94 protein-coding genes and 1 tRNA gene (1 of these 95 only partly in view) are annotated in these 97,502 nt (G+C 53.2%); 58 read left to right on the top strand and 37 right to left on the bottom strand.

The genetic code is table 11. The features are described from left to right. From KP814_RS15440 to KP814_RS32815, 11 genes are all read left to right on the top strand, one after another. Nucleotides 1-308 (top strand): hypothetical protein (locus KP814_RS15440; RefSeq protein WP_216737599.1); only part of this gene is annotated, 308 nt, incomplete at its 5' end. Then, entirely contained in the window at nt 308-1,240 is a 933-nt protein-coding gene (locus tag KP814_RS15435; protein ID WP_216737598.1) for a hypothetical protein, read from the top strand. The genes KP814_RS15440 and KP814_RS15435, both read left to right, overlap by 1 nt. A gap of 2 nt (nt 1,241-1,242) precedes the next feature. Beyond that, nucleotides 1,243-2,934 (top strand): hypothetical protein, encoded by a 1,692-nt coding sequence (locus KP814_RS15430; protein WP_216737597.1) that lies wholly within the window; start codon nt 1,243-1,245, stop codon nt 2,932-2,934. Further along, the gene (locus KP814_RS15425) at nt 2,931-3,740 is read left to right on the top strand and encodes a phage BR0599 family protein (protein WP_216737596.1); all 810 of its coding nucleotides are present in this window, start codon (nt 2,931-2,933) and stop codon (nt 3,738-3,740) included. The genes KP814_RS15430 and KP814_RS15425 overlap by 4 nt, the downstream gene beginning before the upstream one ends. Nucleotides 3,741-3,749: 9 nt before the next feature. Further along, a complete protein-coding gene (locus KP814_RS15420) occupies nt 3,750-3,983 on the top strand; it encodes a hypothetical protein (RefSeq protein WP_011399368.1) in 234 nt (77 codons plus the stop codon). Further along, nucleotides 3,980-4,195 (top strand): hypothetical protein, encoded by a 216-nt coding sequence (locus KP814_RS15415; protein ID WP_216737595.1) that lies wholly within the window; start codon nt 3,980-3,982, stop codon nt 4,193-4,195. Before KP814_RS15420 ends, KP814_RS15415 begins: the two co-directional genes overlap by 4 nt. Beyond that, nucleotides 4,185-6,371 carry a phage tail protein gene (locus tag KP814_RS15410; RefSeq protein WP_216737594.1) on the top strand — a complete coding sequence of 729 codons (2,187 nt, stop codon included), beginning with the start codon at nt 4,185-4,187 and terminating at the stop codon, nt 6,369-6,371. The genes KP814_RS15415 and KP814_RS15410 overlap by 11 nt, the downstream gene beginning before the upstream one ends. Next, the gene (locus KP814_RS15405) at nt 6,371-6,724 is read left to right on the top strand and encodes a DUF2793 domain-containing protein (protein WP_216737593.1); all 354 of its coding nucleotides are present in this window, start codon (nt 6,371-6,373) and stop codon (nt 6,722-6,724) included. The genes KP814_RS15410 and KP814_RS15405 overlap by 1 nt, the downstream gene beginning before the upstream one ends. A gap of 59 nt (nt 6,725-6,783) precedes the next feature. Next, on the top strand, nt 6,784-7,074 hold the full coding sequence (locus KP814_RS15400) for a DUF6127 family protein (RefSeq protein ID WP_011399364.1): 291 nt from the start codon (nt 6,784-6,786) through the stop codon (nt 7,072-7,074). 18 nt (nt 7,075-7,092) lie between these two features. After that, nucleotides 7,093-7,497 (top strand): DUF5675 family protein, encoded by a 405-nt coding sequence (locus tag KP814_RS15395; protein WP_216737592.1) that lies wholly within the window; start codon nt 7,093-7,095, stop codon nt 7,495-7,497. Then, nucleotides 7,497-8,024, top strand: coding sequence for a hypothetical protein (locus KP814_RS32815; protein ID WP_253938401.1), 528 nt, complete (start codon nt 7,497-7,499; stop codon nt 8,022-8,024). Before KP814_RS15395 ends, KP814_RS32815 begins: the two co-directional genes overlap by 1 nt. 236 nt (nt 8,025-8,260) lie before the next feature. Here the strand turns inward: KP814_RS32815 and KP814_RS15385 are convergent, their stop codons facing one another. Beyond that, nucleotides 8,261-8,593, bottom strand: coding sequence for a hypothetical protein (locus KP814_RS15385; protein ID WP_216737591.1), 333 nt, complete (start codon nt 8,591-8,593; stop codon nt 8,261-8,263). Nucleotides 8,594-8,682: 89 nt separating this feature from the next. Here KP814_RS15385 and KP814_RS15380 point away from each other — a divergent pair, with 89 nt between their 5' ends. After that, nucleotides 8,683-9,012, top strand: coding sequence for a hypothetical protein (locus KP814_RS15380; RefSeq protein WP_216737590.1), 330 nt, complete (start codon nt 8,683-8,685; stop codon nt 9,010-9,012). A 164-nt stretch (nt 9,013-9,176) separates the two neighbouring features. Here KP814_RS15380 and KP814_RS15375 read toward each other — a convergent pair whose 3' ends face one another. The 7 genes from KP814_RS15375 to dcm are packed head-to-tail and all read right to left on the bottom strand — an operon-like array spanning nt 9,177 to nt 16,954. Beyond that, nucleotides 9,177-10,070, bottom strand: a complete 894-nt coding sequence (locus KP814_RS15375) for an HNH endonuclease (RefSeq protein ID WP_216737589.1) — start codon at nt 10,068-10,070, stop codon at nt 9,177-9,179. Continuing rightward, a complete protein-coding gene (locus tag KP814_RS15370; RefSeq protein ID WP_216737588.1) occupies nt 10,067-11,674 on the bottom strand; it encodes an ATP-binding protein in 1,608 nt (535 codons plus the stop codon). The genes KP814_RS15375 and KP814_RS15370 overlap by 4 nt, the downstream gene beginning before the upstream one ends. Nucleotides 11,675-11,692: 18 nt before the next feature. Beyond that, nucleotides 11,693-12,103 carry an EcoRII N-terminal effector-binding domain-containing protein gene (locus KP814_RS15365; RefSeq protein ID WP_216737587.1) on the bottom strand — a complete coding sequence of 137 codons (411 nt, stop codon included), beginning with the start codon at nt 12,101-12,103 and terminating at the stop codon, nt 11,693-11,695. Nucleotides 12,104-12,106: 3 nt separating this feature from the next. Continuing rightward, entirely contained in the window at nt 12,107-14,011 is a 1,905-nt protein-coding gene (locus KP814_RS15360; RefSeq protein WP_216737586.1) for a DEAD/DEAH box helicase, read from the bottom strand. Then, nucleotides 14,011-15,246 carry a type II restriction endonuclease gene (locus KP814_RS15355; RefSeq protein ID WP_216737585.1) on the bottom strand — a complete coding sequence of 412 codons (1,236 nt, stop codon included), beginning with the start codon at nt 15,244-15,246 and terminating at the stop codon, nt 14,011-14,013. The genes KP814_RS15360 and KP814_RS15355 overlap by 1 nt, the downstream gene beginning before the upstream one ends. Further along, entirely contained in the window at nt 15,243-15,653 is a 411-nt protein-coding gene (locus tag KP814_RS15350) for a DNA mismatch endonuclease Vsr (protein ID WP_253938400.1), read from the bottom strand. Before KP814_RS15350 ends, KP814_RS15355 begins: the two co-directional genes overlap by 4 nt. A 35-nt stretch (nt 15,654-15,688) precedes the next feature. After that, a complete protein-coding gene (gene dcm, locus KP814_RS15345; RefSeq protein WP_216737583.1) occupies nt 15,689-16,954 on the bottom strand; it encodes a DNA (cytosine-5-)-methyltransferase in 1,266 nt (421 codons plus the stop codon). Between the two features lie 747 nt (nt 16,955-17,701). On the opposite strand from dcm, the gene KP814_RS15340 reads away from it, so the two are divergent. The 9 genes from KP814_RS15340 to KP814_RS15300 all read left to right on the top strand — a co-directional run bounded on the left by KP814_RS15340 (nt 17,702) and on the right by KP814_RS15300 (nt 30,194). After that, nucleotides 17,702-18,772 (top strand): hypothetical protein, encoded by a 1,071-nt coding sequence (locus tag KP814_RS15340; RefSeq protein WP_216737582.1) that lies wholly within the window; start codon nt 17,702-17,704, stop codon nt 18,770-18,772. 76 nt (nt 18,773-18,848) lie between these two features. Further along, entirely contained in the window at nt 18,849-19,382 is a 534-nt protein-coding gene (locus KP814_RS15335) for a hypothetical protein (RefSeq protein WP_216737581.1), read from the top strand. Nucleotides 19,383-20,202: 820 nt separating this feature from the next. Next, a complete protein-coding gene (locus tag KP814_RS15330; RefSeq protein WP_216737580.1) occupies nt 20,203-24,243 on the top strand; it encodes an RHS repeat domain-containing protein in 4,041 nt (1,346 codons plus the stop codon). Nucleotides 24,244-24,268: 25 nt separating this feature from the next. Further along, on the top strand, nt 24,269-25,234 hold the full coding sequence (locus KP814_RS15325) for an RHS repeat-associated core domain-containing protein (protein WP_216737579.1): 966 nt from the start codon (nt 24,269-24,271) through the stop codon (nt 25,232-25,234). A 16-nt stretch (nt 25,235-25,250) separates the two neighbouring features. Next, nucleotides 25,251-25,973, top strand: coding sequence for an SMI1/KNR4 family protein (locus KP814_RS15320; protein WP_216737578.1), 723 nt, complete (start codon nt 25,251-25,253; stop codon nt 25,971-25,973). A gap of 225 nt (nt 25,974-26,198) precedes the next feature. Beyond that, complete coding sequence (locus KP814_RS15315) at nt 26,199-26,693, top strand: hypothetical protein (RefSeq protein WP_216737577.1); 495 nt, start codon at nt 26,199-26,201, stop codon at nt 26,691-26,693. Nucleotides 26,694-27,175: 482 nt separating this feature from the next. Continuing rightward, entirely contained in the window at nt 27,176-27,796 is a 621-nt protein-coding gene (locus KP814_RS15310; protein ID WP_216737576.1) for a response regulator transcription factor, read from the top strand. Beyond that, a complete protein-coding gene (locus KP814_RS15305) occupies nt 27,771-29,573 on the top strand; it encodes a hybrid sensor histidine kinase/response regulator (protein ID WP_216737575.1) in 1,803 nt (600 codons plus the stop codon). Before KP814_RS15310 ends, KP814_RS15305 begins: the two co-directional genes overlap by 26 nt. Nucleotides 29,574-29,576: 3 nt before the next feature. After that, nucleotides 29,577-30,194, top strand: a complete 618-nt coding sequence (locus tag KP814_RS15300) for a GNAT family N-acetyltransferase (protein ID WP_216737574.1) — start codon at nt 29,577-29,579, stop codon at nt 30,192-30,194. A 58-nt stretch (nt 30,195-30,252) separates the two neighbouring features. Here KP814_RS15300 and KP814_RS15295 read toward each other — a convergent pair. After that, nucleotides 30,253-30,329: transfer RNA gene (locus tag KP814_RS15295), tRNA-Arg, on the bottom strand. A 453-nt stretch (nt 30,330-30,782) separates the two neighbouring features. Here KP814_RS15295 and KP814_RS15290 point away from each other — a divergent pair. From KP814_RS15290 to KP814_RS15280, 3 genes are all read left to right on the top strand, one after another. Then, complete coding sequence (locus tag KP814_RS15290) at nt 30,783-30,962, top strand: hypothetical protein (protein WP_216737573.1); 180 nt, start codon at nt 30,783-30,785, stop codon at nt 30,960-30,962. 98 nt (nt 30,963-31,060) lie between these two features. Continuing rightward, nucleotides 31,061-31,744, top strand: a complete 684-nt coding sequence (locus tag KP814_RS15285) for a B3/4 domain-containing protein (protein WP_216737572.1) — start codon at nt 31,061-31,063, stop codon at nt 31,742-31,744. A gap of 130 nt (nt 31,745-31,874) precedes the next feature. Next, complete coding sequence (locus KP814_RS15280) at nt 31,875-33,221, top strand: phosphomannomutase (protein WP_216737571.1); 1,347 nt, start codon at nt 31,875-31,877, stop codon at nt 33,219-33,221. An 87-nt stretch (nt 33,222-33,308) separates the two neighbouring features. Here KP814_RS15280 and KP814_RS15275 read toward each other — a convergent pair whose 3' ends face one another. Together KP814_RS15275 and KP814_RS15270 are read right to left on the bottom strand one after the other, a co-directional pair. Further along, complete coding sequence (locus KP814_RS15275; RefSeq protein WP_279501494.1) at nt 33,309-33,557, bottom strand: DUF2845 domain-containing protein; 249 nt, start codon at nt 33,555-33,557, stop codon at nt 33,309-33,311. A gap of 17 nt (nt 33,558-33,574) precedes the next feature. Further along, nucleotides 33,575-33,937, bottom strand: a complete 363-nt coding sequence (locus KP814_RS15270) for a hypothetical protein (RefSeq protein ID WP_216737569.1) — start codon at nt 33,935-33,937, stop codon at nt 33,575-33,577. 352 nt (nt 33,938-34,289) lie between these two features. Here KP814_RS15270 and KP814_RS15265 point away from each other — a divergent pair, with 352 nt between their 5' ends. The 7 genes from KP814_RS15265 to KP814_RS15235 all read left to right on the top strand — a co-directional run bounded on the left by KP814_RS15265 (nt 34,290) and on the right by KP814_RS15235 (nt 42,893). Then, on the top strand, nt 34,290-34,715 hold the full coding sequence (locus KP814_RS15265) for a cytochrome c5 family protein (RefSeq protein WP_216737568.1): 426 nt from the start codon (nt 34,290-34,292) through the stop codon (nt 34,713-34,715). A gap of 267 nt (nt 34,716-34,982) precedes the next feature. Next, nucleotides 34,983-35,954 (top strand): TRAP transporter substrate-binding protein, encoded by a 972-nt coding sequence (locus tag KP814_RS15260; protein ID WP_216737567.1) that lies wholly within the window; start codon nt 34,983-34,985, stop codon nt 35,952-35,954. A gap of 89 nt (nt 35,955-36,043) precedes the next feature. After that, nucleotides 36,044-36,565 carry a TRAP transporter small permease gene (locus KP814_RS15255; RefSeq protein WP_241566903.1) on the top strand — a complete coding sequence of 174 codons (522 nt, stop codon included), beginning with the start codon at nt 36,044-36,046 and terminating at the stop codon, nt 36,563-36,565. Between the two features lie 6 nt (nt 36,566-36,571). Next, entirely contained in the window at nt 36,572-37,879 is a 1,308-nt protein-coding gene (locus KP814_RS15250; protein ID WP_216737566.1) for a TRAP transporter large permease, read from the top strand. 34 nt (nt 37,880-37,913) lie between these two features. Beyond that, nucleotides 37,914-41,558, top strand: a complete 3,645-nt coding sequence (locus KP814_RS15245; protein WP_216737565.1) for a hydantoinase B/oxoprolinase family protein — start codon at nt 37,914-37,916, stop codon at nt 41,556-41,558. Between the two features lie 105 nt (nt 41,559-41,663). After that, on the top strand, nt 41,664-42,170 hold the full coding sequence (locus tag KP814_RS15240; protein ID WP_011400127.1) for a winged helix DNA-binding protein: 507 nt from the start codon (nt 41,664-41,666) through the stop codon (nt 42,168-42,170). Nucleotides 42,171-42,263: 93 nt separating this feature from the next. Beyond that, nucleotides 42,264-42,893, top strand: a complete 630-nt coding sequence (locus tag KP814_RS15235; protein WP_253938399.1) for a metallophosphatase domain-containing protein — start codon at nt 42,264-42,266, stop codon at nt 42,891-42,893. On the opposite strand, the gene rep is transcribed toward KP814_RS15235, so the two are convergent. Further along, nucleotides 42,890-44,908 (bottom strand): DNA helicase Rep, encoded by a 2,019-nt coding sequence (gene rep, locus KP814_RS15230; protein ID WP_216737564.1) that lies wholly within the window; start codon nt 44,906-44,908, stop codon nt 42,890-42,892. The two genes, KP814_RS15235 and rep, sit on opposite strands and share 4 nt — an antisense overlap. 302 nt (nt 44,909-45,210) lie before the next feature. Between rep and KP814_RS15225 the strand changes: the two genes are divergently transcribed. The 4 genes from KP814_RS15225 to rmf all read left to right on the top strand — a co-directional run bounded on the left by KP814_RS15225 (nt 45,211) and on the right by rmf (nt 51,959). Then, nucleotides 45,211-46,983, top strand: a complete 1,773-nt coding sequence (locus KP814_RS15225) for a bifunctional diguanylate cyclase/phosphodiesterase (protein ID WP_216737563.1) — start codon at nt 45,211-45,213, stop codon at nt 46,981-46,983. A 290-nt stretch (nt 46,984-47,273) separates the two neighbouring features. Beyond that, entirely contained in the window at nt 47,274-49,601 is a 2,328-nt protein-coding gene (locus KP814_RS15220; protein ID WP_216737562.1) for a Tex family protein, read from the top strand. Nucleotides 49,602-49,752: 151 nt separating this feature from the next. Further along, nucleotides 49,753-51,330, top strand: coding sequence for a glutamate--cysteine ligase (gene gshA / locus KP814_RS15215; protein WP_216737561.1), 1,578 nt, complete (start codon nt 49,753-49,755; stop codon nt 51,328-51,330). A 431-nt stretch (nt 51,331-51,761) separates the two neighbouring features. Next, a complete protein-coding gene (rmf, locus tag KP814_RS15210) occupies nt 51,762-51,959 on the top strand; it encodes a ribosome modulation factor (protein WP_011400118.1) in 198 nt (65 codons plus the stop codon). 69 nt (nt 51,960-52,028) lie between these two features. Here rmf and KP814_RS15205 read toward each other — a convergent pair whose 3' ends face one another. Continuing rightward, nucleotides 52,029-52,457, bottom strand: coding sequence for a flagellar basal body-associated FliL family protein (locus tag KP814_RS15205; protein ID WP_216737560.1), 429 nt, complete (start codon nt 52,455-52,457; stop codon nt 52,029-52,031). Between the two features lie 155 nt (nt 52,458-52,612). Here KP814_RS15205 and KP814_RS15200 point away from each other — a divergent pair, with 155 nt between their 5' ends. The 3 genes from KP814_RS15200 to KP814_RS15190 all read left to right on the top strand — a co-directional run bounded on the left by KP814_RS15200 (nt 52,613) and on the right by KP814_RS15190 (nt 54,851). After that, nucleotides 52,613-53,110: a disulfide bond formation protein B gene (locus tag KP814_RS15200; RefSeq protein WP_216737559.1), complete on the top strand. Its 498-nt coding sequence runs from the start codon at nt 52,613-52,615 to the stop codon at nt 53,108-53,110. A gap of 140 nt (nt 53,111-53,250) precedes the next feature. Further along, on the top strand, nt 53,251-53,724 hold the full coding sequence (gene rsd, locus KP814_RS15195; protein ID WP_127973859.1) for a sigma D regulator: 474 nt from the start codon (nt 53,251-53,253) through the stop codon (nt 53,722-53,724). 146 nt (nt 53,725-53,870) lie between these two features. Next, nucleotides 53,871-54,851: a WD40 repeat domain-containing protein gene (locus tag KP814_RS15190; protein WP_216737558.1), complete on the top strand. Its 981-nt coding sequence runs from the start codon at nt 53,871-53,873 to the stop codon at nt 54,849-54,851. A 5-nt stretch (nt 54,852-54,856) separates the two neighbouring features. Here KP814_RS15190 and KP814_RS15185 read toward each other — a convergent pair whose 3' ends face one another. Together KP814_RS15185 and KP814_RS15180 are read right to left on the bottom strand one after the other, a co-directional pair. Then, nucleotides 54,857-55,516: a glutathione S-transferase family protein gene (locus KP814_RS15185; protein WP_216737557.1), complete on the bottom strand. Its 660-nt coding sequence runs from the start codon at nt 55,514-55,516 to the stop codon at nt 54,857-54,859. Nucleotides 55,517-55,559: 43 nt separating this feature from the next. Next, nucleotides 55,560-56,168: a glutathione S-transferase family protein gene (locus KP814_RS15180; RefSeq protein ID WP_216737556.1), complete on the bottom strand. Its 609-nt coding sequence runs from the start codon at nt 56,166-56,168 to the stop codon at nt 55,560-55,562. Between the two features lie 134 nt (nt 56,169-56,302). Here KP814_RS15180 and KP814_RS15175 point away from each other — a divergent pair, with 134 nt between their 5' ends. The 7 genes from KP814_RS15175 (at nt 56,303) to KP814_RS15145 (ending at nt 62,509) form a co-directional block, all read left to right on the top strand. Then, entirely contained in the window at nt 56,303-56,896 is a 594-nt protein-coding gene (locus KP814_RS15175) for a TetR/AcrR family transcriptional regulator (RefSeq protein WP_216737555.1), read from the top strand. A 138-nt stretch (nt 56,897-57,034) separates the two neighbouring features. After that, nucleotides 57,035-57,580 carry a glycine zipper 2TM domain-containing protein gene (locus tag KP814_RS15170; protein ID WP_216737554.1) on the top strand — a complete coding sequence of 182 codons (546 nt, stop codon included), beginning with the start codon at nt 57,035-57,037 and terminating at the stop codon, nt 57,578-57,580. A gap of 36 nt (nt 57,581-57,616) precedes the next feature. After that, nucleotides 57,617-57,898, top strand: a complete 282-nt coding sequence (locus tag KP814_RS15165) for a PepSY domain-containing protein (protein ID WP_011400108.1) — start codon at nt 57,617-57,619, stop codon at nt 57,896-57,898. 55 nt (nt 57,899-57,953) lie between these two features. Then, nucleotides 57,954-58,640: a response regulator transcription factor gene (locus KP814_RS15160; protein ID WP_011400107.1), complete on the top strand. Its 687-nt coding sequence runs from the start codon at nt 57,954-57,956 to the stop codon at nt 58,638-58,640. Between the two features lie 5 nt (nt 58,641-58,645). Continuing rightward, nucleotides 58,646-60,010 carry an ATP-binding protein gene (locus tag KP814_RS15155; protein ID WP_216737553.1) on the top strand — a complete coding sequence of 455 codons (1,365 nt, stop codon included), beginning with the start codon at nt 58,646-58,648 and terminating at the stop codon, nt 60,008-60,010. A 156-nt stretch (nt 60,011-60,166) separates the two neighbouring features. Beyond that, nucleotides 60,167-60,634, top strand: coding sequence for a Dps family protein (locus tag KP814_RS15150; RefSeq protein ID WP_216737552.1), 468 nt, complete (start codon nt 60,167-60,169; stop codon nt 60,632-60,634). Between the two features lie 204 nt (nt 60,635-60,838). Beyond that, nucleotides 60,839-62,509, top strand: a complete 1,671-nt coding sequence (locus KP814_RS15145; RefSeq protein WP_216737551.1) for an alpha-amylase family protein — start codon at nt 60,839-60,841, stop codon at nt 62,507-62,509. 77 nt (nt 62,510-62,586) lie between these two features. Here the strand turns inward: KP814_RS15145 and speA are convergent, their stop codons facing one another. After that, a complete protein-coding gene (gene speA, locus KP814_RS15140) occupies nt 62,587-64,497 on the bottom strand; it encodes a biosynthetic arginine decarboxylase (RefSeq protein ID WP_216737550.1) in 1,911 nt (636 codons plus the stop codon). Between the two features lie 255 nt (nt 64,498-64,752). On the opposite strand from speA, the gene speE reads away from it, so the two are divergent. From speE to KP814_RS15120, 4 genes are all read left to right on the top strand, one after another. Further along, a complete protein-coding gene (gene speE, locus KP814_RS15135) occupies nt 64,753-65,616 on the top strand; it encodes a polyamine aminopropyltransferase (protein WP_216737549.1) in 864 nt (287 codons plus the stop codon). Nucleotides 65,617-65,837: 221 nt separating this feature from the next. Next, the gene (gene fabA, locus KP814_RS15130; protein ID WP_011400101.1) at nt 65,838-66,389 is read left to right on the top strand and encodes a bifunctional 3-hydroxydecanoyl-ACP dehydratase/trans-2-decenoyl-ACP isomerase; all 552 of its coding nucleotides are present in this window, start codon (nt 65,838-65,840) and stop codon (nt 66,387-66,389) included. A gap of 31 nt (nt 66,390-66,420) precedes the next feature. Further along, nucleotides 66,421-67,635, top strand: a complete 1,215-nt coding sequence (fabB, locus tag KP814_RS15125; protein ID WP_127973846.1) for a beta-ketoacyl-ACP synthase I — start codon at nt 66,421-66,423, stop codon at nt 67,633-67,635. A gap of 279 nt (nt 67,636-67,914) precedes the next feature. Then, a complete protein-coding gene (locus KP814_RS15120; protein WP_127973845.1) occupies nt 67,915-68,451 on the top strand; it encodes a murein L,D-transpeptidase family protein in 537 nt (178 codons plus the stop codon). 15 nt (nt 68,452-68,466) lie between these two features. On the opposite strand, the gene KP814_RS15115 is transcribed toward KP814_RS15120, so the two are convergent. The 3 genes from KP814_RS15115 to glnK all read right to left on the bottom strand — a co-directional run bounded on the left by KP814_RS15115 (nt 68,467) and on the right by glnK (nt 70,557). Next, nucleotides 68,467-68,718 (bottom strand): SemiSWEET transporter, encoded by a 252-nt coding sequence (locus KP814_RS15115; protein WP_127973844.1) that lies wholly within the window; start codon nt 68,716-68,718, stop codon nt 68,467-68,469. A gap of 177 nt (nt 68,719-68,895) precedes the next feature. Continuing rightward, entirely contained in the window at nt 68,896-70,167 is a 1,272-nt protein-coding gene (locus KP814_RS15110; RefSeq protein WP_216737548.1) for an ammonium transporter, read from the bottom strand. 51 nt (nt 70,168-70,218) lie between these two features. Continuing rightward, a complete protein-coding gene (gene glnK / locus KP814_RS15105) occupies nt 70,219-70,557 on the bottom strand; it encodes a P-II family nitrogen regulator (RefSeq protein ID WP_011400096.1) in 339 nt (112 codons plus the stop codon). A gap of 411 nt (nt 70,558-70,968) precedes the next feature. Between glnK and KP814_RS15100 the strand changes: the two genes are divergently transcribed. Both KP814_RS15100 and KP814_RS15095 read left to right on the top strand, forming a co-directional pair. Then, nucleotides 70,969-71,247 (top strand): accessory factor UbiK family protein, encoded by a 279-nt coding sequence (locus KP814_RS15100; RefSeq protein WP_216737547.1) that lies wholly within the window; start codon nt 70,969-70,971, stop codon nt 71,245-71,247. A gap of 107 nt (nt 71,248-71,354) precedes the next feature. Further along, nucleotides 71,355-72,887 carry a YifB family Mg chelatase-like AAA ATPase gene (locus KP814_RS15095; RefSeq protein WP_216737546.1) on the top strand — a complete coding sequence of 511 codons (1,533 nt, stop codon included), beginning with the start codon at nt 71,355-71,357 and terminating at the stop codon, nt 72,885-72,887. Between the two features lie 309 nt (nt 72,888-73,196). Here KP814_RS15095 and KP814_RS15090 read toward each other — a convergent pair whose 3' ends face one another. Beyond that, entirely contained in the window at nt 73,197-74,048 is an 852-nt protein-coding gene (locus tag KP814_RS15090) for a hypothetical protein (RefSeq protein ID WP_216737545.1), read from the bottom strand. A 532-nt stretch (nt 74,049-74,580) separates the two neighbouring features. On the opposite strand from KP814_RS15090, the gene trmB reads away from it, so the two are divergent. After that, a complete protein-coding gene (trmB, locus tag KP814_RS15085; protein ID WP_216737544.1) occupies nt 74,581-75,267 on the top strand; it encodes a tRNA (guanosine(46)-N7)-methyltransferase TrmB in 687 nt (228 codons plus the stop codon). 35 nt (nt 75,268-75,302) lie between these two features. Here the strand turns inward: trmB and KP814_RS15080 are convergent, their stop codons facing one another. The 11 genes from KP814_RS15080 to KP814_RS15030 all read right to left on the bottom strand — a co-directional run bounded on the left by KP814_RS15080 (nt 75,303) and on the right by KP814_RS15030 (nt 84,759). Continuing rightward, nucleotides 75,303-75,830: a hypothetical protein gene (locus tag KP814_RS15080; protein WP_216737543.1), complete on the bottom strand. Its 528-nt coding sequence runs from the start codon at nt 75,828-75,830 to the stop codon at nt 75,303-75,305. 59 nt (nt 75,831-75,889) lie between these two features. Then, on the bottom strand, nt 75,890-77,056 hold the full coding sequence (gene hemW, locus KP814_RS15075; protein WP_216737542.1) for a radical SAM family heme chaperone HemW: 1,167 nt from the start codon (nt 77,054-77,056) through the stop codon (nt 75,890-75,892). After that, nucleotides 77,049-77,648, bottom strand: coding sequence for an XTP/dITP diphosphatase (locus tag KP814_RS15070; protein ID WP_216737541.1), 600 nt, complete (start codon nt 77,646-77,648; stop codon nt 77,049-77,051). Before KP814_RS15070 ends, hemW begins: the two co-directional genes overlap by 8 nt. Before the next feature lie 44 nt (nt 77,649-77,692). Further along, nucleotides 77,693-78,160: a DUF4426 domain-containing protein gene (locus KP814_RS15065; RefSeq protein WP_216737540.1), complete on the bottom strand. Its 468-nt coding sequence runs from the start codon at nt 78,158-78,160 to the stop codon at nt 77,693-77,695. A 7-nt stretch (nt 78,161-78,167) separates the two neighbouring features. After that, nucleotides 78,168-78,761 carry a methionine biosynthesis protein MetW gene (gene metW / locus KP814_RS15060; RefSeq protein ID WP_216737539.1) on the bottom strand — a complete coding sequence of 198 codons (594 nt, stop codon included), beginning with the start codon at nt 78,759-78,761 and terminating at the stop codon, nt 78,168-78,170. Further along, nucleotides 78,751-79,908: a homoserine O-acetyltransferase gene (locus KP814_RS15055; RefSeq protein ID WP_216737538.1), complete on the bottom strand. Its 1,158-nt coding sequence runs from the start codon at nt 79,906-79,908 to the stop codon at nt 78,751-78,753. The genes metW and KP814_RS15055 overlap by 11 nt, the downstream gene beginning before the upstream one ends. Before the next feature lie 172 nt (nt 79,909-80,080). After that, nucleotides 80,081-82,039 carry a dynamin family protein gene (locus KP814_RS15050; protein WP_216737537.1) on the bottom strand — a complete coding sequence of 653 codons (1,959 nt, stop codon included), beginning with the start codon at nt 82,037-82,039 and terminating at the stop codon, nt 80,081-80,083. A 185-nt stretch (nt 82,040-82,224) separates the two neighbouring features. Continuing rightward, nucleotides 82,225-82,533 (bottom strand): DUF167 family protein, encoded by a 309-nt coding sequence (locus KP814_RS15045; RefSeq protein ID WP_216737536.1) that lies wholly within the window; start codon nt 82,531-82,533, stop codon nt 82,225-82,227. Next, on the bottom strand, nt 82,526-83,065 hold the full coding sequence (locus KP814_RS15040) for a YggT family protein (RefSeq protein ID WP_216737535.1): 540 nt from the start codon (nt 83,063-83,065) through the stop codon (nt 82,526-82,528). The genes KP814_RS15045 and KP814_RS15040 overlap by 8 nt, the downstream gene beginning before the upstream one ends. Before the next feature lie 74 nt (nt 83,066-83,139). After that, complete coding sequence (gene proC, locus KP814_RS15035; protein WP_216737534.1) at nt 83,140-83,970, bottom strand: pyrroline-5-carboxylate reductase; 831 nt, start codon at nt 83,968-83,970, stop codon at nt 83,140-83,142. Nucleotides 83,971-84,072: 102 nt separating this feature from the next. Next, nucleotides 84,073-84,759 (bottom strand): YggS family pyridoxal phosphate-dependent enzyme, encoded by a 687-nt coding sequence (locus KP814_RS15030; RefSeq protein ID WP_216737533.1) that lies wholly within the window; start codon nt 84,757-84,759, stop codon nt 84,073-84,075. 157 nt (nt 84,760-84,916) lie between these two features. Between KP814_RS15030 and KP814_RS15025 the strand changes: the two genes are divergently transcribed. Both KP814_RS15025 and KP814_RS15020 read left to right on the top strand, forming a co-directional pair. After that, nucleotides 84,917-85,951, top strand: coding sequence for a type IV pilus twitching motility protein PilT (locus KP814_RS15025; RefSeq protein WP_011400052.1), 1,035 nt, complete (start codon nt 84,917-84,919; stop codon nt 85,949-85,951). A 62-nt stretch (nt 85,952-86,013) separates the two neighbouring features. Further along, a complete protein-coding gene (locus KP814_RS15020) occupies nt 86,014-87,141 on the top strand; it encodes a PilT/PilU family type 4a pilus ATPase (protein ID WP_216737532.1) in 1,128 nt (375 codons plus the stop codon). Nucleotides 87,142-87,221: 80 nt separating this feature from the next. On the opposite strand, the gene polA is transcribed toward KP814_RS15020, so the two are convergent. Further along, a complete protein-coding gene (gene polA / locus KP814_RS15015; RefSeq protein ID WP_216737531.1) occupies nt 87,222-89,957 on the bottom strand; it encodes a DNA polymerase I in 2,736 nt (911 codons plus the stop codon). Nucleotides 89,958-90,143: 186 nt separating this feature from the next. Here polA and KP814_RS15010 point away from each other — a divergent pair, with 186 nt between their 5' ends. Further along, a complete protein-coding gene (locus KP814_RS15010; protein WP_216737530.1) occupies nt 90,144-90,422 on the top strand; it encodes a DUF2782 domain-containing protein in 279 nt (92 codons plus the stop codon). 84 nt (nt 90,423-90,506) lie between these two features. Then, a complete protein-coding gene (locus KP814_RS15005; protein ID WP_216737529.1) occupies nt 90,507-91,472 on the top strand; it encodes a homoserine kinase in 966 nt (321 codons plus the stop codon). 42 nt (nt 91,473-91,514) lie between these two features. Here KP814_RS15005 and KP814_RS15000 read toward each other — a convergent pair whose 3' ends face one another. The 3 genes from KP814_RS15000 to KP814_RS14990 form a co-directional block, all read right to left on the bottom strand. After that, nucleotides 91,515-92,000, bottom strand: a complete 486-nt coding sequence (locus KP814_RS15000; protein WP_216737528.1) for a fibronectin type III domain-containing protein — start codon at nt 91,998-92,000, stop codon at nt 91,515-91,517. A 231-nt stretch (nt 92,001-92,231) separates the two neighbouring features. Further along, entirely contained in the window at nt 92,232-93,572 is a 1,341-nt protein-coding gene (yegQ, locus tag KP814_RS14995; protein ID WP_216737527.1) for a tRNA 5-hydroxyuridine modification protein YegQ, read from the bottom strand. 31 nt (nt 93,573-93,603) lie between these two features. Further along, a complete protein-coding gene (locus KP814_RS14990) occupies nt 93,604-94,890 on the bottom strand; it encodes an MgtC/SapB family protein (RefSeq protein WP_216737526.1) in 1,287 nt (428 codons plus the stop codon). A gap of 366 nt (nt 94,891-95,256) precedes the next feature. Here KP814_RS14990 and KP814_RS14985 point away from each other — a divergent pair, with 366 nt between their 5' ends. After that, a complete protein-coding gene (locus KP814_RS14985) occupies nt 95,257-95,631 on the top strand; it encodes a hypothetical protein (RefSeq protein WP_216737525.1) in 375 nt (124 codons plus the stop codon). Nucleotides 95,632-95,698: 67 nt separating this feature from the next. On the opposite strand, the gene KP814_RS14980 is transcribed toward KP814_RS14985, so the two are convergent. Then, nucleotides 95,699-96,283, bottom strand: coding sequence for an ABC transporter ATPase (locus KP814_RS14980; RefSeq protein ID WP_253938398.1), 585 nt, complete (start codon nt 96,281-96,283; stop codon nt 95,699-95,701). A gap of 143 nt (nt 96,284-96,426) precedes the next feature. On the opposite strand from KP814_RS14980, the gene KP814_RS14975 reads away from it, so the two are divergent. Beyond that, nucleotides 96,427-97,206 carry a sulfite exporter TauE/SafE family protein gene (locus KP814_RS14975; protein ID WP_253938397.1) on the top strand — a complete coding sequence of 260 codons (780 nt, stop codon included), beginning with the start codon at nt 96,427-96,429 and terminating at the stop codon, nt 97,204-97,206. On the opposite strand, the gene pyrE is transcribed toward KP814_RS14975, so the two are convergent. Then, nucleotides 97,203-97,502, bottom strand: the end of a protein-coding gene (pyrE, locus tag KP814_RS14970; RefSeq protein WP_011400040.1) for an orotate phosphoribosyltransferase. Its footprint extends 348 nt past the window's final position; the window shows 300 of its 648 coding nt (coding positions 349-648); its start codon lies off the right edge, out of view — the gene reads right to left on this strand; it ends in the stop codon at nt 97,203-97,205. The genes KP814_RS14975 and pyrE overlap by 4 nt on opposite strands.

Raw genomic sequence — 97,502 nt, 5'->3', positions numbered from 1 at the left:
TTTTACCCTACAAAGGCAATCGCGCGAACTTCAAATTCCGCTTCATCGACGGCGAATGGCGTCAGCCAGAAAGCTGGCCCTGGAATAACAGCGTGATCACCCGCGACACGGAAGGCCATTATCCGCTCATGCCGATTGTGCTCAATGATTCCGCCAATACCTACGGCGAACTGGACGGCGTGTATTTTGTGCCGGGGTTCGCCAACGCGGTGGAAAGCACTGTCGTTGCCGACGGCGTCGAGCATCTGGTGGTCCAGGATGTGTTTCGCACGGGCGTACGCGACTATTTTGCGCTGAGGCTGGCGTAATGGCGTATGAAACCGGTCAGGTCGGTTCTAACTCCGCGCTGAGGGACGCCATGATGCTGTTTGCCGAAGCCAATGGCTGGCGCATTCAGGGGGATTCGCTCAGTAAAGGCGTCAATCATGTGAGTCTGACATTGGCTGATCCCGACCAAGTGGTTATCGCCGGCGCCAACAGCGCGGATTTCAGCGTCGATCCTTGTCCGCAAAAGGCGCGTATCTGGCTTCCCAGCTCCGCGTGGCCAGCCACTTATCATTTGTTCGCCCATGATTCGCCCGACCTGCTGCTTTGTGTTGTTAATTACACCGTGTCCCGGCATCAGTGGATAGCTTTTGGCGACATTCAGAAGTATGGCGCCTGGGAGGGCGGCAATTGGTTTGCGGCGTCCCACTGCATGGCCGCCAAATCGACGAACGGGTTCTATTTCACGCCAACGCAGGCGGGTGAAGGCCAATACCGGGCGGGCTATTGGCGATCTCCTGCTGCGCCGTTTTGGAACACCCGCAATACAGATTCTTATTCCAACGGCTTTCAACACTATCGGGCGAGTTTCCTGCACTGTCGGGTGGACGGGAATATCTGGCCCGGCGCGAACGCCAACAATACGATCTGGCCGTCTTTTCCCCAATACGCGCATCCCATTCAGATGCGGCAACCCAACAGTTGGAGCCAGCAATCGGTGATGACGCCGATGTGGTTATGGTTGCCGCGCTCAGATGGCTACATTTCACTGTTAGGGCATTTGGAGCACTGGCGCAGCCTGCGTCTCAATTACTACAACGCCGGGGATATTCTCACGTTAGGGGGCGAGCGCTGGAAAGTGTTCCCCTGGTGGGAAAAAGACATTCAGAGTCCTAATGGCTCCTATGGCAGTTCTGCGGGATCGCGGCTCTCGACGGGCACGTTTGGTTTCGCCGTACGCTATGACGGTCCCTGACCATGACCGCTGTAGAAGGCTTTATCCCCGCGTCCTGTCACGGGGTATGGAACAACCCACGCTTGGCGCAGGCCATGGAGCATCTCGCGCTGCCTGCCTGGCCGCCCGACGTGAGCGCCATTGCCAGCCCTGCGTCGACACGCTCACAACGCAAAGCCGCCACGTTTACGCCGCGAATCCCCCTAAAAGGGGCGATCGCCGGAAGCTTTGGCGTGGACTGGTATCACCGGGTGCATGTTCTGCCTGAGCGCATTGACCTGGGCAGCGTGGCCTCGGTGCAGATGCGTGAGATAGAAGTCTGGAATGCGCACATGCAGCCCCAGACGCTCGACTCCGTGGCGCGCGAAGCCGCCGAAGGCATGACGCTGACCGGGCCGGCTTCGCCACCGACGCAGTTTGGCGCCTTGGAGTCGCGCCGCTATTCGCTGTCAGTGGCGCCCAATGGGCCGCCGCAGGTGGAGGCGCGATTTCGGTTTTTATTTAGCTCGGATACGCCCACGTTAGAGGTGACAGGACGACGCATTGTCGGCTGGACGCTCTCGCCGGACTGGTCTGAGCCGGTGATTGAACGCCTGGAGTGGCTCACTGATGTGATGCGCTCCCACTCTGGCGTGGAACAGCGAGTCAGAGTGCGGGCGCATCCCCGACGCATGCTGGAATACCGAGTGTTGGCAGGTGTGGACCGCCCCCGTGTGATGATGGAGAACCTGCTTATCTCTTGGCAAGCGCGCGTGTATGGACTGCCATGGTGGATAGACGCCGCCGTTTCCGCAACCCCCATCGCCGCCGGCGTCCAGACGCTTTCCATCGATACGTTGCACCGTGATTATGCGGTCGGCGGCTTGCTGACGCTCGTACACGATTTGCGTGCGGAGTTTGCGGAGATCGCCGTGGTCGAGCCAAACCAATTGCACCTTAAACGGCCCCTGGAGCAAAGCTGGCCCGCTGGAACCCGAATAGCGCCGGTACACTCCGCTCGCGTGGGGAGTAGCCAGAATCTGTCCTACGTGACCGACGCCATTGTCGCCGCCAAAACTCAGTTTCGGTTGGAGGAAGAATGCGCGCTGATTGCAATGACGGAAGAGCCTGACTACCTGGGTTATCCCGTGCTTAGTGTCCCKCCAAATTGGCGTGATGATTTGGACGCCTCGATAATGCGAGACCTTCGGGAGTTGGATTATCTGACCGGACGCCGAGTGGTGGACGACCTGACCGGGGTCGATCGACGTCGGCGCGTCCATCGYTGGCTGTTGGCGGGACGTCCCGCCATTGCGGAKTTCAGGCGCTGGCTGGCGGCCCGGGCAGGACGGTTGAAGCCYTTCTGGCTTCCCAGTTTTCAATCRGACATCGCCGTCGTCGCGCCATTTGGAGCGCAGGATGCGGCCTGGACCATCGATAACAGAGGTTACGCCGCAGGCCCCGCCGCCTGGGCGGGACGACGTGATYTGCTTATTCAGACRGTTTCTGGAGAACGCTTCTATCGTCGTATTACCGGCGCCTCTGAGGTGGACGCGCAGCGTGAGCTGATTGCAYTGGAYCAACCGCTTGGCGTTTCTCTTTCCCCCGCGGATATCGCTCGCATTTCTTTTATGACGCTCATGCGCCTGGATGCTGACGCCGTCGAAATWTCCCACCACACCGATGCGCTGGCGGAAGTCAGTTTGCCCTTAATGAGTTTACGGGACGATCTATGAGTTACGCAGACCGAGAGACATCGACGGACGAAGCCTGTCCGGTCGAGCTCTATGAGTTTCGCCGGGGCACGCGCGTCTGGCGTTATACCAGCGCCGCCAGGGATGAACGCTTTAACGCGTTTGTCTATTCCGCCATTGCACTCAAGCGCGGCGTGATAGAGCGCAGCGCGCAAAGCGGACGCGCAGGTTTTCGCGTCACCTTGCCCCGGGATGTGGCGGTGGCTCAAGCGTTTATTTCCACGCCGCCTTCTGAAGTGACGTTGTTGACCGTATACCGACGGCATAGAGATGACTCGGAGACGGTTCCCGTGTGGATGGGACGGGTGCTGAATGCGGAATGGCGCGGCTCTGAAGTGGAGTTCAATTGCGAACCTGTCTATACCAGTTTGCAACGAACGGGCTTGCGTCGTCTGTATCAACGCAACTGTCCCCATGCGCTCTATGGCGCGGCCTGCGGAGCCAGTCCCACGGCGCATCGCATTAAGGGGAATGTGATGGCTCTGGAAGGCCCTGTCATTCGCGTCGCCGCAGCAGCTGACTATGCGGACGGCTATTTCGCGGGAGGATTCGCCACCTGGCCCGCCGAGGGGCTGACGGAAAAGCGCATGATTGTCGGCCAGAGTGGCGACGCGATCACGCTGTCCACAGCGCCGCCTGGTCTTCGCGTTGGCGCAGCGGTGATGTTGTACCCAGGCTGCGACCACTCGTTAACGACCTGTGAGGCCAAGTTCGGCAATAGTCTGAACTACGGCGGCTTTCCCTTTATTCCCTCCAAGAACCCCTTCGGCGGCAGCCCAATTTACTGAGGACCTTTCATGCCTTGGATGCAAATCGTTGTGTGGATTGTCGCCACACTGGTTCAGTACGCGCTGGCGCCCAAACCGCCGCAACCGCCGGCGGCGGAGTTAAAGGACTTAGACGCGCCCACCGCCGACGAGGGGCGTCCCATTCCCGTGGTGTTTGGGACAGTGCTGGTGCGCAGCGCTAATGTGGTCTGGTACGGCGATTTGCGCACCACGCCCATCAAATCCAAAGGCGGTAAGAAATGATGTCGCTGACAGTCACTCACGCCGATATGCGGGCGCTGGGCTATTGCAATCGCGGCGGCCGCGCCTGGTTCGCTCGCCATGGGTTGGACTGGTCCCGGTTTTTGGAAGCGGGATTGCCGGCGCGGACATTGCTGGCCACCGGCGACGTCATGGCGCAAGCGGTCGTAGCTCAGGCGCGAATACGTCGAGACGAGGAACAGGATGGGCGGTAGCAGTAAGTCGGTCACCGTTGGGTATCGATACTACCTCGGGATGCACTTGGCGATCTGCCACGGCCCGGTGGACGCCCTCACCGAAATTCAGGTCGGCGATCGCCAAGCCTGGAAAGGCGACCTCAAAAGTAGTGGGCGACTTCAGCTCAACGAGAAAGAGTTGTTTGGCGGCGACAAGCGTGAGGGCGGCGTCTATGGCTCCGTGGATGCGGCGTTTGGAGAAGAAACGCAACAACCCAACGACTACCTTAAAGTCGTCCTGGGAGAACCTCAGCCCGCCTATCGCGGGTTGTTCAGCCTCATTCTGAGGCAGGTCTGCCTCGCCGCCAACAATCCCTATATCAAACCCTGGGCGGTGCGGGTGAAGCGTTGCTTTAGGGCCTGGTATCCCGACAAGGCGGAGATCCATGGCGCCGCCAACCCCGCCCATATCCTTTACGAGTGTCTGACCAATTCCGTATGGGGCATGGGATATCCCGCCATCAGTCTGGATGACGGAGGTTTTCGGGCGGCGGCCGATGCGTTGTATCAGGAAGGCTTCGGGTTAAGCCTGATCTGGTCGCAGCAAAGTAAAATCGAGCAGTTTGTGAAAGAGGTGCTGGATCATATTGGCGGCGTTCTGACGACTTCTCCCACCAATGGGCGCTTTGTGCTGAAGCTGGTGCGGGCCAACTATGCGCAGTCATCCTTACCGGTTTTTGGTCCGAACGCTGTGATCGAGCTGGAGAGCTTTCAGCGAGCGGCCTGGGGAGAAACCACCAACGAGCTGGTGCTGATCTACACCCATCCAGAGAGTTTCAAGGAAACCAGTGTGACAGTGCAGGACCTGGCCAATATCCAGGCCCAGGGCGCAGTGGTGTCACAGACCCGGCGCTATCCCGGCATTACATCAGATGTGCTGGCGTCCCGGGTGGCCATGCGCGACTTAACCGCCGTCTCCACACCTCTGGCGAAGGTCCGTCTCAAGGTAAACCGCAATGGATGGCGGCTGGCGCCGGGAGAGGTGTTTATCCTCACGTGGCCGGCATTAGGCATTGAGTCACTGGTATTACGCATCGCCGCCATCGATGGCGGAACCCTGACCCAGGGCGCGATTCATATTGAAGCGGTTGAAGACGTGTTTGGCTTACCCGCAGCCAGTTACACCTCCGCTCAGCCAACGGGATGGAGCGATCCTGTCCCAGCGCCATCAACCTCCCCATACCGACGCTTGGTGGAAGCCCCATACTGGGACCTTGTAAGGTCATTAAAGCCTGCGGACCTGGAGTATCTGGAGCCGTCTGATGGTTATCTGCAGACGTTGGCGGTGCGTCCCTCATCCGGGGCGCTCAATTATGAGCTGCACAGTAAGTCGCATACCGCGCCCCATTACCAACGGCGCGATCAGGGGGAGTTCTGTCCTTCCGCGGTATTGGCCGATGAGATTGGCCCTCAGGTAAAGACGACAGTGATGGTCATAGAAGAGCGCGATCTCGACTTGGTGGAGATTGGCGGGTACGCCTATTTGAACGATGAGGTCGTGGCGGTGACTGCGATGGACCTGTCGCAGCGCAGTCTCACCCTGTTGCGTGGCGTGCTCGATACCGTGCCCGTGGCGCATCCTGCAGGCAGTCGCCTTTGGTTTGCGGATGGGTTTCAGGGCGTGGACGCTACGGAATACGCCGCTGGCGAAAAGGTGGATGCGCGCTTGCTGACCGTGACCGGAAAAGGAACCCTGGCGCTGGATTCCGCGCCTGTCGACTCTCTATCGATGAATCGGCGTCAGGATCGACCTTATCCGCCAGGCAATCTGAAAGTTAACGGCGCCGCCTATCCTGACGTCATCACCGGGGCCTTAACGGTCTCGTGGGCGCATCGTGATCGCCTCACGCAAACAGTGGAATTAACGTCTCAAAGCATGGGGAATATTGGGCCTGAGCCGGGCGTGACTTACGCCTTGAGCGTGTATGGCGAAACCAAGCGCCGGATTCTCTCCGTTCCCTCTCTGCAGGAAACCTCTCTGACTTATTCAATRGAKCAGGAAATAACAGATACCGGRCTGGGGCGTCCCAATGGGCGTCTATTCATCACTTTAGAAGCCATGAGGAATGGGCTCGCCAGTTGGCAAAAACACAACATCAGTGTCGAGCGCGCGGGGTATGGCCTTAACTATGACCAATATTATGGAGGGCATTAATGTCTGCRCGTACTGAYCCCAATCTTGGATTGAACTACGGTTGGAGCACGGGGGAATCGGGATGGGCTGCGGGGATGGACGCCAACCTTAAACGCCTGGGCGCGTTGGTGAGCTTATCCGTGAAAGGGCGACACCTGAGCGCGCCACCTGCTACGGCTCAGGACGGCGATCGTTATCTGATTCCCGTCAACGCGACCGGGGAATGGAAAGACAAGGCCGGCCAGGTCGCCGTCCGTATTCAAAACACCTGGGACTATTACACGCCTAAAACGGGCTGGCTGTGCTTTGTGGAAGAGGAAGCCAAGCTTTGCGCTTACACCGGAACGGATTGGAGCGTCGGCGTCTCGCTCTGACGCCGACAGCGTCCCATCCCATTTAAGACAACGATTTAAACTTTCTTTGGAGTTCCCTAATGACGGAGACGAATCTCTCTGTGCCCGAAGATATCCTGCTGTTGCGGCGGGAAGAACTGGACGAATTACTCGATCATGCTGCGGAAAAAGGCGCCTTGCGCGTGCTATCTCATCTTGGCTTGGAGAACGGTCATGCCGCTCGTGACATCAGAGAACTACGAGACTTGCTTGAAGCTTGGCGCGATGCTCGACGCACGGCCTGGCGCACGCTGGTGAAAGCCATGACGACCGGGTTGTTAGCGGCATTTTTGGTCGGTGCGGCGATTAAGTTGAAACTGTTTCAGTCTTGATCGCGCAAGGAGCAAACGATGATTGAGGCAATGATGATCCGCGATGAAATTCACTCGGGGTGTATTCTCAGTACGCTGACAGTGAAAGGGGCGACGTTTCAGATCCTTGAGCGGCCCTGGTTAGATAACCGGCCGAAGGTGAGCTGTATTCCCGCCGGCGTCTATGACGCGACCTTTATGGAGCGCTCCAGCAGCGGCAAGTACAAGAAGGTTTACTGGCTGCAGGATGTACCGGACAGAACGGGCATCCTGATTCACAATGGCAATATTGTCACTCACACACAGGGATGCCTTCTGATTGGCGATCGCCGTGGCTGGCTCTCTGGTAAACCCGCCGTTCTTAACTCTCGCTCAGCCCTTCATGCTTTCACCGAACTGCTCAACAGAGAGCCACTGCGGCTGACCATTCAAGGGGAACACTAATGCTGGAAGGATTGCTGGCGCTGTTCTCCTCCTCAGGATTAGGCGCGTTGGTGGGCATGTTTGGAAGCTGGTTAACCAAACGAGAAGAACGCAAGGATCAACAGTTCAGACTCACCTATGAGCTGAAAATGGCCACGCTTCGCAAACAGGAAGCAGAGCTTCAGTACAACCATGAACTGGCGCTGGCTGACAAGCAGATTCTAAAAGCGGACACGGAAGGAAGGATAAACCGAGATATCGCGGAGACCGCGGCGTTCAAGGATGGGCTTAAAGAGCAGAGCCAGACTTATGGGATGTGGTTTGTGGACGCTATCCGAGGCCTAATGCGACCGCTGATTACTGTCTATCTGCTTGTTCTGGCGACGTTTGTGACCCTGAATATTAGCCGTCATCTCGGTGGCGTTGGCACGCTGAGCCCGGTCGATTTAATGGTCTTGTACAAAGAGGCCATCGCGCAGATGTTATTTCTGACAACGACGGCCGTTACTTGGTGGTTTGGGTCAAGGCCGAGTAGTCCTCGTAAGTGAATGTCGATACCGCTGAGCCAACGAATTAATCGGCAGTCCAATACAGAGGCGGATGAGTAACTTTCGTCCTTATCCTCACTTCCAACTTCCGCTTACTCCACTTTCCTTTTAAGCGTAGCTTCTCTCCGCTTCCTATCTTGGATATCCTTCCCTGGGCATCGCGCCAAAGATTTCCCGTCCCGCCTGTAAGCTCACTCAGTTCTTGACGTTGTTGTGGGAAAGCTAGACGCGCAGCTTCAAGCAATCTTCTGAATCCTTTTGTCCACGATTAGAGGCGCATACTTCTGCCGGTAGATATCGCTACGGTCGCCGATCTTGGACAATAAGGATTCAGCACGCAGAATAATTTCCTTGTTCATGGTTTCGCCCAAATACCCGGAATCGATAAACTTGCTTTCCGCTTTGTATAGGCTCTTATGCAGTACGTTTATCCGGTCGATAATGGTCTGGCCGATACGGTTATATCCGATTTTTTGGTGGTAGCCCCTGCCAAAGCCGATATTTTTCGGGTAATCCGCCGCAGAAGGGCTGACGCCGATAGAGGTTCTCCCGCCTTTGCGTTTTTGCACAAAGTCGCACTTTTCAGCATCTTATGCGCGTTGATCCATTGGGTTTCGTAGTATTCTGTCTGAGATAATAACTATCTGAGGAACAGTCTATGAGTACAAAACTTCGCGCTTTATTCACTCAGTTCATTGAGTGGCTGCCCGATCAGGTAATCGCCCTTACAGGCGAGATAATGCGGGGATTCATGGTATCTGTGGGCGGTATGTTTTTCTATCTCTATCATACTGGAGAGCTACAGAAGTTGAGCCATCACTTGCTGGTCAACAAGTGGGATTCTGACCCGATGGCGTTTTTCTTGGCGGGTGTATTCGCGCTACTGGCTTATCAGATGTTGCAGTTCAAGCGGGTCTACGAGGGATGCCGCGAGACCCTGGCTGTCCGCCGATACTGCCGAACGGGGAGACTACCCTATTCTTTTTAGCGCGTCCGGACACTTGCGCGGTGAGAGCCGCGCTATTCTCCAGGCGTCCAGGAAGGAAGCTCAGTGCGCTCCAAATCAGATGCCGATAATAAGTTTACAGCCAAATACTTCCCGCTTTGCTCCGCGGTACCCAATTTGAACCAACACCTGGTTGGTTTCTGTATTTACCTTCGCCGCCCAGGTTGAACGGGAGGGCTAATTTTGGGATTGCCACAATCACGGCGTAGCATGTTCTGTAGCTCCTTGACCGAGTACGGAGGTGATCGTCGGTGCGCCACAGCATGGCAATCAGGGCATAGCGGTACGAGATCAGACCTGGGATCAATGATGTACTCTGGACCAACCTGCGAGACTGGTACAACATGATGGACCTCTATCAACCCCTCGGCGACTGGTCCATACAGTTCAGCCATGTCTGTGTCGCATGCCATACACCTGTGCCCGTGTATCGCTAACGCTGCGGCACGGTTACGTCGGTCACGCTCATAGCGATTGACCTCAATTCGCACTTTGGCTCCCTCTGGCAAGCCATGTACGTCAAAACTTTCCTCACCATCTTCCTCGACAGGTAAAAGGGCGATAACAGCTGCAGCGACTCGGATAGTCCACTCTTCTATCAGATGCATGTCTGCCGTGTCGTTCCCTTCATTGATTGCGAGCATTCCCTTGCCGACAGCAAATTCGAAGCTACGCCATGACTCGTCCCACATGGCATCGTCCCTGTGGCTTCGAATCGCGCCATTTAAGTTCAACACAACATCGGCGCCCACGTTGCTGCATGCGTCGAGCACAGCCCGGAATACGTGGCGCCCTGATGCATCAACCGAGCGAACTGACGACATCAGTTCTCCAGCGAAACTTCCGAACTTAAAACGCACGTCGATTCGCCTCCATCCGATCTCGACGCAAATGGAGAAGGTCTGACCTGGTGGATACCCTACTGGAGTCAGTTCCAGGAAGCGGTTTCCTTGGTTGGTTCGGCCTTCCGATCCTTCAAATCCTAGCCCTGTTTCTGTAGAAATCATTTCCGCGAACGCACGCGGATCAAATATCGTCATTCGTCTTCCCCATCGTTAGAATCAGGAAGCGTATCTACCAGTTTCTCAAGAATACGTGAAATCTCATAACGCATATCCTGGAACATTGCGGCCGTTCCATCCTGTACTGTCGAAAGCTCTGCAACCGAAAGCGCCCACATTAGTGAATCCAGGCCCTGCATCGTCACACTACGGTTTAGATTTGGGACATAGACCTTATGGTAGTAGGGATGGCTGGTGTTGATCTGCACGGCTTTGTGTTTATCAATGATCGCTGGTTGAAATAGCAGGCCATTGTTAATCCCATCGACTGGTTGCACGAAGACCTCACCAGGGCGTTTGGCAGTAGTGATTGTTAGTTTCAGACGAGTTCTGCCATGTTTGTTGTCGATCTCAGCAGTACCCTTTTCTGGATCAACAGCCCCCACCTTTGGACCACCTGCCGCAGCCTCTCTATTGCGGATATTATTGTTCGAGGTGTCATGTGCGCCGCTCCCCTTTTTGGAGATTAACTTCTGTTGTCCTTCCCTTGAGCGCTTGTTTGCTTCCCGCCTGGGCGCGGGAAGAAATGACCCTTGCAACCATGAAGCTAAATCCTCATTCAAAATGATCTGGGACTTTTTGATGTCAAGATGGAAAGCATCATCCAAGCGGTGATCAAATGAAAACTCAACACGCAGTTGCGTGATGTGAGGCTCTTTCTGATAGAGTCCTAACCAGTCGGCATCATGAATAAGCCGGTTTTCGCGATAGATGTAGATACCTTGCCGGTCGTTGGTGAGCATCGCTTTTTTAGCGAGCTCGTCGTTGGGGAACTCCTCCCTGCGAGGCAGGATGAAAGCTCTTACGGTGAAAGAAGCCTCTTTGTCGCCCTCCATTTGTACTTGCAGCGTCTCTTCGGCCAAGAGTTCGGATAGACCTCTCTGAAACGGATCCCAGGCAACGACAGGCACTCCGTTAAGTTCAATGCTTACGTTTTGAGCGCGTGTGTCGTTTGGATCCAGAAACCTCTGATAAATCATCGAAAGGTGTTGGCGAAGGGCGTCTTCCTTTGCCTTGAGAGCTTTCTGCGCTGGCTTTCCTGATGGGCTCGAATAGTCCTTGATCAAACGATCAACGTCTTCCCAAAGCACTACCGTTCCAGAACCGCCAGGAGCAACGTTTTCTAGCGATTCAAGTGACTCCTCATCACACTTGTCACTGACAAGAAGTGACCATTTATTTACTTCGGCGACATGGTGCAAATCCCACGTTGCCATGAGGGCTGGAGTTTTTCCATCGGGACGGGAGATCACAGACAGGCGCTTGCAGAACGCAGTCGAAGCCGTTTTAAGGCCAAGACCGTATTTTCCAAGGCTTGCAGGATTTGGCCTTGCCTTGGAACCATAACGCATGGCATCGAGCAATGCCTGACGGTCCATGCCGTCACCGTTATCTGCGATTGTCAGCCGGATATTCCCCCTAAAATCGGCAGATAGATCGAGTACAACCTTCGCGGCATTTGCAGCGATTGAGTTATCAACGATATCGGCAACTGCGGTGTTGAATTCGTACCCTGTGTCCCGGAGGCCAACGATGACGCGTTCTGGATCGGGTTGAAGCTCTATTTCTTCGATGTCTTTCATACCTGTATTCCTGTTGTGTTAGATCGGAACAATGCGCCAGCCTGTACCGAGTTTAAGCACACCCCCAGAACGCTCCGGCGTCCGCTCCCTGCGGTGTGATACAAAATATCGGTCGCCATCCCGTGAGAGAATTAACTCGTCTCCAGCGATGAGTCCTGCTTGCCGAATATATTTTGTCATCCGTGTGAGCCGATACTCGTTACGTGTCCCGTCAAATAAAGCATTGTTGTAATAGATGAAGGCGAACTCCCAGAAGGTGCCTCCATTGTCGAGGAAACGCAGATGAACTCGAGGGTTGTACTGCCCTTGATCCAGTTCTGGAAAAAATGACAGTAGATCTCGCTCCTTTGGGACGAGAATACCGGCCTGATGGGTTCCCGTCTCGCCAGTATCATTCGCGCTCAATATCTTCGCTATCTGACGCTCCATTCCCTATTTCCTCTCTTGCTTCGACGGCGAGCGGCTTAGAGCTTCGATGATGTCGCCGTAGTCCTGATCACTCCCTTCTATGCCAACGATTGCAGCATTTGAGAGAGTCCTTTTTCTTGACAGCCGGTCGTTTACTACGTCCTCAACGGTGTCTGCAACCAGCAGGCGGTGAACTGTGACTGGAAGTTCCTGGCCGCGCCGATGGGCGCGCGCCGACGCTTGGTCTTCCAGGGCAGGGTTCCACTCAGGGTTGTAATGGACCACGTGATTGGCTGCGACAATGTTGAGGCCAGCACCCCCTGCCTTAGGGTTAAGAACCAGTGCCGCCCCACCTCGTATGGATCCAAACCGGTCTATCATCGGCTGTCGCTCTTCGATTGCAAGACGTCCATCTATGACCCCTGCGAATGCGCCGAAGTGGTTCACTACATGTCGCGCAATGATGTCCGCCATCGCCGTGAAGGATGTGAAGATCAGCACTTTTTCATTCCGCTCGAAAATCTCCTCAATGATCTCATCGAGCCGCCGGAATTTTGAAAATATCATTGGATCAGCCGTATCGAAACTTCCACCCATCAGGCTGGGGTGTGCACAAAACCGCCGGAGAGAAGTCAGCGCGACAAGTGTAGCGGCTGAACCGTATTCAGCATATATACGCCGGCGCTCTGCGTCATATACAGCGGCCTCGGATTCGTCCAGCTCAAGTAGTTGGGGGATGTCTATACGAGGAGGCAAGTCTTGTGCTACCTCTGCGACGCGTCTTCGTAATATCAAAGGAGAAATCAGGGGTTCAAGCTGAGCTGCGCCGTCCTTGCTATTTAAATAGTTCTTCTCGAAAGATCTTGCGTCGCCAAGATATCCGGGATACACAAAGTCCATGATTGACCAGACATCGAGAAGTTGATTCTCGATTGGCGTACCTGTTACTGCGAGACCTGCCTCTCGTTGCAGATGCTTTACTGCCTTGGTGCGTTGGGCATAAGGATTTCGGATGAACTGCGCCTCATCAAGCACGACGGTTTTCCAGCAGATCATGTTAAGCAGGCTATTGTCTCCCACGACTATGTCGTATGAGGTAACGACCACGTCGTATACGGAAAGATCTGCGGGGCGGCCAGTTCTGGATGGTCCGTGATGCTTCAGGACTTTTAGCTGTGGCGCAAACTTGTTGATCTCTCGACACCAGTTCTCAAGCAGCGACCCTGGCGCGATGATTAGCGAAGGCCGAAGAGGGCCTTCGCCAGCGTCACTCAATGCCGCAATAACCTGCAGGGTCTTTCCTAGGCCCATCTCGTCAGCGAGTAATCCGCCACTCCCTTCTGACAACAGAAATTTTAGCCATCGCCATCCCAATAGCTGATAAGGATATAGTTTTGCTTCAACACCATAAGGTGTGTCGTCACTGGCTGGAATGAATGCACTGGGCGATACCGAACGCATGGCTGTGGCGTCGTCAACTGGTCCGCCAGAGGCAGCTGCCTTGCGAATGTGAAGGAATGACTTCAATGAACGGACAGGGCCTGGCTCTACACCAGTGGCGCGTAACAACTCCAGGACCTCGGTACCCGTTGACGGATCAATTGGATACCAGGTGTTATTCAGAATGACATGGCCTCGCTCAAGGTCTGTTAATTCAAGCGAATGAAGCGAGCCTCGACACTTTCCGGTAATTGAATAAATAGGGATTCCATTGACGCTTTCTTCAATTGACAGCCGTGGTAGTAGTGGGTAGCGAGAAACCCGAAGACCAACTACGCTCGACGGCATCCCATTCTCAGTGGCCCTGTTCTCTACGAGAGCCGAGTATATTTCATCAACAGAGGGAACGCGGATGTTACCTGCAGGTTCGACTAGCCGCAGCTCCTTTCCTCTCACATCCCATTTAGTTTGTTCCAAAATGGACTCCATTAATTGCCCTGGCGCTGTTGTACCAAACCAATGAATGCTTCCACATCCATGAGCCACGCTTGTTGGGCCTGCGTATAAGTCTGGTGCAGACTTCGGGGTAAGATAAGCTGTAGCCGCCTTGCTGCCATTTCGTCAGTCTGGTTCGTGGAAATTGCCGTTTCTAACGTCAGCAGATGTTTTTCATTAATTCGGTTGGCTTCAGCAAGCACCTGACGCCAGCGGTCCTTGCAGGTTGATTTGACACCAAGCATTGTGAGCCTTAGCGGATCAAACGTCGGGTCATGGTATTCCTTCTCTCCCGGGAACAGGAAATCAGGCTTCGACTTGTTCTCGGTGGCCGCTGTTCGAGTATAGCGCAGGCCGTTCTCCTTCAGTAGTAACTCGAGGTGATTTTCCAGGGCAAGTCCAACACGACTCTTGCGCCGATTTTGTACAGAAAGGGAGAATGACAAAAAGCCATCAACGTCAGCAACCGCAGCATTTTCCTCACTTGTAAATCCCTGTGATAGCCGGTCGGCGATGAGGTAGCGCTCAAGCGTGCGGAAAAGGATTTCCTCCCGCTCCATCCATGTCATCAGAACAAGGTCTGGCTGATCTAGTGGGGAGAGATCTTTGAGGGTTGATCGCGCATAGGCCGAAAATGCGCGGGTAGTTGGGAAGCGGCCAGAGAAGCGGGAAAGCATGTCATCAAGGTAGGTGTCCTCGGACGTCTCAACTGGAATCCCAATATTTTCCAGAATGAACCGCGAGGCAAATTCGATACGGTCCTGCTCCGTTTCAAGCTCGGATTTGACGGAAAAGCCGGGGTGCGCCAAGTCGGCAAAACCGAATAGCCACTCAATCTGCCGCCCAATGCTTGAAGCATTCTCGGCGATGATGACCAACAGGTCGCCGTCACGCTTCTTTGCGATGACAAGAAGATCACCCTCACTGGCGTTTTGGGACACGTTCGTAGTGGGGAAGTACAAATGATATTCCGGGGCGCGTGGTTTACCTTTTCGGCAGTTGTAGAGCGTCAGGAATGCATCTTCAACTATAGGTTCGGGGTCATCGTCCGTAAGGTAGAGAAAACGGGCTGGTATTTTCGTTTTCTCTTCAGGGCTGCCAAGGAATGACTGGACCTGCTTTGTGGCATGGTATTCATGCTGGTTTGAACGCGTTTCGTCAGCCTCTACTGCGCTTAGTCTCTTGGCAGCCACTCCTTCAAAATACTCCGATAGATACCCTCGCTTCATTTCTTCACCTCAATCAATGATGTGTTGCTGCGAAGCCAGTCAGCAAGGTCCTTTGCTACTCCCTCGATATCTTTCCCTGCGCCGCGCAGGGCGCATTCCCATATAGTGCCTACTCGCCAGCCATCTGCCAGCAGGGTTTCCATGGCCAGGTCGTCATTTGCCCGGTTACGGCCGATCTTCTCGCGCCAGAAGTCTGGACGGGTTTTCGGCCACTTGAACAGAGGGCAGTCGTGCCCATGCCAGAAGCATCCATGAACAAATATTACCGCACGGTAACGAGGTAGAACGATATCTGGTTTACCCGGCAGATCGCGGACATGAAGGCGGAACCGGAAGCCTTGGCGGTGCAGCAGGCTGCGAATCAGAATTTCCGGTTTTGTGTTGCGTCCACGTATGCCCGACATCATTCTGCTACGTGTTGCACTGTCTACGACGTCAACCATCAGGCGAACAATGGCAACGGGAACGGAGTGCCGTCCCGGTCATGAGCAATCAGTGCGTGTATGTGTGGCGCCATGATACGGGCGACTTCCTGCATCACTGGCATGACGACACTGTTACCAAACTGACGATAAGCCTGTGTATCGCTAACAGGTATCTGGAAAGAGTCAGGAAAGCCCATCAGACGGGCGCACTCACGGGGTGTCAGGCGACGGGGGCGTTTATTCTTGCCCTGCCATACCAGTATTTCAGATCCATCCTTATAGTACCGGGCGGACAGCGTGCGAGTGACACTATCAGGATAGACCATACCGAAACCGAACCCATTGCCAGCGGCACGGTGCTTTTCTGCATAGGCTTGCAGGTAGGTCCAAAGGTTTGGTGTCAGCGTATATCGAGGCTGTACAACGCGTTTGTCGTGATCGAAAAAGCGATCGTTGTCCCAGGGAATGACCGGCTCTGTACCATCGGTTTTATGCAGGATTGACGCAAGGCGAGGGCCCTCTTGTGGCAGCATCAGGTCATTCCATGAGAAACCAGTTTTCTCACGGAAACCGACAATGATGATTCGCTCCCGGTGCTGTGGCGTGAAGTGCTGGCCATCAATTAACTTGTAATGCACGTCATAGCCAAGCTCATCCCTAAGCGTTTGCAGGATTACGTCAAAGGTACGTCCCTTGTCATGTGAAAGCAGGTTCTTGACGTTTTCCAGCAGGAACGCCTTGGGACGCTTGGTGGCAATGATCCGGGCCACGTCAAAAAACAGTGTTCCTTGCGTTGTGCATTCAAAGCCATGAGGTCTCCCCAGCGAATTTTTCTTGCTCACACCGGCGATACTGAACGGCTGGCAAGGAAATCCACCAAGTAATACATCATGATCAGGTACGTCTTCAGCCGGATATGGCACGATGTCGCCAACAAAAGGATGGTGGTCTCCGTAGTTCTCCAGATAAGTTTTTTTCGAGAAGTCATTCCATTCGCTGGTAAAGACGCATTTACCTCCGTGGGCCTCGAAGCCCATTCGGATACCTCCGATGCCAGCGAAAAGATCGATGAAGCTGAAGCTGTGATTTCCTTCCGATGTGTCCATAACTGGCTGCTGCATCAGGTTGCGCAATGCGGGTTCGAGCATGGCTGGACAAGGTGTTTCGCCCTTTTCCCAGCGCCTCACGGTTTTGGTGTCCTTGCCAATGTACTCTGCTATTTCGCGTTGGGTGAATCTGTTACGAGCCTGCTTAAGCAGCTCTAGTGGTTGGGCAGGTGTCATTTGAATGCTCGTCTGGGAATTTTTGCGGACATTGTGCCCTGTCTTTCGCCCTGCATCAAGAATGTTTGGGCCTGTCCCTCCAAGGGTGTTAAACGTAGTACCGGGTTGACCAATCCAGCGAGTCGAAGGGCTTAAGGTAAATACGTTGCTACCGGGATTGGGAAATGGGCAGGAAGTTTGATTCCTCGCTTCTCCTCTAATACTGTATTTACAAAAATCTGCTCAATCCGCTGCGTCGAGCCTGCTCACATAGATGACCGCCCGTGGGGAGGCATTTCAAAAATTGTGAGGTGTTCAGAGTATCCTTGGGCTGGCCGTAATATGTCCGTTCTGGAGGGGCGAATTTTTCCTGTTGTTTGTCTTTGTATATAGGGGGACATGAGAGCCTAATTCGTTGTAAATTAATAGCCCTCCTCGTATGAGGGGGCTAAATACTATTCAGGCGAGATTGAGTACTCTATTTTTCATGATAGAAATAACTTGAAAAGTCGGAATGCCTTTTGTTTGTAAAAGCTAATTTGCAATATTGTGTTGTTTTGTTTTTTTTATTGAATGATTGATTTTTATATGTAATGGCGAGATAGAGAGACCTGAAGTAAATGTATGCAATTCAGGGCTTTTAATTTTCTGGGTATGGACTAATCTGGATTTATGGAAACCTTGAGCGAAAAGGTAAAGGGAGTGTGGATGTTTGGTTTGTCGATCGGCTTGGGTGGCAATTTTGCGTCTAGGATGGAGGAGTAATCTATGCGTGCCAAAATGGACTGGAGATTGAGGTCGATCGTAGTAGGTCTTATTGTATCAGTTACTGGATGCTCCACAACAGTTTCTATTAAAGGGGAGTTTGCCCCCAGGGTTCTGGCCGGAGAAAATATACGCCATATTGCAATATTTGATTTCTCTGGACCAGATGGTGCAGTGACAGTAAAGGAGCTTGAAAGTCTATTGATTGAAGCTCGAAGTCGCGATATCCCATATTTTAAGATAATGGACCACTCGGTAATGAAAAACTTAACTGGGCGGTATTCACGAAATGCGAACTCTTTAGATAGTACTAATAAAATATCGAGCATTGGGCGAACTCTTGGGGTTGAAGGTGTTCTCTTGGGAGAGGTCACGCAGAGCGGAGTTCACAAAGTAAAGGAAAAGAAAGAAGTTAATTATTGCTCAAGTAGAAATGATAAAGGTAAATGCACTCGTTGGTCATATAAAACTATATATTGTGATATTCGCACTGCCACTTTTACCGTTATTCCAAAGTTGATCGATGTAGAAAAATCAAGAATTGTTTATTCCAAGAGTTATTCAGGTAATTCTACGGCCTCTTCTTGCGATTACAATGAAATTAACTATTCCGATAACGGCCTGGTTGCAATTGCACGTAAGAATGCCTTGCAAGACATCAGGCTTGATATGGCACCATATCATAAGAATATGGATGTGATTATAAAGAGCGATGATGATACCCTCTCCGACGTACTTCAAGAGAAATTTAAAGGAGCTGTGGAGTTTGCAGAAGCCAATCGCATGGATAGAGCATGCAATATCTGGAGAGGGATGTATTATGGGTTGATACCGACTGGTAATTATAACCTTCTTTATAATCTTGGGGTGTGTGAGGAGTTTGAAGGGAGTATCGCTTGTGCTCAGGCATTATATAGGCGTGCTGATAACCTGCTGGTGGAACCGGATGAAGATATAAATGAAGGGCTTCGAAGAACAAGATTGATGCTGGAGCAACAACGGGTAATTAATCTGTCGGAAAAGCAGAGTTCTGATTATGCGTCTTTAATGGAGATGGAATGTCCAGCACATTGAGTCATATTAGGCCGATTTTTATGTCAGCTATTCTAGATGTTGTGTGAGTTGAATTTATACTTCTTTGAGGCGGCTGATGAAAAGAATAGTAGATGCTTTTATGTTTGTGCTTACTGCGGGAAACCTTAGTTTTAGTTCCTCGAAATTCCGTGAAAGACCAGTAGCAACACTAATGGCCGTCTTTCTCGCATTAATGCTTGCTATATCAGGGTTGATGAGCTTGTTTAAGGGTATATCAGAAGATAGCGATAGTACTGCCAGTATAACCAATAGGCAGGTAGCCCAAAATATAGATAGGGATAATATTGCCGGGACCAGCGTTACCCCCACCACCAAGCAGGTAACCCCAAAGGTTGAAAATTACATTTCAAAAGAAATTAGCAGTACATATCGTAAGGATGCAGAATCGCAACCATCTCTTTTAACGAAACATGTACAAGATGAGTGTGCTAGCGTTGAGCAAATTCGTGTAAATCTTAACCGCCTTGGATATCATCAACCTCATCAAATAAGTAGTAATGATCAATATCGCGTATTTGTTGTTCGTGATGTCCTTGGGAGCTCCACAAAAATCCGTGTTACTCGTTGCCTTGGTAAGTTGGTGCAATGAACGACCAGGCTTGGAGATCTCATCCTCATGAATTCTGTTATTCCGCTAGCCTATGCAAAGCTCAGCTTTAGGATTTCTCTGCCCCTCCGCTTAATAAATGGCTTGCGCTGAGCACTGTCCAGCGAATATCCAATCTCGCTCCATGATGAGTGATTTAGTAAAGTCTAACAATCATGACCTCCAGCCGTTCGGCATCCCTTCCCCCAATAGCTAAAGATATTCATTAATCGAGCGCTTGATCTGATGAACTCTAGAGCTACCGGCGTACTGCCAATTAGCAACCAGCACAATCTACCGCTTCCCTCCTAGCAATTTATATCTGTTTAGCGTCACTTTATGTCGCTAAGTGCCGTACCCTGAGTACCGGAGCATTATGGGAAAAGGATAGCCTAGGAATAAAAATGCATTTGACATTGTGTTTAATGGCAACTTATATTGCATATTCCTTGTTCGACTAAGGAGACTTCTAATCAGGTTCAAAATTTATTAATATGCCGCTCGCTAAATGGAAACAGTGCTCAAACATTGAAAATTCGAGCTATTAAAGCCCGAATCATGTCTTTGAGTATCTGAGAGAAAAAGAGACGGCAGGGACGCTATCGAAACATACATTCCTTATTCTCCCTGCTTTCTTTTCTTCTTTATTCTGAAATACAACTTTGATTGCTTTGTGGTTCGCCTGCTTAATACCCAGTTCAACCATCAAGCATAATCATTGCTATCGCCTTTATTAACATGAAGTTTTATTGAGGAAGCTATGCTCAGGAACAAGCATATATGGAAATGGTTCGCTCCGCTGGTTATGACGACGGGAGTGGCCTTGGCTGAAAGCGATCAAATAGAGAACACTTTTCTCTCCGCTGCAGATGGAGGAAGCGCTGTAATATCGGGGGAGGAGATAGACGAGTTCACAGGGGACGTTAGATGGTCTATCAGAGAATTATCCCTGCCTGGACAGGGCGGAATGAATATCGACATTTACCGCTCCTATAATCTGGCGGATCACGGGAAGGAAATACTGGGACCGTGGTCCATTGATGTTCCTCGCGTTTCCTATGTGGTGAAATACTGGAAGGAATGTAAGGACCACGGAGACAAGGGGCAGCATTGCTGGGGTGAGAATGAGGTAAGCGGAGTCACTCTTGAAATATCTGGCAAGCGCTCGGTGCCGCTGGTCATAAAGGACGGGGAGTTACGCTCGGTTCGGGGCGAGGCGGGCTGGAAAGGCAAGGTTGACGGTCTTAATGTTACCGCCTACTCTCCAGACGGCAAAACCTATGTGTTTGATCAGAGCCAGAAGTCAGACGGCCCCATGGAGTTCAACGAAGCGCATCAGCTCATGGTTTACGCGTCTTCCGTCACCGACGCCTACGGCAACTGGATCAAATACAAATACCACCGTAAGGTCTCCACCGATTACGTCAAAAATGGCGAATGCGCCAAGCCCAACCTGCCAAATGGCGAACGGGAGAAATGCGAGGGGGCGACCATCTCCGCGAAGGAGCATGTGTTTCCCAAGCAGATTACCACCAATGACGGACGACTCGTTGACTTCAATTATGGCGAGGCCACCCAGGAGAATGTGACTTCGTCCTGGGGCTATGGCCGTAATTCATCGGCGGGAGTGCCGCCTCCCCTAACGGAAATCGTCGTTCACGAATCGACAGGCAACCGGGTGTGGAAGTATAGCCACTATTACAAGGAAGAGTGGGGCAAGCAGGTTCAAGACGGATTGAAAACCGTGACGCTTCCCGATAATACGACCTGGGGCTTCACCTACACGGACAAGAAAGGCAAGAAACTGCGCTCTATCACTGTGCCGTCAGGCGCGACGATTATCTATGACTACGAGGTGATCTCCACCACTCAACACCCCAGAGGCGTGGGCCAGTACTCCCTTTCGAAAAGAACGTTGAAGGGAGCGGCATTAAAAGATTCCGTCACCACGTTCAGTTATGACGATGTATGGTTCGACAACGACCGCTTCTGGAAAACGGTCAGCGTTTCCCCTTCCGCCAAAACTGAAAAAGTATTCTGGCACACCAACAACAGCATCAACGATGATCGAAAAGCCAGAGAGGGGCAGCTGTATTCGGTCAAGGTATTCGAACCCTCAGGCGGAAATCCGCTGCGCACGATTGAATACACGTATGACACCTGGGGGAAAGTAGGGCGGTTTTATGGCGCGAACTTGAATATAAAAGATTTGTACGCCATTAAGAGTGTCACGCCATTGATGCTGAGCAAAGTGGTTGTAGACGGGAAGTATGTGACCCAATATGCGGATTTCACCAGTTACTACCAGCCTCAAACCATAAAGGAAATGACCGGCGGTAAAAGTCGAGTTACCCGCAAAACTTACCTGAACCAGCAATGGGAATCCGTATCGAAGCCTCAGCTAATTGGATTTCCTCTCCAGGTTAAAGTCGAAGGCGACAACGGCGAGTCTTGGATAAACAGTTATTCATACAGTGAGAAAGGGCGAGTAGAGTCTACGACTATTAATGGCATTACAGAAAGCTACGCTTACCATGAGTCCGGTGATCTGTATAAAAAAGAATATACGAACATGCGGGGCGTGCAACGAACCTTCTACTTGAACTACTTTCGTGGCGTTTCTACGTTAGAAGAACATCCGTTGTCGGGCTCTATTCACAGGGAAGTGAATCCGAGCGGCACAGTTCAGTGGGAGGAGGATCAGGAGGGGTATCGAACTTATTATGAGTATGATGGGTTAAACCGCACAACAAAAGTAAGTCCTCCTGGCATTGCTCCTACCTTTTATTCCTACGAAGCGAATAAGGTGGCTGAAGCTCGAGAAGGTTCGCAATATCGCAAAGAAGCTATGCTTGATGGGTTGGGGCGTCCTTATTTGATTTGGCAGGAAGGTGCGGGCGTTACGCCAACCTATACCCGTACTGAGTATGATGCGGCAGGTCGAGTGGTCTTTAGCTCTTATCCTTCATTCAACGTTAATGAAGAACATGGGGTTCGCACAACATATGACGCGCTGAACCGGGCACTAACTGAGACCACCACGGTAGACAATGGTGTAACCCAATATTGCTATGGTTCCTCATGCGCTGGCTACCTTATGGGGTTCGAATTTGACTATGCTACGACTGCCACTGATGCTGAAGGGTACAAAACCGCAACACTAATGGAAGGGTTTGGCTCTCCAGAAAAAACCTGGAGCCGCTATGTTGTACAGGATATTGCTGGAGAGGATCGTCAAGTGACCACCCTCAATAGAAATAAGACGGGAGACATTACATCTGTTAATCAAGGTGGCGTTACACGCAGCTATGGTTATTACGCTGGCTCTCACAGGTTAAAAACTATCAATGAACCTGAGCGTAATCCGGTGACCTTCACCTATGATGCCGCTGGTAACCTACGCACTAGGGATCTAGCCGGTGTTGGAACCACGACTTATTCCTACTATCCAAATAACAGCTTACAGAAAATAGATTATCCGACCGGACATGATGTTGTTTATTACTACTATATGAATGGTCTGCTTAAAACCCTGACCAAAGGCATGACAAGCTGGAGTTACGATTACACTCCAGCAGGAAATTTGGACAAGGAAACTCTGACCATTACGGTGCTCGACCCCAAAATATTCACCTTGGATTATGAATATGATGACAGTGGCTTTCTGCGCAGGATAGTTTATCCGAATGACTTCTATGTTGAATACGATGTCAATGATCTGGGGCAGGTGACCAGAGTTAATTCTCCGGTCGGTGAATTGGTCAATGGCGTGTCGTATCACCCCACTGGAACGCCCAGCAACTACCAGTATGGAAACGGCCAGGTTGTCGCTCAGACACTGAATGATCGTCGATTTGTGAGTCATACCACCAGCGCCAAAGGCGGAGTGGTCGCCAGCAATCTAGGCTACGGTTTTGACGCATTGGGCAACATTACCGCCATCACCAATTATGTCGACAGTAATCAGTCTGTATCGGGCCTGACCTATGACGGTTTGGGGCGTCTGAAAACAGCCAATGGGGTGTGGGGAACTGGTAGCTTTACCTATGACCACAAAGATAATCTGATTTCCAAAAGTCTGGGTAATTTGGGATCAATCGGCTATGTATACGATGCGGGCTCCAACCGACTGAAAAGTACAACGGGGATACCCTACGCGTTCCAATATGATGGATATGGTAACGTGGTGAATAATGGTCGTTTCACCATGACCTATGACCACTCTGGCGACATGTTGAGTATCGTCACTAATAGCAGTCCGGTCGCCAATGTTCCGCAAGTCGATATTGATTATGAGTATGACGGCCATGGCTTGCGCGCACTGGAAATTCATGAGGACAAAGGCATCTACCAGGCACACTCTATGTCGGGAAGCCTTCTCTATGAAGAGGATACGGTGAATCTGGTCGCCACCAACTATGTAATGTTTGATGGCAAGGTTGTGACGGAAATAGAGCAGGACATTGAGCCGCCTGAGACGACGACCGAGCCCACCAGCTTTGTTGTAACCCCTTTTAAAGACAACGCCTCGATTGGATATAGCGGTGGCCTCATACCATATGGCTCAATCTCCAGTGACATGATTGATAGTGACAATTATCAGGTCAAGCTTATAAATCTTACAGCAAGAACCGGAACGACAGGCAAACGCCACCTATCCATAGCCTTTCAGGGGGATATCCCCGCCAGCTTATTCGCCAAACTTCATCTCATCTCCTTTGAGTTTGATTTCGATAAGGCGGAAAGATTCTATATGACCATTGGAGGTGTGCCCCAAACGAGCTTTTATTGGGAAATCGACTACGACACCATGAGCCGACTCCGAGATTCAACCGAGTGGCCAGCCTCTATCTTCCCAAACTAAGCAAGGATACAGAAAGGTAAAAGACATGGATTTTAGGAAGTTTATTTCACTATCCGCTCTGTTGTTGATGCTGCTCTCGTCCTTTGCGAGCGCAGCCATACGAGTTAAATATTTACACCACGATAATCTCGGATCGCCAGTCGCGGCCACAGATGAGGGGGGCAACGTCATCTGGCGTGAAACCTATGCCCCGTTCGGAGAGAAAGTGGTCAAGTCCGGCGCTGCAGCTGGCGAAAGGGTCGGCTACACAGGCAAACTGCATGACAACAATACCGGATTAGCGTACCTCAACGCGCGCTATTACGATCCTGTGGTTGGACGGTTTCTCGCAGTGGATTCCGTCGGATATAACGCTGGCGGTCTAAAACACTTTAATAGGTATGGTTACTCTTTTAATAACCCTTATAAGTATACCGATCCCACAGGCAAGAGTCCTTTTGGGAAAATTGAAGATGCGTGGAAGACGATGCGTATAATAAATAAGAGATACGCAGGGACCAAGCATCCGAAGACAGGTATTCCTTATAATAGTAAAGGCTTTCCAGATTTTTCTAGTGTGGCGAAAGCATCAGTGAAAATAAAGATGACGGGAAATAGAGCCATAGACGAAGCGTTAGCTAACGCTGCCGCAGGACTAAAAAAGACGCCCGACAATTACACGTGGCATCATGTTGAAGACGCGACGACAATGCAGTTAGTGCCAACCGATATACATGACGCAACACGTCATTCAGGAGGTGTTGCAGTTCTAAAAGCTATTGCCGCATTGTTAAGCATGGTTTCTAACGCTAGTGCGGAGGACTGGATAGAGTTTGGGGCCTCGATGGCTAACCCTTTTGATATAATGTTTGGCACACTTGAGGCGGACGATCTTCTTCCGAATGTTGAGCCCTACTCATTTCCGATAAGCGGTGATACAAGTGCTTTGCTAAAAGATTCTGACTATTCGCGTAGCTATATAGATACAGGCTCTAGTTGTGTTGCTATTTGATTAGAGATTAAGGCTTATGAATATCATAGATGCAAACAAATATGGATTTGTTGATAAATTATCCTTGGATAAATTTAGGCTGGCTATTCCAGGAAATTTGCCGCAGGACTTTTATAAGTATTTGATGAGTTATAATGGAGGTATACCTGAGAACAGGAGGTTTTCTATTCCGGGTGAAGGCGAAGACTATATTCATATTGGATACGGAATACATAATGGGCCCGATAGTTCCAGACTGGACAAAAAATATAACCTGTTTAAGCATGATATAGGTGAGATATATCTTCCCGTTTTTGCAGATCCTTTTGGGAATCAATTGGTTATTGATCTCTCTGAGTCAGGAGGAGGTGCGGTTCTATTCTGGGACCATGAGTCTAGTGGTGGCTATGGAAAACTTAAGAGATTATCTCCAAACTTTTCCAGCTTTTTGGGAAGTTTGAGTCCTGGTAGTGGAATAGCTGAAAATGAACTTTCAAGCTGCATTGATAATGATGATGTATCTTTACTTTCAAAATTGTTAGGAGCAGGCCTGAGAATTGATGATTCTGATGAGTATGGAAGAAACCTAATGGAGAGAGCTGCTATAGCAGGGGCTAAAAGTATAATAATATTTTTGAATGAAAAAAATGTCCCAATTAAAAGCTCTATTGAATTGGCGCGAAGAAATGCGGAATTTTTTGATGAGCATAAGGAAGTGGTTGTACTGCTAGAGGATATTGAGAGAAAAAAAAACAGATGATTTAGATATTTTTCTATACTTTACGCCACCTTAATCGCAAGGTGGCGTTACCTTCTATACAAACTTATAGGTATCGGGTAACGGAGGAAACGGGCAATCCTCAGCTATTCTCAGACATTTGGAAGCAACCTGAAATAGCAAGCCCAGACCCACAGCACTTGTAAATACCCCTTTCAACAAGGTTTGCTCCCGTTGTCACTCCCTATACCCGAATTTTTCGCATATATGAATACCTGGGCAGGTGCGGATGGCTGGTATGTGGTTGGCGGCTGCGCAGCGTGGATGCATATCGCCAGAGCGCCCAGAAACATGTCTGAAGGGGTGGATGAGTATCGGTCTATCTTTCCTCACGACATTGAAGTGGTAGTGGAGCCAGCAGCCAGAGAAAGGATTCTCAGGTCTTTGGAAGGTAGAGAGCTGGTTGTCGCTGTTGGCAGTTTTGGCGACCTGGCTGTTGATCTGATTGGCGGCGCGGACGGGATGGTCGCGGAAAAAGTGCGAACCTGCGTGCATATAGCCGGAGGGAATATCCTCAATATTGATGACATCATCGCTGCTTACAATAAATCGGGAAATCCACAGAAACAGGCCAAGCGTAAAAAGCGCGTCGCCATGTTGAAATGCGTTAAGAACCATCTTGAGCTGAATCAAGACAATATCGATAGTCAGAAGCCGGCCAAAACCTTATTTGAAGAAATGTTCGCGAGGACGAAAGGGTAAGTAGCCTTTCCAGATTATCTCCCTCATACCTATGGAGCTTTCGCAATAGCGGGCTCCATACTTCCGCAGCATAACGTTGAGCAGAAATAGCGGTGGCGAGCATGCTAATGGCGTTAAGTTGGGCTTAAAGCCTTATTAAAGCGCCTCAAGTCGTATATTCGATATTGATATATTTAATTTTAAGGGATTATAAAAAGTATCCACTTTTTTCGGTTAATAACGATGCAATCCATCGGCTAATTTATTTCTCCAATTTTCTCCCCATTCTGATGCAATTAACTTAATATCATGGCTGATTTTACTTTGACATATGGCGGTTCTGTTCATACTTTAGTACTAACGGGGGAGGAAATTTTTATGGCGATTTATAGCTGCTTTGGCGGCTTGAAATTGTAGCCTTAGGATGGCGCTAGAGGGGATCGGCGTCAGGGAAGTGGGTCGCACTGAAAGCGATATGGGGTTAAAAGGATCTTTACAAAGCAATGAAAATCCTCATCGTTGATGACCATTCTTTATTTATTCAGGGTATATCCGTACTCCTAACCCAATCTTTCAGTCATATAGGGCTGCAAATCGAAGCCCACGAGCAAGTAGACACCGCATTTTCCACATTAAGTCACGATAACAATGTCGATATCGTGCTGTCTGACATTTACATGCCTACCTATAAAGATAAGACATTGCTGGAGTTATTGATCGATAACGCAATCATGACGCCGGTCTTATTAGTTTCCGCAACTGACGATAAATGCTTAATCAAGCGCTTCCTGGATCTAGGCGCGGCGGGCTTTGTGCATAAAAGCGGAAAGTCAGGCGAGCTAAAATTGGCGATTGAGGAAGTCATCGCAACAGGAAGCTATTTAAACCCCGAGTTGCAGCGGGAGCTGTTGGCGCTGCCGGAGACGGTGCACAAAAGCCTTAGCGCTCGACAAAAAGAAGTGTTGAGTTACATGGCTGATGGGCTAAGCAACAAGGAAATTGGCGCTCGTATGGGAGTCACTGAGAGCACAATCAAGACGCATGTCAGTGCTCTGTTTGATGTTTTTAGGGCAAGCAACCGCATGGAATGTATGTTAAATGCCAAGAAAATGGGAATTATTTAGTCCTGACGTAACGGCGGGGGGCTCCGAGGGAAGTGAGAAAAATTATAGCGCCTTAATATTAAAAGAGCAGGCGAGAACCATTCTCAGGCAGTCGCCTGTGAACGCCTTATCCAATGGCGTGGTGGTAATCATTGCGCTTTGGGCGTTTCAAGGTTTAGTGTCGGATCTGACTTTTTGGATTTTCCTGTCTTTTGTCGTTGTAAGCGTCAGCATTCAGCTTAAGTATATTTATTATCAGCAAGGGTTAAGCGAAGAGGCATTTTCCACCGATAGCTTTTTGAATGTTTGTGTCGTTATTGCGTTCATTTCCGGTCTTGTTTGGACCGCTTTTGTACTCATTTTTTATGATGAAAGTGAACATCAGGCTCTGATGTCTGCGCTTGTCTGTGGTTTGCTGGCGGGGTGTATTAACTCAATAGCGGTTTATTTGAGACTGTACTTCTTCTTTTCCGTACCCTTTGTCTTAACTTATATCGGTATATTATTTCTGTCGCCGGACGCGGATCAGCACTCTCTAGCGTGGCTGATGTGCATATACTATCTGATGTGCGTCAAATTGGCCTCCATACTTCATTCAGAAGTTAACAGCTCATTTCGGCTGCGTTATGAAAATATCGATATGCTGAAAAATCTTGAGAAGCAAAAAGATATTGCTGAAAAGGCGAATGCGGCTAAATCCAAATTCCTCGCTTCCGCCAGTCACGACTTAAGGCAGCCGCTGCATGCGCTCGGTTACTTTGTTGAAGCCTTGAAGTTATCTCCTGACAAAAACCTGAAAATCCTGAATAACATTGATACTTCGGTCCATAGCCTGGAGGCCTTATTCAAATCTTTGCTGGATATATCCAGGCTCGATGCGGGCGTTGTGCATTGCGAAAAGCAGCACTTTTATTTGGGCGCACTATTAAAGGAAATCCATTATGAATATACCGTGGCCGCCAGCGCCAAACAGCTGCAGCTAACCCTGCCCAGATCGGATCTTGTGGTGTATTCCGACGCCAAACATGTGAAACGTATTTTGGCGAATTTAATGAGTAATGCGATACGCAACACATCGACCGGCGAAGTAAAGCTTTTACTGGAAACCAATGACAACAAACAGATAACGATTCGCGTGATGGATACGGGAGCGGGAATACCCGCGGATAAAATTGAAAGCATTTTTGATGAGTTCTACCAGCTCAATAACCCGGAGCGGGATCGCACTAAAGGGCTTGGCCTTGGGCTCTCCATTGTGAAGCGACTGACTCGATTAATTGGATCTGAAATAAACGTGGACTCTCAGATTAATCAAGGGTCTACGTTTACATTCAGCTTGCCATTGGGTGACCCGAACTTGGTGAAGCAAGAATCTTGCGTCGATTATTTCCCCAATCAGAATCTATCCGGCAAGCAGATTCTGCTCATCGATGACGAGGCCGATATCAGACATGCGATGACCAAAGCGCTATCGGCTTGGGGATGCGATGTATCAAGCTGCCAATCCAAGAGGGAGGCGCTTGAACTGTGCAAAGGGTTTATTCCTGACCTGATTATCGCGGACCTTCGACTGCGGGAAAATCTTACTGGAATTGAGGCGATCAACAGCATTCGATCCCTGCTGAATGATGATATTCCAGGACTGCTAATCAGTGGCGATACCGCCCCGGAGCGTCTTAGCGAGGCTGCGCAAAGCGGATATAAGTTACTGCATAAACCATTAAAACCTGCCGAGCTGCGCCTGAATCTTTTGCATATATTCAGAGCGATACCGGCCAGCTCAAAGCAAGCTGTTTAGGAAATGGAACCTCCCGGCGCCGCTCAAGACAGTCACTCTCCCCATATAGCTTCTGAGAAAATTATCGGAAGCTTAGCTGAGGCTTTTTACGCTGATCCGACGATGGTCTATCTGTTTCCTGACCATGAGAAGCGTATGTCGCGACTGAAAATTCTTATTTCCGTGGTCACGAAGATCATCATTCAACAGCGGACCATGTACACGGATCATACTCATCAGAGCGTTTGTCTATGGCAACAGCCCTGCGTTAGCTGGCAAAGTCTTTTCTATCAGGAATTACTTTGCGCGACCTTGCTCTATCGTTTAGCGCCCGCTGCTAAGCGTATTGTTCAGCTCCATTTCGTACAGCAAAAGAATCGCCCCGAGTATGCGCACTGGTACCTTTTTATGGTCGGCACTAAACCCGTCATGCAAGGAAGGGGTCTTGCTACGGGATTGATAAAACCGGTTTTGCAGCATTGTGATCAACAGGGCCTACCGGTATATCTGGAATGCTCGAAAGAGACAATCAGCTTTTATCTCAGGTTTGGCTTTCGGGTGTTTAAGGAAGCAACAATAAAAAACGAACTCACTCTGTACAGCATGTTGCGACCGCCAGGGCAGACGAAAGAGCGCATTTGAAATAAGAAAAACAGTAATGGAGCCGTGCAGACGTTTGAGAAAATAAGAAGGATTAAAATGGCGCGCCCGAGAGGATTCGAACCTCTGACCTTTGCCTCCGGAGGGCAACGCTCTATCCAGCTGAGCTACGGGCGCTTTAAGGCAGGTTATGATGTGGAGTCCGTTTAAGACTCAACAAAACAGGGTGCATATGATAGGTAGATTGTCGTTTTCTGTCTATGTCTGAATCGCGTTTGGCGTGATTTTTCTTGATTTCTCTTCTTTTATTCCGATCCATGGTGAAGATTCTGGCCGTGCGTTGATATGGCCGTTGGATCTGGTTGTGGATGTCCTCCTTCTTTTATTTATGCGTATTTATGCACCACTTTGATAGTCGTCAGGCGTTTGAGTGGCGCGAATAAGGGCGTCAATAACGATGTCTGTGACTTATAAGAATGATGCTTCTAATTTTAAATCAGTAGGTTAGGGCGTGGCATATTTTATGCTGAACAATTATAGAAGATTGGCATTGATGCTGTGGATCGACCCGCTGAGGGATGGGCGCTTTTTACTGAGCTTAAAACACTACCGTAATAGTAGGAGTGGACAATGCAATCAGGTCTGGTTAGTACTTGGCAAGGCGCAACGGCCTCTTTCAATTTTGTCGATAGCCCCGGCGCATCCGTCCTTGCAGCTTTGGCGTTAGGCGCGATGGTTTATGCAATGGCGCGCGTCGCCTTCGCACGGCGAGCGCAGAAAAAAGTGTATGTAAAACGTCGGGAAGATTGAAGCGATCAGGCAGGGCGGGCTTGTTTTCCCCTGCCTTTTTTTGGCCTGCGCCAGTCAACCGTCGCGTTGACGCACGCCCAGCAACAAGGAGTCTAGGGATGGTTGATTTTCAGATGACCCGCGCCGCCGCGCATTTAGGTTTGCAGGTGGTCGCTGTGGCGTTAGAGGATGTGAATAACAAGGACTACACGCCTTATCTGCATGCGCTAAGAAAAGTGAAATTGGCCCAGGCGATGGCCATGTATCAGGGTTGTGATCTGGACTCCGATCCCCATATTGGCGGCTATCGTCGGTTAAAGGAGTCGGTGGCGCGATCCTGGAAACGCTTCCCGGTCTCTGTGGAAAACCTGATCGGAACCCTGCGGCGCAATGGCGATATTCCGTTGATCAGCCCGGTAGTGGATATCTACAACCTGATGTCTTTGGAGCGAAGAATTTCCATTGGCGCTCATGATATCGACAGGCTGGAAGGCGGCGTGCGTCTGGATATCACCCGGGGTATAGAGGTGTTCGCTCCTTTAGGGAGCGAGGATCAGGCGCGAGCGCCAGTTGGCGAGTTTGCTTATCTGGATGCCGCTGACCGGGTGCTGTGCAGGATGGATTGCCGACAATCCAGGGAGACTTGTCTACAGCCGTCGAGCCGTAGGATTTTATTGATTTTTCAGGGGCATGCCGACATGGCTGCGGAGAGCGTGCGCGCCGCCGCCAACAGTTGTATCGACCTTATCCTGACCTACTGCGGCGGCGACTGTACGCAACGCTTCGAATGCCTGCATGTATGAGGTTTATGGGGTATTTCCACGGCGGAAATATATTCCTTTTGGCGCAGTGCAACGGCCCGATATCCACTTTACAATCGACTTATATTCATTGCAGTCCATATTTACAGACACATACTGGAGTAACGCATTCATGGATCTTAGCTGTTTCAAAGCCTATGACATTAGAGGCCGCGTGCCTGACCAGCTGAATAACGACATCGCGGAGCGGATTGGCCGCGCCTATGTTGAGGTGACCGGAGCTAAGAAAGTAGTGGTTGGCTATGACATTCGCCTGTCCAGCCCCGCCATGGCCGAAGCCCTGAGCAAAGGTTTGATGGCGGCCGGCGCTGATGTTTACGACATCGGACTGTGCGGTACAGAGCAGGTGTACTTCGCGACTTTCTATCACAAAATGGATGGCGGCATCATGGTGACCGCCAGCCACAATCCCCAGGATTACAACGGCATGAAGCTGGTTGGCGTGGACTCCCGCCCAATCAGCTCCGATACCGGCCTGCTGGACATCAAAGGCAAAGTGCCAGGCGAATTCAAAGACGCCGAGAAGCCAGGCTCTTATCACAAACTGGACACTCTGGAAGCTTATATCCAGCATCTGCTGACCTATGTCGACGCTTCCGCGTTGAAGCCGATGAAGGTCGTGGTCAATGCCGGCAACGGCGGCGCAGGCTTGGTGATTGACGAGCTGGAAAAGCACCTGCCGTTCACTTTCGTCAAAGTGCATCACGAGCCAGACGGCCACTTCCCGCATGGGGTGCCTAACCCTCTGTTGATGGAAAACCGTGACAGCACCCGTTCTGCGCTGCTGGAATCCGGCGCTGATTTTGGCGTGGCCTGGGACGGCGACTATGACCGCTGCTTCCTGTTTGATGAAACCGGACGCTTCATTGAAGGCTACTACATCGTAGGTTTGCTGGCGGAGCAACTGCTGCGCAAGCATCCTGGCGCAGGCATCATTCACGATCCGCGTCTGGTCTGGAACACCATCGACGTGGTCGAAGAGGCGGGCGGTAAAGCCATCCAGAGCAAAACCGGGCATGCCTTCATCAAGCAACGTATGCGTGATGAAGACGCGGTATACGGCGGCGAGATGAGCGCGCATCACTACTTCCGCGACTTCGCTTACTGTGACTCCGGGATGATTCCCTGGTTGATGGTGGCGGACCTGATCAGCGCGACTGGTCAGTCGCTGTCCAGCCTGATTGACGATCGCATGAAAAAGTATCCGGCCAGTGGCGAAATCAACCGTACTCTGGAAGACGCAGGCAAAGTGCTGAAAGCAATCGAAGATGAGTACGCGCCTAACGCGAAATCCGTGAACTTCGTAGATGGCCTGAGCGTGGAGTTTGATGACTGGCGCTTTAACCTGCGTATGTCCAACACCGAGCCTTTGGTGCGCTTGAATGTGGAGTCTCGTGGAGATCAGGCGTTGATGGAAGCGAAGACGGCGGAATTGCTGGCGAAAATCGACAGCATCTGATTCGGCTGAGCTATCGGTAAAAAGTCAGATACAGAAAAGGCCGGCGTTCTTCGGAGCGCCGGCCTTTTATTTTATGCGCTGAATCAATCAGGGAGCGCGTTTCCAGGAAATATCCACCAGCTTGCCAGCTTCAAAACGCAGGATGAACAGCGTTTTGTTCGGCTGCAGATAAATCCAGCGCTCGATTTTAAACTCACGGGTTTTATCGTCCGTCAGCCCATAGCCGATCAGACTGACATCGTCCGGCTGGCCGCATTTGGCCTGAACTTCGTAATCCAGATCTGACTCTGAGACCAGATCTTTGCCGCATCGCAGCGCCCAGCTGGAAGCGGACACAGAACAGAGTATAAGTGCTAGGAAGAGGCGCTTAACGCCTGATGAGAGGACCATGCTTGAACCACCGCCATAAACCAGATGATATATAAGGAGGCTATCAGCAGATATATGAACACTCGCTGAACAGGCTTCCTGCCAGATGCTTGCTCTTCCGTCTGACCAACGCTCTCCACCCAGCGAATATAAAGGTTGCCGCAAAAACCTGAAATCACCAGAAAGCTGGAAGTAATCGGTATCAGCCAAAGTCCGGGGGAGACCACTTCGCCTTGTTTCGCCATCTGGGCGAACAGATACATAGAGCCGATCAAGGCGGCGAGGGCGACAAATTCGGTGATGATGAGGTGGCGTCTATAAGGAGCGAGGCGCATCAGCGTTACCATGACGTTGCTGGATTGGAGTCTGCGCTGAGGATAATAAGCGCGGCCCCTCCGCTTTTGGCGTCGGGGTAGGCTCGGGCCTTGTGAGCGCGAACAAGTGCGCTCGATTAAGCGCGTCGGGCATTATAGCGGGGCCGTCATGGCGAATCCACTTTTCGTCCCGAGTCGTAAAATGTAGTCAGGAAAGCGCACAGGGGCGGGCGATAGGCGCATTTTCAGGCTTTCGCCGGGGAACTGTCATGGATCAAAAAGCGCGCCGCAGGTCCCTTGATAACCCGGAGCCTCTGCTTTATTTCTGCGGCGATGCCGTTATAATGCGCCATTAATAATTTTAAGCTGCTGATGAGGATGGGTCGTGAAGACAACCGTGAAAGCGATTACCGCAATGTTGGCGATGGTGTTTGCGGGCACTGTGTGGTCATTAACTCCAGCTGAAGAGAAGATTGCAGAACGCATCAAACCTGTCGGCGAAGTGTGCGTTGAAGGTCAGGAATGTAAAGCCGCTCAGTCCGCTGTTGCCGCTGCTGCGCCGTCCGGCCCACGTGAACCGGCTGATATCTACGGCGGTAAGTGTTTCGCCTGTCACGACACCGGCGTCGCTGGCGCGCCGAAGAAAGGCGACGTGGCTGCATGGGCTCCACGTATCGAGCAGGGCATCGACACATTGGTTAGCCACGCTATCAACGGTATCAAAAACATGCCTGCGCGTGGCACCTGTAGTGATTGCACCGACGATGAGATCAAAGCTACTGTTGAGTTTATTGTAGAGCAGAGCAAATAAGCTCTTCTTCCGTAGCAAAAGAAACCGCCGAGAGGCGGTTTTTTTTYGCCTGTCGTTTTCCCCTTTTCTTGCAACTGCGTTTATTTTTTGCTGTCTTCCTGCTTAAGTTTTCATTTCCATCAATGGGTTAAGTGATCTTATTTAGGCGAATAAAATTCTATTGAATATAAAATGAATACAAAATGTATTCAAAAAGGATTTTTTGTGCAAATATGATCCTTCGATAGCAATTCAGGTCTCCCTGAACCAACAAGAGGTGCAAACCCAATGAGAATAAGAAGACTCTGTTTATCCTTTCTGCTTTCGTTGTCCGCATCCACTGGCTTCGCCGCCACTAAGTGGGACATGCCTACCCCCTACGCGGACGGGACTCATCACACGCAGAATATTCGTGAATTTGCGGCGGATATTGAAAAAGCCACCGGCGGCGACCTGAAAATCGTGGTCCACTCTGGCGCTTCCCTGTTTAAACACCCTGAAATTTTCCGCGCCGTGCGCACCGGTCAGGCTCCCATTGGTGAAGTTTTCATGGGGCTGCTGGGCAATGACGATCCCATCTATAAAGTCGATAACATTCCATTTCTGGTGACCAGTTTCGACGGCGCCAAGAAACTCTATGAAGCGAGTCGTCCACACATTGAAAAGAAACTGGAGAAGCAGGGGCTTAAGCTGCTCTTCAGCGTACCCTGGCCGCCCCAGGGCATTTACACCAAGGACAAGCTGGCCGCTATCGACGATCTGAAAGGCCTGAAGATGCGGGCATACAGTCCATCTACTTCTCGCTTATCAGTACTGTTGGGCGCGACGCCCACCACCGTGCAGACTCCGGAAATTCCCCAGGCGTTCAGCACCGGCATCATCGACGCCATGGTGACTTCTCCCACGACTGGCGTATCCAGTCAGGCCTGGGATTTCTCCCGTTATTACATGGATAGTCGCGCCTGGATTCCCAAGAACATGGTGTTCGTGAATCTGCGTTCCTTCAAACGTCTGAGCAAGGAACAACAGGATGCGGTGCTGCAAGCGGCCAAAGTGGCGGAAGAGCGCGGCTGGAAAATGGCTGAGCAGGAAACTTCCGAGAAAACGGCTGATCTGGCCAAGCACGGCATGAATGTGACTGAACCCACGCAGGCTTTTATCAGCGAGTTCAGTAAAGTCGGCCAGACCATGGCGAAGGAATGGCAAGACGAAGTCGGTGCCGAAGGCGTTGAAATCGTGAAAGGACTCAACGGCGGCTAACACTTTAAGCGCCTGTTCTTTAGGCGGGCTCACTAGAGTCCGCCGCACCCCATAAAAATAAAACCCATAAACGCTGTGGGATGATGAAAATGCTGAGATATACGCTCGACTGCCTGTATAAGTCCGGCCTCGTCCTGGCGTCCGTCAGTATGGTGCTGATCTGTCTGTTGATGACGATGCAGATAGTGGGACGCTGGTTTGGTCTGATTGTTCCTTCCGTTGAAGATTTCGTCGGTTACTTCCTGGCCTCGGCCACTTTTTTCGCCTTGGCATACAGCTTTCGCCATAACAGCCATATCCGCGTGACGTTTCTCACCCGGCAAGTAAAGGGCGTCGCGCAACGTTACGTGGAGCTTTTTAACCTGACTGCGTTGCTGATCCTGGTCGGCTTCATCACCTATGCGGTTGGCGCCTTTGTGCTGGAAACCTATGAATTCAACGACGTCAGCTCGGGCTACATCGCGGTTCCTTTGTGGATGCCGCAAAGCGTGATGCTGGCGGGGCTGGCTCTTTTYTTTATTGCTGTGCTGGACGACTGGATCACCGCCCTGCTCAAACGTAAACCCAGCTACGTAGCGGCTCAGGAAGCCGGCGAAGCGGCGGCGGAGTAAGTGTTGATGGATACCTTGCAATTAACGCTTGTGCTGATGGGGGTGTTATTCACCTTCCTGGCGTTTGGCTTCTGGGTTGGCGCAACCCTGTTTACAGTGGCCTTTATCGCCATGCTGTTTAACGACAACGCGCAGATTGGCGCCATTATGGCGAATACCACCTGGGGCGCTTCCTCCAACTGGACATTGTCCGCCTTACCTCTCTTCGTTTGGATGGGGGAAATCCTGTTCCGAACCCGGTTGTCGGAGGATCTGTTCGAAGGCCTCGCGCCCTGGCTGCGGCGTCTGCCTGGCGGACTGCTGCATGTGAATATTCTGGGATGCGGCATATTCGCTGCGGTGTCCGGTTCCTCCGCCGCCACCACCGCCACGGTCGGGAAGATGAGTCTGCCGGAGCTGAAAAAGCGCGGCTATGACGAGACCATGGCCATCGGCACGCTGGCTGGCTCCGGCACTTTGGGATTGCTGATTCCCCCCTCGATTATTTTGATCGTCTATGGCGTCGCTGCGGAAGTGTCCATTGACCGCCTGTTCATGGCGGGAGCGATTCCCGGCCTGATGCTGATCTGCCTGTTTATGGGCTATACGGTGATCTGGTCGTTGTTGAACCGCAGCAAGGTTCCCGCGGCGGAAGGCGGGACCGATATGAAAACCAAGCTGATCGCGTTGAAGCGACTGCTGCCGGTCACCTTGCTGATTGGATTCGTTATCGGCTCTATCTACGCGGGCGTCGCCACCGCCACGGAAGCGGCCACTCTCGGCGTGCTCGGGTCGCTGGCGCTGACGGCGCTAACTGGATCGCTGAGTTGGGAGATGTTCAAACGCAGCCTGATTGGCGCGGTATGCACCTCCTGCATGATCACCTTTATTCTCGCTGGCGCTTCTTTTCTTACTGTCGCCATGGCGTTCACCGGCATTCCACGGGAGCTGGCTGAATTCATCGGCGGACTGCAATTATCGCCGGCGCTGCTGATCGTCGCGCTGACATTCTTCTTCATTTTGCTCGGCTGCTTTCTCGATGGAATTTCCGTCGTGGTGCTGACGACGTCGGTCATTCTGCCGTTGGCGGAAAAGGCCGGATTCGATTTGGTCTGGTTCGGCATCTATCTGGTGCTGGTGGTGGAAATGTCGCAGATCACGCCGCCGGTCGGCTTCAATCTGTTTGTTATCCAATCCCTGACCGGCAGGGATATTTTCAGGGTGGCCCGCTATGCGACGCCGTTTTTCCTGATCCTGGTGGCGGCGGTGGCGCTGCTCAGCAAGTATCCGGAAATTGCGTTGTGGCTGCCGCAGACGCTGAGCAGTCGCGGTTGAGCGGGTTAAGAGATTTTTTGAGGTGACAGACATAATGACAACACAAAATACAAACACGGCGGGTGCGGGCAAATGGCGTTTCTGGGTGGACCGGGGCGGCACGTTTACAGATATTGTGGCGCGGAATCCGACGGGAGAATTGATCACCCATAAACTGCTTTCCGAGAACCCGGCGCAATACCCTGATGCGGTGCTGGAAGGCGTGCGCGTACTCATGGGTGTTCCTCGCGGCGCGCAGGTTCCTGAGCAGGATATCGAAGAAATCAAAATGGGCACCACGGTGGCCACCAATGCCTTGCTGGAGCACAAAGGCGAACCTGCCTTGCTGGTGGTGAGCAAAGGCTTCGCCGATGTTCTGCGCATCGGGTATCAGACGCGCCCGGACCTGTTCGCCCTGGATATTCGTTTGCCGGACATGATCTACGCCGAAGTGGCGGAAGTGAACGAACGCATCAATGCGCAAGGCGAAGTGCTGACGCCGCTTGACCTGGCGGGCGCGGAAAAATCGTTGCGCGCAGCCTACGAACGTGGCCTGCGCTCTTGCGCTATCGTGTTCATGCACAGTTACGCGTTCCGTGATCATGAAAGCAAAGTCGCGCAACTGGCGCGGGATATCGGTTTCACCCAGGTGTCGGTGAGCAGTGAATTAAGCCCGCTGATGAAAATCGTCAGCCGGGGAGACACCACGGTGGTGGATGCGTACCTGTCGCCAATTCTCAAACGTTACGTCAATCAGGTGTCCGGCCAACTGGGCTCTATGGCCAGCGAGCCGGGACGGCTGATGTTCATGCAGTCCAACGGTGGTTTGACCGACGCCCGCGTATTCAACGGCAAAGACGCTATCTTGTCCGGCCCCGCCGGCGGTGTGGTGGGAATGGTGAAAACCGCCGAAGCGGCGGGGTTTGAGCAGTTGATCGGTTTCGACATGGGCGGCACGTCCACGGATGTGTGCCATTATCGCGGCGAGTATGAACGCAGCTTCGAAACGGAAGTGGCCGGGTTCCGTCTGCAAACGCCGATGATGTCAATTCATACGGTGGCGGCGGGCGGCGGCTCGGTGCTTAAGTTTGATGGCTCGCGCTATCGCGTGGGACCGGAATCCGCCGGCGCTTATCCGGGACCGGCCTGTTATCGCAATGGCGGCCCTCTGACGGTAACCGACTGCAACGTCATGCTGGGCAAACTGCAGGCGGATTATTTCCCGAAAGTGTTTGGACCTGAAGCGAATCAGTCCCTGGACGCAGAGTGCGTGCGGGAAAAATTTTCCGCACTGGCCCAGCAGATCCAGGAACAGACGGGCGACAACCGTACGCCGGAACAGGTGGCGGAAGGCTTCCTGGCGATTGCGGTGGATAACATGGCCCACGCCATCAAGCATATTTCCACTCAGCGCGGCTACGATGTGCAGGACTACACCCTCTGCTGCTTTGGCGGCGCTGGCGGTCAGCATGCCTGTCTGGTGGCGGATGCTTTGGGAATGAAACGAGTATTCCTGCATCCCTACGCTGGCGTGTTATCCGCCTTTGGCATGGGACTGGCGGACGTGCGGGAAATAGCGGAAACCACAGTAGAGAAACCTCTGTCTGACGCGTTGATTGCGGAGCTGACTCCCCTGGTCGAGCGCATGACTCAGGACGCCGCCACCAAACTGACGGAACAGCGGGTCCCGGCGGCGCGCATCGAGTCCTCCGCGCGACTGCATATTAAGTATCAAGGTTCCGACACCTCCATTCTGGTGGCGCTGGACGCAATGGATGCCGTGCGTCAGGCGTTTTCTATCGAGCATGAAAAGCGCTTCGGGTTTGTCGTCGCCGATAAAACGCTCATGGTGGAGGCGGTGCAAGTGGAAGTCTCCGGTCGCGGCGATGCGCAAGTGGCGGCGAACGCGCCTTGTCAGGGCGGTGAGCTGACTCCGGATAAAGTACTGCCGCTGACGACGGGCGGCGAGCAGTATCAGGCGCCTTTCTATGTGCGTGAGAATATTCCCCAGGGACGCGCCATTGATGGTCCTGCGGTGATTGTGGAGAAAATCGGTGCGATCGTGGTGGAGCCGGGCTGGCGTGCGCAACTGACGGATCGCAATGACGTGGTGCTGGAGCGCGTCGCCGCGCGTCCGCAGCGTCATTCCATAGGCACTGACGCCGATCCGGTGATGCTGGAGATTTTCAATAACCTGTACATGTTCATCGCCGAGCAGATGGGACTGGTGCTGCAAAACACTGCAGTGTCGGTGAACATCAAAGAGCGACTGGATTTTTCCTGTGCGATTTTTGATGCAGAGGGCGAGCTGGTGGCCAACGCGCCGCACATGCCGGTGCACCTTGGCTCCATGAGTCACAGCATCAAGACGGTGATGGAGCGCAATGCTGGAACCATGCGCCCCGGCGACGTGTTCATGCTGAATGATCCCTATAACGGCGGCACTCACTTGCCTGATATCACCGTGATCAAGCCTGTGTTCGACAGCGCAGGGGAAAACATCTGCTTTTATGTGGCGTCGCGAGGACATCATGCGGATGTGGGCGGCGTAGCGCCGGGCTCCATGCCGTCGGATTCCAGTCATATAGATGAAGAAGGCATTCTGCTGGATAACGTCAAACTGGTGGATGCGGGCGTCTTCCAGGAGAAAATGACTCGGGAGCTCTTCCTGTCCGGTCCTCATCCGGCGCGCAATATCGAGTTCACTATCGCAGATCTGCGCGCCCAGGTGGCGGCCTGCGAGGCGGGGGTGCAGGCGCTGCAGAAAGTCGTGTCCCAGTACGGCCTGGAAGTGGTGCAGGCTTACATGAAGCATGTGCAGGAAAATGCGGAAGAGTGCGTGCGTCGGGTCATCGACGTGCTGTCTGATGGCGAATTCGAGTACGCCATGGACGACGGCCATAAAGTTCAGGTGAAGATTCAAGTGGATCGCAACCAGCGCACGGCGACGGTGGACTTCACCGGCTCCAGCCCGCAGCATCCGCGCAATTACAATGCGCCGCTGGCGGTGGTGCATGCGGCGGTGCTGTATGTGTTCCGCTGTCTCGTCAATGACCAGATTCCCCTCAACGGAGGCTGCCTGCGGCCATTGCAGATCATTGTTCCAGAAGGCTCCATGCTGAACCCTTGTTATCCCGCAGCCGTCGTGGCGGGCAATGTAGAGGTTTCCCAGCTGGTGGTGGACGCGCTGTTTGGCGCTTTGGGCGTGAAAGGCGCAGCCCAGGGCACGATGAACAACCTGACCTGGGGCGATGATGAGTTCCAGTATTACGAAACCATCTGCGGCGGCGACGGCGCTACGGCCAACGCTGACGGCGCCGGGCCGGTGCATACGCACATGACTAACTCGCGTCTGACCGACCCGGAAGTGCTGGAGTGGCGTTTCCCGGTATTGCTGGAGGCGTTCAAGGTGCGGCGCGGATCTGGCGGCGATGGCCAGCATCGCGGCGGCGACGGCGTATGTCGCAGTCTGCGATTCCTCAAGCCCATGCAGGTGAGCATTCTGTCCAACCGGCGGGAAGTGGCGCCTTATGGCGCATCCGGCGGCAAGCCTGGGCAAGTGGGCGTGAACCGGGTGATTCGCCGCGCTGGCGACGTCCAGTCTCTGGGCGCCCAGGTCAGCCTGCAACTGGAAGCGGGGGACCGCCTGCAGATCGAAACCCCCGGCGGCGGCGGTTTCGGCGAGTCGCAAAAGGATTAGACAACGCCTGAGGGAGCGGCTTTCGGCGGCGGGATTAGACATTGCCCGGCGCCGAAAGTATGCTCTGCCCACATTGGCGCGACCAAGAAGGAAACAACACACACCATGACAAAATCAAGAATCGTCTCCTCCAGCCACCTGCTTAATGAGCGCAGCGTTGAGCTCAGCGAGTTCGAGTACGCATTGATAATGGCTGAAAACACATTCCAGCGTTGGTTGGTGCACTGCATGTCCGCGGCGGGCAATAAAGAGCTCAGCACCATCGATATACTGGTGCTGCATAACGTGTATCACCGCGAGCGCCCCAAGCGCATCGCCGACATCTGTTTCATTCTGCATATCGACGACACCCACACCGTGTCTTACTCCCTGCGCAAGCTGGCGAAAATGGGCTTGGTGACCAGTGAGAAAGTCGGCAAGGAAACCTTCTATTCCGCCACGGAAAGCGGCGCGGAACTCTGTCTCAAGTACCGGGAAGTGCGCAATGACTGCCTGGTGGACACACTGCTCACCACCGGCATCAGCAATGAGGAAATCGGCGAAGTCGCGCGAGTATTGCGCACCCTGACTGGCGTCTACGATCAGGCCGCGAGAGCCGCCGCTTCCCTATAACGATTGGGGGGAATCGCGAACTGCGACAAAGCGGTCGTTTTCATCCAGAGTCTTTGGGTATGATGCCTGACTGGCAGTGTCAATCGGAGAAGGATGATTCAGATGAAGTGCGTCGCCATCAGCGATACCCATGGCATGTATGACAAGATCGACATTCCCGATGGGGATGTGTTGATTCATGCAGGAGATATATTCGGGCAGGGCAAATTAAGGGAAGTGGCGGCGTTCAACGCTTTTCTCGGCGCCTTGCCCCATCGGGTGAAGATCGTCATTGCAGGCAATCATGACTGGTGCTTCGCGCGGGAAGAAGAAGCCTGTCGCGTCTTGTTGACCAATGCGGTGTATTTGCAGGACGAGGCGGTCACCATTGATGGCGTCAAGTTTTATGGGGCTCCCTGGCAGCCCTTTTTCCATAACTGGGCGTTTAATCTGCAACGGGGGCGGGAATTAAAAGCCAAGTGGGATCTGATAGACGCAGATACCGATGTGTTGATTACCCACGGCCCGGCCTTCGGCGTTCATGATCAGACCGTCGGCGGCCTGAGCGTGGGCTGCGAGGAACTGGCCCACGCCATCACGCGCATTCGCCCCCGCTTCCACGTATGCGGACACATCCATGAAAGCTATGGCGTCGTTGAAAAAGGCGGCTGCACCTATATCAACGCCAGCATCGCCAACCACCGCTTTCAACCGGAGAATGCGCCGGTGGTCTTCGAGGTTTAGTCCCCCAAATCCCTTAACAGCGCATCCAGAGTGGCGCGGCCGCGCGCCTGATTGCGCTCTTCATTTCGTTGGCCCAGACCTTCCCACACCAGATCCTCTTGCGGCATTTCGTCGAGGAAGCGGCTGGGAATGGTCTCTATCTTCTCGCCGAACTGCTTGCGTTCGGAGCAGAAAGTCAGACATAGGCTGCGTTGGGCGCGGGTGATGCCTACGTACATCAGGCGGCGTTCTTCCTCGATCTGGTTGGTCTCGATACTGTTGCGGTGAGGCAGGATGTCTTCCTCCAGTCCCATAATGAAGACATGGGGGAACTCCAGACCTTTGGACGCATGCAGGGTCAGCAAATGGACCTTGTCCTCGTCCTCTTCTTCCTTCTGCTGATCCATGATGTCACGCAACAGCAGCTTGCCGATGGCGTCCTTGAGCGTCATCTGCTCTTCCGCCGCGGCGTCGTACTCCAGCATGCGCGCTACTTGATCCAGCAATATCCATACGTTGGCCATGCGCCGCTCCGCCTGTTGCGGCGAGGTGCTGTTCTGCAGCAGCCACTCTTCGTAATCGATGCGAGTAAAAAGCTGTTTCAGCACGGGGACGGCGTCGTGCTCCTCTTCGCACTTCTGACCGGTGTGCAGAATGATCTCTGAGAACTCGCGCAGGTGATCCAGCGTTTTGCCGGTCAGCACGCTCTCCAATCCGAACTCGGAGATAGCGGAAAACAGACTGATCTTGCGGGATTCCGCATAAGCAGACAGTTTTTCCAGGGTCACTGGTCCAATTTCCCGTCGCGGTACGTTGACCACCCGCAGGAAAGCGGCGTCGTCATCCGGGTTGGCCAGCAGACGCAGGTAAGACATGGCGTCCTTGATCTCGTTGCGGGAGAAAAAGGAGGTTCCGCCGCTGATGCGGTAGGGAATCTGGTACGCCTGCAGTTTGAGCTCCAGCAGACGGGACTGGTGATTGCCTCGATACAGTACGGAGAAATCCTTGAATTGAGCCCGCTTTTTCAGACGCATATCAATGATTTCCGAGGCGATGCGCTCCGCTTCCGCTTCTTCGTTGCGCACCCTGATGATGCGGATTTCATCCCCCATGCCCAACTGGCTCCACAGCGCTTTTTCGTAAACGTGAGGATTATTGGCGATAAGGACGTTGGCGGCTTTCAAAATCCGCGCGGTAGAGCGGTAGTTCTGTTCCAGCTTGACCAGCTTCAGAGTGGGGAAGTCCTTTTGCAGACGCGCCAGATTCTCCGGCCGGGCGCCGCGCCAGGCGTAAATAGACTGGTCGTCGTCGCCCACCACCGTGAAAGCCTGTCGCCCCGCCACCAGTTGCTGCACCAGCTCGTACTGGCTGAGGTTGGTGTCCTGATATTCGTCCACCAGCAGATAGCGGATGCGCAGGCGCCACGCGGAGAGAATTTCCGGATGATTGCGAAACAACATCACCGGCATCAGGATGAGGTCGTCGAAGTCCACCGCATTGTAAGCGCGCAGATAATGGTCGTAACGCTCGTACAGGCGCGCGGCGGTGAGATCTTCAGCGGTAATCGCCTGCTTGATCGCCTGCGCCGGCGTCAGCATGTCGTTTTTCCAGTTGGAGAAGTGCGCCTGCAACTGGTCGACATCCTCTTCCGCCTCATCGAACTCTTTGAACAGCAAGTCTTTGATGATGGCTTTACAGTCCTGCTGATCAAAAATGGAGAAGCCGGGCTTTAGTCCCACGGCTTTGTGCTCCAGGCGAATGATGTTCATTCCCAAGTTGTGGAAGGTGGAGACCGTTAGCCCCCGGGCGGCGGGCCCCGAGACCAGCGCGCTGACCCGCTCTTTCATTTCCCGCGCGGCTTTGTTGGTGAACGTCACCGCAGCAATATGCTTGGCTTTGACGCCGCATTCTTCGATCAGATAGGCGATTTTTCGTGTAATTACGCTGGTTTTGCCGCTGCCTGCGCCGGCGAGCACCAGTAGGGGGCCGTCGATGTATTTGACGGCTTCACGTTGACGGGGGTTGAGTTGCGACACGGTCTGCTCATGGCTGGAAAAAACTGGGCGGCATTTTATCAGACATTCACGGCGCGGTTGATAACGAATGCTTATAACGGGGAGGCGCGCCCGCACAATAATTTCCGAGGCCGACAGGAAAAATTAACGAAAATGGTCTAAATGTTAAGTGTTGTCTCTGAAATTCTAACAATCTATATAAGCTGCAATAACGCCATGGCTAAATAGCCGTAGAAGATGGCGTTAGATGCAAACGTTAACCGCCGCCATGAATTAGTTTTGTCACCACACTGCGTTAAATCGCGGTCGAGGGGATGTACTGCATGAGCGAGCATGTCGGGCAATCTCTTATGAATCCGGATCAATCTGGCGTTCGGGCTGTCTCCTGCACTGAAGACAATGTGGATGTGCTGGCGGTGGTGAAGTCGCATTGCGACTTTCTCTGGCTGCAACACCTGACCGCCGCTGAGTCGGATATTCAACTGCACTGGTGCAACAGCATTCCCATGGCTATGGATATATTGCGTAAACGCAAGTTTGACATGGTGTTGTGGGAGGAAAACCAGTTTGACGGCGACAAAGACAGTTTTCTGCGCATTCTTTCCCACCATGCCGACGCCCCGGTGGTGGCGCTGGGGCCTTTCGCCGAGGAGCGCCACGCTCGCGGCCTGATTCTGGCGGGGGCAGCGGATTACCTGTGCAAATCCTCCCTGGATGCGTCATTGCTGGTGCGGGCTCTGCGTAGAGCCTGGTATCGCGAGCTGTTCCGACTGGATTTTGAGATGCGGGAGCAACTGGACAGCCTGACCGGCATCCTGGATCGGGCCCGGTTTTACGATCGCCTGCATCAGGCGATTCTGCGCGCGGAACGGGTCAAGCATCGGGTCGGCCTGATCTTCGTGAATGTGGATGAGTTCCGTACGGTGAATCAGACTCTGGGATATCGGGCGGGAGACATCCTCATCAAAATGATGGCGGCGCGCCTGCGTCAGGTATTGCGGCGTTCGGATTGTCTGGCCCGGGTTGGGGGCGACGAGTTTGCCGTGATCCTTGAAGATGGCCAGGAAAGCTTCAGCCTGATCAATGTGGCCAAGAAAATGGCCAAAGTGTTCGAGCAGGCCTTTGTGGTGAATCAGCACCCGGTGAATTTGACCGCCTCCATGGGCATGGCGGTGTTCCCGGAGTCCGGAGACAGCGCGGACTTGCTATTGCGTCGCGCCAATCAGGCGATGTTCGACGCCAAGAAAGAGCATGGCGTCAGTTACCGCTTCTTTAATGACCGCATGAATCGCGAACTGGATATGCGCCTGGAGCTGGAGACTGAATTTCGCCAGGCGCTGCGGGGCGATAAGCTGGACCTCTATTACCAGCCCAAGATCGAAGTGCGCAGTGGCGAGGTGGTGGGCATGGAGGCGCTGGTGCGCTGGCCCCATCCGCGACTGGGCGTATTGACCCCGGCGGCCTTTATCGCCGCGGCGGAGCGCAGCAGCCTGATTATTCCTATGGGATATTGGGTGCTGGAGCGCGCCTGCCGGGATCTCAACATGTTGCAGACCATGGGCTATGACGACTTGGTCTGTGCGGTGAACCTGTCATTTCGCCAGTTTTTCGATCGGCGTTTATCGGAAACGGTATTTCGCATCATCTATAACGCCAATATCGACACCACCAAGTTCGAGTTTGAGCTGACTGAGTCCGCCATGATGTTTGATCGGGATTACACGCTCAAATGCCTGAAAGAACTGACTCATCTGGGCCTGCATTTCGCGCTGGATGACTTCGGAACGGGATATTCCTCGTTTACCAACTTGCGCAACCTGCCTATCTCCACCGTGAAGATAGATAAGTCCTTTATCGAAAACGTCTGCACGATCGCCGAAGACGCCACGCTGGTCAGTGGGATGATCTCGCTGGCCCATAGCCTCTCCATGACCGTTGTCGCCGAGGGCGTAGAGAAGCCAGAGCAGTTGGAGTTTCTGCGTCAGCACAATTGCGATCAGGCCCAGGGCTATTGGTTCGCGCGACCGCTGCCTTTCAATGAATTCTGCGACTTTCTACAGGTGGCCGGCGACCTGCGCCGCCTGCGCAAGCAGTAATGAGTAAGGGCGGGTCTTTCCAAACCGCATTCCCCCTGTCTATTTTGGCTCTTCTTGTTTGAGGCCTGATCTATATAATGGGACGCCCGGAATATAAGACCGTCGGCCCTTTCCCCTGTGTCGAAGGCGTCGCCCAAGGCCTGTTGTAACTGCAATGACCTTTGATTGATAAGGAATTTATTGAGTGAAAGGACGGGGCTGCGCAAAACTTCGACACCAACAGGCAATAGGGGAGCGAGCTGGCGAAATTCAGCAGATATTATGCAAAGAACTGAGTAAACAGGTTTTTAATGGAAAAGATTTATCGCGTTATCGCCCAAGAACTCAACGCCAAAACCGAACAGGTTGCGGCGGCCGTCACGTTGCTAGATGAAGGGGCCACCGTTCCATTTATCTCCCGCTATCGTAAGGAAGTCACTGGCGGTCTTGATGACACCCAGATGCGTCACTTGGAAGATCGCTTACGCTACCTGCGTGAAATGGAAGATCGGCGGCAGACCATCCTGAGCAGCATTGAGGAACAGGGCAAACTCTCCGACGAGTTGCGCGCGCAAATCATCGATGCGGACACCAAGAACCGCCTGGAGGATTTGTATCTCCCATATAAACCGAAACGCCGCACCAAGGCGCAGATCGCCAAGGAGGCTGGATTAGAGCCTCTGGCGGAGCAGTTGCTGGCTGATCCCTACCTGGTTCCTGAAACTCTGGCGGAAGGCTTTGTCGATGCGGACAAAGGCGTCGCCGATGTTAAAGCCGCATTGGAAGGCGCGCGTTACATCCTGATGGAGCGCTTTGCGGAAGACGCCGAATTGATCGGCCGTCTGCGCGAACACCTCTGGGGACAGGGCGTGCTGAAAGTGGCCGTCGTTGAGGGCAAAGAACAGGACGGCGCCAAATTCCGCGATTACTTCGAACACCAGGAGCCGCTGAAAGGCGTTCCCTCCCATCGCGCGCTGGCCGTTTTCCGTGGCCGCAATGAAGGCGTGCTGAGCTTCCAGATCGTGTTGCCGGACGAACCAGAATCGCGGCTGGAGCCGCATCCCTGTGAAAACATCGTCGCCGCGCACTGGCGCATCAGTGACAAAGGCCGCGCCGCCGACGGCTGGTTAAAAGACGTGGTGCGCTGGACTTGGCGCGTCAAGCTGCTGACGCAGTTGGAGACGGACTTGATGGGCAGAATTCGCGAGCGTGCGGAAGAAGAGGCCATCAACGTATTTGGCAGCAACCTCAAGGATCTGCTGCTAGCGGCGCCGGCGGGCGCCAAGGCCACCATGGGACTGGACCCCGGTCTGCGCACCGGCGTCAAAGTGGCGGTGATCGACGCCACGGGCAAGTTTGTCGATCACGCGACGATCTATCCCCATGCGCCGAAAAATCAGTGGTCGCAATCCATCGCGCAATTGGCGGCTCTGTGCGCCAAGCATAAAGTAGAGCTGGTCAGTATCGGCAACGGTACGGCTTCCAGAGAAACCGACAAGCTGGTCGCCGATCTGATCAAGCAGTTCCCGCAATTGAAGCTGACCAAAATTATGGTCAATGAATCCGGCGCTTCTATTTATTCCGCTTCGGAATACGCCGCGAAAGAATTCCCGGACTTGGACGTCACCATCCGTGGCGCGGTGTCTATCGCGCGCCGCTTGCAGGACCCGCTGGCCGAACTGGTGAAAATCGATCCCAAATCCATCGGCGTGGGCCAATATCAGCATGACGTCAGCCAGACTCAGCTGGCGCGTACGCTGGATGCGGTGGTGGAGGACTGTGTTAACGCGGTGGGCGTGGACGTCAATACCGCTTCTGCGCCTTTGTTGGCGCGAGTGGCGGGTCTGAATCAGACGCTGGCGGGCAACATTGTGGCTTATCGCGACGCCAAGGGCGCGTTTCTGAATCGTCAGCAACTGCTCAAAGTACCCCGCTTGGGAGACAAGACCTACGAACAGGCCGCCGGATTCCTGCGCATTATGAACGGCGACAACCCGCTGGACGCCTCGGCAGTGCACCCGGAAGCCTATGTCGTAGTAAATAAAATCGCAGAAAAAAATGCCCGGGACTTGCGATCCCTGGTTGGCGACACCACATTCTTACGCAGCCTGAAAGCGAATGATTACGTGGATGAACATTTTGGCGTTCCCACTGTCAAAGATATTCTGGCCGAGCTGGATAAACCGGGCCGCGATCCGCGCCCTGAATTCAAGTTCGCGCAATACCAGGAAGGTGTTGAGGACATTAAGGACCTTAAGCCCGGAATGGTGCTGGAAGGCGCTGTCACCAACGTGACCAATTTCGGCGCGTTTGTGGATATCGGCGTGCATCAGGATGGCTTGGTGCATATCTCCGCTCTGTCGCACAAGTTTGTCAAAGACCCCAGGGAAGTGGTCAAAGCGGGCGACATAGTGAAGGTGAAGGTGATTGAAGTGGACGCGGCGCGTAAGCGTATTGCTTTAACCATGCGTCTGGACGATGAAGTGCAAAGCGGCGCCAGCGCAGGCGCTCGCGACGCCGGGCGGCAGCCTCAAAAACAAAAGAGGAATGCCGGTAACGAATCCGCTGCGGGAGGCATGGGCTCGTTCGGCGCCTTGTTGTTGAAAGCGCAGAAGCAGCAACCAGGAAAGAAAGGCTAGTATTTAAATATAACTGCCGTGATTCCAGGGACGGTCGCATCTGCGGGGATTTTTGCGCGCTCTCTGCGGGTTCCGCCGGGAGCGGCGCGGCGGCGAAGGCGGGGAGAGTGTTCTCTCCTCCAATATTAGTTCCTGGAGCAAGGAATCGTGCATGAGTGAGAAGTTAGCGGCGCGACTGGAAAAGTTGAGACGTCGTCACCCCCAAGCGCTGGCGGATATCTATCGCGGAATAGAAAAGGAAGGTCTGCGCGTCGACAGCAAGGGCTTCATCGCCCAGTCCGACCATCCGCAGGCGTTGGGCTCCGCATTGACCCACCCGAACATCACCACGGATTATTCCGAAGCGCTGCTGGAGTTGATTACACCAGTGACCCGCGAGGTGGATGAACTGCTGACCTCTCTGCAGGAAATACATCAGTTCGTACACGCCAATCTGCCTGCGGGCGAATCCTTGTGGGCGGGCAGTATGCCCAGCCTTCTGGACGGGGATGAAAGCATCCGTATTGCGGAATACGGCGAATCCAATCTGGGCAAAATCAAGCACGTCTACCGACGTGGGCTGGCCTATCGTTACGGCCGCATTATGCAGAGCATCGCCGGCGTGCATTTCAATTTCTCTCTGGGAGATGATTTCTGGCGCGCTTACCAGGAAGTCCTGGCGCAAAGCGCGCCGCTGCAGGAATTCAAATCAGAGAGCTATTTCTCATTGATTCGCAATTTCCGCCGTTGGTCCTGGCTATTGATGTATCTGTTCGGCGCCTCGCCGGCGTTGGACCGCAGTTTCCTGAGCGGTCGCGATCATAAGCTCGATCAGTTCGGGACGGATACTCTGGGTCTGCCTCATGCGACCTCTTTGCGGATGAGTGATTTGGGGTATCAGAATAATGCGCAGTCGTCGCTGAAGATCTGTTTTAATCACCTCAACACTTACGTCAAAACCTTGTATGACGCCACGCACACGCCGTTCCCCCGGTATGAGGCGATTGGCTTGCAGCGGGATGGCGAATACATTCAGCTCAACGCCAACCTGTTGCAGATCGAAAACGAGTACTACAACACGATTCGGCCCAAGCGCGTGGCTCAGAGCGGCGAGAAACCGATTCAGGCGCTCAAGCGTCGCGGGATCGAATACATTGAAGTGCGCTGCCTTGATCTGGACCCGTTCTCGCCTATCGGCGTGAGCGAGTCGCAAATCCGCTTCCTGGACGCTTTCCTGTTGACCTGTCTGCTGTCTGACAGCGCCAAAATCGTGGATGAAGAATGCTCGATCATTGAAGAAAACTTCCTGACTGCGGTTTCCCGCGGACGCGATGCGGACGTTGAACTGGTGCGTTTGCAGCAGAGTGATTACGTTCAGGGCGGGCTCCAGGAATGGGCGTTGCGTATTCTGGAGCAGGTTGAGTTATGCGCCAGAGAGCTGGACGCCATCAAAGGCGGCGATAGCTACGCCGCGGCCATACGGGACGCCAGGGCGAAAGTGAATGACCCCAGCCTGACCCCATCTGCGCGCACCTATGCGGCAGTGTCCAACGGTCAGGGCTACGTTGACTGGACCCTGGCGATGTCGCAAGCGCATCATCAGACATTGACCGCAAATCCGTTGTCTCCGGAGCGTATGCAGCACTATGTTCGCGCCGGTGAGCAATCCTGGGCTGATGAAAGAGCGCTGCGGGAAGCGGACAATCTGCCTTTCGACGCCTATTTGAAACAGTATCTGACCTACGTTTAACCAGATCTGATCTACTTCAAGCAGGCCGGGACCGTGCAGGTCCCGGCCTGATTAATCTCTCCAGGCCCGCGCTTCCTGCTTGCCCTCACTGAAATTGTCCGACCAGATATCGCGTCAACCAGCGCACAATTCCGCGCCATTCACCTTGTTCTACTCCTTTTGGCGTGCTACTTTTTGCCTGCTGTAACATAAGTTTACAATTTGCTACACTTTTTAGGCATCAGAAGCTTTTTGTTATTGGTGTGTTGGATTATTGTTGTAATGCGACTAAGCCTATTGGCCTAATCCTGAGTCGCGAAGTAGCCAATGAATAAGCTCGCAGCCTGCTGTGGGAATAACTCGATGAGTCATCCACGACACTGGCGGCGATATAACGATAAAAGCAAATCTGAACCATCAACTTAATTTGGCATGCGAATTGGGAGGCCGGTATGGCCGCAGATCTATCTCTGAATTGGAATCTGGAAACGCTTAACAAGGCTTATCAGCAAGGATACATGGCGGGCGTCTTGGGTATGGAGCGGGTGAAATGCCCGTACCGTGGTGAAGTCGTGATCGCAGCCTGGGAAGCGGGCTGGGAAGACGGCGCCCAAGCCGGTGATAAGAAAGGGAAGGCTAGAACGGCCTGAACCTGTCGATCCGAAGGGTTGCGCCGACGTTGCTAGTGATGGCGACGTCGGAGTCCGGTGTTGAAGCGGTCAGCGTTGCACTACGAAGTTGGTGAACAGCAGGTCCTCTACCATTTTGCCTCCGGACTCTTCCTGCAGAAAATCCTGCAGCGATTGTAGCGCTTCGGCTCGCAACTGTTCCCGGCCATCATTCGAGCCCATCACCTTTTCCGTTTGACGACTGAACATCAATACCAGCAGGTTGCGTAGCGCTGGCATGTGGTGTTCCACCGCCGCCGCCGCTGTACGAGTGTTGACCCGTACGGACACGTCTATTTTCGCGAATTTGAGCTTACTGCTGGGACCGTCGTAATTAAGCACGAACGACGGGCTCAGATCGATATATTGCACCAGGTCATCCTGACCTTCCGCGTACGCGCCGGACGCCGTCGCCAGGGCGATGATCGCCAGCAGAGCAAGCAGACGGAAATCGCGCAGAAACGCGTGCTTAAGTACCATGGAAGGCGTCCTCTTGATTAAACTTTGGTTATTTCGAGCCTAGACAAGGCCTTGGAGAGCGTCAAATGGTTTTCGCGTCTTGCAAGCAAAGTTTATTCTCAGCAAAATCGAAAGCCGTTTTGACAAGCTACCCTACCGGGAGAACAGGAGATCTCATGCCCGCATGGCTCACTAACCGAACGATTTACTTCCTGTGTTTTCTGGCGATCGCCGGATTAATGGGATTCGCTTTTTACCTGCAGTACGTGGAAGATCTCGAGCCTTGTCCATTGTGTATGGCGCAGCGCATCGCGTTTGTGCTGGCGGGATTGGTGTTTTTAGCGGCGGCGCTGCATAACCCGAAAAATATGGGGATCACGGTTTACACGCTGCTGGGCTGGGTGACGACGTTGGGCGGCGCTGCGCTGGCGACGCGTCAGTTATGGCTGCAGAGTCTGCCGGCGGATCAGGTGCCTGCTTGCGGGCCCGGTTTAGAGTATATGTTGCAGGCTTTTCCGTTCTCGGAAGTATTGACGATGATGCTGACCGGCACTGGCGAATGCGCTGAGGTGCAGTGGACGTTTTTGGGCTTGAGCATTCCCGGTTGGACGCTGATCGCCTTCATCGGTTTTACCGCCGCCTGGGCCTTTACCTGGGTGCGCAGGGCGCGCTGATTGCGGTTTGGTAAAACATTGAAAAAGGAATTCGGTACGCTTGTTTAGCAAACGAGTGATCGCGTATAGTTGGAAGCCACTATTAAAAATACTTATAACACTAACGGCTAGCACAGATAGATAGAGATAAGGGTGAGGTCATGCTGGAAAATTGCCAAAACGCCAAAGAGCGATGGGGTGGCGTCAGTGAAATAATCGACCGCTGGCTTAAGGAAAGGCAAGACCTGATCGTGCGTTATTGCGATCTGGTCGGCAAGAGCAAGTTTGACGATGTGGAATCGGCGGTTAAGAACTTTAAGACGTTCTGTCAGGTGCTGTTGGACTATGTTTCCGCAGGCCACTTTGAGGTGTACGAGCAATTAATTGAAGAAGCCCGCGAGTTTAACGACGGCGGTATGGAGCTGGTGAAGGAACTGTTTCCGAAGATTCAGTCCACCACTGAAGCGGCGCTGGACTATAACGACCGGTTTGATAAGACGCCGGAAGAATTGTCCGAGCTGAATGCGCTGTTGCCTGAGCTCTCCAAACTGGGCGAACGCCTGGAAGAGCGCTTCGAACTGGAAGATATGCTGATCGAAAAGCTGCATAACGCGCACGCTGATCAAGTCGCCTGATCCGGGCCAAGTCATGAAAGCCGGTCGCCACAGGCGGTCGGCTTGTTCTAACCTGTTAATTTTCCACAAATAATTTTGCCTATCTCATAAGGTTGTCTAAACTTCCTTAATCAACCTTGAATTCAGTCTCGACCATCTGACTCAGTATGCGCGTCCCAAGGACTTACCTGTGGAAATCCCTGTCGCTGATTTTATCAGTCTGTTCGCTGCTTTCCGGCTGTGGCGGCAAAGGGCCTGAAAGTTCACTGAAGGTGGCGCAACAAGGGCTGCTCAGCGCTGGACTCTCGGCTGACGCAGGCTATGCGCTGATCGGTTCGGTGCAGCATGGCGGCAGTTTGTGGGTATTGGGCAAGAATGAACGGCTCTACAACTGGAATCATAAATCCGGAGAATTCAGCACCATCCGTGCGGTGGCGATGGCGGACGACGCCAAGCTGGCGATTACTGCTGTGGATGCGGACCTGGTGGTATGGAATGTGTCAGACGGCCACTCGCTCAATTTCTGGCGCGCGTCGGATAAAATTTCCAACATCGCCATCGGCCCGAATGATAAATACGCGCTACTCGGCATGCGCAGCAATCAAGCAGTGTATTTTGACCTGCAAAAAGGCCAGTCCCGCTATGAGTTTCCCCACAAAGCGGAAGTGACGTCAGTGGATATATCCGGCGACAACCGCTGGGCGATTACAGGGTCGGATGACCAGAGCGCGCGTTTATGGCGATTGGACACTGGCGCGTTGGTGCATACCTTTTCTCACTCCAATCAGGTAAAGACTGTCGCGCTTTCCAATGACGGCGCTTTAGCGTTTTCCGCTGCGCAGAGAGAGGACGCTGTTATCTGGGACGCCATCAGCGGCGACGCCAAAGCCAAACTGTCCTACCGCTATGAGAACTTCACCAGCGCTAGATTTTCCGCGGACGGACGTCGCTTGTTGCTGGGAACCTTTCGTGGCGACATCTATCTCGTAGACGCCGTGAACGGCAATGAAATCGGATACTGGTCCGCTAAAGCCCGACGCATTTGGGGCCCCGCCAGTAGCGGGGCGGTGTTGGACATGGCGTTCGCCGCTAACGGAGAGGTGATCGCCATAACGTCCGACGGCATGCTGGAGCGGTTTAAGCTCTAGGCGGATTACCTCACAAGGATAGATTGAACGCCCTTTACCACATCCTCCGGCTCAGCCCGCTTGGGAATCTCGATACCCTTTTGCGCAGCGGGTCGCGCGGCGATTTCCTGCACCCAACGAGTAAGGTGGGGAAAATCAGCGATATCAACGCCAGACCAGTTATGCGTGCGCACCCAGGCCCAGTTGGCGATATCGGCGATGGAGTAGTCGCCCGCCAGAAACTGGTTATCCGCCAAATGCCCATCCAGCACGCCGAAAAGACGCTTTACTTCATTCTGGTAGCGATCAATGGCGGGCTGCAGTTTTTCCGGGAAATAGCGGAAGAATACGTTGGCCTGCCCCATCATGGGGCCAATGCCCCCCATCTGAAACATCAGCCACTGTAGCACCTGAGACCGCTTTTTCGCTTCCGTAGGGTAAAACTTGCCGGACTTTTCGCCCAGATAAACCAGGATGGCGCCGGACTCAAAGACGACAAAGTCATCGTTATCCCGGTCAACGATAGTAGGGATACGCCCGTTGGGATTCAGCTTCAGGTATTCCGGCTGTTTCTGCACGCCGGAGCTCAAATCTATTGCGATCACATTGTAGGGAAGGGCCATCTCTTCCAGGGCGATGCTGATCTTATGCCCGTTGGGTGTGGCGGCGGTATACAGGTCTATCATGAGATTGCTCCTTATGCGCCGCACATGCGGCGACGTTCGCTATTTAAGCTTTGCTGGGCGGCCGCGCCGCGACTGAGTCATACCAGCGTTGCAAATGAGTATGTTCCGGTTGAATCCGCTGCTGAATCACTTTGGCGAAGTCCACCGTGCAGAACGCGCTGATATCGGCGATGCTGAAGTAATCACCGGCCAGGTAGGCGTTATGCTCAAAATGGTTGTTCAACAGATTGAAAAATTTGCCTGACTTTTCGCGACATAGCTCGCCCCACTCGGGAACCTGACGCTTGAGTCCTTTGAAATAATCGGACGTGTTTTGGAAACACATGCCGGTGGGAAACATGAAATAGAAGTCGCAGCGTCTGATCCACATCTCGACAATCGCTTTTTCTTTGGCGTCTCGTCCAAACAGAGGCGGTTCAGGCTGAGTCTCTTCGAAGTAGCGGCAGATGGCGATGGATTCCGACAAATGGGAACCGTCGTCCAGCTCCAGCACCGGAAGCAGTCCCAGGGCATTCTTCTGTTTGAACTCAGGGCTATGCTGTTCTCCTTTCTGAATGTCGACTTCGACATACTCCATCGCAATGTCTTTTTCCGCGAGGAAAATTCTTACTCTGCGAGGATTGGGCGCGATCCGTGCCTGATATATTTTCATTGTTTCGCCTTTTATTTTTGACTGATCGTTTAGAAATATAGATTTTTTCTAAATGTTCAGTCAAGAACTGTTTATAATATAGACGACCTTTGTTCACTAATCTGCATAAGAGCCTGAGATATCAGAAGAGATTAATGGGAAGACCTACCGCATTTGACCCACAAGAAAAACTGCATATCGCCATGAAACTGTTCTGGCGGCAGGGTTTCGAAGCCACTTCGTTACAGCAGTTATGTGATGAGCTGGAGTTGAACCGCTTCAGCATTTACAACACTTTTGGCGATAAGCGCGCCCTGTTTCATTTAACGCTCGATCACTACTTGAATACGGTCATCCGACGAATCGCCGCGCCATTGTTGCATGACGACGCTGAACTGGATGCGGTTGTGGAGTATTTGGCGGGGCTGAGCGCTGGGCTGTGCAGCGAGGGCGGCCGGGTAGGCTGTTATGTTCAGAATGCGGGCTCTGAGATGGGCGGCGTAGACGAACTAGTGCAGAAAAAAGTAGATGACTGGCTGCGCCAACTGGAGATGTTATTAGCTCAGGCTTTGATCCGCGCGCAGGATAATAACGGCTTACGTGGGGACATTGATGTGGAAGCCGCCGCCTGTTATCTGGTCAGCGTCACACAAGGGCTTATTGCATTGCGCCGAACCTGTAGCAGGCAGTGTCGGGTGGAGAACGCATTCAAATTCCTGATGCAGGAAGTAAGAGGATGGGCGGCATAGCGCCGCTTAGGGTGGTTAATAATTGAACGCCTGTTCATGAGGTCAGCGGCGGGTGAAATTTGTTAGCGCAAGTTCAGTTAGCATTCAGGTTGACTGCATTAATCTGAACCCATCAGATAAGCGCAAGGAGATTCACTCATGAAAATCAAAACACTGGCAGTCGCCGCTCTTTCAGTTACCCTGGCCGCACCGGCATTCGCCGGCGGTCGCCACCACCGCGGCGGTTCTGAATTCGATTACGCCAAAGTGGTGGACGTGGAGCCTATCACTAAATCCGTAGAGCATCGCACGCCTCGCGAGTCCTGCTGGACCGAGCAGGTGCGCCACGAAGCGCCGCGTCAGTCTTCTGACTCTTACACCGGTACCATCCTTGGCGGCGTCATCGGTGGAGCCATCGGTAACGCAGTGGGACACAAGAAACGCAACAAGCAGGTTGGAACCGCAGTGGGCGCGATATTGGGCGCGTCTATCGGGCATGACATATCCAATCGGGGTTCAACGTCTTATTCAGAGTCTTACTACTCAAATGAAAGACGTTGTGAAACCACCTACGACGTGGAATATGTGCAGGAGACTATGGGATACTGGGTGACCTATAAGTATCAGGGACGCGAATACCGCACCCGCATGGACCAGTACCCGGGTGATCGCATTCGTATCAGAGTGACTGTGGAGCCCGCCTGATTGTTTGGCGGGCGGCCCTCTACGAGAAGCTGAACCATGACCAGAACATTGCTCTTAACATCCATTTTACTGACAGCCTGGCTGCATACGCCGGCTGCGTTGGCCGCCCCGGCCTTCGGTTATTCACCCTCGCAAGCGGACACCTTGTTGCTGGCGGACGTGAGTGAGCAGGACGCCGCCAGTCTGGTGCGTCAGGTAAGTGGGGGACGCGTGCTGAAAGTCGAGTCCCAGGGCGATGTCTATCGGGTGAAAGTTTTGCTTCCCAACGGAGTGGTGAAAACCTACGTAGTTGAGCGCAGCTCGGGAAGAGTCAGCTGATGGAGCGTCTGCTCCGATAAAGCGACAGGGTTTAGGAAGTTAGCGGGAATCAAGCATGCGAATACTATTGGTCGAAGACGAAGCGTTGTTACGTGGCCAATTACGGGACGAACTGGTTAAACATGGCTACGCCGTAGACACGGCGGAAGACGGCGAGGTCGCCGCTTATCTGGGTAAAGAAAACCCTTATGACCTTGCCGTCGTAGACCTGGGCCTGCCCAAACGCACCGGCCTGGAGGTGATCCAGGAGTGGCGCGGCATGGGCAAAGAGTTCCCCATTCTCATCCTTACCGCGCGCGGCCACTGGCAGGATAAAGTCAGTGGCCTGGAAGCTGGCGCTGACGACTATCTGGTGAAGCCGTTTCACGTCGCTGAATTGATGGCGCGGTTGGGCGCCTTACTGAGACGCTCTTCCGGGTTCAGCAGTCCAGTGATTCAAGCCGGTCCCATGACCCTGGATACTCGCGCCAAGCTGGTGCAAATCGACGGCTCCGCCCTGGAGCTGACCGCCTACGAATACAACACGCTTGAATATCTGGTTCATCGCGCCGGTCAGGCTGTGTCCAAAACTGAATTGACGGAGCATTTGTACGCGCAGGATTTTGATCGTGACAGCAATGTTATAGAGGTTTTTATCGGTCGCTTGCGCAAAAAGCTGGACCCGGATGGGGTCAACAAACCGATTACCACCTTGCGCGGCCAGGGCTACCGGTTTAACTGGTCGCCACAGAAGACCGCCTGATCACTGTGCGGCGGCTCTCACTTCGCACCCGCTTCTGGCTGCTCACCCTGGTTATTCCCTTTTTCGTGGTATCAGCGGGGTGGGTGGTCTATGTCGCTTATCAGGAAAGTCTGGAGCGGGCGCATATCGATCGGCTTAGCGCTCACCTCTATTTGTTACTGGCGGCGGCGGAGCCTTCTGGCGATAGTCTGCAACTGCCGGAAGAACTTCAGGAGAGTCGTTTTAATCAGGCCCAGTCGGGTCTGGTCGCGGTTGTGCGTAACAGCGACGGCTTTATCGTCTGGCAGTCCCGCTCTAGTTTAGGCCTCCCGCAGACGTTGCCCTGGCTGGCGCCGGAAACTGAGCCGGGTCGGATTTCCCATCGTCGCGTAGACGCCAAGCCGGGTTATCTGCAGGTGCAACTGCCTGCGTTGTTCGCCGTGGATAGCGGCCTCGTTGAAAACGGCTTTCGTCGCTATGTTTTTGAAGTTTGGCAACAAGCGTCTTTGCTGGAGCAGGAATCCCGTTCTTTCACCACTACTCTTTCAATCGGTCTGGTGATTGTCACCATCGCCTTGTGCGCCATTGTGGCTTTGTTTCTGGGCTGGGCGTTGCGGCCTTTGCAGAATGTGACCAGAGAACTGGGGGCGATTGAAAAAGGTGAAATGGACACCCTGTCGGAAAACTATCCCAAAGAAATCGCTGCCTTGACTCACGCGTTGAATACCGTCCTGGATGTGGAGCGACGCCAGCGGGAACGTTATCGCAACAGTCTCGGAGATCTGGCGCATAGTCTGAAGACGCCGCTGGCGGTGCTGCGCGGCGCCATTGAAATGAATGAGGAAGAGCGTCGGCGCACTCTGGGTGAGCAGGTGGCGCGTATGGACGACGTCGTGACCTACCAGCTCAAGCGCGCCAGCGCCGGAGGAGAGGGAGTCTGGCATAAACCGACGCCCATCCTGCCTTTGGTCAATCGCGTTACCTCCGTTTTGCAGAAAGTCTATGCTGACCGAGGCATGTATTGTGAAGTCAACGTGCCTGAAGAGGTGGCGTTTCTCGCAGACGAAGCAGACTTGATGGAGATGCTGGGCAATTTGATCGATAACGCTTTTAAATACGGTGATGCGGAAGTGTCTATTCATGCTTCTGGCGAAGTGGACGGTTTCGTGACGCTGTCGATCAGCAATGATGGTCCCGGCATTCCCGCGCAAGACTGGGACAAAGCGCTACAGCGCGGCGTGCGCCTGGACAGTCGCCCGATTGGTCAGGGCATTGGACTTTCCGTTGTGCGCGAACTGGTGGAAAGCTATCGTGGCGAACTGAAGCTGGCTTCGGGCGTCAGCGATGGCGTGACGATTGAAATCATCATGCCCGGACGGGTTGTTAGCTGAGACGTTGATCGGCTATAACATGGCGGCGTAAACGGAATAATTAATGGTTTTATAGCTAAAATCAATCAGGATTTTAGTTTTAATAAAATTTATTGCTTATCGGGTTGGGCTTATCATCTCTTCAACCACTTTAAGTAACCAGGAAAGGAGACGACCATGTCGGATATCAATATCGGATTAACGGAAAACGCCCGTCAGAATATCGCGCACTCATTGTCCAGGTTGCTGGCGGACAGCTACACCTTGTACCTGAAAACACAGAACTTCCATTGGAACGTCACCGGTCCCCGGTTTCAGGAAGTACACGCCCTGACGGAAATGCATTACACAGATTTGGCGGCCGCCATTGACGCTATCGCCGAACGCATTCGCGCACTGGGAGAATTCGCCCCTGGCAGTTACTCCAGCTACCTGAAGCTGGCGACATTAAAGGAAGAGGCCGGCGTGCCTGCGGCGAATGAGATGCTGGCGGTGTTGGCGAAAGACCACGAGCAGATCGCACGGAATATCCGCGAGGCTTTGCCAGCAGCTCAGGAGGCGACGGACGAAAGCTCTGCGTCGCTGCTCTCAGATCGCTTGAGCGTGCATGAGAAGACTGCCTGGATGTTGCGCAGCATGGTTTGATCGCTCAGCTCCTCTCTCTGCAATAGAGAGGGAGGAGCATCCCTCCCTCTTTCTACGCCCCATTCTCGTTCCCCCGGAAGGATAAATTTTCGTCTGATAGGTGATATTACTTAACGCCATATCATGGGCGGCTGTCTTGCGCTGAACACTTTTGGCGGACGTCAGCCCGCGCCTTAGGTCGAGAATAAAAACGGGGAATCACTCATGCAGTTGAACAAAGCTGCGGCGTTATTGTCGTTCAGCGTTTTGGTGGCCGGATGCAGCGGCGGAGGCGGAAGCAGCTCTGGCGGCTCCACGCCCGCCGAACCAGGTTATCAGTCATACGCCTGTAATCAGGAAACTTATGATCAAGCCAAAGCACTTCGCATCTATCAGGTGATGGTGGAGTCGTTTATTGATGGCGACCTGAACGCTAATTACGGCGCGGGTTATGGAAGCAGTCATCATCGCGGAGACTTGCAGGGAATCACCGATTCTCTGGATTACATCAAGAATATGGGTATGAACGCGATCTGGTTGACCCCGGTGTTTCACAGCTCTCCCATCTCTGGGCAGGATGAATGGGCGGACCGCCTTGATGCGACGGGCTATTTCACCAGCGATTACTTTTCCATAGATCCCAATTTCGGCACGATGGCGCAAGCCCGGGAGCTGGTGGAGCAAGCGCACGCGCGAGGCATCTATGTCTTCTTTGACGGCGTCTTTGGCCATTTTAAGAGTAATGCCGGCGACTTTCCTTCACCGCAAGGACGTGTGGTCAGCACTAATGGCGTCGCCCAGGCGGGGACGGGGAGAGAAGCTGTTTATCCCAATGATCTGGATTTCTTCAAGGAAGTCGCCGCCTATTGGGTGAAGGAACTGAAGATTGACGGGTGGCGCTTGGATCAGGCTTACCAGGTTCCAACCGGCGCCTGGGGAGAGATCCGCAAGACGGTGGAGGACGCCTCCAAAAGCGTGACCTACACCATGAACGGAGAGCAGGTGAATCCTTTGGGCTATATGGTAGGCGAAGTCTGGAAAGGCGAGGCGGAAATCGCTGCCCAGGCGTACGGCTCCGTAGCGCAGCCTGGCTTATGCTCCTCTTTTGATTTCCCTATGCGCTATCGACTTGTTCAGGCGTTGGGAGTGGAGGAAAGCGGACATCGTTCCGCCGCCGTTTCGACGCTCCAGGAAGGTTACGCCACCCAGGCGGCCTATCCGACGCACGCGCTCCCCAACGGCTTTCTGACCAATCATGATCTGGTGCGTTTTGGCGACTTGCTGCAACGGGGTAAAATCGCCAATCCGGGCGAGGATCGTTATGCCGATCTACACAAAGCGGCCTACAGCTTCCTCGCCGCATATACGGGTCCTATCACGTTGTACTACGGAGACGAAATCGGTGATGAAGTGGTCGGCTTCTCGGATCGCGTCGCATGCGAGTCCGATAATGGCGCAGGCGCTAAAGCAGGCTTGTGCGATGATCATGTTTCACGCTCCAGCGCCAAAGTGGAAGGTTTGCCGAGCGGGGAAGATGGCGCTCTATTCGCGGCTGACGCCAAACAAACGGCAATACGCGACTACATTCGTGACCTGATGGCGATGCGCGCCGCCCATCCTGCTCTGTACGCGGGGACGCGGGCATCGGTTAATCATGGTCAGTCCGGCAAAGTCTATGTCGATCGCAAGCAGGCGGGTAGTGAAGTTGTGTTATTTCTACTGAATATTACTGGCGATCCCTTCACTGTTGAGCTGGAAGGAACGAACGTCGGCAGTAATGGGAACTTGAAAGATCTGATGAGCGCAGAGGAAATCGCACTCTTGTCCGGTTACCACAGTATCCCGGTAGAGCCTTACAGTGCGCGATTTATGCTGGTGACTGCGCCCACGCTCTAAACGATGAAAGCTTGAACTTTATAGGAAGGGAAGGGTAAACCGGCGCGCATTGCGATCCGGTTTACCCAGCAGAGACTTTACTCTTCCAGGTAGGTGTAGCCGGTCAGGCCCGCCTTCAGCTCTTGCAGGTAGTCCCGCTTTTGCTGCTCCTGCAAATCAGACGCCGCCATCTTGTCTTCGAAGGCGCGCAATAGTTGCTCCGGCTCGAAGTTAACGTAGCGCAGCACTTTGTCGACCGTGTCTCCGCTGATGGGGTGCTGCAGAGACAGGTCGCCCTGCTCATTCAGGCAAACGTCTACGGAGTCGGTATCACCGAACAAATTGTGCATGTCGCCGAGAATTTCCTGATAAGCGCCCACCAGGAAAAATCCGAGAAGGAAAGGCTGATCTTTTTCCGGCTCAGGGATCGGCAGTGTGGTTTCAATGCCGTGACTGTCTACATATTGGTCGATGCGCCCGTCGGAGTCGCAGGTGATGTCCTGAATCACCCCGCGTCGTGTTGGACGCTTATGCAGACCGCTTAACGGAAGTATCGGGAAGATCTGGTCAATGCCCCAGATATCCGGCAGAGACTGGAACAGAGAGAAGTTCACGAACAGCTTGTCCGCCAGTTTCTCGTTCAGCTCGTCATAAATTTCCCGGTGTGCGCGGATTTCCGGCTGTAAATGTTCGCGAATATACAGGCACAACGCCTGATAGATCGTCTCGGCCTGCGCCCGGTCGTCCAGGCTCAGCACGCCATGGATAAACAACGTTTGCGCTTCCTGTAGGGCATGCGCCGCGTCATGGTAGATCTCGATGACGGAGCGGCGATTATTGCGATCTTTAAGCGCCTCGAAGTCTTGCCATAAGTCGCGAACCACTGACGGAGAGTCCGCCGTCGGCTGTTTGACCTCATCCGGCTGCGCTACGCTTTCTCTGTCGATAACATCGGTGATCAACACCGCGTGATGAGCGGTGATGGCGCGACCAGACTCGGTAATCACATTGGGATGGGGGATGCCTTCGCGATCGCACTCTTCTTTGATCGTACGCAGAACGTGAAAGGCGTACTCATGCACGCTGTAGTTAACCGAACAGGCGCTGCGGGAGCGGGTGCCTTCGTAGTCGATACCCAGACCGCCACCGACGTCGACGATTTTTACGTCAGCGCCCTGGCGACGGAGCTCGCCATAAAAACGCGCGCACTCGCGCAATCCTGTCTGAATATCCCGGATATTGGCGATCTGTGAACCCAGGTGGAAGTGCAGCAGCTGGAGAGACTCCAGTGCGTTGGCTTGTTTCAGCGTGTCCAGCACCTGCAGAATCTGCACGGAAGACAGACCGAATTTCGACTTCTCCCCGCCGGTATTCTGCCAGTTGCCTTTGCCGATAGAGGCCAGACGGGCGCGTACGCCAATGCGCGGCGTCACGCCCATGTTACGGCTTTCTTCCAGCACGTAAGTCAGTTCGTTCAGTTTCTCAACGACAATGTAGACCTTGTAGCCCATCTGCTGGCCCAACAAGGCGAGACGAATGAACTCACGGTCTTTGTAGCCATTACAGACAATAGTGGCGCCGGGGTTGCTCATGGCCAGGACGGCGATCAGCTCCGGCTTGCTGCCAGCTTCCAGGCCGATCTGGCCATTGGCGGCGGCGGGTTGCGCGGCGACGATTTCTTCAATGACGCGGCGTTGCTGGTTCACTTTGACCGGATAGACCGCGGTATAGCGACCTGAATAGGCCAGCTGTTCGGCGGCGCGGTTAAACGCCTCGCATAAATGGTTGACCCTGTGATGCAGAATATCCGCAAAACGCACCAATACCGGCAACCCAAGATTGGCGGCGCGGACTTGTGTGGCGAGCGCTTTCAGACTGACGCTTGCGTTATGTTCTGAACCTTTGGGGCGGATGATAACGTCGCCATCGGCGTCAACATCTATATAACCATCTCCCCAGAAAGGGATGTTGTAGGTGGACAGTGCGTGATCGCGGGTCCAATCTTCCATCAATGCGTCTCCTCGGCAATATGCCCCCGGATAAAGTGTTAAGGTTATCGTCAAGGGGCGGCATTTTAAAGCAAGCGGAATCCTTAGCGTTAATAAGTTATGGGCTTTGTATTGCTCTACGTTTCCTGGCTACCTGGAAACGCTGGCGAATCCCAAAATAATGCTGTGATCTTCGCGCCTTACGCCTACAATATGCTGCTTTAGCCGCAGGCGCATCGCGCCGACAATAATTAATCGAATCATTGGGAGAACATAATGAGCGAGCAGATCCCCGGGTGGTTTACCGAAATCTTTCAGGACCAGGGCACCGGGTTTTCCCTCAAAGTAAAAAGTAAACTGCACGAAGAGCAGAGCCAGTATCAAAAGATTGAAATCTTTGAGACTGAAACCTTCGGTAATCTGATGGTTTTGGACGGTTGCGTCATGTTGACTGACCGTGACAATTTCCTCTATCACGAAATGATGACCCACCCCGCGCTGTTCACTCATCAGGCGCCGAAGAAAGTCGTAATTGTTGGCGGCGGCGATTGCGGCACATTGAAAGAAGTGCTCAAACACCCTGGCGTTGAAGAAGCCTGGCAGGTTGAAATCGACGAGCGCGTCACCCGCGTTGCAGAGAAGTATTTCCCTGATCTGTGCACCGCTAACAACGACCCGCGCGCCAACTTCTTCTTCGGCGACGGCATCAAGTGGATCGCTGACGCCCCGCTGGAGTCCATCGACCTGATTATCGTCGACTCCACCGACCCAGTTGGGCCAGCTGAAGGCCTGTTCGCCGTCGACTTCTACCGCAACTGTTTCATGGCGTTGCGCGAGGGCGGCATGATCGTGCAGCAGACGGAATCCCCTTTATTGCACACGTCCAGCATCATCAAGAAAGTGCATGAAGATATGCGTCAGGCTGGTTTTGACGGCGTCAGAACGCTGCCGTTCCCGCAGCCTGTGTATCCTACCGGCTGGTGGAGCTGCACCATGGCGGGTAAAGGTAAGAAGCTGGAATTCTTCCGTGAAGAAGACGCGGCTGAGCGTCCTTTTGTGACTCGCTATTACAATGCGGAAGTGCATAAAGCAGCCTTGGCTCTGCCTGAATTCATGAAGAATGAACTTGACTTAGATTAGTCTGAACGTTTATTTCTATACATCTGTATTTTAATGCTTAAGGCCAGGTACCATAAGGGAATCCGGCCTTCCGAAAAGGGTGCGAACCTACCTTTGTCCAATAGACGTTCTTTTTTCGGGCGCACTAACATGCAAACCATAACTCCTGTCAAGAAACGGCAATACAGCCGGTATATGGTTGGCAGGCTATTGGACGTGATATAGAAATCGGAGTTAACTGCGTGCACGCAATAGCAGAAAACCATGGAGTGAAAGCTTCATATACGAAAGAAGAACTTCAAGCCTGCGGACAGGGACGGTTATTTGGCGAAGGCGCTGCGAAACTTCCTGTAGACCAGATGTTGATGGTCGACCGGGTGTCTCAAATCTCCGCAGAAGGCGGAGCATACGGTCACGGGATCGTGCGTGCGCAGTTGGATATCAATCCGGATCTGTGGTTTTTTAAGTGTCATTTCGTTGGCGATCCGGTCATGCCGGGTTGCCTCGGACTGGACGCCATGTGGCAGCTGGTAGGCTTTTTCCTGGCGTGGAAAGGTCACAAGGGATTGGGCCGGGCGCTGGGGGTCGGCGAAGTTAAGTTCACCGGTCAGGTGTTGCCGTCCGCAAAATCCGTCGAGTATGTTCTCGATATCAAAAGAGTAATCGCTCGTAAGTTAATTATGGCCTTGGCTGATGGAACCGTGTATGTCGACGGTAAAGCCATTTATACTGCCAAGGATTTACGAGTGGGCTTGTTTGACCCCGCCGCTATGAGCGGTGCGGAAATCAAATAAGTTATCCTTTGCAAATGTAAGAGGTTTCTGAATGAAACGCGCCGTCATAACCGGAATGGGAATCGTATCCTGCTTGGGCAACTCCAAAGAGGAGGTGGCTGAGTCACTGAAAGCTGGCCGCTCAGGCATTCGGTTTAACGAAAGCTACAAAGAAGCGGGCTTGAGAAGTCAGGTCAGTGGCAGCGTCCAGATCGATTTCGCTGAACACATCGACCGCAAGCATCTACGCTTCATGGGCGACGCGGCAGCGTACGCCTATATCGCTATGAATCAGGCCATCACAGACGCCAAGATAGACGAAGAGCTGTTGAGCAGCACTCGCACCGGCATCGTGATGGGCTCTGGTGGAGCCTCCACCAGTAACGTCGTCGAATCCGTCGATATTCTGCGTGAGAAAGGCGTTAAGCGTGTGGGGCCTTATCGCGTACCCCGCACCATGAACAGTTCTGTAAACGCCTGTTTGTCCACCGCGTTCAAAATTCGCGGCGTTAACTACTCCATTACTTCCGCTTGCGCGACCGCCGCTCACTGTATCGGTCACGCCTGGGAACAAATTCAGTTGGGCAAGCAAGACGTCGTATTCGCTGGCGGCGGTGAAGAAGAGCATTGGAGCCTGGCGGTACTATTCGACGCTATGGGCGCGTTGTCCAGCAAGTACAACGACGACCCTTCCCGTGCTTCACGTCCATACTGCTCCACCCGTGATGGCTTTGTCATCGCTGGCGGCGGCGCGGTTGTCGTCGTAGAAGAGCTGGAGCATGCGCTGCGTCGCGGCGCGCCGATCTACGCTGAGTTGGTGGGCTACGGCGCCACTTCCGATGGCGAAGACATGGTGGCTCCATCTGGAGAAGGCGCTGTCCGCTGTATCCATCAGGCGCTGTCTACCGTAAACACGCCTGTAGATTACGTAAATACTCACGGCACCAGTACGCCAGTCGGCGATATTATTGAGCTGAAAGCAGTAAAAGAAGCCTTTGGCGACAATCTGCCGCGCATCAGTTCTACTAAATCACTGTCCGGCCACTCTTTGGGCGTTGCTGGCGTACACGAAGCAATCTACTGCTTGTTGATGATGGAAGGCGGCTTTATCGCGCCATCTCGTCACATCGAGGCGCTGGACGAGAGAGCCGCTGGCTTCCCGATCGTGACCGAGCCTACCGACGCGGAACTGAATACCGTTCTGAGCAACAGCTTTGGTTTCGGTGGCACCAACGCCTGTCTGGCTTTCAGCAAATACAAAGGCTGATCCAGTTCTGCGTGTCTAGTCCTGAAATAGGTGTCGACTATATTCAGGACGGGTCAGCGAAAGAATAAAAAGCCTGCGCCTAGCGCGGGCTTTTTTATGCCTGTTTTCTGGTATTTTCATCTAACCCGGTTGGCATCTCCTTGATTGTGATGTAAAAAACATCACGCGCATAGCTGAGATACAAATAGAAGATGTTGGTCACAGTTCGAATCTGTGCAGGATTCTTATGTTTGCTATGCTGATAGTTAAGCGTCATCCATTCAATTTCTAAAGGGTCTCATGCGGAAAGGTTCTCTATTTCTGGCGGGTGTTCTTTTTGCTTGCGGTGTCGGCGCGGAACAGGCGCAAACTTCGCTGGCGTTGTCTGAATCCGCATATATGGCTCCTCTGGTGGATAAAGTTCAGGTAAAGAAAGCGTCCAGACTTTTGATTCTATTGAAAGAAGGGAAGCCTTTGCGGGTGTATCCGATCGCTTTGGGCGATAAGCCGCTGGGACATAAACAGTTCGAAGGGGATGAGCGAACGCCTGAAGGCACTTACTCACTTGATTGGCGTAACCCTAACAGCGCGTTTCACAAGTCCATCCATGTCTCTTATCCAAATGATCAGGACGTTGAATTCGCGAAGAGCCAGGGACGTGAGCCAGGCGGGATGATTATGATCCATGGCTGGCCCAATGGCTTCAACCATGACCGCGACAGTATCTGGCTTTACGAGTTTGACTGGACGGATGGATGTATCGCCGTCAACAATCAGGCGATGGATGAGATCTGGTCTTTGGTGCCGGACGGCACGCCTATTGAAATTCTGCCGTAGGTCAGCGCACGGCCATTAACCGTGCTTCAGCTTCAACGCTAACACGGTGGACGCCAGCGCTAATGTCAGAGTATTAGCGATAATAATCGGCCACGCGACCATCATGATCCCATAAAGCAGCCACAGAAAGACGCCCAACGTGAAAATGCTATACATGCCGAGCGAGATGCCGGATGTGTTTTTCGTTTTCAACGTTTGTCTGACCTGAGGCAGGAACGCCAGTGTGGTGAGCAGCGCCGCCAGTGTGCCGATGATGGATGCTAACATCTTATTAACCCTATAGAATTGCGCGCATTTTAATCACGCTGTCCGGCAGCGTAACTAGGGGAAAATATGTACGCCCCGTCGTTATGGCTGGGGGCGCAGACTTCTAATAACACCGTATCCTGCTCACACGAAAAAGGGCCGCCAAATGGCAGCCCTCTTTGAAGTTGATTTGAGAGATCAGTCGCGGGTGAATTCAGGATAGGCTTCCATCCCGCATTCCGCTAGGTCCACGCCTTCGTACTCTTCTTCTTCGCTGACGCGGATGCCCATGATCACTTTAATCAGGCCCCACACCACTAAGCTGGTTGCGAATACCCATACGAAGATGGTGAGCGCGCCAGCCAGCTGAGCCATGAAGCTAACGTCAGTTGTGAAGGGAACCACCAGAAGACCCAGCAGACCGCAAGCGCCGTGTACAGAGATCGCGCCAACAGGATCGTCGATTTTCAGTTTATCCAGGGTCACGATGGAGAATACGACCAGCACGCCAGCCACTACGCCAATCAACGATGAAGCTACGGGGGAGGGAGCGTCAGGATTAGCCGTGATCGCCACCAGACCTGCCAGGGCTCCGTTAAGTAGCATGGTCAGGTCAGCTTTGCCGAACAGCAGGCGAGCGGTGATCAGCGCTGCGATCGCGCCAGTGGCCGCCGCTGCATTAGTGTTCAGGAAAACAATCGCCACGGAGTTAGCGTTGCCGATATCACCCAGTTTCAATACTGAGCCGCCGTTGAAACCGAACCAGCCCATCCAAAGAATGAAAGTGCCCAGTGTCGCTAAAGGCAGGTTAGCGCCAGGGATAGCGTTAACTTGTCCGTTAGGGCCGTATTTGCCTTTACGTGGGCCAAGCAGCAATACGCCTGCCAGAGCCGCCGCTGCGCCGGCCAAGTGAACAATGCCGGAACCCGCGAAGTCTTTGAAGCCCATATCGCCCAGGCTGTATAGACCGAATACAGCATTACCGCCCCAGGTCCAAGAGCCTTCCATCGGATAGATAAATGCAGTCATCACCACAGCGAAGGCCAGGAACGCCCACAGCTTCATACGTTCGGCGACGGCGCCGGATACGATGGACATGGCGGTCGCCACAAATACGACCTGGAAGAAGAAGTCAGATGCGCCGGAATAGATAGCGCCTCCTGTGAAGCCGCCATCGCGCTCAGCGAACGACTTCAAAGTGTCGTCGACATAGGTCTCGCCAGGCATGATGGCGCTTAGGAAATATCCGCCGCTGCCATACATGATTTCATAGCCGCAGATCAGGTACATGATGCAGGCGATGGCGTAGAGAGCGACGTTTTTGGTAAGAATTTCAGTGGTGTTCTTGGCGCGCACTAAGCCGGATTCCAACATGGCGAAACCCGCGGCCATCCACATGACCAATGCGCCCATCACAAGAAAATAGAAGGTATCTAATGCATATTGTAAGTGAAAAACATTGTTTTCCATGAAAAGCCCTCCGCACTAGGCTTGTCAGTTACCAGTTGTTGTTAGTTTTGGTTAAATCGCGTCTGTACCAGTCTCGCCGGTCCTTATGCGGATGGCTTGTTGCAGATCCACCACAAAAATTTTGCCGTCGCCGATCTTGCCGGTGTTTGCGGCTTTAGTGATGGCTTCTACGACTTGGTCGAGCAAGTCATCGCCGATAGCGACTTCGATTTTCACCTTGGGGAGAAAGTCGACGACATACTCTGCGCCACGATACAGCTCGGTGTGGCCCTTCTGACGACCGAACCCTTTTACTTCGGTCACGGTCACGCCCTGAACGCCAATCTCGGAGAGTGCTTCACGCACATCATCCAGCTTGAATGGCTTGATAATGGCAGTTACCAGTTTCATTTTTTTCTCCTTTGTATCTACCCGCCTGTTATAGAAATCGCACAATCAGCAAGCTCAACCACGCACAAAAATATGTGCGGAATTTGTGCGTGATGTAGCATCTGCTGTGCCAATGATAAAAAATTTATTTAAAACAGTTAACTAGATGAATATTTCTTACCTTGTGGAAAAACCAGGGCACAATTATAGCGCAGCATGCCCCTGTTTGAGGTTAATTGGCGCCCGTGGCTGGTGCGCATTTATAAAAATGCACAGAATTTGTGCAAAAGAGCGGAATGATAACGTTATAAACAGGATTTGTTGTCACATTAACTCCGGTTCTACAGCCAATGGCGGGAAACGGGGAGGATTCCATAAACAAACCAGGAACGCCGTGGTACAATCGCCGCTCCGAAAAACGGAGGACTTTCCATGTCGGTATCACCAGTAGATTTGCTTAACGCGTTCAACCAGCATTTTGGTCAGTTTGTGCCGGATGTCGCTAAATCCGCGCATGAAGATGTGCAGCAACAAGCCAAGGCGGCTTTCTCCAGCATTATCTCCAAGCTGGACTTGGTGACCCGGGAAGAGTTCGATGTGCAATTGGAAGTATTGCGCCGCACCCGCGAGAAACTGGATAGTCTGGAAAAACGCGTGGTTGAACTGGAGGCGGCTTTGCAAGCCAAGAGTGAGCAAGGCGAACAAGCCTAACGGACTTTTTTATTAACCGGCGATGAGAATCAAATCGCCGGTCTCGCTTTAATATCTACACACATTAGCGCCTCAGGAACGAGGCTGAATTTATCCAAGGAGGGAGTATGTCACTCGCAATCGTCAACACGCGCGCCAAACTTGGCGTGGAAGCCCCGCTGGTAAAAGTCGAAGCCCACCTGTCAAACGGCTTGCCGGCCCTGTCTATCGTTGGGCTTCCTGAAGCCGCAGTCAAAGAAAGCAAAGATCGGGTCAGGAGCGCTTTACTTAACAGCGGTTTTGAGTTTCCCGCCCGCCGCATCACAATCAATCTCGCCCCCGCTGATCTTCCCAAAGAGGGAGGTCGTTATGATCTTGCTATCGCCGTTGGCGTCCTGGCGGCGTCAGGGCAATTACCGGATGAAGCGATTGCAGGATATGAGTTTTACGGTGAGCTGGCGCTTTCTGGAGAGCTACGGCCAGTGGCCGGAATGTTGCCCGCCGCACTTCGCTGCGCCCAGGCTGGCGCTAAAATTATACTGCCGCCACAAAATGCTCAAGAGGCCAGTCTGGTGTCTGCGCTGGAAGTTTATGCGCCCGCTACCTTGGGTCAGTTGGCCGCCTTTCTGCTGGGACACGAGCGCATGACGCCGATACGCCAGCAGGAGCGCCCAGCATCAAGTCGCAAAGCTCCAGACATGGCGGACATTAAGGGCCAGTTTCAAGCCAAGCGGGCGTTGGAGATCGCCGCAGCGGGCAATCACAATATGTTGATGTTCGGCCCGCCGGGAACGGGGAAAACCATGCTGGCGTCGCGTCTGGTGGGCATTTTGCCTGAGCTGACGGAAATGGAAGCGCTGGAAACAGCGGCGGTCAACTCCGTGGCGGGCGTTAGTCTGGATATGACGCAGTGGCGACAGCGGCGTTTCCGCGCGCCTCATCATACGGCATCTGCGGTTGCGCTGGTCGGAGGCGGTTCTAATCCCAAACCTGGAGAGATCTCATTGGCGCACAATAGTGTGCTGTTTCTCGACGAATTGCCGGAATTTGACCGAAAAGTGCTGGAAGTGTTGCGAGAACCCATGGAATCTGGAGAGATCGTGATTTCCAGAGCCGCACAGCAAACCACCTTTCCTGCCCGTTTTCAGCTCATTGCGGCGATGAATCCTTGCCCTTGCGGCTATTCCGGCCACCCTGAAGTGGCCTGCAAGTGCACTGAGGTGCAGGTAAGTCGTTATCGACAAAAGATTTCAGGTCCTTTGTTAGATCGCTTTGACTTGCATGTAGAAGTGCCCGCGGTCGCTATCAACGAGTTGCAGCGCGCCGCAAGGTCGGAAAGCAGCGCTCAGATTGCTTCGCGGGTGAACGCCGCCAGACAGGCGCAATTGGCCCGCGCAGGTTGCGCCAACCAGTATCTGCAGGGCGAGTCTCTGGAACAGCACTGTCAACTGGGAGAAAAAGAGCGGCAGTTGCTGGAGCGGGCTCTGCAAAGGCTTGGGTTGTCCGCCAGGGCCTATCACCGGGTTCTGCGGGTGGCGAGAACCATCGCTGATTTGTCCAGCTCGCCCAACATCCAGGCGGCGCATCTATTAGAATCGCTCAGCTTTCGCGCTTTGGATCGGCGCAGGGAGCCTCAGCATGAGATGTCACAGACAAATTAGGTGTCGGAGCTTCTGGGAGATTAATGCTTTTGCGTGTAGAAATGGGTGCAAGTGGTTGAATCGCTGAAGAATAAGCGCGCCTAATAAAAAGAGGAGCCCAAGGGGGCTCCTAAATGGGGTTTAGGAAGACAATTTCGATCGCTTCAGATCGAATTTGCTTGACTGGGTGCATAGGCATGGCCCAGTCAATTAAATTGTACAAAAAATGCTCTAATCTATCTATAAAGGAACGGCGCCTGGAATGTAAACGCTTGTGAATTGAGAGCGTAAAAAGGCGTCGCGCGGCGGATTCTGTGGGGTTGAAGCGGGTCAGGTGCCGGTATGATAAGAACTGCTGTTTATCCATGTCTCCAACTCCCTGTCGGTGGCGCTTTTCAGGCGTTTCAAGCCTGCTTTGACATATTGTTTGGTTTGAAACACGAGCTGACTGCTGTCACTGAAGAACTGGTCCGCAAGTAGTCCTTCCCCTGTGCGTCCTGGCGTCAGCTCTTCAGTAATGCGATGTTCAATGCCCAGCCAGATTTCCCCGAGCTTGTACCAGGGCTGTCCTGCCTGCAGCAGCTCGTCCACGTCATACTGGCCGCTGATGTGGTGGCTGGATTGCGTGAAGTAGCGTGATAAAAAACCAAGCCGGTCGACAAAGGCCTTCTCCTTTGCTCCTGACGCCAGGCAATGAGTGCCGATACCACGAATCTGGGCGGCGGTTTCCATTAGCTCAGGCAATTCATTCAAAGACAGACGCGCGACGGGTTGATGGGACAGGTCCAGGTGCTCAAACAGAGGGCCGTTCAGAAAGTCCTTGTATAGCTTCAATAGCTGCTGAATCAGGTGAGTATGCAACTCGAAGTTATGGAAGGCGCTATCCTGACGCCAATGATAATTCACCGTGAACCATTCCGCGCATAGACTCTGCCAGCTGTCATCGGAGATTAGGTCTCCGCGCAGCCGCTGCACTTCCTGCAGGTCTTTGAGCACATAGGGTTTGATGGCGGCCAGGCGGATCTCGAAAAAATCGTCGCCTCCGAGTATCGCAAGCGTGGCGCCGCGATGCTGCTGAATATGAGTAATCAGCTCCAGCAATTGCTGGCATAGCTCCAGGCAACGCTGCCGGGCTTGGTGCCGTTCATAGGCTTGGCGGACTTTAGAAATAGATATGTTCATCTTCCATTTTAATTATTAGCTCTATGGTTGATGTTTCCGGTACTGCAATAGCCGGGCTTACTATCTCCAGCCCAAGCAATATAAAGGCCAAGGAGTCTATTGATCTGGTCGCCGTTCACGGGGCGTTAGATCATCTATCTTTAAAGCTTAGCTTAAAGCCCATGGTTTCGGGTGGCTCCGGCCAATGCTTTTGTTTTGGCCTCATCGAGGCGCCTGACCAAAGTTGTGCGTTCCTCATTTTGTGGAGATAGCGTGCCTACATATTTTGCTTCATTTTGGTGCGTGCTATTGGGGGGATGAGGCTGAGGTACCCTGATGGCGCAAGAATAGGGGAGGTTTCGGTGCGTTATTACAGGACTTTTTATTTTTAAGTGAGGCGGACGCACATGAAAAATGAGGCGATAAGTCGTTGCGTGTTTTTTATACGGAGCCTATCATTCCAGCCCCTGTTTTCCGATGATGGCGATAGCGTTTCCCTCATTGGTGTGACCAGACTTTCCTGAAGCAGTTAGAGTAACGATTTAGAGTAGCTATGGATAATCAACATTTACGCCCCATTCGCAGTTTTGTTATTCGAGGTGGGCGTATGACGACCTCTCAGCAAAAAGCGTTTGATCGCTTATGGCCGAAAAAAGGTCTGGCTGTGGAAAACGGCCTGCTGGACCTGGAAAGCGCATTCGGCCGCCGCTCGACGGTAGTGCTGGAGATCGGTTTCGGCATGGGACAGTCTCTGGCGGAAATGGCCGCCAATGAGCCCGATGCAGACTTCATTGGCGTTGAAGTACACAAGCCGGGTGTAGGCGCCTTATTGCGGCATATGGAAGAGCAATCCCTGGAGAATATCCGTATTTTCTGGGACGACGCCAACGAGGTGATTGATAAATGCCTGCCAGACGCCTCGCTTGATCGCGTGCAGCTGTTTTTCCCTGACCCCTGGCACAAGAAGCGCCACAACAAGCGCAGGATTGTGCAGTTGGAGTTCGTGCAGCGAATTCGTGCCAAGCTAAAGAGCGGAGGCGTATTCCATATGGCGACGGATTGGGAGCCTTATGCCGAGCACATGATGGAGGTCATGAGCGAAGCGCCGGGAATGGAGAATATATCGGGAGTGGGGCAGTTTTCACCGCGCCCTGACACCCGCCCCGTCACCAAATTTGAGAAACGTGGCGAGCGTCTGGGGCACGGCGTTTGGGACCTCATGTTCCGTCGCGTCGACTGAATATTGCGCAAGGGGCGTGACGAGCGCCCCTGGTTTCAGTTGGATTTCGCCGTCGCTTCCCGGTTGATTCTGATACGCAGGAAGTGCATAAGGCGAGTCAGCAGAAAACCAACCCCCGTGATCAGCAATAGAAACTTCAGGCTGGCGAAATAATAGGCCGCGGCAGTCAGCTGGGGATACAGCCAACCCCCCAGAACAAAGCCCAGGGCGAAGTTCTCAACAGCATCGCACATCCCCGCAATCAGAAAGCCCACTGTAAACAAATGCTTCAGGTCGCTGTCCGCGCCTCGCGATAATGCGCAAAGCAGCACGGTGTAGGCGACCAGAAACGGAAAATCCAGAATCAGGCTCCATGTCGCCCAGAACTGCCCCTCACGACCCCATGAGTTGAGGATGAGTTCTGCTCTGAATGGGTTTTTGGCCAGTTCGAAACTGACGAAGCCCCAAGGCGCTACGTCGTTTTGCAGGTGAGGATGTATCCAGAAAATCAGTCCGCCAAAAAGGACGGTGGCGGCGAGACTGAAGGCAATGCGGTTTTTCTGCGACGGGTGAGGGTCGTCCATAGGTAGAAACCTGTATTATCCGGGAAGTGTCCAGTGTAAAACAAAGCTGTCGGGCTGGGCTAGTCCATAAAATGAGTTAAAACAGCGTTTAAGTGACGATAGCCTAACTCTGTGCACTGCAGTCGGTCAGACTGCAGCCAGCCTTTTTGGCGGGCTTCACTCAGTTGCGGCTCCAATAGAGAGACGCCAACGCTAGTGCGGCGTAGCAGCAGTTCTTCCTCCACGCCTTCCCGTAATCTTAGCGCATTCATCAGAAAGTCCACGCCAGCCTCGTGAGCCGGAGTTATTTCTTCCCCCGCCGTATAGTTATCGATGCGGCTGAGATAGTGCTGCGGCAAGCGGGTTTTCCAATAGCGGATAACCTCCCCGGAAGTTCCCGTCAGCTTGCCGTGAGCGCCTGCGCCAATGGCCAGGTAGTCTCCAAAGCGCCAGTAATTGAGATTGTGTCTCGACTCTTTTCCCGTTTGGGCGAAGGCGGAGATTTCATACTGGTTATAACCAGCCTGAGCTAAACGTTCGCAGCCGTTCTCATGAATTTCCCAGAGGGTATCGTCTTCCGGCAGTTGGGGCGGATGGCGGTAAAACTCGGTATTAGGTTCAATGGTCAGTTGATACCAGGACAGATGCGTAGGGCTCAGGCTGATCGCTGTATCCAGATCTTCCATCGCATGCTGCAGAGATTGTCCGGGTAATCCGTGCATCAGATCCAGATTAAAATTATCGAACCCTGCCTGGCGGGCTTTGTCCACGGCTCGGATGGCGTCCTCGCCGTTATGTATGCGGCCAAGCGTCGTCAGTAGTTCAGGCTGGAAGCTCTGTACGCCCAGAGACAAACGATTAACGCCGCCTTGAAACAGGTCTTTGAACTTAGCCTCGTCAACGGTTCCAGGATTGGCTTCCAGCGTGATCTCAATGTCGTCATGGAAGCCCAGTCGCTGGCGCGCGCCATCAATAATCGAGGCGATAATGTCGGGGGAGAGCAGGCTCGGAGTACCGCCGCCAAAGAAAATGGAGCCAAGGGCTCTTTGTCCACCGGTCTGCTCCAGCCTGAACATCTCAGTATCCAGATCCCGTAGCAGCGCCTGCAGATACTCTCGTTCAGGCAGCTCCGATCGGGCGGTGTGAGAATTAAAGTCGCAATATGGGCATTTACGCACGCACCAGGGGATGTGAACGTAAAGCGCCAGGGGCGGCCTATGCAGCCCCGGCGTCAAAATATCAGCCATATAGGCGGGTTAACTCCGCAACCAGTTGCGCCATCGCCTGACCGCGATGGCTGAGGGCGTTTTTCTGCTCCGGCGTTAATTCCGCTGAGGTGCACTGTCGATCAGACAACCAGAACAGCGGGTCGTAGCCGAATCCGCCGCCGCCGCTAGCCTGCTCTGCAATAGAGCCCTCCCAGGCGCCGTGACAAATAATCGGAACTGGGTCGGCTTCGTGACGCATAAAGGCCAGTACGCAGTGAAAGCGCGCGGTTCTGGCGCCAGTAGGCGTATTCGCCAGCAACTGCAGCAGCTTGGCATTGTTGTCCTGATCCGAGGCGCTTTCGCCCGCGAAGCGTGCGGAATAGATGCCAGGCGCGCCCTGTAAGGCGTCCACTTCCAGGCCGGAGTCATCCGCCAGAGCCGGCAGGCCGGATACGGCCGCTGCGTGACGGGCCTTGAGAATGGCGTTTTCGATGAAAGTCTGTCCGGTTTCCTCAATAGAGGGAATGTTCAGTTCTTTCTGGGAGACGACAGTGATGTCGAGGGAGCCGAGCAATCGGTTCAGCTCCTTGATTTTGCCAGCGTTATTGCTGGCTAGTACGATCTTTTGCATGATTTAAGATAAGTCTAAGTACGTCGGATAACGGTTCCCGGGCATTACTCCGGGAACAGCTCTTGATTAAAGCGCAGAGAGAAGGGGCCCTGATTGGGATCGGCCTGAATTTCCAGTTGGAAGGTCAATACTTCTCCCTGGCTGTACCAGAATTCAGCGATTTGATAGAGCGCTTCGCCTTCATTGATTCGGCGGAACTCCAGATCCCTGCTTTGCTGCACGGGGTTGTTCACTTTGCCGCGGATAAACGCGGAGACAGCGCGCAGGGACCCATCTTCCTGCTTTTTCAGCACGGAGATATTCACAAAGCCGGTGGACTTACTGCGAGGCAGCTCATAACGAGTCGCTACGTCAGGGTCCAAAATGGTAGTGGGAAGGGCGATGTAGTGAATTTCATAATCGCCGAAAACTTCTTTTTGCTCAGCCAGAGCCGAGCGACTGACCAACGCCAGGATAATTAAAACGAAAGCGCAGCCGTAAATAGAGCGAAAGAGTTTTGCGAATGTTTTCATACGAGCCTCACCGTGTAACGTGGTAGATAGCGATCTGTCCCAATAAGTTTGGCCAAAGCTGATTCAGCCAGTTGGTCCGATGCTCGTCGTCCACTACGGTCCTGTGCAGAATATGGATGTTCTTTTGGTAGCACAGCTCCTCAAAATCCTTGAATGTGCACAAGTGGATGTTGGGCGTGTTGTACCAAGTATAGGGTAAGGTTTTGGATACCGGCATCTGACCTTTGCGGGCCAGATAGTAACGCAGTCGCCAGTAACCGAAATTAGGGAAGGTGATGATGCATTCCTTGGCCAGGCGCAGCATTTCGTCCAGCAATATGTCCGGTTGTCTAACCGCCTGTAGCGCCTGAGTCATCACCACCATGTCGAAGCTTTTGTCCTTGAAGTTGCTCAGGCCTTTACTGTCCAGATCCTGTTCAATGACGTTGACGCCTTTGCGCAGGCACTCAGTGATATTCTCGCTACTGATTTCCAGACCATAGCCGCGCACCTGCTTATGGGTTTGCAGATAGTCCAAAAGTGTCCCGTCGCCACAACCAAGGTCGAGCACTTCCGTGCCGGGCTGAACCCAGTCTTTGATAATGGATAGATCAGCGCGCATGGGGAATCTCCTTCGCCACTCGACCCATAAAGCCATGGAAAACATCCATATAGCGCTGGGTCGGTATCAAAAATGCGTCATGGCCGTGCGGGGAGTCCACCTCTGCGTAGCTGACGGACTTCTTGGCTTCCACCATCGCGTTGACCAGTTCTTCTGAACGGTCAGGAGGGAAGCGCCAATCGGTGGTGAAGGACACTACCAGATATTTGCATTTGGCTGGCTCCAGCGCCTTACTGAGGTCGCCCTCGTGCGCTCGCGCAGGATCGAAATAGTCCAGAGCGCGGGTCATGAGCAGATAAGTGTTGGCGTCAAAATTCTTGGAAAAGCGTTCGCCCTGGTAGTGCAGATAGCTTTCTACTTCAAACTGTACGTCCAGCAAGCCGAACTTCAGCGTTTGAGCGCGCAGGTCGCGGCCGAACTTCTCACCCATGGAGGCGTTGGAAAGATAGGTGATGTGCCCAACCATCCGCGCCAGCATCAAGCCTTTATCCGGATAGGTGGTGTGCTCGCCATAACGGCCTTCATGGAAATTAGGATCAGATGTAATGGCCTTTCTGGCCACTTCATTGAATGCGATGTTTTGTGCGGACAAGCGTGGCGTGGAGGCGATTACCGCGGCGTTATGAACGCGCTCGGGGTATTCGATGGACCATTGCAGCGCTTGCATGCCACCCAAACTGCCGCCGATCACCGCCGCCCAGTGCGGAATATTGAGGCGATCCGCCAGCATGGCCTGACTGCGCACCCAGTCCTGTACGGTGACGACCGGGAAGTCGGGGCCATAGGCGTTGCCGGTTTCAGGATTAATTGACGCGGGGCCAGTGGAGCCGGCGCAGCCGCCCAGGTTGTTCAGGCTGACGACAAAGAATTTATTCGTATCTATCGGTTTGCCGGGACCTATACAGGAATCCCACCAGCCGGGCTTGCTGTCTTCCATGGAATGATAACCCGCGGCGTGATGATGGCCGCTGAGGGCGTGACAGATCAGCACCGCATTGGAGCGGTCTGCGTTCAACTCCCCGTAGGTTTCGTACATCAGTTGAAAACTGTTCAACTGCTTGCCGCATTCCAGGGTGAGAGGAATATCGAATTGAGCGACTTGCGGCGTGACGATCCCGACAGAGTCAGGTGGGATGACCTCTGGCATTAGTGCGTACTATTCCTTTCAAAAACACATGCTAAGTGGCGCAGTCTATTAATCAATCCAGCGGATAGCAATAACCAACCCAGGATGGCGATGGAGAATAAGAAAACGGGAGACTGCAGGCGGAGTGAGATGCGCCGCGCGAGCCGGACTCACGCGGCGGATGACTGGGCTATCAGCGTTGCATGCCAGGAAGGCTGACCACCTTCTGGGAGAGCATTTGTGGAGCAGGGCGACGCAGCTTGCGCTGTATCTGTTCCGCTTCCTGAATCTCCTGATTGATTTCCTCCATCATGCTCACAATGCGTTTCACCTGACTGCGCGTGTCTTTGGCGGTTTTCGCCAAGTCCTTCAGACGACGAATCTGGTGTTCCAGCAACTGCTTTTGCTCAATGGTGTGCTGCAATATCGGCAATAACGCCTCTTGAGGCCAACGGTCCGATTCTTTATGAATTTCGTCATACAGGCGTCGAGCTTCGCTGACGATAACCGTAAAGAAGCGTTTCACCACCACCGTCTGCTCGGAAACCAGTGTGCGCGGATTGCGGCGGAATTTATCCGCGCGCATCTTCAACCCTTCAATTTCCCGGATTTGCTTGGTAATGGTAAACGGCGCGGGGCGCAGATGACTTGAGCGCGCATCATTGGCGTAGCGCTGATAGATAGAGCCCACCATTTTCTGAGCCAGCCTGGCTTCGTGGTTGAGGTTGCTGATGTCGTTTTCAATCGCATGGAAGAAACCGGCCATGGCGCGGCCCATGCCAATCGTCGTCCAGCTGTTAATCAGCTCATCGCGCGTCTTTTTGGCGTGGGATTCGAAATGCTCCAGATTCACCAGATTATTCAGAATCATCGCCTGCGACTTCATCAGACGGCGGCTAGAGCGCAGCGTAAACAGCTTTTTGTAATAAAAGTTGTAGTCGTCCTGAGTTTTGTCAGTCAGTTCGCGCAGGAAATCCGCGCTGACGCCTTTGCTTTCGTACTCTTCCAGCTTCTCCTGATAGGTGGAGTAACGGGATTGCAAAATGGCCTGACTGGTTTGCAGCATACCCAGCACGTCGTTCACCACGTTGTGGGTGATCAGCCGTTCTTTCTGGCCCAGAATGCGATCGGTAAGCAAGGCCTCCAAGTCGTCGAGGCGGCTGCTGCGCAACTTCTGCTCATCACCCTTGATGCGTCCGACCAGCGCCTGTTTGGCGGAGAGAAGCAGCACTTCTTCCGGCTTAAGGCCCAGCTGGTCTGCGGTTTTAGACTGCACCTTAGCGATGGCCTTGTTGGTGTGTTCTTCGCCCTGAATATCGTCCCAGAGTACGTCGATCTTGTTGAGCACCGCAAAACGGCCGGCGCGGTGATCGGAATGTTCGGTGAAGATGTGGTTGGTCCAAATCTCCATATCGCTGGCGGTAACGCCGGTGTCCGCGCCGAGCATAAATATGACGGCATGAGCGTTGGGAATCATGCTGACGGTCAGCTCAGGTTCGGAGCCCAAGGCGTTGAGTCCAGGGGTGTCCAGTATGCGCAGCCCTTGCTGAAGCATGGGGTTTTCCAAACTGATCAGCGCATGACGCCAGGCCGGAATGATCGCCATGCCTGGATGGCTGGGATCGCGCTCTAATGAGCCAAGCTCGAAGCCCAGACGGCGGGCTTCTTCAAAACTGACTGTACGGGTGCGCGCTACTTGGTCCAGCGACTCGCGCATGGATTCCGGCGTAGTCATGTCCAGAGGGTAATAGACCCAGTGCTCCTGGCTGCGTTTGTAATCCGCCAGGGATTTCTCTTCGCTACGGGTCTCTATGGGAAGCAGCTTAAGGTAAGAGCCGCCATCGCGATCATAGAACAGCTCGGTAGGGCACATGGTGGTGCGCCCGGCCTGAGAAGGCAGCATGCGCTGGCCGAACTCGGCGAAAAACAGAGCGTTGATCAGTTCGGTCTTACCACGGGAAAACTCGCCGACGAAAGCGATGGTGAGGTTGTCCTCATGCAGTAACTGAGCGCAGCGCTGCAGTTTCAGCTCCAGATCGTCGGAGTTCAGCTGATTGGTGCGCAGCCAGCTTTGATAATGGGCGATCTCCCGGATCAGGGTGTTCTTCCACTGGTGGTAGGCTTCGACGTGATAACTTAGTCCACTGCTCATATTGTTGTTTCTCGCTCTGACCCTAAGGTTGCCATTATATGGGATTCCGTTGGCGCTGCTGTGTCCGTGTTGGCGACTGCGAATGATGAAAATTTGTTCAGGTTTGATTTTGTATCGGGTAGCTTTGGAAAATCAAGCGTTTATATTGCTAAAAGGACATCAAACCGTCATGTAACGGTTTGTTATCATATATAGGGTTTTAGTAGCTTTGGGACGTCCGTCAAGTTTTGCACGCGAATACGCTTTTGACGGCTGCTTTCACCGGCGAGGATTTGTACATCTTGTTGCTTGACGCCGCAGAGTTTGGCGAGAAAACGGACAAGCTGCTGATTGGCGCGACCCTCAATAGGCGGGGCGCTAATTTTGATTTTCAGTGCGTCGCCATGAAGGCCGACAATTTCATCTTTTTTGGCTCCCGGCTGTAAATGGCACTGCAGAATGAGCGTTTGCTCATCCTGCTGGCTGACGCAGCGGGGTGTGGCCGGATCAGGCAATGGACAGAGCCCGGCTGATCACGAACAGCAGCAACAACACCACCATAGGCGACAGGTCCAGTCCACCGATGGGCGGCATGATTTTGCGTACAGGACGCATCAATGGTTCGGTAATCTGATGGACGAGCTGCGCGCCTGGGTGATAGCTGCCTGGAGACACCCAGCTGATAATCACCATAATAAAGATGGCGAACTGATAGATGTTAATGACGCATTTAATCATCATCAGTACGGCGTTCGTCACAATGAGTCCCAGCTTGGCGACGATGAGAGACAAGGGAATCAAGTGGACGACGATAATCAGGATGATTGAAAGCAGTAGCGCCAGCACCAGTGATGCGAAATCCAGGCCTTTCCAGCCGGGAATGACTTTTCTGAGCGGCAACAGCAACGGGTTGGTGGCCTTAACCACGAACTGGCTGATCGGGTTGTAGAAATCCGCCCGGGAAACCTGGAGGATAAACCGCATCAGCACCACGCTTATGTAGAACATCCCGATGTAATATGTGACTTCTAACAATATTTGTAACATAGGCTTTATATCCGTCTGGAAGTTGCTCTAGCCGCCTGCAAGAAAAAACAATTCACTCACGACCGTCAAGAAGATTATTCCGGCGCGCGCTCTCCACTTAATTCATAGGATCTCTCCCAAGCTTTGCGGATAGCGGTTTTCACCATCGCTTTCATATCCTGCTCCTCAAAGCTTTTGATCGCTTGTTCCGTCGTGCCGCCGGGAGACATGACGCGCTTTTTCAGTTGCGCGGGGCCTTCATCGCTACGCGTCGCCAGCTCGGCGGCGCCGCGCATGGTTTGAATCGCCAGGGTTCGGGCGCTGGCCGGGTCCAGACCTAGCGAGGCGGCAGCCTCTTCCATCGCTTCCATGAACATGAAGCAGTAAGCAGGACCGCTTCCAGATAAAGCTGTGACGGTGTGTATGTCCTCTTGCTTTGACGTCCAGGCGACGATGCCGACGGCGCTGAACAGGTTGTCTGCAATCTCACGCTGTGCGTCGCTGACATGTGGATTAGCGTATAGCCCGCTGGCGCCCAGGTGCACCTGAGCGGGTGTATTTGGCATGCAGCGCACCACTGGCAGGTCGCCTCCCAGCCAGGCTTCAATTTGCTCGCAGGAAACGCCTGCTGCGATGCTGACGATCAGAGGGCGACGCTGTTGTACGGCCTTCGCCAATCCCTCGCAGACCACCTGCATGACCTGTGGCTTTACGCACAGGATCAGCGCGTCGCAGTCCGCCATGAATTGCTGATTGTCCGTGCTGGTCGGGATGCCGAACGCGTCTGCGGCTTCTTTTAACTCATGCTCGGCAGGCGCGGTCGCGGCCAGTCTGTTCGCCGGGTAGCCATTGGCTATCAGGCCTCCAAGTATCGCTCGGGCCATATTGCCGGCGCCGATGAAGGTAAGCTGTGGGTGTTCTTTCATAGTGTTCTCTTTGCGGATACGACTATCGCCAACTGTCTTAATAATGTTTGTGACGGAGGATTTAAAGTGCAGGCGGATAAAATCCGCTGATTTCGCTGCATTTTAGTAGTTTCTGGCGCCAAATATGGCGGAGCCGATGCGAACAATGGTGGAGCCAGCGGCAATGGCGGCCTCCATGTCATCGGACATGCCCATGGATAAGGTGTCTACGCTATCGAACCGGCTTTGCAGCGCAGCAAAATGGCGACTCAACTCCTTGAAGGTGGCGGCCAGTGCTGCTTCACCCTGAGTCGGGTCGGGAATACACATCAGCCCTCTCAGGCGCAGGCCGGGCAGAGCGCTGATAATGTCCGCCAGAGGCGCGACTTCATCTGGCGACACGCCAGACTTGCTGCTTTCATCATTAATATTGACCTGAATGCAGACATTCAGCGGTGAGGCTCCCTCCGGTCGCTGCTCTGACAGACGGCGGGCGATTTTTTCCCGGTCCACGGTATGCACCCATTGGAATAACTCCGCCACCGGGCGGGTTTTATTGGACTGCAATGGGCCGATGAAATGCCAATTGATGGAGAGGTCGCTTAACTGGGCGATTTTATCCTGGGCTTCCTGCAGGTAATTTTCGCCAAAATCTCTCAGTCCCGCGTCATACGCGACCCGAATGGCCTCGGCCGGCTTGGTTTTACTGACTGCGAGCAACGTCACGGAATCCGCCGGCCGGGCCGCGGATTTTGTTGCATTTTGTATTCTTTGGCTTACTGTTTTGATGTTGTCTGCTATGCTGAACATATTATTTCTATCAATAGCTTAGGCTGCGTCGAAACGCGCAGATTGTAACCAACCCGCCGACAAAATTCAGTTCCTTCCGTCGTCGTGGGGAGGTGGCGCTGTTTGAGGGCCGCCGGAAGGCTGCATGTCATTATAAGGTTCAAAACGGGGATTCCTAATGGACATTACCGAGTTGCTTGCGTTCTCTGCTAAGCAGGGCGCTTCCGACTTACACCTATCTGCCGGGTTGCCTCCCATGATACGCGTCGACGGGGATGTCAGGCGAATTAACCTGCCCGCAATGGAGCATAAAGAAGTACACGCGCTGATTTACGATATTATGAACGATAAACAGCGTAAGGATTTCGAAGAGTTTCTGGAGACGGACTTTTCCTTCGAAGTTCCCGGAGTCGCCCGTTTCCGGGTTAACGCCTTCAACCAGAACCGCGGCGCCGGCGCCGTATTCCGGACCATCCCCTCCAAAGTGCTGACAATGGAAGACTTGGGAATGGGGCAGGTGTTCAAGGATATCGCCCTCAAGCCTCGCGGGCTCTGTCTGGTTACAGGACCGACCGGTTCCGGTAAGAGTACGACGCTGGCGGCGATGATCGACTTTATCAACGATACCCGTTACGACCACATCCTCACTATCGAAGACCCTATCGAGTTCGTGCACGAAAGTAAGAAGTGTCTGGTGAACCAGCGCGAAGTGCACCGTGATACGTTAGGGTTCAGCGAAGCGCTGCGTTCAGCCCTGCGGGAAGACCCGGACATTATTCTGGTTGGTGAGATGCGGGACTTGGAAACCATCCGTCTGGCGCTGACTGCTGCGGAAACCGGACACTTGGTATTCGGCACCCTGCACACCACATCCGCTGCGAAAACCATTGACCGGGTGGTCGACGTGTTTCCTGCGGAAGAAAAAGCCATGGTAAGATCAATGCTCTCCGAATCGTTACAGGCGGTCGTCTCGCAGACACTTCTGAAGAAGGTCGGCGGCGGTCGTGTGGCGGCCCATGAAATCATGATCGGCACGCCAGCGATTCGTAACCTGATACGCGAAGACAAAGTCGCCCAGATGTACTCGTCTATCCAGACCGGCGCCGCGTTGGGTATGCAGACCCTTGACCAGTGTCTGCACAATTTGATTTCTAAAGGGCTGATCAGCCGCGAAGCCGCGCGCGAAAAAGCCAAAATGCCGGAGAATTTCTGACGCCGCGACCTTATCCCGGTTTATGCCGGTCGCTGTAGCGTTATTACCATTGGGGTGTTGTGATGGATTTCGACAAGCTGTTAAAAATCATGGTGGAAAAGGGGGCTTCGGACCTCTTTATCACAGCTGGGGTGCCGCCCAGCATTAAAGTCCACGGTCGTATGGTGCCAATCACCAAATCGCCGCTGTCTCCTGAGCAGACGCGGGAAACCGTGTTTTCCATAATGTCGGAAAAGCAGCGTGCGGATTTTGAGGTTGCGCATGAGTGCAACTTTGCAATCAGCGCCCGCGGCATCGGTCGTTTCCGGGTCAGCGCCTTTTATCAGCGCAACCTGTGCGGGATGGTGTTGCGTCGTATTGAGACCAATATTCCCAAGCTGGACGACCTGCATCTGCCGGAGGTTATCAAGTCTCTGTCGATGACCAAGCGGGGCCTGATTATCTTTGTCGGCGCCACCGGCACCGGTAAGTCCACGTCGCTGGCTGCGATGATCGGCCACCGGAACCGCAACAGCAAAGGTCACATCATCTCCATCGAGGACCCCATCGAATATATCCATCAGCACCACGGCTGCATTATTACGCAGCGGGAAGTGGGACTGGATACGGAGTCGTTCGAAGTGGCTCTGAAGAACACGCTGCGGCAGGCTCCCGACGTTATCATGATCGGGGAGGTGCGATCCGCCGACACCATGGAATATGCGGTGACCTTCGCGGAAACCGGTCACTTGTGTTTGGCGACATTGCACGCCAACAACGCCAACCAGGCGCTGGACCGGATCATCAACTTCTTCCCGCCTGAGCAGCATAACCAGGTGTGGATGGATTTATCCTTGAACTTAAAGGCTATCGTGGCGCAGCAATTGGTGCCGACCCCGGACGGTAAGGGACGTCGGGCGATTGTTGAGATCCTCATCAACTCGCCGCTGGCCGCAGACTTGATTCGTAAAGGGGAAGTGCACAAGTTGAAAGAGCTGATGACCAAGTCGTCGGAACTGGGCATGCAGACTTTCGATCAGGCGCTGTACCGCGCTTACGCTGCGGGAGAGATTACCTACGAAGACGCGTTGTCTCATGCGGACTCCGCGAACGACCTGCGTCTGATGATCAAACTGGGTGCAGACAGCAATATTTCCAAGCTGCAAGGCGCAGCCAGCAGTCTGTCATTGAGCGACGACCAGGATTATTGATCGCTGAAAATCGCTTCTGAAAGCGGATAAAAAAACGGCGGGGTCCTCAAAGGCCCCGCCGTTTTGCGTTTCAGGAAGCGCTAGTGCGCCTCATCCCAGTTATTGCCAGCGCCGGCTTCCACTAATAGCGGCACATTCAATTCCGCGGCGGAAGACATAATCTGCGTCAGCTTCTCTTTAACTGCCTCGACAGCGCTTTCCTCTACTTCCAGGATCAACTCATCGTGCACCTGCATGATCATCTTCGCCGGCGGCGCGTCTTTACCTTCCAGCCAGGCGTCCACCGCCAGCATGGCGCGTTTGATGATGTCAGCCGCCGTACCCTGCATGGGGGCGTTGATGGCGGTGCGCTCCGCCGCCTGTTGCAGATTGCGATTGCTGGAGCGAATGTCGGGCAAATACAGACGACGCCCGAACAAGGTCTCCACGTAGCCGGTATCCTGAGCTTCCGCGCGAATGCGGTTCATGTAGTTCAACACGCCGGGGTAACGCTCGAAGTATTTGTCGATATAGCTCTGCGCTTCGCCGCGCTCAACGTGTATCTGGCGGGCCAGACCGAAGGCGGACATACCGTAGATCAGACCGAAGTTGATGGCCTTGGCTTTGCGGCGCTGCTCGGAGCTGACTTCGTCGAATGCGACGTTGAAGACTTCCGCCGCCGTCGCCTGATGCACGTCCAGGCCTTCGGAGAAAGCCTTTAACAAGCCTTCGTCCCCGGACAGGTGAGCCATGATGCGCAGCTCGATCTGCGAGTAGTCGGCGGAGATCAGCTTGCAGCCTTTGGGGGCGATAAAGGCTTGCCGGATGCGACGGCCCTGCTCATTACGCACGGGGATGTTTTGCAGGTTGGGGTCGCTTGACGACAAACGCCCGGTGGCGGCGACCGCCTGCTGGTAGGAGGTATGCACGCGGCCGGTGCGCGGGTTGATCATTTCCGGCAGCTTATCCGTGTAGGTCGACTTCAGCTTGGAGAGGCCGCGATACTCCAGAATGACACGAGGCAGCTCATACTTCTCCGCCAGTTCCTGTAGCACCGGCTCGGCGGTGGAGGGCTGTCCCTTCGGCGTTTTCTTGATAATGTCGAAGCCGAGCTTTTCGTAGAAAATCTCCTGCAACTGCTTGGGCGATCCGAGATTAAACTTCTGGCCGGCTTTTTCATAAGCTTCTTCTTCCAACTCCAGCATGCGCTCAGCCAATTCCTGGCTGTGAGTGCGCAAACGCTGGCTGTCCACCAAGGCTCCGCGATGCTCCATCCGCATCAATACAGGAATCAGCGGGAGTTCGATTTCGCGATAAACCTGCTCTAAACGTCCTTCTTTCTTTAGTTTCGGGTTCAGAGCGTGATGCAACTGCAGGGTGATATCCGCATCTTCGGCGGCGTAAGGGCCGGCTTGCTCCAGGCTGATCTGGTTGAAGGTCAGCTGTTTCGCCCCTTTTCCGGCGATATCTTCAAAGTGGATGGTTTCCCGCCCCAGGTGTTTGGAGGCCAGGGTATCCATATCGTGACGGTTGGCGGTGGAGTTCAGCACGTAGGACTCCAGCATGGTGTCTTCCGCGATGCCGTTGAGCTGAACGCCATGATTGGCCAATACATGGGCGTCGTATTTCAGGTTTTGACCAATCTTGCGATATGCAGGGTCCTCCAGAAGAGGCTTGAGCGCGGCCAGAACTTTATCGCGCTCCAGCTGTTCCGGCGCTCCCATATAGTCATGGGCTACAGGCACGTAAGCCGCGTTGCCGGGCTCGACTGCGAAGGACACGCCGACGATCTCCGCCTCCATATAATTGAGGCTGGTGGTCTCTGTGTCGAAGCTGAATGTTTTGGCGTCAGTCAGCACTTTGATCCAGTGGTCAAACTGATCCTGCTCTGTCACAACCTGGTAGTCCTGCTCAACGCTTTGCGCGGGGGAGGCGCTGGCTTCGGGGGTCGTCGCCTGTGTAGAGGGTGTCGCGTCCAGATCTTTGATCCAGGTTCTGAACTCCAACTCAGTAAACCAGGTGCGCAGCGCTTCTGTATCGACGGGATTGGGGCAAACCTCTTCCAAGGTGAAAGGCAGCTCGACATCGGTCTTGATAGTGGCGAGCTCTTTTGACAGCGGCAACTGCTCCAGGCTGCTGCGCAGGCTTTCGCCGATTTTACCTTTGACCTCACCCGCCCGCTCCATCACTTGCGTCAGGGAGCCGAACTCACCAAGCCATTTGACTGCAGTTTTGGGACCGCATTTGTTCACTCCCGGGATGTTGTCCACGGTATCGCCAATGAGCGCCAGGTAATCCACGATCAGTTCCGGCGGTACGCCAAACTTCTCGACGACGCCTTCTCTGTCCATGGTGGTCTCTGTCATGGTGTTGACGAGGGTGACGTGAGGGCTCACTAACTGGGCCATATCTTTATCGCCCGTTGAAATTACCGCATCCAGCCCTTTTGTAGTTGCTTCATGGGCCAGCGTGCCTATAACATCGTCGGCCTCTACGCCTTCTATAATCAGTAAAGGCAGCCCCATAGCACGGACAATGTCGTACAGAGGCGCAATCTGGCAGGCGAGGTCTTCCGGCATGGGGGGCCGGTTGGCCTTGTAATCGGGGTACATCTCGTGGCGAAAGTTCTTGCCCTTGGCGTCGAAAACGGCGACCACCTGGCTCTCCGGATAATCTTTTTGCAACTTCCGAAGCATGGAGATGACGCCTCTGATGGCGCCGGTAGGTTGCCCCTTGGAGTTTCTGAGCTCTTTCAGGTTGGGAACGTGGTAGGCGCGAAACAGATACGAGGAGCCGTCTACCAGGACGACAGGCGCTGAACGGTTTTCTTTACTCATAGATGGTACTGGTTTTAAATGGTTGTATGGGCTCGGAATAAGCGTATCCCGCAGGATCGGCTAATCCCCGAAAATGGGCCCGGAAGAGGGCTGACGGAGCTGCCGGGACTACCCGGTGAATTAGCCCCAGGCGCTGCCTGATTAAACAAATGTGTAGGTTACCAAAAAACAGCGTGTAGGTTACCAATGAGTTTTTGGATACGTAAAGCTTTGCTCGCGTTAATTATTCTTCCTTTGGCTGCGCCAACGCTGGCGGAAGATTCTGCGGCGGAGCCAGAAGTGCAGATTCGTTATGGCGAAAAGGAAACCCATTACGAGTATCGGGTGAACGGCGAACTGGTGCAGATCAAGGTCGTCCCCAAAGTCGGCCCGGAATATTATCTGGTGCCTTCCGATACGGGTGAATGGGTGCAATCGGAAAAGCCGCGGATACTGGTTCCGAGCTGGAAGCTTTTGGAATGGTAAGTTTTCGATAGGCGATTTATTTTGTGGTCAAAGCGCAGGATGCGTTTGAAATTAAGTTTTAGAAGTAGTGAATAAGGCGGGTTAATGGCGGTTTTTACGAGAGTGTCTCCAGAGCAATTGCAGACGTTGCTGGAATCTTATTTCGATGCGCCTGAAGTGACGGAATTTCAAGGCATTGCGGCGGGGATAGAAAACACCAACTATTTTGTCAGCGTAACAAGCGGCGGCGAAGAAACACGCTGGGTGCTGACAATCTTTGAGATGGTGACCGCCGAAGAGCTCCCGGTTTTCATTGATCTGATGCAAGGACTGGCGCAGCAGGGCTTTCCCGCGCCGGCGCCCCATCTTATGCTGGATGGTTCATCCTTGGCTTATATAGAAGGCAAGCCTTGTGTGCTGGTGCCCAGAATTGCTGGCGGCCACCTGGATACTCCCACTCGTGATCAGTGCGCCATCGCTGGCGATTTGCTTGGCGCAATGCATTTGGCCTCCCGGTCCGCGCCCGGTCGTCGTGAAGTGGTGCGTACAGTAGGGTGGATGCAGTCTCACCGGGATGATCTGGCTCCTCACATCAAGCAAGATGAACTGGCGTTGTTGAATGCGGAAATCGAGCATTTCCAGCAACAGGCGGATATTTGGGCGCAATGTCCAAACGGCTGGATTCACGGCGATCTGTTTGTCGACAACGTGATGTTTGATGGCGACAAAGTGAGCGGCGTTATCGATTTTTATCATGCCTGTCACGATTGCTGGCTGTTTGATCTCGCCGTCGCTTGCAATGACTGGTGCTGTGATGCAGAGGGAAATTACGATCAGGAGAAGCTGCGCGCTTTTGTTGAAGCCTACGACAACAAGCGTCCTCTGACTGATCTTGAGAAAAGCCAGTGGAGCGGTGCGTTGCGGGTTGGGGCGTTGCGATTCTGGATTTCCCGCCTGATCAGCCAATATGGCAAAGGCTATCAGCATGAGGCTGAAAGAGGGAATACGCTGAAAAATCCAGATGAGATGAAGGCTAAATTACTATCCGCGCATAAAATAGCCGCCCTGTAGGCGGCTATCGAAACTCTTGGCGTTGCTGGGAGTGAGTAAAAGCTATCCGTTATTCAGAGTGGCGGTGACTTCCTGAGAGTAGTCGCTCGCCACGCCATCATAATCAATCACTCTTACCTTAAAACCGTATTTGCCTGAAGCGAACCCTGACAGCTTCAATGAGGTGACGCCAACGTCGTCTATCACTACACGCCCATCATCGCCTTTGGACAGGTTGCGATAGGCCACTTCGTACGCTGCAATTTCGCTAAGGGCGAGGGAGGAGCCGTCTTCACGGGTCCAGGGCGTGTTCCAGGAAAGGGTTTTAGGCGTAATCGGCCCTTGCACTCCCGCGCTGGGGTTGGAAGACGATGAGTCGTCTCCCTGTGTTGCGTCTCCGCTATGTGCGGCGCTTTTGGGGGAGTCTCCGCTTATCGAGTCGGACAGGTTGCAACCGGAACCCGTCGCAACAACGGTTCCCAAAAACAAAAATGCAATAAGCTTCCGGGCGCGAAGCAAGGTTTCGCTGCCAAGCAATTCTATCTTCATGGCGATTTTAAGAAGTCTTTCGGATAAACGGCTTAATAATTGTCAAAACATCTGACTTTCTAGTTTTTAGAAAGGAACTGATTGCTCAGTAAAGTCGACATTCGGACGCGACGCTATCTTTTTATGATCAATTCGTGACTAACTACCCACAAAAATATAATTCGACTTGGATTTGATAGCCATACTTCCATGTGGCTAGGCTTAAAGGTCTATCACGTTAAAGGTGAGCGGCTAGAGGTTTCGCATGAGTAAGCTGAAGTCTAGACGACTCGGTGCGTTCTCCGGTAACGGAAGGCGAATGCGATGCCCAGAGCCGGGGGCGACGTCAATATTTTGTCCGTTTTTATTTTCCATTTTTTTGACGATAAAACTCATATTTCCGCTTGGTGTCATAATTTCGACGGAATCTCCAATAGATATTTTATTTTTAACGTCAATCAAGGCTTGACCATTCTCAGGAGAGTATTCCAACACTTCGCCGACGAATTGTTGCTTGCCGGACAGCGAGGTTCCATTTGCGTAATTCTGATACTCGTCATGTACGTGGCGTCGGTAAAAGCCTTCGGTATAGCCCCGATGCGCAAGCTTCTCCAGATCGTCCATCAGCGACATGTTAAACGGGACGCCAGCCACGGCGTCATCAATGGCCTGGCGGTACGCTTGCGTCGTCCTGGCGACGTAGTAATGAGACTTGGTGCGCCCCTCGATTTTTAAAGAATGCACGCCGATGCGACACAATCGCTCCACATGCTGCACGGCGCGTAGATCTTTAGAGTTCATAATGTAAGTGCCATGTTCGTCTTCAAAGGCGGGCATCAGTTGATCTGGTCGACCATCTTCCTGCAACAGAAACATTTCTGAGGTGATCCCGCCATCTCCCAGCGTTGGGCTGCAAGACTGAGAGTGCGTTGGCTCCCAGGTCTGCGCTGTGATATTGCCTGCGTCATCCTGGGTGGCTGGAATGGCGTTGTATTTCCAGCGGCAGGCATTTGTGCACGTGCCTTGATTGGGATCGCGCTTATTGATGTAGCCGGACAATAGGCAGCGCCCAGAGTAAGCGATGCACAGCGCGCCATGAACGAAGACTTCCAGCTCCATCTGTGGCGACTTTTCCTTGATCTCTGCGACTTCCTCCAAAGACAGCTCCCGCGACAGAATTACCCGCTCCAGTCCTTGTCTGCGCCAGAACTCAACGGCGGCATAGTTGACGGCGTTCGCCTGCACGGAGAGATGAATGGGCATGTCCGGCCATTTGTCGCGAACCATCATGATCAATCCAGGGTCGGACATGATCAGGGCGTCTGGCCGCATTTCAATCACAGGAGCCATATCGTCCAGAAAGGTTTTCACTTTGCTGTTGTGAGGGGCGATGTTGGCGGCGACATAAAACTTTTTGCCTTGTGACCGCGCTATTTCAATTCCTTCGGCCAGCGTGGCGAGATTGAAATCATTCTCCCGCACTCTCAGGCTATAGCGGGGCTGGCCGGCGTAAACCGCATCAGCGCCATAGGCGAATGCAAAACGCATGTGTTTGAGTGAGCCAGCTGGCGCCAGGAGTTCAGGTTTGTTCATAGCTTTTACTTCGTTGTCGGTTGATCGGTGATTAGTAGACTTGGATAGGGTTCAGGAGCAAAATCGCCAGTCCCGCAACGCCGGAAGCGGCTAGGGCGGCCGCGACTTTAACTCCCAATGGACGGTTGCCGATGGTCCATGCAAGACCCGCCTTAACCAGGCTATTGCTGCAAGCGGCGATAAAAATGCCCCAGGCGGCGACTAGTAGCGCCACTTTCTCCGGCTCTTTGGCGAGACGGGCCAGAGATAAACTGATCGCGTCTACGTCACTCAATCCGGATATGGCGCTGAGAGCGTAGACGCCGCTGGCTCCCAACCATTCGTGCAGTGCATTGGAGAGCAACATGATGAGCAGCAGCAGGAAGCCAAAGAACAGAGCAGAGGATATTTCCAGCGGATTCTGCTTGAGATCGGGTTGTTCGATTTTTATTCCCGAATGGCTGCGCCAGAAATAAAATGCGGAGGCGTATACGCAGAGAGCCATGAGAGCAAAGGGCGGGGCAAGTGCATAAGCCAGCGGAGGGTAGACGATATAGATAACCAGCAATAACCTCGGGAACATAGTGCCGCAGGCGATCAACACGCCTGACGCCAGAAGTGGCGCATGCTCCTGATTGTCTTTGGCGACCCGGGACAAATGCAGGGTCAGCGCGGTAGAAGAGCTCAAGCCTGCGAATAGGCTGGTTATCAATATCCCCTTGGATGGGCCGCCTATTTTGACTGCGAAATAGCCAACAAAGGAAATGGCGCTGATTAAGACAATCATCCACCAAACCTCATAGGGGTTAATGGCGCCCCATGGACCGAACCCTTCGTTGGGCAGTACTGGCAGCATGACGACGGTCATCACCAATAACTTGAGCCCGGCGTCCAGCTCTTCATCACGTATTTTTTTCAGAAACCCGTGCAGCTCCGGCTTGAGGTCGAGCAATATGGCGGTCACGACTGTCATGGTGGCCGCAACGGAGAACTCTCCCATGACGCACAAAGCGCCATAAAAAAAAGTCAGCATTGAGGCGATCAAACTAGTGATGCTCATGTCCAGGCGTTGTTTCTGGCTGGTGACATAAGCGGCGATAAGAATCAGCGCCAGGGCGATGATGCCCGCCGCCAGCACCCACTCCCCCATTTGTTCGCCCAACCAGGTAGTCAGACCGCCCAGAAGCGCAATCAAAGCGAACGTTCTTACCCCCGCTACCCGATGGCCGGCCTCTTCGTTACGGTTGACCCAGCCGCGCTGTATGCCGATGGTCAGCCCAAGCAGCAGCGCCATGGCTAGATGGGGGAGCGGATATTGCGCATCAATCAGACTGTTCATACTGGCGGGAGGGKGGGGATGAGCCGCTCAACGCCGCTTCAAAAAGGCGTGAAACGGGTTGGAGCTATCGCCATTATGAGGGCGGAATAGAACTGTCATATTCATCAAGGGCGCGCAGTGTTTTTGATAAACGGCAATGTCTTAAAAAGTATAGCTAATGGGATCGTGTCCGCGCTGAAACGGCGACAATCCTAGTGTAAATGGATTTTTTTCAGCGTTTTCTGAGGTAGATCAAATTGCCTTTCAGCCCCTGTTTAAGGGGCCTGGATTAGTATGATTATTCTAATTTTTGCACGTATCTTGAGGGCGCAATCAAGGCAAGGAACTGGGTTCCTTATCTCAAAGTAAACCGGTAGGAGACCAAAGATGGGCAAGCTCAAGTCATATCAGGAGCAAATTCAGGACGCTGTAGAAAAAGGAATCAAAACAGTAGAAGAGCAGCATCGCACTCTTGCTGCGAAACCTTTCGAATACGCGGAGAAAATAGAGCAGGAAGCTAAGAATTTGTCCGTTAAGTCCGTGCGCGAAATGCACGACCACATGTTGGATAACGTTTACTCTTCGTTCCGCGCATGGAATCAGCGTGTAAACGATTTTGCTGCGGACCTGGTGGCCAAGATCGAAGGCGCAGAAAAAGATAGCGACGACGAGGCCAAAAAATCCAAAGCCGCGGCTAAGAAAACGACAAAAACTGCAGAAAAGCCGGCCTCTAAGACTACTGAGGAAGAAGCTGCAGCTTAAGAGTTCGCACTCTTGACAAAAGGGCGCCTATTGGCGCTCTTTTGATTAGGTGAGGCGGAAAAGCGGATCAGTTGTTTATTTTTTCAAGCAGGAATTTCAGGCGCTCAATTTTTTGAGCGTAGTCAGCGGTTGTTTCTTCACGATCCTTTTCATGCGCGGCGATTTCACTCTGTAGCCGTTGTACTTGGCTGGTGTCTCGCTGAATTTCATCCAGTAAATCCTGTGGTACAGCGCGTCCCGCTCTTTCCGCGTCCGCCGCTCGAGATTCCTGGCTCGCCACCTTCTTTTCCAGCACCTCAATATTATTACGCTTGAGGCTGATTAACCCGTCCAGCTCTTGCAGTTTGCGATCGCGGGCGCGGGCGGCGTCATCCGGGTGGCTGAAAAGCCGCAGGAGGAGTTCATCCGCTTCGCGTTGTTTGCGGACTTCCTCTTCCTTTTGCGCTTTCTCCGCCAGCTTGCGATCACGCTCGATAATCTGTTCCGGGGTCAATGCAGCGGGGATGTCCTTAATCACGCGACCGAATGCATCAACAATCTGGTAACCCTTTTTCGCCGCCTCCGGTGGTACGGAGTTCCCTAACACTAATGTGCCGTTTTGGTCCTTGTATCGATAAAATAGGGTTTCGGCCTGTACGAATGTTAGCGACATCAAGCAGAGCAGTACGCCTGCGGCAATCTTTGCTCCCCTGATTTTTTTTAATGGCATCATGTAGTTATATTATGGTTACTTCGCTTGGGTAACCCCTGATTAGTGGGTTTAAAGGTCATATGGGAATTAGCATGACTTTTATAATGTTATTCATAATTTCATTAATTGCCAACGGACTATCCGCTTTGGCTGGTGGCGGCTCTGGTTTGCTGCAGCTTCCTGCGTTGTTGTTTTTAGGCTTGAGTTTCTCCGTGGCTTTGGCTACTCATAAAGTAGCAAGCGTCGCTTTGGGCGTGGGGGCGTCATTCCGTCATCTGCGGGAGAAAGGGCTGGATTGGCGTTTTGCGTTATTCATTTTGGCGGCGGGCCTCCCAGGGGTTTTACTGGGCGCTCAGGTTATTCTGGGGGTTGATGATAATGCGGCGCAAATGGCGTTGGGACTTTTGACGACAGGGTTGGGCCTTTATTCAATGCGTTCCCCGCAGTTGGGCATGCAGGCGCACAGCAAGAACCGCTCTACATTGGGATATGCGGTAGGAGCGATTGGATTGTTCGGGATTGGCGCATTGAATGGCTCCATTACGTCTGGGACAGGTTTGTTCGTCACATTGTGGCTGATTGTGTGGTTCGGGCTAAGCTATCAAGGGGCGGTGGCGTATACATTGGTTTTGGTTGGCGTTTTCTGGAATGGAGCAGGCGCTCTTTCTCTGGCGCTACAGGCGGAAGTGCGCTGGGACTGGCTTATCCCTCTAATATTGGGCGCTCTGGCCGGAGGATATCTGGGCGCGCACTGGTCTATCGCCAAAGGCAGTGCGATGGTGAAGCGCGCTTTTGAAGTGCTGACGATACTGGTCGGGTTCAGTCTGATGTTCAAGGCAGCCGGGTGGCTGCCTGATTTACGTTTAGTGGAAGTTACGAATTAACTTTGCACGCCGTAAACGGCACGATACTCGGCAACCTGCTTATAGTTGTCGGAAAAGTGCGGGTCAGACTTAAGAAACTCGAGAATTTGATCTAGCTGGATAATAGCTGTGACGGGAATCTGGTAGTTTTGCTCTATCTCTTGAATCGCCGACAACTGATGCTGTCCGCGCTCTTGCCTGTCAAGAGCGATGAGCACGCCAGCGGGTTCCGCGCCATTCGCCTTGATGATCGAGATGACTTCACGGATGGCTGTGCCTGCAGTAATTACATCGTCCACGATAAGCACCTTGCCTTT

It is taken from the genome of Hahella sp. HN01 (assembly GCF_018986435.1).
Lineage (GTDB): Bacteria > Pseudomonadota > Gammaproteobacteria > Pseudomonadales > Oleiphilaceae > Hahella.
The sequence above is the reverse complement of the archived record's forward strand: the minus strand, read 5'-3'. Positions and strand labels throughout refer to the sequence as shown.

Excerpts from the sequence above, each read along its gene's own strand:
- KP814_RS15290 (WP_216737573.1), top strand. The coding sequence starts at position 30,783 with ATGCAATCAGGTCTGGTTAGTACTTGGCAAGGCGCAACGGCCTCTTTC.
- KP814_RS15080 (WP_216737543.1), bottom strand. The coding sequence starts at position 75,830 with ATGGACGACCCTCACCCGTCGCAGAAAAACCGCATTGCCTTCAGTCTC.
- yegQ (WP_216737527.1), bottom strand. The coding sequence starts at position 93,572 with ATGAACAAACCTGAACTCCTGGCGCCAGCTGGCTCACTCAAACACATG.
- KP814_RS14980 (WP_253938398.1), bottom strand. The coding sequence starts at position 96,283 with ATGTCGCTAACATTCGTACAGGCCGAAACCCTATTTTATCGATACAAG.
- KP814_RS15065 (WP_216737540.1), bottom strand. The coding sequence starts at position 78,160 with ATGAAAACATTCGCAAAACTCTTTCGCTCTATTTACGGCTGCGCTTTC.
- KP814_RS15380 (WP_216737590.1), top strand. The coding sequence starts at position 8,683 with ATGAGTACAAAACTTCGCGCTTTATTCACTCAGTTCATTGAGTGGCTG.
- KP814_RS15305 (WP_216737575.1), top strand. The coding sequence starts at position 27,771 with ATGCCAAGAAAATGGGAATTATTTAGTCCTGACGTAACGGCGGGGGGC.
- KP814_RS15325 (WP_216737579.1), top strand. The coding sequence starts at position 24,269 with ATGGATTTTAGGAAGTTTATTTCACTATCCGCTCTGTTGTTGATGCTG.
- KP814_RS15090 (WP_216737545.1), bottom strand. The coding sequence starts at position 74,048 with ATGAACATATCTATTTCTAAAGTCCGCCAAGCCTATGAACGGCACCAA.
- KP814_RS15300 (WP_216737574.1), top strand. The coding sequence starts at position 29,577 with ATGGAACCTCCCGGCGCCGCTCAAGACAGTCACTCTCCCCATATAGCT.
- glnK (WP_011400096.1), bottom strand. The coding sequence starts at position 70,557 with ATGAAACTGGTAACTGCCATTATCAAGCCATTCAAGCTGGATGATGTG.
- KP814_RS15320 (WP_216737578.1), top strand. The coding sequence starts at position 25,251 with ATGAATATCATAGATGCAAACAAATATGGATTTGTTGATAAATTATCC.
- KP814_RS15395 (WP_216737592.1), top strand. The coding sequence starts at position 7,093 with ATGATTGAGGCAATGATGATCCGCGATGAAATTCACTCGGGGTGTATT.
- KP814_RS15005 (WP_216737529.1), top strand. The coding sequence starts at position 90,507 with ATGGCGGTTTTTACGAGAGTGTCTCCAGAGCAATTGCAGACGTTGCTG.
- KP814_RS15120 (WP_127973845.1), top strand. The coding sequence starts at position 67,915 with ATGCGGAAAGGTTCTCTATTTCTGGCGGGTGTTCTTTTTGCTTGCGGT.
- polA (WP_216737531.1), bottom strand. The coding sequence starts at position 89,957 with ATGAGTAAAGAAAACCGTTCAGCGCCTGTCGTCCTGGTAGACGGCTCC.
- trmB (WP_216737544.1), top strand. The coding sequence starts at position 74,581 with ATGGATAATCAACATTTACGCCCCATTCGCAGTTTTGTTATTCGAGGT.
- KP814_RS15160 (WP_011400107.1), top strand. The coding sequence starts at position 57,954 with ATGCGAATACTATTGGTCGAAGACGAAGCGTTGTTACGTGGCCAATTA.
- KP814_RS15340 (WP_216737582.1), top strand. The coding sequence starts at position 17,702 with ATGCGTGCCAAAATGGACTGGAGATTGAGGTCGATCGTAGTAGGTCTT.
- KP814_RS15170 (WP_216737554.1), top strand. The coding sequence starts at position 57,035 with ATGAAAATCAAAACACTGGCAGTCGCCGCTCTTTCAGTTACCCTGGCC.
- fabB (WP_127973846.1), top strand. The coding sequence starts at position 66,421 with ATGAAACGCGCCGTCATAACCGGAATGGGAATCGTATCCTGCTTGGGC.
- KP814_RS15145 (WP_216737551.1), top strand. The coding sequence starts at position 60,839 with ATGCAGTTGAACAAAGCTGCGGCGTTATTGTCGTTCAGCGTTTTGGTG.
- KP814_RS15250 (WP_216737566.1), top strand. The coding sequence starts at position 36,572 with ATGGATACCTTGCAATTAACGCTTGTGCTGATGGGGGTGTTATTCACC.
- KP814_RS15235 (WP_253938399.1), top strand. The coding sequence starts at position 42,264 with ATGATTCAGATGAAGTGCGTCGCCATCAGCGATACCCATGGCATGTAT.
- KP814_RS15150 (WP_216737552.1), top strand. The coding sequence starts at position 60,167 with ATGTCGGATATCAATATCGGATTAACGGAAAACGCCCGTCAGAATATC.
- proC (WP_216737534.1), bottom strand. The coding sequence starts at position 83,970 with ATGAAAGAACACCCACAGCTTACCTTCATCGGCGCCGGCAATATGGCC.
- speA (WP_216737550.1), bottom strand. The coding sequence starts at position 64,497 with ATGGAAGATTGGACCCGCGATCACGCACTGTCCACCTACAACATCCCT.
- KP814_RS15415 (WP_216737595.1), top strand. The coding sequence starts at position 3,980 with ATGATGTCGCTGACAGTCACTCACGCCGATATGCGGGCGCTGGGCTAT.
- KP814_RS15360 (WP_216737586.1), bottom strand. The coding sequence starts at position 14,011 with ATGGAGTCCATTTTGGAACAAACTAAATGGGATGTGAGAGGAAAGGAG.
- KP814_RS15205 (WP_216737560.1), bottom strand. The coding sequence starts at position 52,457 with ATGGTACTTAAGCACGCGTTTCTGCGCGATTTCCGTCTGCTTGCTCTG.
- KP814_RS15070 (WP_216737541.1), bottom strand. The coding sequence starts at position 77,648 with ATGCAAAAGATCGTACTAGCCAGCAATAACGCTGGCAAAATCAAGGAG.
- KP814_RS15110 (WP_216737548.1), bottom strand. The coding sequence starts at position 70,167 with ATGGAAAACAATGTTTTTCACTTACAATATGCATTAGATACCTTCTAT.
- KP814_RS15280 (WP_216737571.1), top strand. The coding sequence starts at position 31,875 with ATGGATCTTAGCTGTTTCAAAGCCTATGACATTAGAGGCCGCGTGCCT.
- KP814_RS15025 (WP_011400052.1), top strand. The coding sequence starts at position 84,917 with ATGGACATTACCGAGTTGCTTGCGTTCTCTGCTAAGCAGGGCGCTTCC.
- KP814_RS15165 (WP_011400108.1), top strand. The coding sequence starts at position 57,617 with ATGACCAGAACATTGCTCTTAACATCCATTTTACTGACAGCCTGGCTG.
- KP814_RS15370 (WP_216737588.1), bottom strand. The coding sequence starts at position 11,674 with ATGAAAGACATCGAAGAAATAGAGCTTCAACCCGATCCAGAACGCGTC.
- KP814_RS14975 (WP_253938397.1), top strand. The coding sequence starts at position 96,427 with ATGTTATTCATAATTTCATTAATTGCCAACGGACTATCCGCTTTGGCT.
- KP814_RS14990 (WP_216737526.1), bottom strand. The coding sequence starts at position 94,890 with ATGAACAGTCTGATTGATGCGCAATATCCGCTCCCCCATCTAGCCATG.
- KP814_RS15335 (WP_216737581.1), top strand. The coding sequence starts at position 18,849 with ATGAAAAGAATAGTAGATGCTTTTATGTTTGTGCTTACTGCGGGAAAC.
- KP814_RS15175 (WP_216737555.1), top strand. The coding sequence starts at position 56,303 with ATGGGAAGACCTACCGCATTTGACCCACAAGAAAAACTGCATATCGCC.
- KP814_RS15420 (WP_011399368.1), top strand. The coding sequence starts at position 3,750 with ATGCCTTGGATGCAAATCGTTGTGTGGATTGTCGCCACACTGGTTCAG.
- KP814_RS15245 (WP_216737565.1), top strand. The coding sequence starts at position 37,914 with ATGACAACACAAAATACAAACACGGCGGGTGCGGGCAAATGGCGTTTC.
- KP814_RS15435 (WP_216737598.1), top strand. The coding sequence starts at position 308 with ATGGCGTATGAAACCGGTCAGGTCGGTTCTAACTCCGCGCTGAGGGAC.
- KP814_RS15240 (WP_011400127.1), top strand. The coding sequence starts at position 41,664 with ATGACAAAATCAAGAATCGTCTCCTCCAGCCACCTGCTTAATGAGCGC.
- KP814_RS15190 (WP_216737558.1), top strand. The coding sequence starts at position 53,871 with ATGCGCGTCCCAAGGACTTACCTGTGGAAATCCCTGTCGCTGATTTTA.
- speE (WP_216737549.1), top strand. The coding sequence starts at position 64,753 with ATGAGCGAGCAGATCCCCGGGTGGTTTACCGAAATCTTTCAGGACCAG.
- KP814_RS15220 (WP_216737562.1), top strand. The coding sequence starts at position 47,274 with ATGGAAAAGATTTATCGCGTTATCGCCCAAGAACTCAACGCCAAAACC.
- KP814_RS15100 (WP_216737547.1), top strand. The coding sequence starts at position 70,969 with ATGTCGGTATCACCAGTAGATTTGCTTAACGCGTTCAACCAGCATTTT.
- KP814_RS15030 (WP_216737533.1), bottom strand. The coding sequence starts at position 84,759 with ATGTTCAGCATAGCAGACAACATCAAAACAGTAAGCCAAAGAATACAA.
- KP814_RS15055 (WP_216737538.1), bottom strand. The coding sequence starts at position 79,908 with ATGCCAGAGGTCATCCCACCTGACTCTGTCGGGATCGTCACGCCGCAA.
- KP814_RS14985 (WP_216737525.1), top strand. The coding sequence starts at position 95,257 with ATGGGCAAGCTCAAGTCATATCAGGAGCAAATTCAGGACGCTGTAGAA.
- KP814_RS15185 (WP_216737557.1), bottom strand. The coding sequence starts at position 55,516 with ATGATAGACCTGTATACCGCCGCCACACCCAACGGGCATAAGATCAGC.
- KP814_RS15310 (WP_216737576.1), top strand. The coding sequence starts at position 27,176 with ATGAAAATCCTCATCGTTGATGACCATTCTTTATTTATTCAGGGTATA.
- KP814_RS15400 (WP_011399364.1), top strand. The coding sequence starts at position 6,784 with ATGACGGAGACGAATCTCTCTGTGCCCGAAGATATCCTGCTGTTGCGG.
- KP814_RS15225 (WP_216737563.1), top strand. The coding sequence starts at position 45,211 with ATGAGCGAGCATGTCGGGCAATCTCTTATGAATCCGGATCAATCTGGC.
- KP814_RS15355 (WP_216737585.1), bottom strand. The coding sequence starts at position 15,246 with ATGAAGCGAGGGTATCTATCGGAGTATTTTGAAGGAGTGGCTGCCAAG.
- KP814_RS15375 (WP_216737589.1), bottom strand. The coding sequence starts at position 10,070 with ATGACGATATTTGATCCGCGTGCGTTCGCGGAAATGATTTCTACAGAA.
- KP814_RS15270 (WP_216737569.1), bottom strand. The coding sequence starts at position 33,937 with ATGGTAACGCTGATGCGCCTCGCTCCTTATAGACGCCACCTCATCATC.
- gshA (WP_216737561.1), top strand. The coding sequence starts at position 49,753 with ATGAGTGAGAAGTTAGCGGCGCGACTGGAAAAGTTGAGACGTCGTCAC.
- KP814_RS15350 (WP_253938400.1), bottom strand. The coding sequence starts at position 15,653 with ATGATGTCGGGCATACGTGGACGCAACACAAAACCGGAAATTCTGATT.
- KP814_RS15010 (WP_216737530.1), top strand. The coding sequence starts at position 90,144 with ATGAGTTTTTGGATACGTAAAGCTTTGCTCGCGTTAATTATTCTTCCT.
- KP814_RS15020 (WP_216737532.1), top strand. The coding sequence starts at position 86,014 with ATGGATTTCGACAAGCTGTTAAAAATCATGGTGGAAAAGGGGGCTTCG.
- KP814_RS15180 (WP_216737556.1), bottom strand. The coding sequence starts at position 56,168 with ATGAAAATATATCAGGCACGGATCGCGCCCAATCCTCGCAGAGTAAGA.
- KP814_RS15040 (WP_216737535.1), bottom strand. The coding sequence starts at position 83,065 with ATGTTACAAATATTGTTAGAAGTCACATATTACATCGGGATGTTCTAC.
- KP814_RS15315 (WP_216737577.1), top strand. The coding sequence starts at position 26,199 with ATGAATACCTGGGCAGGTGCGGATGGCTGGTATGTGGTTGGCGGCTGC.
- metW (WP_216737539.1), bottom strand. The coding sequence starts at position 78,761 with ATGCGCGCTGATCTATCCATTATCAAAGACTGGGTTCAGCCCGGCACG.
- rsd (WP_127973859.1), top strand. The coding sequence starts at position 53,251 with ATGCTGGAAAATTGCCAAAACGCCAAAGAGCGATGGGGTGGCGTCAGT.
- KP814_RS15115 (WP_127973844.1), bottom strand. The coding sequence starts at position 68,718 with ATGTTAGCATCCATCATCGGCACACTGGCGGCGCTGCTCACCACACTG.
- rmf (WP_011400118.1), top strand. The coding sequence starts at position 51,762 with ATGGCCGCAGATCTATCTCTGAATTGGAATCTGGAAACGCTTAACAAG.
- KP814_RS15285 (WP_216737572.1), top strand. The coding sequence starts at position 31,061 with ATGGTTGATTTTCAGATGACCCGCGCCGCCGCGCATTTAGGTTTGCAG.
- KP814_RS15000 (WP_216737528.1), bottom strand. The coding sequence starts at position 92,000 with ATGAAGATAGAATTGCTTGGCAGCGAAACCTTGCTTCGCGCCCGGAAG.
- KP814_RS15095 (WP_216737546.1), top strand. The coding sequence starts at position 71,355 with ATGTCACTCGCAATCGTCAACACGCGCGCCAAACTTGGCGTGGAAGCC.
- KP814_RS32815 (WP_253938401.1), top strand. The coding sequence starts at position 7,497 with ATGCTGGAAGGATTGCTGGCGCTGTTCTCCTCCTCAGGATTAGGCGCG.
- KP814_RS15260 (WP_216737567.1), top strand. The coding sequence starts at position 34,983 with ATGAGAATAAGAAGACTCTGTTTATCCTTTCTGCTTTCGTTGTCCGCA.
- KP814_RS15050 (WP_216737537.1), bottom strand. The coding sequence starts at position 82,039 with ATGAGCAGTGGACTAAGTTATCACGTCGAAGCCTACCACCAGTGGAAG.
- KP814_RS15425 (WP_216737596.1), top strand. The coding sequence starts at position 2,931 with ATGAGTTACGCAGACCGAGAGACATCGACGGACGAAGCCTGTCCGGTC.
- KP814_RS15200 (WP_216737559.1), top strand. The coding sequence starts at position 52,613 with ATGCCCGCATGGCTCACTAACCGAACGATTTACTTCCTGTGTTTTCTG.
- KP814_RS15365 (WP_216737587.1), bottom strand. The coding sequence starts at position 12,103 with ATGGAGCGTCAGATAGCGAAGATATTGAGCGCGAATGATACTGGCGAG.
- dcm (WP_216737583.1), bottom strand. The coding sequence starts at position 16,954 with ATGACACCTGCCCAACCACTAGAGCTGCTTAAGCAGGCTCGTAACAGA.
- hemW (WP_216737542.1), bottom strand. The coding sequence starts at position 77,056 with ATGGCTGATATTTTGACGCCGGGGCTGCATAGGCCGCCCCTGGCGCTT.